The following is a 114,977-nucleotide window of genomic DNA, read 5'->3' as shown; positions in this document are numbered from 1 at the left end:
CGCTCCGCGGACGTTCGCGGACGGGGAGGTAGTCGGCGACGGCGTCGTTCGCCGCACCGATCCCCGCCTCGACGTCCACGCCCACGTCGCCCTCCGGTCGGTACGCCACGAGCACCACGCCGCCGGAGTGGGCGATCGAGATCCCCCCGGCGGCATCCGGAGTCGACGGCATGCCGGCGCGCGGGTCACCCGGCGGGCGTACGTCGATCGTCACGTCGGCGGGGCCCCTGCCGGTGGCCGCGGCGACGAGCGCCCGCGCGAGCACGCGGCCGGTGGTGAACTCGGCCGCGCGAGCCGGGCGCATCGCCCTCAGACGCTCGCGCTCACGGTCGCTCAGCCACGGGTGCCCCGGTGCGAGCACGCGGGCGGCGACGATCACGCGCCCACCGCCGTGCGGATGCGCGACAGCAGGAGATCGGGGTGGTCGAGGAGGGCGAAGTGTCCTCCGTCCAGCACGAGCGTCCCGTGATCGATCGCGCCGGCCTGCAGCAACGGCATCCATCCGGCGACCGCGACGGGACCGGCGACGGGGTCGTCGCGCCCGGCGACGGTGAGCAGTCCCCCGGCGCGCAACGGACCGCGCTCGGCGTCGGCGGCTGCGCCCGGGCGGTCGAACTCGGCCGCGGCGGTGAGGTCACCGCGAAGGGCCCGGATCGCGAGCGTCAGGAACGGCTCGTCGCCGAGCAGCACCTCGGGGGTACCGCCCAGACGACGCAGCCACGCGCGCCACGCCTCGCGGTCGTCGTCGGCGGGGAGGCGTCCGCCGCGTCGTCGTCCCGGTGCGGGGCGACCCGACAGCACGAGGAGATCGACCGGGATCAGGGCCGACAGCGCCGCCGCGAGCGACGCGCCGAAGCTGTGCCCGAGCAGCACCGTGGGGATGCCGTCGGACGTCAGCTGTCCGAGGACGCCTGCGAACGCCGCGACGAACTCCGGGTACGAGGTGAGCGGCTCCTCGGCGATGCGGGTCTCGTGACCGGGGTACTGCAGGGCGACGATGTGCGGCGGGTCGGCGAGACCGGCGCCGAGTCGTGCGTAGGCCCCCGCCGATCCGCCCGCGTGCGGCAGGCACACGAGCCGCCAGGCGGCGTCGGCCGGTCCGCTCACCCGCGCGATCGCACCGAGATCGAGCGTGCGGGTCACGGGGCGGTCCGCTCGGGCGTGCGCTGGCGCACCTTGCTCACCTTGCCCACCCCCGTGGTCGGAAACGCCGTGACGAACTCGATCGTGTCGGGCAGCTTGAACCGCGCGACGCCGCGATCCGCGAGGAATCTGCGCAGCTCGATCGCCCGCGGGGCGCGGTCGAGGTCGCGGCGCGGGATGACGTAGGCGGCGATGCGCTCGCCGAGGGTGTCGTCGGGCACGCCCACGACCGACACGTCGTGCACGACGGGGTGGCCGAGCAGGAGGTTCTCCAGCTCTTCGGGCGCGACCTTCTCGCCGCCGCGGTTGATCTGGTCCTTCGCGCGCCCCACGACGCGGACGTACCCCCGCTCGTCGACCGAGACGAGATCGCCCGTGCGATAGAAGCCGTCGGCCGTGAAAGAGGCGCGGTTGACCGCTTCGTCGGCGAGGTACGCGCGGATCGTGTACGGCCCGCGCGTCAGCAGATGCCCCGGTGTTCCCGTCGGCACCGGCTGATCGTGATCGTCGACGACGCGTACCTCGTCGTCGGGCGAGATCGGCCGCCCCTGGGTGGTGACGATCGTCTCCTCGTCGTCGTCGAGGCGGGTGTAGTTCACGAGCCCCTCGGCCATACCGAACACCTGCTGCAGCGTGCACCCCAGTTCGGGCCGCACCCGCCGGGCGACGGCCTCGCTGAGCTTGGCCCCGCCGACCTGGACGGACCGGAGCGTGCGCAGCCGCTCACCGCGCGCGGCGTCGAGCCAGGCGATCAGCAGCGGCGGCACGAGGGCGACGGTGGTCACGCCATGCCGCTCGATGAGGGGGAAGGCGATGTCGGGGCTCGGCGCGGGACACATGACCACCGATGCGCCGACGGCGATCGCGCCCAGGATGCCGGGTGAGCTCATCGTGAAGTTGTGGGACGCGGGTAGGGCGACCAACATCACGCTGTTCTCGTCGAGTCCGCAGATCACGGCGCTCTCGCGTACGGAGTAGAGGTAGTCGTCGTGCGTGCGCGGGATGAGCTTCGGCCCGCCCGTGGTCCCACCCGACAGCTGCAGGAAGGCGACGGCATCCGGTCGCGACGGGCTCTCGCGGCGCTCGGCGGGCGCGGGGGCGTCGAGATCAGCGGATGCCACGAGCAGCACGCGCACGCCCGCGGGTGCGCCGCGTCGGGCGATGTCGGCGTAGTCGGCGTCGGCCGGACGACCGAGGGTGAGGATCGCGCGCGCGGCCGAGCGGGTCGCGACGTCGGCGAGCTCGTGCTCGCGGTGGGCGGGGAGCGCGAAGACGGGCAGCGCCCCGACGAGGGCGAGCGCGAACACCGCGACGGGGTGCTCGGCGACGTTCGGCAGGAAGAGCACGACCCGATCCCCCGGGCGGATGCCGTCGGCGGCGAGCCGATCGGCGAGGGCCCGCGCGGCGCGGTCGAGTCCGCGGTAGTCGAGTACGCGATCGCCGTCGATCACGGCGGGGCGCGCGCCGTGGCGCGCGACGGTCTGCTCGAGCAGCCCGGTGAAGGTCTGACCGATCCAGTACCCGCGTGCGCGATACGCGACGGCGACGTCGTCGGGGTACGGGCGCACAGCGCGCAGGGCGTGCTCCACGCGCAGCGACGCCGGGCGGAGGTCGGTCCAGGCGTCGTCGACGACGCGCAGCGCGTCGGGGCGCGGCAGCGGCTCGGTCACGGGGGTCCACCCGTCTGGCAGGGGCGGCCCCACCGGCCAGAGCGAGTGCTGGCCCTCGTCGTTGACCAGCACGTGGAAACGGGCGTCGGGGTCGTCGAAGGGATTCGGCATCGGGGGGAACCTTTGTGTGGAAAGCGAGGAGGGAAGGGTCGTGGCGGGCGCGGGGCCCGCCACGACCGGTGCGTCAGGAGCCCGTGATCGCGCTGAGCGCGTACGAGGCGTTCAGCGGCGACGGGTTGCGCAGCGCCGCGATCTGCACCATCGACAGGTCGACGAGGTGGCCGTCCTTGACGGCCGTGAGCGTCGGGAAGACGGCGCTGCTCTGCCACGCGGTCTTGACATCGGGGCTCAGGAAGGCGACGTACATGCGGTCGGCATCTGCCTTGTCGACGGTCTCGAACGACAGGCCCGCGGCTCCCGAGCCGTCATCGAGCGCGGGAAGGGCGGCCGCGGTCGGGCTGAACGTCATGCCCAGGGCGTCGAAGGCGCGGACGCTGCCGTCTTCGGCGTCGTTGACGACCTTGAGGGCGTTGGGCGTGGCGAGCGAGAGCGTGTAGGTGAGCCCCTTCAGCTCCGGGTGGCTCTCCCCCGCCTCGGCGAACGTGGCCGTGTCGGCGTCGATGAGCGGCTGCACGGCATCGGTCTTGCCGAGCGCCTCGGCGATGAGCGGCGCCTCGACCTTCCAGTCGAGGTGGTGGATGTTCTTCGCGCTCGGACCCACGACCGGAGCGATGGCCGAGAGGCCGGCGTAGTTGGCTTCGAGGTCGACGTACGAGGTCGCGACGATCAGGTCGGGGTGCAGCGCCGCGATGGCCTCGAGGTCGAGGGGCGCCCGGTCGGCCCCGGCGGCGGCGGTCTGGATGAGCGCGGGGGTCGTGGTCAGCTTCGGGGCGAGCCACGGAGCGATGCCGGATTTGTCGAACGGGAACGCGGAGGTCGCGACGGGCTCGACGCCCAGCGCCGTGACGATGTCGGCCTCCATCCAGCCGAGGGTCACCACGCGCTCCGGGGCCGCGGGGATGGTCGCTTCACCGTAGGCGTGGTCGACCGTGACGGGGAACCCGCCCGAGGTGGCTGCGGGCGTGCTGCCGGCATCGGGCGTGCCCGTGGCGCAGCCCGACAGGAGCGCAGCGCCGACCGCGAGAGCGGCGGCCGCGGCGACCGCGCGGGCCGGACGGAGGAAGCGGGCGAGAGACATGGAACTCCTTACGGGTGGTGAGCTGTGGAGGGGGCGGGATGCCGCAGGTCGGCGAGCACGCCCCGATGTAGGTTAGCCTAACCTAACCATCTGTGACGCCCGGTTCTCGTGGCGTCGAGGAAACCGCCCGCCCACCGAGAGGATCCCCATGAGCCGCAGCCTGCGCCTGACCGAGAACCAGCGCGACGTGATCGCCCACCCGGCCCATGCGCACGGGCTCGCGGACGAGATCTCTCTCGTGCGGGATGCCGCGGAGATCTCGCCGATCGTCACGCGCGTGACGATCGATCTGGGCGGCACGCCCGACGCGGCGGAGTGGGCGAAGCCGAACACGGCGATCCGCATCGAGGTCCCCGCGCTCGACGACGACACCGCGCTCGTGTCGCGCGTGTACACCGTCCGCCGTTTCGAGGCGCCGCGCACGATCGAGGTCGACGTCGTGCGGCACGGTCACCGCACCCCGATGACGGCGTGGCTCGCCGGCATCCGCCCCGGTGACAGCGTGCGCGTGATCGGTCCGCGCACGCACCTGCTGCCCGCCCACGACGGGCGCCCGATCGAGCTCGTCGCCGACGACTCCGCGCTTGCGGCCGTGGCCTCGATCCTCGCGGCGTGGCCCGCGGGCAGCCGCGGGCGCGTCCGCACGACGAGCCGAGACGACGTGGTGCTGGCGCAGCTGCCGCCCGCGCCCGACGTGTCGGTCGAGCGCATCGCCGATGTCGACGCCGTCGAGGCCCCGGTCGGCGCCGTGCTGTGGGCCGCCGGGGAACGCGACGCCATGCGGGCGCTGCGCGCGCGGTGCCTGGCCGCCGGCATGGACAAGGCCGACCTGCGCGTCTTCGGCTACTGGAAGCAGGGCGTGAGCAACAGCATCATCGACGCCAAGCGCCTCGATCACTTCGCCGCGCTCCTGAAGGCGACCGGCTCGACCGACGGCGCCGACGACTTCGACATCGACATCTGAGACACCGGTGTCCGAGCCCCCGGCTCCGAAGATCCGGGCGCCGAAGCCCCCCGCACCGCAGACACCGACATCTGAGCCACCGGCTCCGCGGCCCCGAGCGCGCGCAGAAGGGTGCGGAACTTCGCCCCCGTCTCCTCGATCTCGCGCTCGGGCTCGGAGTCGGCCACGATCCCCGCGCCCGCGAAGAGCCGGATCGTGCGTCCGGCGATCTCGGCGCTGCGGATGCCGAGGGCCCACTCCCCGTCGCCCGCGGCGTCGGTCCAGCCGACGGGACCCGCGAACGGTCCGCGCGGGACCGGCTCGAGCGCCTCGATCGCCGCGACCGCGTCCGCCGTGGGCACCCCGCCGACGGCCGGGGTGGGATGAAGGGCGAGAGCCAGCTCGGCGGAGGTGACCGTCGGGTCGTCGAGCACACCCTCGATCGTCGTCCCGAGGTGCCACATCGTCGGCGTCGCGACGACGTCGGGGCGATCGGGCACGCGTAGGCTGCGGCAGAACGGGCCGAGGGCGGCCGCGATCGCGTCGACGACGAAGCGGTGCTCGCCGAGGTCTTTCGTCGAGGTGGCCAGAGCTGCGGCCCGCGCCCGATCGACCTCGGGATCGGCGCTGCGCGGCAGGGAGCCCGCGAGCGGGACGCTGCGCACCGCCGTTCCCACCCGGCGGATCAAGAGTTCGGGGCTCGCGCCGAAGAACACTCGCGGGTCGGCGGTGGTGCCGAGGTCGAAGGCGAAGCCGAACGCGGTCGGGTTCGCGTCGAACAGCGCCTGCACGAGAGCGGCGCGCGGCACGTCGGGTGGAAGATCGGCGACGAGGGTGCGCGCGAGCACGACCTTGTCGAGCCGCCCTGCCCGCAGGGCGTCGAGCGCCTCGTCGACGAGCGCGCCGAAGACGTGCGCCTCCGGCTCGGGCACGAAGCGCAGACCGACGTCGCGCGGCGCGGTGGCGGCCACGGCGGTGCGCGCCTGCACGCCCTCGCGCAGCGTGTCGGTCGTCGCGACGCGTGCCGGAACGATGAGGTGCGCGTCGCGTGAGGGGTCGAAGCCGAGCGAACCCAGCACGAGGGGCACCCCGTCGTCGTGAGCGGCCGCGATGCGCTGCAGCACCGGGCCCGTGGCATCCGCTCGCCGACGCCCGAAGGCGACGACCGTCCGCTTGCTGCCGCGGTAGATCGCCGAGGCGCCACCGGGGAGGGGGGCGAGGGCGCTCATGCTCCGAGCCCCGCTCCCCCGTCGACCGTGAGCGTCTGCATCGTCACGTGCCGGGCGTCGTCCGACACCAGGAATCCGACCACCCGGGCGATGTCCACCGGGTCGGCGATCCGCCCCAGCGGGATGCCGAGCCGGAACGCCTCGGCGTCTCCCGCCACCACACTGTCGCGACCGGCGCCGGTGATCGCGTGGAAGTCGCGCTGCATCGCGGTGTCGGTGGATCCGGGAGCGACGATGTTGCACCGGATGCCGAGAGCCGACGCCTCGAGTCCGAGGGTGCGCACGAGGGCGTTCGCGGCTGCCTTCGCGGCACCGTAGGCGGCCATGCCCGCGCGCGGGATCGCCGCGGCGTTGGAGGTGACGGCGACGAACGATCCACCGCCCGCCTCGACCAGGTGCGGCATCGCCGCGCGCGCGAGGGCGAGCACGCCCCCGGCGTTGACGCGGACGAGATCGAGCAGGTCGTCGATCGAGGTCTCCAGCGCGGATGCCACGTGGAACACGCCCGCCACGCTCACGGCTCCCACGAGCGGACCGAGCCGGTCGCGGGCCTCGGCGACGGCCTCCCCCAGGGCGGCCTCGTCGGTGACGTCGGCGACCAGCGGGATCGCGCCTTCGACGGTCTCGGGCCGTGCGCGATCGATCGCCGCGACCGAGAAACCCCTGGCAGCCAGATCGGCGACGACCGCGCGACCGATGCCGCCCGCCGCTCCCGTGACGACGACCGCGCTCACGAGACGCCGTTTCCGACGAGGGCGTCGGCGAGCGCATCCCGGTGACCGAGGGTCGCCGCGCGTCGTGCGTCGAGCGAGTCCGCGATCTCGCCGGCGCGCACCGCGACCGCCGACAGCAGCGACGACGTGAGACCGTGCGAGTGTTCGGTGCCGCCCTGCAGGTACACGGCGGGCGCGAACGCGTCGTCGGTGCGCAGGCGATAGTCGCGTTCGACGATCACCCGGCCCTGCTCGTCGCGCGCGAATCGCGAGGCGAGCGCGGGCAGAAGGTCGTCGACCGAGACGGGCTCGTAGCCGGTGGCGAACACGACGGCGTCGACCTCGATCTCGCGGGTCGTGCCGCGCGACTCGTCGCGGATGGTCAGGGCGACCCCGTCGGGGCCGTCGACGACGCGTTCGACGCAGCTGACGTTCTCGATGTGCAGCCGACGACTGCCCTGCACCAGCTCGGAATACTCCCGGCGGTACAGCTCCTCGATGAGGTCGAGATCGACGACGGAGTAGTTCGTGTTGGCGTGCACGCGGAGCAGTCGCTCGCGGATGTCGGCGGGGGCGCCGTGGAACTCATCGATCGTCGCCGGGTCGAAGATGCGGTTGGCGTAGGGGCTGTCGTCGGCGGGCGCGAACCCGAAGCGCCCGAAGATCGCGTGCACCGCGGCATCCGGATACCCGGCGTGCAGATACTCGACGATCTCGGCCGCGCTCTGGCCGGCTCCCACGACCGCGAACCGGCGATGGGCGGATGCCGGGAGCGCGGCGAGCGCGGACAGGAACGCGTCGGAGTGCCAGACGCGCGGAGAGGGCTCGACGCCGCGGGGCAGGCGCGGGCGCAGGCCCGCTCCGACGACCACGCTGTCGGCCTCGACGCTCTCGCGGACGCCGTCGCGCACGATGTCGACGGCGAGGAGGTCGACCCGGTCGCCTTCGCCCACGGGTCGCACCCCGATCACCTCGGTGCCGTAGTCGCATACGGGGGCGAGGCGCGCGGCGGCCCATTGCAGGTAGTCGTGGAATTCGAGGCGGGTGGGGAACGACGTCTTCAGGTTGATGTAGTCGATCAGGCGCCCCTGCTCGTGCAGGTAGTTGACGAAGCTGAAGGAGCTCCGCGGGTCGCGGAGGGTCACGAGGTCTTTGAGGTGGTTGACCTGCAGCGTCGCGCCGGGCAGCAGCATGTCGCGGTGCCATCCGAAGCACTCCTGGCGCTCGAAGAACCGCATCCGGCCAGTGTCGCCGCGTTCCTCGAGCGCGATGGCGAGGGCGAGGTTGGAGGGACCGAAGCCGATGCCGACGGCGTCGTAGCGCGCGGTCATCGGGGAACCGCCGCCACGGCGCCCGCGAGCGCCCGCGACGCCTGGTCGGCGGTGGTGACGACGCCGCAGCGGCGGGCGACGTACGACAGCGCCATCTCGTGGTCGTCCCGCGAGAAGTCGGCGACGGCGTCGGCGACGAGGAACGCCTGCCGGTCGCCCATGAACGCGCTCGCCGCGGTCATGAGGCACCCGATGTGCGCGTACACGCCGGTGATGATGATCTGGTCGCGGCCGAGGTCGGCGAGCAGGTCTTCGAGGCCCGAGCGGACGAACGCGTCGTACCGCCACTTGGTGAGGCGGTGGTCGTGCGCGCGCGGTTCGAGTTCGGCGACGATGCGCTCGCCGTCGCCGCTCGGCACGCCGGCGCCCCAGAGGTCGAGCTGCAGCCCGCGTTCGATCGGTGACTGCCCGCCGGGCTGGGCCGTATAGACGACGGGAACGCCCGCGGCGTCGGCGACCTCGCGCAGGCTCTGGATCGCCGCGACCGCGGGGGCGAAGGGCTCGGCGCCGCGCACGAACGCGCCGGCGAAGTGCTCCTGCATGTCGTGCACGAGCAGCACGCTGCGCTCCGGATCGATGCGCCAGTCCAGCGTCGACGCGGGGATCTCGGTCGGCGCGGTGTAGGGCCGGATGCGGGGAAGAGCCATGGGCACCCTCTCGTCTCGGGTCGGCTGCGGTCGGTGCAGCTGGGGGGGAACGGCCCTCCGATCGGGGGCCGGGGCGGCTCGTCGATGCGAGCCAGCGCCCGAGTAAGTAAAGTTAGGCTAACCAAACTTTGTCAAGCATGCCCCGGCCGAGAGGACCCCGCGACGTGACGCTCTTCCGCGTGCCCGAACGACGGGATGTCGGGATGCCGCGCCTGCAGCGCCGACGCCGGGCGGCGATCCCGCTGCTCGGCGCGATGCTGCTCGTCGCCGTGGCACTGAGCCTGGCTCTGGGGGGTCGGGAGATCTCCTTCCCGTCCCTGATGGACGCCGTCTTCTCGCCGAGCACCTCCGACCAATCCGCCGTGGTGTGGGGACTCCGTGCGCCGCGCACCGCGGTCGGAATCCTCGCCGGGGCCGGTTTCGCCGTCGCGGGAGCCCTCATCCAGGCCGTCTCGCGCAACCCGCTCGCCGAGCCCGGCATCGTCGGGGTGAGCGCCGGCGCGGGTTTCGCCGTCACGGTCGCCGCCGCGGCGTGGGGCGTCGCCTCGCCCTCCGCCGTGGCGGGCGTGGCCTTCGCGGGAGCACTGGTCACCACGGCCGTCGTCCTGGCGATCGGGCGCACCGGCCGCCCGGGAGGCTCGGCCCGCACGCTGCTGGCCGGGGTCGCGATCGCGGCGATCCTCGGCGGCCTGTCGACGGGCATCGCCCTACGCGACACCTCGGCCTTCACCGCCGTGCGCAACTGGGCGCTCGGCTCGATCGTGGCGACCGGCTACGACCAGGCGCAGGTCATGGGCCTCGTCATCGCGGCCGGGGTGGTGCTGGCGTTCGTGTGTGCCCCGGGGCTCAACGCTCTCGCCCTCGGCGACGAACTCGCCACCTCACTCGGCACCCGCGCGGCATGGGTCCGCGGCGCCGGCGTCGTCGCGATCGCCCTGACCGCCGGTGGGGCGACGGCTCTGACAGGCGGGATCGTCTTCCTGGGCCTCATGGTGCCGCACGCGATGCGCTGGATCGTCGGTCCCGACCAGCGATGGATCCTGGCGACATCGCTGCTGGCCGGACCCGCGCTCGTGCTCGTCGCCGACGTCATCGGACGTCTCGTCGCCGCACCCGGGGAGATCCCCGTGGGCGTGGTCGTCGCGGTCGTCGGGGCGCCGGTGCTCATCGCGATGGTCCGCCGCCGGGAGGTGAGCGGACTGTGAACGCGATCGCCACGCCGTCCCCCATCATGACGCTCCGCCGCCGGGAGGTGAGCGGACTGTGACGCTCGCTCCCCCGCCGTCCTCACGCGAGGGCGAGCCGACCGCCGCCCCCGCCGCACGGCATCCCGCCATCCGGCCCCGCGGCGCACGGCGCCGTGTCGTGGTGGTCACGACCGCGCTGTTCCTCGCCGCCGTTGTGCTCGCGGTCCTGTCCCTGACGCTCGGGAAGTACCCCATCGCTCCCGACCGCCTCCTCGCCGTGGTCCTGGGCACCGGCAGCGACTTCGAGCGACTTGTGCTCGTCGAATGGCGTCTTCCGACGGCGATCGCCGCGGTCGTGTTCGGCGCCGCCCTGGGACTCGCGGGCGCGATCGTCCAGCGCCTCACCCGCAACCCCCTCGGCTCCCCCGACCTCGTCGGCATCGACGTGGGCGCCTTCACGGGCGTGGCGATCGCGATGATCCTGCTCGGCGCCAAGGGCTTCTGGCAGGTCGCCGCCGCGGCGTCCCTCGGCGGTCTGCTCACGGCCGCGCTCGTGACGGTGCTCGCGTATCGGGGCGGGCTGTCGACGTTCCGCCTCATCGTCGTCGGCATCGCGGTGGCCGCGGCGCTCGGGTCCGTCAACGCCTACCTCCTTACCCGCGCCGACGTGGGCGACGCGATGTCGGTCGGTCTCTGGGGCGCAGGCTCGCTCGACCGGGTGTCGTGGCAAAGCCTCGGGCCGAGCATGGTGATCCTCGTGCTCGTCGGCGCCGCCGCGCTGCTCACCACCCGGTCGCTGCGCAGCCTCGATCTCGGCGACGACGTCGCCACCGCTCACGGCGTCGCGGTCGTGCGTTTGCGTCTGACGCTGATCGCTCTCGCCGTCGTCTTGACCGCGGTCGTGACCGCCAACACCGGTCCGCTCGCGTTCGTCGCACTCGCGGCTCCCCACGTCGCCCGGCGCCTCGCTCCCGGCACGGGCCTCATCCCGGCGATCGGCGCCGGAGCGTTCCTCCTCGCCTCCGCGCAGCTCGTCGCGCTCGTGCTGGGTCTCGCGGGTATCGCTGCTCCCGTAGGTCTGGTCACCCTCTCGCTCGGCGGCGCGTACCTGCTGACGCTGCTCGTCGGTGTGCGGCGGCGGTGACTGGCGGGACGACGGGTCGAGACGCCGCCCTGTGCGTGCGCGCGTGCACCGACGCTCTCGGCGCACGGCCGGAGCCGGTCGACGACCGCGGCCACGACCCGTGGACGGGCGCAGCCCGCGGCGTTTCGTCGGGCGGTCACGCCGTGGTTGACCGACCTCCCGCGGAGACGGCGGCTCGCGGAGTCGGCCGCCGCGTCTCTTTCAGCGCCGCCCGCGCCCCAGCTCCCACAGAGCCACCGCGCTCGCCGCGGCGACGTTGAGAGAGTCCACTCCCCCGGCCATCGGGGTCGTCACCACGGTGTCGGCCGCGTCCAGCGCGCGGCGTGACAGCCCGTCGCCCTCGGCCCCCATCAGCAGGGCGACGCGCTCGTGCCCCGCCGCCGAGAAGTCGTCGAGGGTGACCGCGTCGTCCGACAGCGCGAGGGCCGCGAGATGCAGCCCCGCATCGTGCAGCAGGGGGGCGGCCTCCGACCATTCGGGCAGTCGCGTCCACGGCACCTGGAACACCGTCCCCATGCTCACGCGCACACTCCGGCGGTACAGGGGGTCGGCGCAGCGGGGCGTGACGAGCACGGCATCCGCACCGAGGGCCGCCGCCGAACGGAAAGCCGCCCCGACGTTGTGCACCTTGTACGCGCCAAAAATACATGGAATCAGATGACGCCTATGCCATCATCGGGGCATAACCGATGGGGGGAACATGTCGGATTCGATCAGTCTTCCGAAAGTGCCGGCCAATGCCTGGCGCGTCCTTCGTGCGCGGGCGGCGAGTGCACCGTCGACCAAGTTCACTGCTAGCTCAGTGGCCGCGATGCTGTCTATGTCCAGCCCCAAGAGTGCTGGAGACAATGTCGTCTACCCGATGCGGCGTCTTGGCCTCCTCGACGAAGATGGGAACCTCACGCCCCGCGGGAACAAGTGGCGTGTCGACGGGACATATGAGGAAGCGTGCGATGAAATCCTCGCTGAGGTCTATCCCGATGAGCTAGCTGGCTTGACGGATAACAATGGTCAGCCGGATCGCAGCGCAGTCGTAACCTGGCTTCACCATAAGGGTCTCGGCGAGTCCAACGCCAAGCAGATGGCCAGCACGTACGTGCTCATCGCCTCGCGAGTGCCACCGGATCCCGCCGCCGCGAACGCGCCATCGAAGGGCAGTGGGAACTCCTCCCGGAAGAACAGCGGGTCCGCTCGTAGCAAGAAGCAAGACGACGTAACGAGCGATGTGGCCCGCCAGGAGCAAGCTGCCGCCAACGGCTCCGCAGATATCAAGCAATTGCCGCATGCACCTAGCAACAATGAGCAGGTCAAGCACGGCACCGGTCCGCAGATACACCTCGATATTCAGATTCACATCCCCGGCACCGCGGATGCCGAGCAAATCGACGCCATCTTCGCAAGCATGGCTAAGCATCTGTACCCGTGAATGAGAACGACGCAGAGGTCGTTGCGCTGGCTCGGGGGCTGAGCGCCGACCTAGCGGAGTACGCCACCGCCGCCAACGCGAGCGGTGAGCCGGGGCCGAGCCTGCCTCCCGAGGACGATCGTCTCGCTCAGTTCGATGATCGAGTCCTCGACGTAGACCTCCGAGCTGCAACTCGAACTCGGTTTGTGGCCGAGCACTATGCGGACGCAGTGGAGGCCGGGGTGAAAGCGCTGTGCGAGTGCATCCGGGGACGAACTGGCCGGTCCGAAGACGGGGACGCACTTATGACAGTCGTCTTCTCCCCTAACGCTCCGCTCCTGCGGATCAATAGGGGAAAGTCAAAGTCCGACGAGAGCGAGCAGCGCGGTCACATGTTTCTCTGCCAGGGCATCATCGGAGCATGGCGGAACCCAAGGGCTCACACTCTCATCGACGACTCTCCCGAGCGTGCTCTCATGATGCTGTCGACGATTGACGAGTTGATACGTGTGACAAAGGCCGCAACGCGCACGCGCAAGAAGAGACCGTAGGCCGTCATGGATTCACTGGCGCAGTGCCCAGAGAAGAACTGCGGACGCGGAAGCGACGTTGAGCGAATCTACCTCGTTTGACATGGGTATCTGGAGCACGCGATCTGCCTTTGCGATTGTCGTTCCCGCCAGCCCATGACCTTCGCTGCCTAGGACCAAGGCCAGCTTGTCGCCCGCCGGACGTTCGAAATCGTTCAGACTGACTGCGTCTGCGCGGAGCGCCGCGGCCAGAACCTCGAACCCATGTTCCCGAAGTAAATCAATCCCACGGGGCCAGGAGTCCAATCGAGTCCACGGCACTTGAAACACGGTCCCCATGCTCACTCGAACGCTGCGTCGGTAGAGGGGATCGGCGCATCCTGGAGTGATGAGAACCGCATCTACTCCCAGCGCTGCGCAGTTCCGTATGATCGCCCCGATATTCGTATGGTCGACGATGTCCTCGAGCACGACGACGAGCCGCGCGTCTCTCACGACCTCTTCGACGGATGCCAGCGCCGGACGATGCATGGACGCCAAGAGCCCCCGGTGCACCGTGTACCCCGTGATCCGCTCCGCCGTCTCGGACGAGACGACGTAGATCTCGGCATCCTCTCCGACGAGGGCGAGGGCATCGGCGAGGAACTTGTCCTGCACGAGCACGGAGCGCGGACGGTGCCCCGCGCGGAGGGCGCGGTCGAGCACCTTCGAGGACTCGGCGATGTAGAGCCCGCCCGCGGGCTCGGCCACCCGGCGCAGCGACACATCGGTGAGGTCGCGGTAGTCGGCGAGGCGCGGGTCGTCGGCGGAGTCGAGAGGGATGACGGGCATCGTCCCATCGTGCCAGCCGGGCCGCACTCCGGCCGCGCCCTCCCCCGCCGAGTGTCCACGACACACCGCGACCCCGCGGGCCGTGGCGGCGTGTCGTGGACACTCGACCGGCGAGCAGGGCTCGCCGCCGGATGGACGCGACCGCGCCCGCCTCACGCGACGTGCAGCACACTCCCGCCCGCGACCACGAGCATCCGCTCGGGCACGCGCACCAGAGCGTCGAGGGGGTTCTCGGCCTCGACGAGCACGATGTCGGCGCGCGCGCCCTCGACGAGGTCGTGCACCTCGCGCCCCACGGCCCAGGCGCCCGCGCTGGTCGCCAGCCGCATCACGCGCAGCAGGTCCTCATCGCGCGCGAGGCCCGCCGCGCGGGCGTACTGCCACGCGATACCCAGGGTGTCACCGGTGCCGTAGGGGCTCCACAGATCCCGGATGCCGTCGGTGCCGAACGCGAAGCGCACGCCGGCCGCGTCGAGCTCGGCGAGGGGCAGCTGCGGCACGCGGAGCGGGGCGACCGTAGTCATCGTGACCCCGACCTCGGCCATGGCCGCGAGCAGGTCGCGGCGACGCGCCGGGTCGAGCTGCGCGACGGCGAAGCCGTGGGCGACGTTCACGCGGCCCGCGAGCCCGAGGCGCGCGGCGCGGTCCACGAGCAGCTCGATCTGGAACGCGCCGAGCTCGGCGGGGTCGTGCAGGTGGATGTCGATGCCCGCGCCCGTGTCGGCGGCGAGCTCGGCGATCGCGTCGATCTGCCCCACCGGGTCGCGGTCGATGGTGGCGGGGTCCAGCCCGCCGATCCACTCGACGCTCGGGCGGGTCGCTGCCTCGCGCAGAAGGTCGAGGACACCGGGGCGACGGAGGATTCCGTCCTGCGGGAAGGCGACGATGCGCACGTCGAGCGCCCCCTGATAGGCGGCGGCGGCTTCGTCGACCGCGTCGATGCCGCGCAGGCCGAGCTCGGCGTCGACGTCGACGTGGGTGCGGATCGCGGTGGTGCCGTGGCGGACGAGCTCGCGCAGCACGTACGCGGAGCGCTCGAGAGAGGGGATGCCGAGGCGATCGCGCTCGGCGCGTTCGTGCCGGATGCGCCCCTCGGTGCTCCCCTCACCGCCGTAGGACTGCCAGGGCAGTCCCCACCACGACTTGTCGAGGTGGGCGTGGGCGTTCACGAGGCCCGGCAGCGCCAGCAGACCCCGTCCATCGAACTCGCGCACCCCGATCGGGGCGGTCCCGGCGGGGGTGATCGCGGTGATGATCCCGTCGGCCATCGCGATGTCGACGGGATCGCCACCCCAGGGCCGCACACGGCGGAGGCAGGTGATCTCGAGCATGGCGGGTGGGGGGAGAGCGCTCATCCCTCCAGTATCGACGCCACAGGCCCGCGGCCACCGGGGGTGTGCCCGCTGCACCGCGTCCGGTACGCGCGGACCGGACGCGGTGCCCCGCCGTAGACTCGACGACACGGAGGTGTGCATGACCGACACGACGGAGGAGACCGAGTTCTCGGCATCCATCGATCGCGCCGTCGACGTGCTCGCGGGCCGCAAGATCGCCGTGTTGACGGGCGCGGGCGTGTCGACCGACTCGGGGATCCCCGACTACCGGGGCAAGGGTGCACCCACGCGCACGCCCATGACGGCGCAGCAGTTCCTCTCGAGCGCCGACGCCCGTCGCCGCTACTGGGTGGGCAGCCACCTGGGCTGGAAGGTGTTCGCGGCCGCGCAGCCGAACGACGGCCATCGCGCCCTCGCCGATCTCGAGTCCGCGGGAGTCGCCAACGGCGTCGTCACCCAGAACGTCGACGGTCTGCACGTGCGCGCGGGCAGTGGCCGGGTGGTCGAGCTGCACGGCACGATGCGCCGGGTCGGCTGCCTCCAGTGCGGGCAGGTGTTCGACCGCCGCGATCTGGCCGAGCGCGTCGAAGCCGACAACCCCTGGATCACGCTGCCCGAGAACGTCGAGCTCGGCCCCGACGGCGACGTGACCCCGGCTTCGGCCGACGGGTTCGTCGTCCCGGTGTGCTCGGTGTGCGAGGGCACGCTCAAGCCCGACGTCGTGTTCTTCGGCGAGTACATCCCGGTCGAGAAGTTCCGCGAGGCCGAGCAGCTCGTCCACGCGAGCGAGGCTCTGGTCATCGCCGGTTCGTCGCTCGTGGTCAACTCCGGCATCCGACTGGTCGAGCGGGCGCGGCGCAGGCGCCTCCCGGTGGTCATCGTCAACCGCGGCGAGACCCGCGCCGACCAGCGCGCGGCGGTCAAGATCGACGGCGGCACGACGCACGTGCTGCGCGCTCTCGCCGACCGACTGCCGGCCCTGCTCTGAGACCCGGCTCCTCTCGCGCGGCGAACTGCCAGGCGAACGGCGACGCTGTGATCGCGCGACGACTCCGCGGCCGCATGCGCCCGCGGGGAGGGGCGGCCCGCGCCATCCGGTGCCGCGCCCACCGCCGTCACCGCTCCCGCGTGAAGCCCACCACTCCGCCGTCGAGGAACGCCCGGTGCGCCCCGCGCACGGTCATGCCGGTGAGACGCTCGATCGCGGAGGTCGCCCCGGGGCGCAGCTCGTCGTGGCGTCGCACGAAGACCTCGTGGGCGCGGGGGGCGTTCCACCCCGCGGGCAGCAGGTCGGCCGGCAAGTCGGGATCGGTGAAGGGGAAGCGGCGGTAGTCGTCGGTGAGGCGCACGCGGGCCACCAGGGCATCGTCGTCGGTCCCGCCGTCGGCCGGGCTGTCGTGCCGCGCCACGAACGTGCCGTACAGCGCGTCGAGCGCGTCGAGGTCCCACCCGCGCGCGGCGATCGATCGGTCGTGGTCGAGGTCGCCGCTGCGGCTGAGGAACACGTCGGAGCTCACGCCGTTGGTCTCCATCAGGTCGCGCGCTGCGGCCATGCGGTCGCCGGGTGCGACCCAGATCGCGGGCTGCAGCTGCCCGAAGCCCAGCCAGGTGAGCTGTTTGCGCACCTCGTCGCGGGCCGAGCGGTCGCCCGCGCGCGTCGCGATGAGCGTCCACTGGCCGCCCCACTCGCCCGACACGTGACGGAAGATGCGTTCGCGTCCCTCGTCGAGCAGCTGCCAGGCCTTGGGCGAGAGCACGTAGGTGGTCAAACGACCGTCACGGCGGGTCTCGAACCATCCCTCGGCCCGCAGGCGCGACATCACCACGCGGGTGGTGGCCGGTTCGACCTCGAAGAGCTGGAGCACGTCGCTGAGTCCGCGCAGCGGAGCCTCCCCGTCGCCGCAGTAGCGGAAGTAGTCTCCGAAGAGCGTGAAGACGAGAGAGCGGGGGCGCATGCGAGAACGTTACCCGACCATCATGTAACGAAGCTATGGCGCAGAACGCGTTTATGTTGCATACTCGTTGCGTCGTGACGGTTCGACATTCTCAGCGAGGAGGCTGACATGCGTATCGCAATCATCGGAGGCGGCCCGGGCGGGCTGCTCTTCGCCGCCCTGGCCGCGCGGAACATCCCCGGGGCTCACGTCGACCTGTTCGAGCGCAATCGCGCCGACGAGGCCTTCGGCTTCGGCGTCGTCTTCTCGAACGCGACGCAGAGCGGGGTGGATGCCGCCGACTCGGCGCTGCGCGAGACCCTCGACGCGTCGGGGGTGCGGTGGGACGCCATCCGCGTCACCGCGAAGGGCGAGACCATGACCTTCGCCGGCAACGGCATGGGCGCCGTGCTGCGCAAGGATCTGCTCGCCGCCCTCCAGCAGCGGGCCGTCGCCGCCGGGGCGCATCTGCACTTCTCCGCCCCGCGATGCATCGACGAACTCGGCGACTACGACGTGATCGTGGCCGCCGACGGAGCGAACTCGCAGACGCGCGCCGCGATCGGCGACGACACCCTGGGGGTGACGTACGAGACGGCCGCGGCGAAGTTCATCTGGTTCGCCACCGACGCCCCCTTCGAGGGCCTCACGTTCCTGCACACCCACGCCGAGGGTCTTCCCGACGACGTCGCCGGCGTCTTCGCGGCGCACGCCTATCCGATCGGCGGCGGCCTGTCGACCTTCATCGTCGAGACCGACGAAGACACCTGGCGCGCCGCCGGTCTCGACGCCTTCGCCCCCACCACTCCCCCGGGCCCGAGCGACGAGCACAGCCAGCACCGGCTCGAGCAGATCTTCGCCCCCCTCATCGGCGGCGCGCGCCTGATCGGCAACAACTCCCGGTGGGGCAACTTCCGCACCATCCGCGCGCGCAGCTGGCACCGCGGCAACGTCGCGCTGCTCGGTGACGCCGTGCACACCGCGCACTTCTCGGTGGGCAGCGGCACGAAGATGTCGCTCGAAGACGCCATCGCTCTCGCCGACGCTCTCGCGGCGCACCCCGACGACGTCGAGGCCGCGTTCCTCGCGTACGAGGGCGTGCGACAGCCGCAGGTCGCCCGCATTCAGGGCGCGGCGCGGCCGAGCCTGTCCTGGTGGGAGAACTTCGGGACGTACTTCCACGCGTTCGAGCCCTGGCAGTTCGGTTTCCACTTCTTCTCGCGCGCCCTTCCCGCGGCCAAGATCGCGCGCCGCGACCCGGATGCCGTGGACCGTGCCCTGCGACAGTGGCAGAACAGGCACGGCGCCCCGCCCCTCGAGTCGGCGGTGACGGGGCTCCTCGACAGACGTGTGCTCGACCGCGACCAGCTGCCCCCGGTCGTCACGGTCGCTGCGGGCGACGGGATCCGTCCCGACGACGCCGTGCGCGAGGCCCTCGCCGGTCACGCCGACGCGTCGGCGGTGCTCGTCACGGGCGGCAGCGCGCTCGATCGCCAGCTCACCGCCGAGGCCGCCCGCCTGCGACACGGCGTGGCGGCGATCATCGACGAGCCCGAATGCGACGAGGATCGCGCCATGACCCTTGTGCTCTCGGGCCGCGCGGATGCGGTGCTGCGATGAAGACGCGCGAGGGGACGACGCCCTGGCCCGCCGACGTCGCCGCGCGGTACCGCGCCGAGGGGCTGTGGCAGGGCCGCACGCTCGGTGACGCGTTCGCCGAAGCCGCGCACGTGCACGCCGACCGGGTCGCTCTCGTCGACGACGAGGTCTCCCTGACCTACACCGAGCTGCACGACAGGGTCGAGGCGTGCGCGGCGCGCCTGATCGATCTGGGCCTCGCCCCCGACGATCGCGTCGTCGTGCAGCTGCCGAACCACTGGACGTTCGTCGTTCTGACGGTCGCGTGCCTGCGGGCCGGGATCGTGCCGGTCATGGCGCTGCCCGCCCACCGTGAGCACGAGTTGCGGCACCTGGTCTCGGCATCCGAGGCCGTCGCGCTCGTCACTCCCGACGCCCTGCGCGACTTCGATCACCTGGCGCTCGCCCGCGCTCTACGGGCGTCGAGCCCGACCGTGCGGCACCTGATCGTGCTGAGCGACGATGACGACGCTCCCGACGCCGTCAGCCTCAGGGCCCTGTGCGCACCGTCCGACGACTCGATCCGTGGTCGGGCGCTTCCGAGGCCGGATGCCGCCGACGTCGCCGTGTTCCTGCTCTCGGGCGGCACGACGGGCCTTCCCAAGCTCATCGCCCGCACGCACGACGACTACCTCTGCAACATCGTCCTGACCTCGCCGCCCTCGGCGGTCGATCGCGACACGGTATACCTCGCGACGCTGCCCATGGGACACAACTTCCCGCTCGCGTGCCCCGGCATCCTGGGCACCCTGCTCGCCGGCGGCGCTGTCGTGCCGTTGGTTTCTCCGCGGCCCGAGCGCGCGTTCGCGGCCATCGAGCGGCACGGGGTCACCCACACCGCCGCGGTGCCCGCGGTGGTCGCCTCGTGGCTCGATCACGCCGGCGCCGTGGGGTTCGACGCGCTCGGGAGCCTCCGCGTGCTGCAGGTGGGCGGAGCGCGCCTCGCCGACGAACTGGCCGAGCGCGTCGTGAAGGGGCTGCCGGGCACGCTGCAGCAGGTGTTCGGCATGGCCGAGGGGCTCATCAACGTCACGCGGCTCGACGATCCGGTCGAGGTCGTCGTCGGTACGCAGGGGCGTCCCGTGTCGCCCCTCGACGAGCTCCGCGTGGTCGACGAGACGAGTGGGCTCGACGTCGCCCCGGGCGCACCCGGCGTGCTGCTCACCCGAGGCCCCTACACGCCGCGCGGGTACTTCGACGCTCCGGAGACGAACGCGCGCTCCTTCACCCCCGACGGCTTCTACATCACCGGCGACATCGTGCGCCGACGTCCCGACGGGAATCTCGTCGTCGAGGGACGCAGTAAAGACATGATCAACCGCGGCGGCGAGAACATCTCGGCCGAAGAGGTCGAGAATCTCGCCTACGCCCTGGCGGGGGTGCGCCTCGCCGCGGCGGTGGCCATGCCGCACGACACCCTGGGTGAGACGGTGTGCCTGTTCGCCGTGCTGTCCGACGGGCACGACCTCGATCTCGGCGCGGTGAGGGCGCACTTCGATGCCTGTGGCGTCGCGGCGTTCAAACGCCCCGACCACCTCGTGACGGTGAACGAACTGCCGTTGACGAAGGTCGGCAAGATCGACAAGAAGGCCCTGCGCGAACGTCTCGTCGCCGAGCGGTCCGCCGAGCTCACCGCATCCTGAACCGGAAGGAGCGTTCGATGTTCATCGACGCCGCGGGGCTCTCCCCCGCCGACACGTACCGTCTGCTCGTCGGATCGGTCGTGCCCCGCCCGATCGCGTGGGTGACGAGCGGGCGGGAGCCCGTGAACCTCGCCCCGTTCAGTTCGTTCACCTGGGTGAGCCAGCATCCCGCGATGCTGGGCTTCACCGTCAACAAGCGCGCGAACGGCCGCAAAGACACCGTGCGCAACATCGAGGAGCAGGGCGAGTTCGTGGTGAACATCGCCGACGAGGCGATGCTCGAAGCGCTGCACGCGAGTTCGGAATGGATGCCGCCGGAGGTCGGCGAGGCCGACCGCCTGGGTCTCGCCCTCGCGGAGTCGCGCGTCATCGGCATCCCGGGCCTGGCCGACGCCCCCGTGCGCATGGAGTGCCGATACCACTCCACGACCGCGTTCAGCCCGACGGGCGGCGAGTTCGTCGTCGGCACGGTGGTCGCCTGGTCGATCCGCGACGACGTCGTGCGGCTCGGCTCGACCGGTGCGGCCAGCATCGACACCGAACTGCTGCGGCCGATCGGCCGTCTCGCCGGCCCGCGCTACACCCCGCTCGGCGAGGTGGTCGAGCTGCCGCCGGTTCCGGGCGGGTGAATTGCTCCACGCGTGAGACCCCATGGGGTCTGCACGGGGGCCGTGCGAGACGTCGACTCACCCAGGTTTGGGAGCGGAGCGCATCGGCGTCGGACGACCTGAGGTGTCCGAGATCGAGAACGGCGATCTCGAGAACACGAAGGTCCGCACGATCCGGTGATACCCGAGGCCGACGGCGGCAGCGTCGTCATCGAGTGCGTCACGGGCGACGCCCGGGCGCATGGTTCGGCGTGGGCCCCGCGCGTGCCGTCCCGCAGTTCCGCTCGGGTGACATCCGCATGCCAGTCGCGTCGCCCGACGCGGAGCACCTCCGCGAGCGGTCGCGACGGAGCGCCCTCAGAACCAGCGTGCGATCGCCGGCAGCTCCCCACCGCCCACGACCCGCAGTCGCCGCGCACCACGGCCGGCGAGCCAGCGCGCGAGGTCGGCCGCGGCGCCCTCGACCACGGGGCCGCCCTCGCCGTACTCCCCCGGTGCGGCGTCTCGGTCGGTGGCCCGCAGCACCACCGCGCCGGGCTCGCTGCGGCGCGTCCAGGCGCGCAGGACGTCGGCGACGATCCCGTCGACCATCTCGGGCGGGAAGTCGAGGAACGAGCCGCCGTTGTCGAGGTCGACCGCGTGCACCCACACTTCCTTGGCCCGCATCCACGCCGTCTCGCGCGCGGGCACCGTGCGTCCCTGCGCGGTGACGACCTCGGCATCCCACTGCGCATCGGTGAGATCACGCCACTCGACGTCGAGGTGCACGGCGGCGTGGTCGACGAGGTGGCGCAGCGCCCGGGTCGGCAGGGTCGCGCCGAGCACGATCTCGTCCCACCGCTGCGTGTCGGAGGCGTACATGCGGTTCTCCACGCCCGTCCGCGCCCATTCGACGAGTCGGGCGACGGCGCGGGCGTTGTAGCCGACATGCGCCACGAGGTGACGACGCGTCCATCCGGGCAGCAGGCTCGGCGCGTCGAGGTCGGCGTCGTCGAGCTGCATGAGCCGCCGGGCGAAGTACGCGGTGCCCCGGCGCGCGAGATCGAGGTGCGCGTGCGGGGCGGCGTCGGCGTCGTAGCGCGCGCCCGCCCCCTGCCGCTCGCGCAGGGCGAGCTGCTCGGGGCTCAGCGGGGCGCCGCTCACGGCTCTTCCGGGACGAATCGGTTGGTCAACGTCCCGATCCCGTCGATCGCGACCTCGACCACGCTTCCGGATGCCAGATACTCGCGGGGTTCGCGGGCGTGCCCGACGCCGCCGGGGGTTCCGGTGAGGATGACGTCACCGGGGCGCAGGGTCGTGATGGTCGAGACGTACCGCACGAGGTCGACGGGGCCGTGGACCAGGTCGTGGATGTCGCCGACCTGCTTCTGCACGCCGTCGACGGTCGTGGTCATCCGGGCGTCAGAGGGGATCTCCTCGGGGGTGGCGAGCACCGGCCCGAGCGGCGTCGAGCGCTCCCATGTCTTGCCCTGCAGCCATTCGCGGGTGCGGAATTGCCAATCGCGCATCGAGACGTCGTTCGCGATGGTGTAGCCGGCGATCGCGTCTTCGGCCTCCTCGTCCGACGCACGGCGCACGGTGGCGCCGATGACGACCGCGAGCTCGCCCTCCCAGTCGACCTCGGGGCTCTCCGGCGGCAAGGCGATCTCTTCACCGGCCGCGGCGAGGGTGTCGGCGAACTTCGCGAACAGCACCGGATACTCGGGCAGCTCGCGCTTCATCTCCAGGATGTGGGCGCGGTAGTTCAGGCCGACGCACACGATCTTGCTCGGTGCCACGATCACGGGCGCATAGCGCACGGCATCCAGCGCGATCACCGCCCCCTCCAGCGACGCCACCGCCGAAGGAGTCCCGGCGCGCAGCACGGCTCCGACGTCGGCGAACCCCTCCAGCACGACAGCGCGATCGCCCTCGACACGGGCGGCGGCGGTGTCACCGTTCCACAGGATGGTGCAGAGCTTCATGGGCGGTTCCCCTCGACGACTCCGGCATACGGAGCGATCACACCGAGGGCCGGGAGAGTTGTGCGGAGCGTCATCGAAGCCTCCCCTCGTCGCGGGCCGTTCGCCCGGTGTGAATCGGAGGGATTTCTGCGGGGGGTCATCGGTCGGTCTCCTCTTCGAACTCGCGATACAGCCCCAGCCCCTCGAAGATCGGGGTGTCGCTGAAATGGAACAGGTCCAGGCGCGTTTCGGCCTGCACGCGGAAGCGGCACCAGCTGGGCACGACGAAGATGTCGCCGTGCTCGACGGTGTGCTCGGTGTCGCCGAGCAGGACCCGGCCGGCGCCGTCGAACACCTGGTAGACGTTTGAGCCGACCTCCTGTCGCACCGGCGTCGAGGCCCCCTCGCGCAGGCGGTGAAACTGCGCGCGGATGGTGGGCATGACGTCTCCCCCGGTGGTGGGGTTCGCGAAGCGCACGGCGGCGTGACCGGGACCGACGGTGGCCGGCATCCCCTCGCTCTCGAGCAGCAGCTGGTCGGTCAGGGCGGCGTCGGTGTGCTCCCAGCGGTAGGCGCCGATCGGGCTCGATACGGTGCGACGCAGGCCGGCCAGCGGCAAGAGGCCCGGATGCGCCCACAGGCGTTCCGAGCGGGAGTAGTTGGGGGTCGCCTCGTCGGTGACCCGCTCGGAACCGAACTCGAAGAACCCCGAGTCCATCTGGTAGGCGAAGGGGATGTCGAGGCCGTCGATCCACGTCATCGACTCGTCGGTCTCGTTGTGGTGCCCGTGGAAATGCCAGCCCGGGGTGAGCAGGAAGTCGCCGCGGCTCATCCGCACCGGATCGCCGTTGACGACGGTCCAGACGCCCTCGCCGGAGGTCACGAAGCGGAAGGCGTTCTGCGAATGCCGGTGCTCGGGTGCCGTTTCGCGGGGGCCGAGTTGCTGAATCGCCGCCCACAGCGTCGGCGAGATGTAGGCGCGTCCGCCCATTCCGGGGTTGGCCAGACCGATCGCACGGCGCTCTCCGCCGCGCCCGACGGGCACGAGATCGCCGGCGCGCTCGGCCAGGGGCTGCAGGGCACTCCACCGCCAGACCCATGGCAGGGCCTTGGGCTGCGGGGTCTGCGGCATGAGGTCGTCGAGCTGCGTCCACAGGGGAATGAGGTGTTGCTCGTCGAATCCTCGGTACAGGGCGCGCAGTTCGGGGGTGTCCTCGGGCTGCATCGCGTTCTCGACCGGGGTGATGGTCTCGCTCATCGGTCCTCCTCGACGTCGGCGTGGTTCCAGGTTGCATTACTTTGCTTCGTTGCGCAACGCACTTTTGTCACACGTTTCGACGAGGCGAGACATTTCCCTTGCGCAAGACACGAATCTGTTACACCATGTCGCCACGGGATGCCGCGGCACGGCGCCACGGCCCCGGTGAGAGCATCGACGCCGATCTGCAAGGAGGCAGAGCATGTCCGAACTCGAGCACCACGCGACCACTTCGTCCGATGGCACTCCCATCTCGTACTTCCGCCGCGGCCGGGGGCCCGCGCTCGTGGTGACGCACGGGAGCATCGCGACGAAGGAGCAGTGGATCCCCGTCAGCGAAGCGCTCGCCGAGCACGTCACGCTCTACGTGTACGACCGACGCGGCCGCGGCGGCACCGGGGATGCCGGTGACTACTCCCTCGCCCACGAGGTCGCCGACATCGCCGCGATGAGGGAGGTCGCCGGCCCCGGAGCACACCTCCTGGGCCACTCGTTCGGCGCCCTCGCCACCCTCGCCTACGCGCGCGAGCACGGCCTCGGCGGCGGCACTCTCCTCGCCTACGAGCCTCCGCTCGCCGTGCAGGGCCCCGTCGCGGGCGACCGCCTCGCCGGATACCGAGAACTCGTGGATGCCGGTGACCTCGACGCCGCCCTCGAGTACGCGCTGGTGAACTTCGTGCGCGTGCCCGCCGAGGCGATCCCGTTCATCCGCGAGACACCGCTGTGGGGCGCCAGCGTGCCCCTGACCCCCACGTGGGTGCGCGAGCTCGCCGAGATCGACGCCCTCGGCAGCGACCTCGCGCCCTACGCGGAGATCGACGACCCCACCCACCTCATCGCGGGCACGGCGACCACGTCATTTCTGTATCAGTCCGCTCACGATCTGGCGAACATCATCCCCGGCGCGGGCATCACCGACATCGAGGGCGCCGACCACTTCGCGCATCTCGCCGATCCGCGAGGCTTCACCCGCGTCGTGGTCGACGCGCTCGATACCGCCGCGGTCGTTCGGTAACCCCCGCCCCCAGGACCGGCCCCCGGCGCGTGCCCCGACCGCGCCGGGGGCCCCACGAGTCTGGACGGTTCCGCCGTCCGACGGAGCGCTCGGGCGCCCGGAGCCTCCGCACGCGGTGCGAGGGAGCGGGCGGCGGGGTACAGGCGGCGGGATGCGCACCCCACCCCCGGGTTAGGCTCGAACGGTGACCATCCTGACTCTGGTGCGACATGGCGAGACCGCGTGGAACTACGAGGGGCGGATCCAGGGCTCGACCGACATCCCCCTGAACGACACCGGTCGTCTGCAGGCGCGGGGCATCGCCGACACGCTCGCCGCCGAGTACGCGGGGCGCGACGTCATCGTCGTGTCGAGCGACCTGGGTCGTGCCGCCGAGACCGCCGACATCATCGCCGCGGCCCTGGGCACCACCGTGTCGCGCCGTTTGCCCGGATTGCAGGAGCGCTCGTACGGCGACGCCGAGGGGATGGACGCCCCGACCTTCTACCGGACCTACGGCCCGTGGCACGCGGCCGACGTCCCCGGCGCCGAGACCTGGCCGGTGGTGCGCGAGCGCGCCCTCACCGCGATCGCCGAGGCCGTGGCATCCGCTCCCGCGGGTGTCGACGTGATCGCCGTCGCCCACGGCGCACTCATCCGCGAGGTCATCATGTTCGCCACCGACGGGGAGTTTCCCCGCGAGGGCGAGCGCCTGCCGAACTGCTCGGCGACGACGTTCCGCCTCGAAGGCGACCGCTGGGAGATGCTGGCCTACGCCGGCGTCGCGAGCTGAGATCCCCGTCTCCGCACAGACCCGGCGTCACGTGAGAACCTGAGGGATCTCCTCACTCCCCCGCGCGCGCCACCACCGAACGCGCGTGCCGCAGGATCGGCTCGTCGATCATGCGTCCCTCGTAACGGAACACGCCCCGCTCCCCCTGTGCCGCGTCGAGGACGCCCCGTGCCCACGAGATGAGATCGGCGCTCGGGGCGTATGCCTCGCGGATCGTCGCGACCTGCCCCGGGTGGATGCACGCCGTGGCGGCGAACCCGGAGGCAGCGGCATCCCGAGCCTCCTCGGCGAGCCCCTCCAGGTCGGCGATGTCGACGTGCACGGCGTCGATGGCCCGCTTGCCGAACGCCCCCGCGGCCAGCAGCACGCGTGCCCGCGCGACGCGTGCGACGTCGCGGTAGCCCCCGTCGTCACGGCGGCTCGACGTACCGCCCAGGCTGGCGACGAGGTCTTCCGCACCCCACATCAGCGCCACGACCTGCGGGAGCGCCGCGAGCTGCTCGGTGTTGACGATCCCTCGCGCCGTCTCGCACAGAGCGATCACCTCGAACCCGCCTGTGGGATCGAGGGATGCCGGCGTCTCGGCCTTCGCGACCATCACGCGCCGCACGCGCGTGAGCGCCAGCGCATCGAGGTCGAGCGCGAAGTCCGGTGTCTCCGGTGCGTTCACCCGCACGATCACGCGCTCGGGGTCGGGATCGGCGGCGATCATCGCCTCGCGCGCCGATGCCTTCGCCTCTGCGGACACGGCATCCTCGAGGTCGAGGATCGCGGCATCCGCCCGCTCGAGGGCCTTCGGCAGCCGTTCGGGGCGATCGGCCGGAACGAACAATAACGCGGGTCCGAGGACGAACGCGCGTGTTGCCGAGCGGGCATCGGAGTGAATCCCGCTCATGCCCGCCCCTCGCTCGCCCAGACCAGCACCGTGCGGGTGGCGGTGGCCACGACCTCGTCGTTCTGCGAGCGCCCGGTGTGCGCCATGACGACCACGCCCTGCCCCTGGCGGGAGGCGGAGGGCCGCACCGACACGATCTCGGTCTCGGCGGCCAGGGTGTCGCCGACGAACAGCGGCGCGGGAAAGCTCACGTCGGTCAGCCCCAGCTGCGCCACGAGTGTTCCCTGCGTCAGCTGCGCGACGGAGAGGCCGACGAGGGTCGACAGCGTCCACATCGAGTTGACCAGGGGACGACCGAAAGGCTGGGTCGCCGCATAGGCGGAATCGAGGTGCAGGGCCTGCGCGTTCATCGTCAGGGTCGTGAACAGGACGTTGTCGGCATCGGTCACGGTGCGCCCGGGGCGGTGCGCGTACCTCTCGCCGACGATGAACTCCTCCAAATACAGGCCGCGCTGCTCGATCATGCGGCAACGGTACCCGCGAGCCCCAGCGCGCGCGAGATCACCATGAGCTGCACCTCGGTGGTGCCCTCTCCGATCTCGAGGATCTTCGAGTCGCGGTAGTGCCGCGCCACGGGGTACTCGTTGATGAATCCGTTGCCGCCGAACACCTGTGTCGCATCCCGCGCGTTCGCCATCGCGGCGTCGCTCGCGGTCATCTTCGCCACGGCTGCATCGACCGTGAAGGGCTTGCCGGCGTCGCACAGCCGCGCGGCGTGCACCCACGCCAGGCGCGCGGTGTGGACGCGGGCGTGCATGCGCGCGAGCAGGAACTGCATGCTCTGGCGCGTCGACAGCCGCTCGCCGAAGACGGTGCGGCTGCGGGCGTAGTCGACGGCGGCCTCGAGGCACCCCTCCGCGGCCCCCGTGGCGAGCGCCGCGATCGCGACGCGGCCTTCGTCGAGCGTGCGCAGGAAGTTCTTGAACCCGTGCCCGCGCTCGCCGAGCAGGTTGGCCTCGGGCACTCGCACGCCGTCGAAGGTCAGCGGGTGGGTGTCGGAGGCGTTCCAGCCGACCTTGTCGTACGCGGGGCCGACGGTGAAGCCGGGCGTGCCGTTGGGCACGATGATCGTCGAGATCTCGGAGCGCTCGCCCGTGCGGCCGGTGACGGCGGTGACGGTGACGAACCGGGTGATGTCGGTGCCGGAGTTGGTGATGAACTGCTTCGACCCGTCGATCACCCACTCGCCGCCCTCGAGCGTCGCGGTGGTGCGGGTGGCCCCGGCGTCGCTGCCCGCCTCGGCCTCGGTGAGTCCGAATCCGGCGAGGGCACGACCCGCGACGAGGTCGGGCAGGTACCGGGCCTTCTGATCCTCGGTGCCGTAGCGGTAGATGGGCATGGCGCCCAGCCCTACGCCCGCCTCGAGGGTGATGGCCATCGACTGATCGACGCGCGCGATGCCCTCGATCGCGACGCAGAGGCTCGCGTAGTCGCCGCCCTGTCCGCCGACCTCCTCGGGGAAGGGCAGCCCGAACAGCCCGAGCTCGCCCATCTGCTCGACCAGATCGAGGGGCAGCTCGTGCGCACGGTCGGCTTCGTACGAGCGCGGCGCGATGACCTCGTCGGCGAACTCGCGCACCATCGCGCTCAGTTCGCGCTCGTCGTCGGTGAAGGCCTGCTGGCTGTCGATGCTCACGGGAGGGTCTCCTTGTGGGAAGGGATGGTGGCGGATGCCGGGCTGGGGGCGGGTGCCGGGACGGGCGCGGATGCCGGGCTGGGGGCGGATCCCGGGGTGCCGGCGGATGCCGGGGTGCCGGCGTGATCGCGGGGCCCGGGGACGCCCGGGGGCACCGCGTCGGCGCGCACATCCTCCGCGATCCGCACATCCTCAGCCCCACCCGCCGCCCCCGCAACGGAGGTTGCGCGAATCGCTGAAGTCCTGCTCGCAACACCAGCGCGATCGTGGGGCCCAGGGACGCCCGGGCGCATCACGTCGGCGCGCATGTCCTCCGCGACGCCGACGCGATCGTGGGGCCCGGGGACACCCGGGGGCACCACGTCGGCGCCCACATCCTCCGCGACCCGCACATCCTCAGCCCCACCCGCCGGCCCCGCGACGGAGGTTGCGCGAATCGCTGAGGTTCTGCTCGCACTGCCGGCGGATGCCGAGGCTCCGGCGTGACCGTCGGGCTCGGAGACCGCGGGGGTCACCGTCGCGACGACCGCGTCGCGGGCGACCTGCGCGCCCGTCGCCGTGTGCAGCCGCACGATGCCGGCGTGTGGTGCGGTGACCGTGTGCTCCATCTTCATGGCCTCGATCGTGACGAGCCGGGCACCGGCCTCGACGGCGTCCGCGTCGGCGACGTGCACCGCGACCACGGTGCCCGGAAGGGGGGCGACGAGGTCGGGGGTCACGGCCCTGGGGCCGCGGCCCGCGGTGGTTCGGCGACGCTCGGCGGCGGCCCGGCGCGAGACGAGACGCAGGCGGTGCGCGACGCCGTCGGCGTGCACCCAGTACTCGACCGGACCGCCCGTCACACGGGCATCGGCCTCGGCCGGACTGACCAGGTGCACACGGCCGCCGTCGTCCTCGAGCGCCAGCGTCCGAGCGGGCGTCGCTCCCCCGGCACGCCAGGCTCCGACGCGACGCCACACCGAGCCGTCGCCCGGGGTCTCGGCATCCGCCCTCGCCCGCTCGGCCACCGCGGCCAGCGCGGTCGGCGACGGTTCTGGGGCCACGGGGGTCCCCCGCCGGTCCAGCAGCCCGGTGTCGAGATCCCCCGCGCGCACGGCGGCGTCGGCCAACAGCGCCCGCAGGTCGGCGATGTTCGTGTCGACGCCGAGCACGACCGTCTCGGCCAGCGCCGCGTCGAGGCGGGCGATCGCGCTCTCGCGATCGGGGCCGTGCGCGATGACCTTGGCGATCATCGGGTCGTACAGCGAGCTGACGACGCTTCCCGTCTCGACGGCGCTGTCGACGCGAGCGGATCCCGGATGCCACAGACTCACGGTCCCGGTCGAGGGCAGGTAGCCGCGCGAGGGCGTCTCGGCGTACACGCGCGCCTCGATCGCGTGTCCCTCGAGGCGGATCTCGGGCAGATCCAGCGCGAAGCCCGCCGCGACCCGCAGTTGCTGCTCGACGATGTCGATGCCGGTGACCATCTCGGTCACGGGGTGCTCGACCTGCAGGCGCGTGTTCATCTCGATGAAGAACGGCTCGTCGAGCCGGTCGCCCGCGACCAGGAACTCCACGGTGCCGGCACCGAGGTAGCCGACGCTCCGCGCCGCGGCCACAGCCGCCTCCCCCAGACGCGCGCGTGTCTCGGGGTCGACCACCGGCGACGGCGCTTCCTCGATCACCTTCTGGTGCCGCCGCTGCAGGGTGCACTCGCGCTCGCCGAGCGAGAGGGTGGTGCCGTGCGCGTCGGCGAGCACCTGCACCTCGATGTGGCGGGGGCGCTCGAGCAGGCGCTCGAGCAGCAGGGTGTCGTCGCCGAAGGCCGCGGCGGCGACCCGGCGGGCGGTCGCGAGGGCGTCGGCGAGGTCGGCGGGGCCCGTCGCGATCGTCATGCCCTTGCCGCCCCCGCCGGCGGAGGGCTTCACGAGCAGCGGGTATCCGACCCGGTCGGCCTCGGCGGCGATCTCGTCGTCGCTCAGCCCCATTGCGGAGAAGCCCGGCACGGTCGGCACGTCGTGCGCCGCGACGTGCTCCTTCGCGCGGATTTTGTCGCCCATCACCTCGAGCGCCTCGACTCCCGGGCCGACGAACACGATCCCGGCCGCGGCGCACGCGCGCGCGAAACCGGCGTTCTCGCTAAGAAAGCCGTAGCCCGGGTGCACGGCCTCCGCGCCCGAGGCCACCGCGGCGGCCACCACCGCGTCGACGTCGAGATACGACGGCACGCGCACGGCGCGGTCGGCCTCACGGGCGTGGGGGGCGTCGGCATCCGCATCGGTGAAGACCGCGACCGAGCGGATGCCGAGACGCCGCAGCGTCCGGAACACCCGGCGCGCGATCTCGCCGCGGTTGGCGACGAGAACGGACGCGAACATCCGGGGCGCGTCGGCACCGGAGCGCGGGGTCGACGTCACGACCGACGCCGGCGGGCTGGAGATCTCGGTCATCTCGCTCACATCCGGAAGAGCCCGAAGGCTCGGTCTGCCAGCGGCACCCGGCTGACGACATCGAGGGCGAGCCCGAGCATCGTGCGGGTGTCGGCGGGGTCGATCACGCCGTCGTCCCAGAGCCGGGCGGTGGCGTAGTAGGGGCTGCCCTGCTCTTCGTAGCGTTCGCGGATGGGCTGCTGGAACGCCTGGTCGTCGGCATCCGTCCACTCCTGACCGCGCGCGGCGCGCTGCTCGCGCGTGACGGTCGAGAGGACGGAGGCCGCCTGCGCCCCGCCCATGACCGAGATGCGGCTCGACGGCCAGGTCCAGAGGAATCTCGGGTCGTACGCGCGCCCGCACATCGCGTAGTTGCCGGCGCCGTACGAGCCGCCCACGAGCACCGTGAGCTTGGGGACGCGGGTGGAGGCGACGGCGGTGACCATCTTGGCGCCGTCTTTCGCGATGCCGCCGGCCTCAGCATCGCGCCCCACCATGAACCCGGTGATGTTCTGGAGGAAGAGCAGGGGGATGCCGCGCTGATCGGCGAGCTCGATGAAGTGCGCGGCCTTGAGGGCGGACTCGCTGAAGAGCACGCCGTCGTTGGCGATGACGGCGACGGGGTGTCCGTGCAGGCGAGCGAAGGTCGTGATGACGCTCTCGCCATAGAGCGCCTTGAACTCGTGCAGGGAATCGGCGTCGACGAGGGTGTCGATGATCGCGCGCAAGTCGACGGGCTGCGAGACGTCGGCGGGGACGATGTCGTAGAGCTCTTCGGGGGCGCGTGCCGGGGGCGCTTGTTCGACCACGTCCCATACCGGGGCGGCCGTCGGCGGCAGAGTGGCGACGATGTCCCGCACGATCTCGAGCGCGTGCTCGTCGTCGTCGGCGAGGTGGTCGACCACCCCCGAGCGGCGGGCGTGCAGATCACCGCCGCCGAGCTGTTCGGCGGTGACGTCTTCACCGATCGCGGCCTTGACCAGGGGCGGTCCGCCCAGGAACACCGTGCCCTGGCCGCGCACGATGACGCTCTCGTCGCTCATCGCGGGGACGTAGGCGCCGCCCGCGGTGCACGAGCCCATGACGGCGGCGATCTGCGGGATGCCGAGGGCCGACAGCTGCGCCTGATTGCGGAAGATGCGGCCGAAGTGATCGCGGTCGGGGAACACCTCGTCCTGCATCGGCAGGAAGGCCCCGCCCGAGTCGACGAGGTAGACGCAGGGCAGGCGGTTCTCGCGGGCGATGTCCTGCGCGCGCAGGTGCTTCTTCACCGTGAGCGGGAAGTAGGCTCCGCCTTTCACGGTCGCGTCGTTCGCGAGCACCATGACGTGGCGCCCGTGCACGAGCCCGATCCCCGCGACAACGCCGGCTCCGGGCGCCTCGCCGTCGTAGAGGCCGTGGGCCGCGAGCGGGGCGACCTCGAGAAAGGGGCTGCCCTCGTCGAGGAGCCGGTCGATGCGCTCGCGCGCGAGGAGTTTGCCGCGGCCCGTGTGCCGTTCGCGCGCGGTGTCCGAGCCGCCGCGGGCTGCGCGGGCCAGGATCGCGCGGAGCTCTTCGACGAGGCCGCGTTGGGTCGGCGCGGGTGCGGCGGTGTCGATGACCGGTGCTGTGCTCATGGCGGCTCCGTCTCGGTGCCGCATCGTCGACGGCACCGTCGTTCCCGTCGGGGTCGTTCCCGCGGGGTGGGGTTTCAGTTAATGTTGGCTAACTGAAATGCCAGGCTAACCCGAGCGGATGCCGATGACAAGAGCGAACGAGGGCCCCCCGGCGATCGCCGGTACGCCACGAGCCGACGCGGCGACTCCCCCCGCCCCCGCGGGCACGGCGCGCGACCGCGCCAAGGCCGATCGCCGCGCGGCCCTGCTCGCCGCCGCGGCCCGCCTCTTCGCCGAACGCGGCTTCGACGGCGTCACCCTCGGCGACATCGGCGAAGCGGCGGGGGTGAGCGGCCCCGCCGTGTACCGGCACGTCTCCAGCAAGCAGGCGCTGCTCGGCGCGATCCTGGTCGACGTCAGCGAGCGGTTGCTGCGGGGCGGACGTGGGGTCGGACACGATCCCCAGACACCCGACGACCGTCTCGCGCGATGCAGCCCCGACACACCCGCCCCGGCGTTCGAGAACCCCGGTCACGGGACCGCCCCCCGCCCGACGAAAGGCCCGGGCGGCGTCCTCGAAGCCCTGGTCGACTTCCACGTCACGTTCGCGCTCGCCGAGGCCGACGTGATCCGCGTGCAGGATCGCGACCTCGACCGCCTTTCCCCCGACGACCGTCGCGCCGTCCGCGACCTACAGAACGCGTACGTCGCCGTCTGGACGGCGGCTCTCGCCGCGCGGAATCCGGATGCCGAGTCCCCGGCCGAGCGCCGCGTGCGCGCCCTCGCGTGCTTCGGCCTGATCAACTCCACGCCGCACAGTGTGCGGGGCGTGCCCGCGTCACGCGTCCGCCCCACCCTGACCCGCATGGCTCTGGCGGCGCTGACGGCGTGAGCTGCGGCATCCGCCCGCCCCTTCATCGCCGCGAGTGTCCAAGAAACCCGGACGCCCCCGACATCGCGCCCGGATGTTCTGGACACTCAACGGGAACACGCACCCACACCCCCGGCACGGCGTCCGGGTGCCCTGAACACTCGATCAGGCGTCACCCCGGCTCCCACTGCCCGCGAGCACGAACCGGGGCCCGCGCCACCGGCTCAGCGCAGCAGCATCGCCCGCCCAGGCTCGCGAAGCACTCCGGCGACGTCGGTGAGGAAGCGCGCGGCCTCGGCCCCGTCGACCAGCCGGTGGTCGAACGAGAGGCTGAGGGTGAGCACATCGCGCAGCGCGATCTCGCCGTGGTGCTCCCAGGGGGTGCGCCGCAGGGCGCCGACGGCGAGGATTCCGGCCTCGCCCGGGTTGAGGATCGGGGTTCCGGCATCCACTCCGAACACACCCACGTTGGTGATCGAGAAGGTTCCGCCGGTCATCGCGGCGGGGGCGGTGCGCCCGGCGCGGGCGGTGGCAGCGAGTTCGGCGATCGTGTCGGCCAGGTCGACGAGGTCGAGACGGTCCGCGTCGGCGATCACCGGAACCACCAGTCCCCGGTCGGTCGCGGCGGCGATCCCCAGGTTCACGTAGTGGTGCTCGACGATCTCTCCGGCCGCCCCGTCCCACTTCGCATTCAGTGCGGGAGTCCGCCCGAGAGCGAGGCACACCGCCTTCGCCACGATCGCGAGCAGCCCGATTCTGTGCCCGTCCAGTGCACGGTCGGTTTTGAGGGATGCCAGCAGCTCGGTCGTCGCGGTCGCATCCAGCGTGAGGAAGGTCGTCGCGTGCGGGGCGGTGAACGCGCTCTGCACCATCGCCGCCGCCGTGTGCTTGCGCACCCCGCGGATCGGCGTGCGCGTGACCCGGTCTCCCGGCGAGGGGGGAACGCTGGCGTGAGGCACCGCGGCATCCGGCGGCGACACCGCGGCACGGGCGAGGTACTCCTCGATGTGCGCTCGTGTGACCATCTCGCCCGGATGCGCAGCCGCGACGAGCACCAGGTCGACCCCGTGGTCCTTCGCGAACTTGCGCACCGGAGGCGTGGACCGCGGACGCTCGACCGGGAGGTCGATCGGACCCGTCCGCACGATGTCGTGCGGGGCCGCCTCGCGTACGGCGTGGTCGGTGTCGAGCGTGACGGTTCCGGCCCCGCGGGCGCGGCGGCGCGGGCGGGTGCCCGAGCTCGGCGCGGCGCCGTAGCCGACGAGGTTGGGCGTCGCCCGTTCTCCCTCTCCCGCACTCGGAGCCGTCGTGCGGATGTCGGCGGCGACACGCCGTTCGGCAGGGTCCGAAAGCGGCGTGTCGCCGCCCGACTCCGCAGGACGGTCGGCCGATCCACCCGCGGACCGCGACGAACCCGTCGTCTGACCCTCGGTCCGTGCCGCGACACCCTGCCCCGCGGTAGCCTGCCCCGCGGTAGCCTGCCCCGCAGGCACCTGTCCCGCGACGGCCTGCCCCGCGGGCGCCTGCCCCGCGGGCATCTGCCCCGCGACAGCCTGGCCCGCGACCGCCTGCCCCGCGGGCGCCGAGGTGCCGGCATCCGCCCCCTCGACGGCGAACGACACGAGGGGCGAACCGACCTCGACCGTGTCTCCGGCCGCGGCGTGCAGACCCTGCACGGTGCCCGCGTAGGGCGAGGGGATCTCGACGATAGCCTTGGCCGTCTCGACCTCGGCGATGGTCTGGTTGAGGGCGACGGTGTCGCCCTCCGACACGTGCCACTGCACGATCTCGGCTTCGGGAAGACCCTCGCCGAGATCGGGGAGGCGGAACTCCGCGATCATCGAACTCCCCCTCCGCTCGTCTCGACGGCGCTCTCGTGCGACCCGCGCTCCCGCACCCGGTCGACCGCGTGCAGGATCCGATCCAGATCCGGCACGTGGTGCTTCTCGAGCTTCGAGGGCGGATACGGGATGTCGTGCCCGGTCACACGCTGTGGCGGCGCCTCGAGGTAGTGGAAGCACTGCTCGGTGATGCTCGCGACGAGCTCGGCCCCCACCCCCGCCTCGCGGGCCGCCTCATGGGTGACCACGACCCGACCGGTTTTGCGGACGGATGCCGCGACCGTGTTCATGTCGATCGGCGAGAGCGAGCGCAGGTCGATGACCTCGAGCGAGATCCCCTCGTCCTCCGCGGCGAGCGCGGCGTCGAGAGCCGTGCGCACCTGGGCGCCGTAGGTGACGATCGTCGCGTCGGTGCCCTCGCGGGCGACGCGGGCGAGGTGCATCGGCGGAGCGTCGGCGAGGTCGACATCCAGATCGACCTCGCCCTTGGAGTGATACAGACGCTTGGGCTCGAAGAAGATGACCGGGTCGTCGGAGGCGATCGCCTGCCGCAGCATGACGTACGCGTCCTGCGGGTTCGACGCCGCGACCACGCGCAGCCCGGCGGTGTGCACGAAGTACGCCTCGGGCGACTCGGAGTGATGCTCGGCTGCTCCCACTCCCCCGGCCCACGGGATGCGGATCACCAGCGGCATCCGGATCCGCCCGTTGCTGCGGTAGTGGAGCTTGGCGACCTGGCAGACGATCTGATCGAACGCCGGGTAGACGAAGCCGTCGAACTGGATCTCGACGACGGGGCGGTAGCCGCGCAGGGCGAGGCCGACCGCGGTCCCGACGATCCCGGCTTCGGCGAGCGGGGTGTCGACCACGCGGTGCGCGCCGAAACGCTGCTGCAGGCCGTCGGTCACGCGGAAGACGCCGCCGAGCTTGCCGATGTCCTCGCCCATGAGCAGGACTTTCTCATCGCCGTCCAGAGCGCGGGACAGGCCCGCGTTTATCGCGGAACCGAGGGTGAGGGAAGTCATCGCGACGCCTCCCTGCTTCCTGTCGCCGTACCGGTCGTGGTGGACATCGTCATCGCGAACCCTCCCCTTCGAAGCCGGCCATGTACTCGACGTACTCCGCCCTCTGCCGCGCGAGCCCGGCGTGGGGTTCCGCATACACGTGGTCGAACATCGTCTCGGGTGCGCGCGTCGTCGCCCCGATGCACGCCGCGCGCACCTCGGCGGCGAGCGCGTCGGCGGCACGGGCGACCTCGGCCATGCCGGAATCGTCCAGCATCCCCTCGGCGCGCAGGTACGCCTCGAGCCGCGCGATGGGGTCGCGCTGCGCCCACTCCTCGACCTCGGCGGCATCGCGGTAGCGGGTGGGGTCGTCGCTCGTGGTGTGGGGTCCCATGCGGTAGGTCACGGCCTCGATGAACGAGGGACCCTCACCGCGTCGAGCGCGATCGAGGGCCCACCGCATCGCGGCGACGCAGGCGAGGGCGTCGTTGCCGTCGATCCGGAGGCTCGGGATGCCGAACCCCGGCGCTCGACCCGCGATGGGGTACTTCGCCTGGACGGTGACGGGTTCGCTGATCGCCCACTGATTGTTCGAGCAGACGAAGACGACGGGGGCGCGGAACGACGAGGCGAAGACCATCGCTTCGTTGACGTCGCCCTGGCTGGTCGCCCCATCGCCGTAGTACGCGACCGCGACGTCGGAGGAGCCGTCGCGCTGGGCGCCCATCGCCCAGCCGGTGGCGTGCAGCGACTGCGCGCCGATGATGATCTGGGGAGGAGCGGCGTTGATCGACGTGTGGTCGTAGGCCGAGTGCTCCTCGCCGCGCCACGCGAGCACGTAGTCGGCGGGCTTGGCGCCACGCCCGAGCAGCACGCCGTGCTCGCGATAGCTGGGGAAGACGAAGTCGCCGGGGGCGAGGGCGTGGGCCGTGCCCACCTGGGTGGCCTCCTGTCCGCGGCACGGAGCCCACAGCGCCAGCTGGCCCTGACGTTGGAGGGCGACGCCCTCGGCATCCAGTCTGCGGGTGAGGACCATGTCGCGGTGCAGGGCGCGCAGCTCGTGCGGCGAGAGGTCGGCGACCCAGGGGTCGAGGGTGTCGTCGGCGATCCGGGAGCCGTCGGGCTCGAGAAGGCGGAGCACGTCCTCGGGGGCGTCGTGATCGTCGGCGCTTCCCGCAGAAGAGCCTCGCGTCTGGGTGTACGTCATCGTCATCCCTCCGTGCTGCCCGGGCTCCTCGTGAGAGCGGGGGCGTATGGATGCCGGCAGCACCGCCGACGAGGCCGACCGTACGCGCGGAACGCACCCCGCTCAAGACCTCGCCGTCACATTGAGCATCGTGCCCACCGCGAACGACCTTCGCGCTGCTAATGTTTCGCACCATGAGCAAGCTCGACGCGGTCGACCTCGACCTCCTCCGCGCCCTGTCCGCCGATCCGCGCGCCACCGTCGTCGCCCTCGCCGAGAAACTCGGGCTCTCCCGCAACACCGTCCAGGCGCGCATGAGCCGCCTGGAACGCGGGGGTGTCTTCCTGTCGTACGAACGCACGCTGTCGGCGGAAGCCCTCGGCTTCCCGATCGAGGCGTTCCTGCAGGTGACCGTCCGTCAGGCCGAGCTGCCGGTGATCCGCGCCGAGCTCGCCAAGGTTCCCGAGGTCCTGCAGGCGCACGGGCTGAGCGGGCAGGTCGATCTGCTCGTGCGGGTCGCGTGCCGCGACACCCAGCACCTGTTCGACACCGACGCCCGCATCCTCGCGATCGAGGGCGTCGAGCGCACCGAGACGTCTCTCGTCATGGGCGAGGTCATCGGCTACCGCGTGGGCCCGTTGATGCAGCTGGCGCGCGACGAGATCTAGCGTCGGCGCCGGGGGTCGCCGATCTCACGGCGCCGAAACCCTCCGTCTACGGCGCCGGGATCACCGGAATGCTCGCCGTCTCGGTCTTCTGCTCGGTCGGGCTCCCGGCATCCATCCGCACGAGAACCACGCCCACGAGGATCAGCGCTCCGCCCGCGAACTGGACCGGCGCCGGTGTCTCACCGAGCAGCAGCCACGCGAACCCCAGCGCGAACAGTACCTCGCTGAGCCCCACGAAAGAGGCCAGCCGCGCGCCGATGAGCGGCACCGCGATGACCCCGAGCGCGTAACCGACGGTGGTCGCGACACCGCCCACCCACAGCAGAGGCAGGATGCCGGGAAGCTCGAGCCCCGCGAGCGACACGGTGATCGAGGGTGCCGCGAAGGGCAGCACTCCGGTGAGCACCAGCACCCCCATAAGCAGTGCCCCGGTGAGCAGGCCGCCGGCGGCGAGAGCCAGGGGCGGGAGGTCGTCGCCCGCGCGCCCGGCGATGACGAAGTACGCCGCCGCGCACACCGCGGCGCACAGCGCGAAGAGCGTGCCAAGCAGGTCGAACCGTGCACCGCTGATGTCGACGACGAGCACGAGACCGGCCATCGCCACGACGGACCCGATCAGCACGGCCCTCGACGGCGAGCGGCGGGTGCGCACCCACACGGCGATGACGATGAGCACCGGCGCGATGTACTGGATGAGCAGGGCGACGGCCACCGGCATCCGCTGCATCGCGGCGAAGTAGAACAGCTGGCATCCGGCGACGGCGGTCAGACCGAACGACACGATCAGCAGCCCGTGGCGGCGCAGGAACCCGCGCTGCCGGAGTACCGCGCGCACGAGCGCGGGCGAGAGCAGCAGCGCCGCGAGCCCCATGCGCACCAGGAGCACCGCTCCCAGCGACCAGCCGCCGTCGAGCAGGGGTTTGACGAACGGCCCGCTGGAGGAGAACGCCAAGGCCGAGGCCACGGCGATCGCGAGGCCGGTGACGGCGGTGGAGCCGCGGTGGGTGGGACGCGGGAGGGTCACGGAGGACGTGGTCATGCGGGCCTGCTGTCACGAGTGAAGGGGGTTTACACTCGTGACAGTACGGCCTCTACCTGTCAGGAGTCAACGTGGTCTTCATCCGTGACACCGAACTCGTGCTGCGCGCCGCCGTCGAGCTCGTCAACACCCTGCCCCACACGGAGGTCAGCGGCGTCGACACCCTCGTCGACGCCTCCGACCTCGAGGCCTTCACCGGCCGCCACGGCTACACCGGCTCGCGCACGCGCGACGCCCGCGAGCTCGCCGACGTCCGCGGCATCCGGCCCCGCATCCTGGAGCTGTGGAGCGCGGATCGCGACGCGGCAGCCCCCCTCGTCAACGCGATGCTCGCCGACGGGCGGGCGCTCCCCCAGCTCGTGCGTCACGACGGCCTCGACTGGCACATCCACGCGAGCGACCCGGCGGATCCGCTGGCCACGCGCATCCTCGTCGAGACGGCGCTCGCCTTCGTCGACGTCATCCGCGCCGACGAGTACGACCGCGTGCGCGTGTGCGACGCCGACGACTGCAACGGCGTGTACGTCGACTTCTCCAAGAACGGATCGAAGCGGTACTGCGACGCGGGCAACTGCGGCAACCGCATGAACGTCAACGCCTATCGCAAGCGCAAGGCGCACACGCCCTCCTGACCGGACGCGGTCTCGCGCTCGGCCCGATTCCGGGGCCGAGCGCTCCGCGCGACTACTCCACGAACTCCCGGATCGCGGATGCCGCCGCCTCCGGCGTCTCGTAGTGGATCAGGTGCCCGACCTCGGGGATCTCCACGAGCCGCGCATCGGGGAACAACGTCGCCAGGTGACGCTCGGCCTCGATCGGGGTGATGTCGTCCTTCTCGGCCGCGATGAGAAGCGTCGGCTGCACGATGCGCGGGGCGAACTCGCGCACGTCGTGCGAGACGCTCGTGACGAAGGCCTCGTGCAGCACGTCGCGGTCGGCGAAGCGTGAGAAGTACTCGTCGTGCTGCTCGTGCACGAAACGGCGCAGGTCGGGGTCGCGGGTCTTGGCCATGGCGTTGCTCATCACGCGCACGATGAGGCCGTTGCGCAGCAGCGCGTCGCCGAGCACGCGCGGGAGCCTCGCCCCGACCAGGTAGTAGAACACGGCGAGACGAGTCAGAATGCCTCGCGGGCCCTCGAGGGCTGGGGCCCCGATGGGGTTCACGAGAATGAGCTTCGGTGTCGACAACCCGCCCGCCACCGCCGCGGACGCCACGATCGAGCCGAACGAGTGGCCGAGCACGACGGCATCCGGAGCGACCTGCTCGACGAACGCCCGCAGCCACGCGGCGTAGGTGTCGAGATCGTGGGGGCGGCCGACGAACGGAGCGGTCTCGCCGAACCCGGGAAGGTCGGGAGAGATGACCCGGATGCCGGGAAGATGCGCCACGACCGGATCGAGCCCGTGGTGCTCACCGCGGAAGCCGTGCACCGCCACGATCGTCGTTCCGGCGTCGTCGTCGCCGTAGACCCAGTACGCCGTGGTCCCCCCGAGAACCCGCGCCTCGCGCCGCGCGACGGGGATCTGGGCGAGGCGTTCGGCGTAGGGGTTCGGCATGCGTCGAGTCTACGAGGGGGGACACACGACTCTGATCGAGCGCTCTTCATCATCCACCCCGCTCTGCGCGCCTCGACGGTGATGTCGGAGCTCCCCTCTACCGTGAGCGCATGACCACGTGGCAGGCCGAGCCGCTCCCCCTCTTCCAGACGCCCGAGTGGGCGCGCCTCGTCGGCGTGTTCGACCTCGAGACCACGGGGATCGACGTCGAGAACGATCGCATCGTCACCGCGCACGTGGGTGTACTCGACGCCGAAGGCAACGTCGTCGACGCGCGCGACTGGCTCGCCGACCCCGGCGTCGAGATCCCGGCGGGAGCCGCGGCCATCCACGGCATCTCCACCGATCGCGCCCGCGCCGACGGCGCTCCGGCGCCGCGCGTGGTGGCCGAGGTCGTCGAGGCTCTCGGGTCGCTGTTCGCCGCCGGCATCCCGGTCGTCGCCTACAACGCGCCCTTCGACTTCTCCATGCTGAAGAACGAAGCCGTGCGTCACGGCGTCACCCCGATCGCCGCCCCCTCCCCCGTCATCGACCCCCTCGTGGTCGACAAGACCTTCGACCGGTACCGCCGCGGCAAGCGCACCCTCTCGGTCGTCGCCGAGCACTACCGTGTGCCGCTCGAATCCGCCCACGAGGCTTGCGCCGACGCGGTCGCTGCGGGGCGACTCGCCCTGGCGCTCGCCGAGAAGTTCGGCCCGTGGCTCCCCTCGACCCTCGACGAGCTCCATACCCGCCAGATCGCCTGGGCCCGCGCTCAAGCCGAGAGCCTCACGGAGTACTTCGTGAAGATCGGCCGGCTGGATGCCACCGCTCCCGCGATCGACGGGGCTTGGCCGATCCGCTGACGTCCGGACGACCGGTCTCGGGCTCCCGGCATCGGACAGCATCGAATCTCCCCGGGCGCCCGGGCGCTTTCCCGGCACGGCGATCGAGTGTGCGACCTGATCGCCTTACCCACTGAACACCCCATCCGCACGAGCCTGACACCATCGAGCTGCGCCTGAGCCGACCTCTTCTCCTGGTCGAAAGCACGCTCATACGAGCCGGCGCGACGATCCGAGCCCGAACCCCTCTCCGATTCCGGCGCGAAACACGACTCGCACGAGCGGACCACACGACCGAAACCCGAACCCCGCTTCCTCACCGGTCGAAGCTCCGCCCCCACTACCGGCCACCACGACACACACCCGACCTCCGATCCCGCCCCGGTCGAAACACCACCCACACGCCCCCGACACCGCGACCCGAATCTGCTCTCGCCCCGTCCCGGTGCACGACACCGCCCCCCCACACCACGACACGAGCCTGAACACAGGTCCCACCCCGGTCAGGAGCAAGACCCGACGCCCCGATCCGAGCCTGCTCTCACCCCCCGTCCCGGTGCACAACACCGCCCCCACGATCCGAACCTGCTCTCACCCCTTGCCGCGCGCCCACCGCCCCGACACCACGACACCAACCTGACCCCAGGTGCCGCCCCGGTCAGGAGCAAGGCCCGACGCCCGGTCCAGGCCTGCTCCTCCCCTCTCCTAGGCGAAGAGGTCACGAGCGCGGCCGCTGAGGAGCAGCGTTGAGGGAGTTCCGCAACCGCCCCTGCTCTACCCCTGCGCTCGCCGGCCTTCACCGGACTCGCGTGCGAGGTCGCCCTTCAGACTCGGATTCACCAAGTGAATGCGACCCCGACCCAATGTCGGAGGTCGGCGATACCGTTCTCCCATGACCCGCATCGCACGCTCCGAAGACCGGCCGACGCCGGTGTTCCGAGAGTGCGACGGCGCGCCCTGGCCCAGCGACGACGAGCTCGAGCTCGAAGCCGCATGGGCTGCTTTTCGCGAGAGCGGCGATGTGCAATGGTCGACGGGCGACGAGGCCCCGTCGGCGAACCCCGTGTCTCCCTCGCCCGGGCGCAGCGCGCCGCTGCGGGTGCCGCACACTCCTCAGGCCCCCGACGGTGCCGCGACCTGGGAGTGGGAGTGGGACGACGTCATCGACCCGCCCGGCAGCGAAGCCGCAGGGGTCTCCGACATCGACGCGCGATTGGGGCACCTCGAGTGCGTCGTCAGGGATCGGCAGCGTGCGACCGCCGACGAGTACCGTCTGATCCTGGCGATCCTCGATGATGCCGCCTTCGACCCCACACCGTGGGTCGGACCCGACCCCACGGTGGATCGCGCCTGGAGTGATTCCCGAGGCCGCACGCCCGGCGCCGTGCGGCGCGACCGCGTCGACCTCGCGGAACGCGCCGCTGTCGCCGAGATCGCGGTGCGCCTGTATCTGTCCGAACAGACGGTCCGGACGAGGGCCGCTCACGCGCGGACGCTGGCCGTCGGTTGCCCAATGCTGTGGACCGCCTTCGGTGAGGGGCGCTTTTCCGAGAAGCACGCCGTCGACGCGGCCCGGATGGCTTCGACCCTCCCCGCCGGCGACGCCGACGCCTTTCGGCGCTTCGACGACGAAGCGTGCGCGCAGGCGCTGGCCCTGCCCCCGGCGAAGTTCGCCGTGGCGGCCCGCGCCATTCGCGAGCGCGTCCACGCCGAGTCCATCGAGACCCGTCACCGTCGGGCTGCAGAGGAGCGCGGCGTGTGGATGAGAGCCGACCTCGACGGCATGGCTTCGCTGCACGCGCTTCTCCCCGCTGACCGCGCTCGCGCCGTGATGTCACGCCTCGACCAGGCAGCTCGGCACCTGCGCGCTGCGCCCGACGAAGAGCGCACACTCGCGCAACTGCGAGCAGACGCCCTCGCGGACCTGGTGACGATGACGGACGACCCGGTGCCCGCATCGATGGACCCGACCCCGGCTGACGGCACCGTCGGCCCCTCCCCTCAAGCGGTCGATGGTGCAGGCCCGAGGCCTCATTCACCGGGCGAAGCGCTACGCGCGCCCTACCCACCCGACATACGGCACGCCGAGCCCCGCGGATCATCCAGCGCTCACGAAACCGGAGCCCCGCGACCCGCACCCGCACCCTCACCCGACGCACCCCATGATTCACCTACCGCCCCGCGCACCTTCCGAGCCGCGCCTTCAGCGACCGTCGTCGTCACGATCCCCGCGCTCACCCTCCTGGGTCACAGCAGCGAGCCCGCAACGCTCGAGGGGTACGGGCCGATCGATCTCGACACGGCGCGGCGCTTGGCCAGCACCGCGACCTCATGGATCCGACTCCTCACCCATCCGGTGACCGGCGCCCCGCTCATACTCGACCGCAAGACGTACCGGGTTCCCGTCGCCCTCCGCCGGTGGCTCGGTGTCACCTCGCCCACCTGCGTCTTCCCCGGGTGCGGTCGCGCTGCACGCGAGTGCGACATCGATCACCGCACCGCGTGGGCCGACGGCGGAACCACCGACGATGACAACCTCGACCCCAAATGCCGCCATCACCATCGCCTGCGCCACGAGAGCCGCTGGGATATCGACCACGGGGCCGGCGGCGACAGCGCCTGGACCTCTCCCCTCGGTGGGAGATACGGGACAGATCCACCGCCGTTCTAGGAACGACGTGGCGAGACCGCCGCGATGAGACCGGACCGCGAGCTCGGTTCGCCCTGCACCGACGCACGCGCTGTTCCAAACCGGCAGTCGCGTTGCCTTGGACCCGGCCCTCCCGTGGCCCTCTCCTCCCGCACCGCTTCCCCCTGACTGAACCCCGATCCTGCCCTTCCTGCGCCCGCACTGCGCGGCCGCTGCCGCAAACCCGGCCCGGACCCGGACCCCGCCCGATCTTTGGGCCGGGCCGCGCACCTGCTGGCATCGCCTGCCCTGGTCCAGGCTCCGACTCGACCCCGGGTCTCGCTGCGCCCGCGCCGTTGCCCCGATTCCGAGTCCGGCCCCGACCCCAACCCGGGCTCACCGCCGGGCCGCTGCCCGATCTCGAATCCGCCCCCAACCCCTGCACACTTCCGCACCGCGCCGCGCACCCGCCGCCGTCGCCTGCCCCTGCTCGAGGCCCCGACCCAGCCCTGGGCCTCCCCCTTGACCGCACCGCGCTACCGCTGCCCCGATCCCAGACCCGACACCAACACCGATCCACTTCCGCGCCCTGCCCGCCCCGCCACCGCCGACCGCAACGACCCGCCCCTGACCTGTCAAACTGCTCTCGTGACCGCCCGCATTGCCACCGTCCAGGCCGAGGCCGTCCCTGGCGCCGTCGAGGTCAACGTCACGCGAGCGGCGCAGTTCGTCATCGAAAGCGACGCGTCCGGAGCAGACGTCGTCCTCTTTCCCGAGGCGTTCCTCACCGGCTACGACGAGACCGTTTTCGCCGCTGGTGTGCTGCCGAGCATCGCGGACCGCGCGTGGCTCGCCCCGCTGCAGGAGGCTGTCGACGAGACGGGCGTCGCCGCCGTAGTGAATACCGCGCTCCAGGCGGGCGATCGACGAACGCTGACCGACCTCCTGTTCACCCCCGGCCAACCGCCCTACCCCGCGTACTCCAAGCAACACCTCCACTCGCCCGAGCGCGCCTTCTTCACCTCCGGCGCGCGTGGATACTCGTTCCGAATCCGCGACGTCGAGTTCGCCTTATCGGTCTGTTATGACGCGAACTTTCCCGAGCATGCCGCCGCGGCTGCGGCTGCCGGCGCCACCGTCTATCTCAACAGCGGCGCATATTTTCCGGGCGGTGGCCGCCGCCGCGATCTTCACCTGGCCGCACGTGCGCTCGACAACGGCATCTACGTCGTCTACAGCGGTCTCGTCGGCGTTCCGAGCGACTTCATCGGCGGCTCGGCCATCTTCGACCCGCTGGGACGCCGCATCGCGGCCGTCGGCGAACGCGAAGGGCTGGCCATCGCCGACATCGACCCCGCTGTCGTGGAAGACGTCCGTCGCGACCAGCGCATGTGGGCGGACCGCCGAGACGACCTGGGCGCCTTCGAGCGATCCGGCGAACTCCGGTCACAAGCCGGTCGCGCAGCACCGGCCTGAAACGGCTGAGCGAATCTCCCCCCACCACCCGGCCGTCCCGCCAGACCCTCTACCCGCGCGGCGACCCCGCGCCACGAGGCGCGCGCAACGCCGGCCCGAACCAGTCCGGCGAACCTCCCCCACCACCCGGCCGTCCCGCCCGTCCCTCAACCCGCGCGGCGAACCCACGCCACGAGCCGCTCCCGCAACACCGGCCCGAACCAGCCCGGCGAACGTCCGCCACCACCCGCCCGTCCCTCACCCCGCACGGCGACCCCGCGCCACGAGCCGACAGCACCGCACAACCGAAGACATTCCGCCGAGCCCTCTCACCACCCCGCAGCGGTACGCGACTCAGAGGTCATCGCCGCCCCACGAAGTTCACCGGGTTTCTCAGGGTCCACAGCTCGGCGGCGGTTGCAGCGCCCGTCCGCGTGAGGCGAATACCGCAGAACAATCCGCTCACGCGCAGGAAAACGAACGTGCTTCAACGCGCTCCCCGTGTAACGCGAAAGCCCCCCATCCCGAAGGACGAGGGGCTTTCGCTGCGAGAACCGCTGCGGATCAACGACCGCCGAAGTTCTTGAAGCGCTGGTTGAACTTCTCGACGCGACCGGCCGAGTCCATGATGCGCTGCTTGCCCGTGTAGAACGGGTGCGAAGCCGACGAGATCTCCACGTCGATGACGGGGTACTCCACGCCGTCGAGCTCGATCGTCTTGTCGCTGGACACGGTCGAACGGGTGAGGAACGTGTCGCCCGAACCGAGGTCGCGGAACACGACGGCCTTGTACGTGGGGTGGATGTCAGTCTTCATGGGAGGTCCTTTGAGAAGTGGTGTCCTGGATTCTGCCAGGACGTCAAAGTCTGCGGCGCCGATGGCACCAACGGGAGAGTCTACCAGGCCCAGCTCCGGGCCGCGGCCCCGTGACTCGAGCGACGATCGGATCAGGAGGCGCGAGCCGCCCAGCGCCCGGCTTCGTGCGTGAGCGTGATGTCGAGCCCGAACGCCTTGGAGAGGTTCTCCGCCGTCAGCGCCTCGTCGAGGGGCCCGGATGCCACGACCTCACCGTCACGCAGAAGAAGAACGTGCGTGAACCCGACGGGGATCTCCTCGACGTGGTGCGTCACCATGACCATCGCGGGCGTGGTGGGAGCCTGTGCATAACCGGACAGCAGAGCCAGCAGTTCTTCGCGCGCTCCGAGGTCGAGGCTGGCCGTCGGCTCGTCGAGCAGCAACAGCTCGGGGTCGGTCATGACCGCGCGGGCGATCTGCACGCGCTTCTGCTCGCCGTCGCTCAGGGTGCCGAAGGTGCGGTCGGCGAGGTGGTCGAGTTTCCACTCGGCCAGCACGCGCAGTGCGCGACGCTCGTCGATGTCGTCGTAGTCCTCGCGCCAGCGACCGACGACCGAGAAGGCCGCCGTGAGCACGACGTCGAGGACGGTCTCTTCCGGCGGCACGCGACGCGCCATCGCCGACGACGCGAACCCGATGCGCGGGCGGAGCTCGAACACGTCGGTGCGACCCAGACGCTCGCCGAGGATCGTCACCGAACCCGACGTGGGGTGCAGCAGCGTGTCGGCGAGCTGGAGAACCGTCGTCTTCCCCGCGCCGTTCGGGCCGAGGACGACCCAGCGCTGGTCATCCGACACCGTCCAGTCGAGGTGGGACACGATGTCCCGCGCGTTCCGGCGGACGACGACGTCGGAGAACTCGAGAACCTGGGGCATGCCTCCAGCCTACTGTCCGAGCCGGAGAGAATCGGATGCCACGCGGCCCCTGTGGACAGCGGGCCACGGCCAGCGCAGGACCCGGGCGCACATCGCCACCACGCCCCCGACGACCGCCCCGAACTACCTCCCCGCAACCGCTGCGCACAACGCCACCGCGCCCCCGACGACCACCGCGAGCTACCTCCCCGCAACCGCCGCGCACAGCACCACCACGCCCCCGACGACCACCGCGAGTTACTTCCCCGCAACCTCCGCGTACAGCGCCGCAGTGGTCTCCGCGATCGCCGCCCAGCTGAAGTCATCGACCGCGCGCTGGCGTCCGGCGCGTCCGTAGGCCCGGGCCTTCTCGGCATCCATCGACACCTCCGTCAGCACACGGGCGAGGTCGTCGACGAAACGCTCGGGATCCACGGGCGTTCCCGTGCCGTCCTGCACCTGGTCGATCGGCACGAGGCGGCCGGTCACGCCGTCCACGACGACCTCCGGAATACCGCCCGTCGCCGTTCCCACCACCGCGGCACCGCACGCCATGGCCTCGAGGTTCACGATGCCCAGGGGCTCGTACACCGAGGGGCACACGAACGTGGTCGCGGCCGTGAGAATGGCGCACAGCTCGTGGCGCGGCAGCAGTCGCTCGATCCAGACGACCCCGTCGCGGGTGGCCTGCAGTCCCCGCACGAGCTCCTGGACCTCGGCCATGATCTGCGGGGTGTCGGGAGCTCCCGCGCACAGGATCACCTGCACCTCGGGCGGAAGCTGCTCCGCCGCACGCAGCAGATACGGCAGGCCCTTCTGACGGGTGATGCGACCGACGAACACGACCGACGGACGTGCGGGGTCGATTCCCTGCGACCGCAGGAAGTCGTCGTCCGACACCGGATGCCATGACTCGGTGTCGATGCCGTTGTAGATGACCCGCACCTTGTCGGGGTCGAGCGAGGGGTAGCTGCGCAAAATGTCGTCGCGCATGCCCGAGCTGACCGCGACGACCGCCGCAGCGCCCTCGTACGCGGTCTTCTCGATGTAGCTCGACACCGCGTAGCCGCCACCGAGTTGTTCGGCCTTCCACGGGCGGAGCGGTTCGAGGCTGTGAGCGGTGACGACATGCGGGATGCCGTGGAGAAGCGACGCCAGGTGACCCGCGAAGTTCGCGTACCAGGTGTGGGAGTGCACGACGTCGGCGCCCGCGATGTCGGACACGATCGCCAGATCGGTGCCGAGGGTCTGGATGGCCCCGTTAGCCGAGGCCAGCTCGGCGGGCACGCCGTACGAGGTCGTGTCCGCCTCCTCGCGCGACGCGCCGAACGCGCGCACCTGCACCTCGGTGCCCTCGGCGCGCAGCGCCTTCACGAGTTCGGTGGCGTGGACCCCGGCTCCGCCGTAGATCTCCGGCGGGTACTCCTTGGTCACGATGTCGACGCGCATGAGACGAACCGTAGTACAGGCAGAGACGCGCCGTGAACGTGTTCCCGCTCGCTTCCCTGAGCCCTAGGGTGGTGCCATGCCTGCAGCGCCGAAGGTCTTCGGAATCATCCTCGCCGGCGGCGAGGGAAAGCGACTCATGCCCCTGACGGCGGACCGCGCCAAACCCGCCGTCCCCTTCGGCGGCCAGTACCGCCTGATCGACTTCGCGATATCGAACCTGATCAATTCGGGACTGCGTCAGCTCGTCGTGCTGACGCAGTACAAGTCGCACAGCCTCGACCGCCACATCTCGCAGACGTGGCGCATGTCGCCGATGCTCGGCGCGTACGTCGCCTCTGTCCCGGCCCAGCAGCGACTCGGCAAGCGATGGTTCTCGGGCTCAGCCGACGCGATCCTGCAGTCGATGAACCTGATCCGCGACGAAAAGCCCGACATCGTCGTCGTCATCGGCGCCGACCACGTGTACCGCATGGACTTCAAGCAGATGCTCGACGCCCACATCGCCTCCGACGCGCGGGCGACGGTCGCCGGCATCCGTCAACCGATCTCGCTCGCGAACCAGTTCGGCGTGATCGACACCGACCCCACCGACCCGACGAAGATCCGCGCCTTCCTCGAGAAGCCGCAGAACCCCGAGGGACTGGCCGATGCCCCCCACGAGGTGCTCGCCTCGATGGGCAACTACATCTTCGACACCGACGCCCTGGTCGAAGCCGTCGCCCACGACGGGGAGCTGCCGACCTCGGCGCACGACATGGGCGGCGATATCGTGCCCTACTTCGTCAACCGCGGTGAGGCCGCCGTCTACGACTTCAACCGCAACGACGTGCCCGGCTCCACCCCGCGCGATCAGTCGTACTGGCGTGACGTCGGCACGATCGAGTCGTTCTACGACGCGCACATGGACCTGATCTCGACCCTGCCCGTGTTCAACCTCTACAACAACGACTGGCCGATCTACTCGCAGACCTTCAACGCCCCGCCGGCGAAGTTCGTGCGCGACTCCGTCGGACGCATCGGCAACGCGATCGACTCGATCGTGTCTCTCGGTTCCGTGCTCTCGGGCACGCACCTCGAGCGCAGCGTCGTCGGCCCGTGGGCCCTCGCCGGGGGCGGCTCGACGATCACCGATTCGGTGCTCTTCGACAGCGTGCAGGTCGGCGCGGGCGCGCGGATCCACCGTGCGATCCTCGACAAGAACGTCGTCCTCGAGCCCGGCGCGACCATCGGCGTCGACCGCGAGCGCGACCTCGCCCGCGGGTTCACCGTGACCGAGACGGGCATCACCGTCGTCGGCAAGGACGTGCACGTCCACGCCTAGCGATCGGGACGGCTCCGGATGCCGCACGGCTCCGGGCGCAGAAGAGGGGCGATGACCGAGCTGGTCACCGCCCCTCTCTCGTCGGGAGAGCGATCTTCTCACCATCGCGCCCGAGGCCGTCGCACGGGATGGGCGCCTGCGACGCGGGCCGGGTGAGACGCGCTCGTACGCAGAGGCCCTCTCTCAGACCCCCACGCGCTCGAACGCGTCGCGCGAGATGCCCTTGGCGAGAACGGCTTTCGACCACTCCTTCGCCGTGTGCAGGCTGTGGTCGCGGTAATTGCCGCAGCTGAAAGCGTCGGTGCCGGGGACGTCGTCCCACTCCACGTCCTCGGCGATCGCGCGCAGCGAGTCGGAGATCGCGTCGACGAGGGCCGCGACCTCGGGCTCGCCCCACATGATCACGTGGAAGCCGGTGCGGCAGCCGAACGGCGAGATGTCGATCAGACCGTCGATGCGATCGCGCACGAGGCTGGCGAGAAGGTGCTCGATGGTGTGGAGCCCCGCGGTGGGGATCTCCTGCTCGTTCGGCTGCACGAGTCGCAGGTCGAAGTTCGAGATGACGTCGCCACGAGGCCCCGACTCGGTGCCGATGAGGCGTACGTACGGCGCCAGCACGGCGGTGTGATCCAGGGTGAAGCTTTCGACGTCGGCCATGAGGAGGTCCCTTCGGAGGAAGCGGGGGTACCGCACGAGCCTACGGCGGGCGCGCCGCCGGCAGACCCCGCGTGACGCCGTGCGACGCCGACGGCCGCGTCTTCCGGCGCGCGGACGCGACCCGGCGGGGCGTCCCTTCTCGAACCGCTAGCGTGGAGCGCGTGCCTGCGACCGCCCGTTTCCTCGTCGTCCTCGATGCCGATTCCACGCTGATCCGCAACGAGGTCATCGAGCTCCTCGCCGACGAGGCCGGCCGGGGTGCCGAGGTGGCCGCCGCCACCGAAGCCGCGATGCGCGGCGAGGTCGACTTCGCCACGAGCCTGCGCTCGCGGGTGCACGCACTGGCGGGCGTACCCACCGAGGCGTTCGAGCGGGCGATCGCGCGCATCGACCCCACCCCGGGCGTGCGCGAGCTGATCGCCGCCGTGCACGAGCGCGGCGGGGTCGTCGGCGTCGTGTCGGGCGGGTTCCACGAGGTTCTCGACACCGTGGCTCCCGGCCTGGGCGTCGACCTCTGGCGCGCGAACCGGCTCGTGGCCGTCGACGGAGCTCTCACGGGAGAGGTCGACGGAGACATCGTGGATGCCAGGGCCAAGGCCGACACGCTCCGCCGCTGGGCCGCCGAGCTCGGTGTCCCCCTCCCTCTCACCTTCGCGATCGGAGATGGCGCGAACGACCTCGAGATGATGGCGACCGCGGGACTCGGTCTCGCGTTCAACGCCAAGCCCGCCGTGCGCGAGCGCGCGGATCTCGTGGTCGGCCCCGTCGACCTCGCGCAGGTCGTCGCCCTCCTCCCCCGCTGACGGGGCGCCCCGGGCTGACGACCGCCTCGGACTCTCCCCCCGGCGGCGGCCTGCCGCCCCACCGAGCCGACGCGACGGTCCCCTTCCCGATGTCGGAGCCCCGTTCTACCCTCGCCGCATGGACGTCATCTTGGTTCCCGGTCTCTGGCTCGACGCGTCGTCGTGGGACGACATCACCCCCGCCCTCGAGGCGGCCGACCATCGTCCGCATCCGTTGACTCTGCCTGGACCAGCCGTGGGCGATCTGGTCGTCGACGACTGGGTCGATGCGGTCGTCGCAGAGATCGACCGCATCGGTGGCCGGGTGATCCTCGTCGGGCACTCCGGTGGCGGCAACGTCGTCTGGGGTGCGGCCGACCGCCGGCCCGACCAGGTCGCGCGCGTCATCCTCGTCGACACGATCGTGCCGCATCCGGGCGCGATGATCTCCGAATTCCCCATCGAGGACGGTGTCGTGCACTTCCCCGGGTGGGACTTCTTCGACGAAGACGACGTCGCCGACCTCGACCCACAGACGCGAGAGCGCACCGCGCAGCAGGTCGTCGATGTGCCCGGCCGCGTGCCGAGCTCGCGGATCACCCTGAGCGACGAGCGGCGATTCACCGTGCCCGTGACGATCCTGTCGGGGCAGCTCGATGCAGAAGCCCTCCCGCGGGTGCTCGCCGAGTGGGGTGCGTACGCCGAAGAGGTGGACCGCCTCGACAGTCTCGAGGTCGTGCGGCTCGGCTCCGGCCACTGGCCGCAGTTCTCGCAGCCCCAGCGGTTCGCCGAGAAGCTGGTCGCCGCGGTGCGGTGAGAAACCGGGCCCGATCGATAGGGCGATGGTGTCGCGCCGGGCCTTCGGGTTCTGGGGTGAGCCGGACTCTCGGCGTCAGTGCCCCATACCGAGACCACCGTCGACCGGGATGACGGCGCCCGAGATGTACGCGGCGTTATCGCCGGCGAGCCACGTCACGACTCCGGCGACCTCGTCGGGGGAGGCGAAACGTCCGGCGGGGATGTTCTTCTTGTACTCGGACTGGGTGTCGGCGGGAAGCTCGGCCGTCATGTCGGTCTCGATGAAGCCCGGTGCCACGACGTTCGCCGTGATCCCGCGACCGCCGAGTTCCCGCGTGAGCGAGCGGGCGAAGCCGACGAGCGCGCTCTTGGAGGCGGCGTAGTTGATCTGACCGGCCGAACCGTACAGACCGACGACGCTCGAGATGAGGATGACACGACCCCAGCGCGCCTTGAGCATGCCCTTGGAAGCGCGCTTGACCACGCGGAAGGCGCCACCGAGGTTGGTGTTGACGACGCTGTCGAAGTCGTCCTCGCTCATGCGGAGCAACAGGGTGTCCTTCGTCACACCGGCGTTCGCTACGACCACTGCGATCGGGCCGAGCTCGGCTTCCACCTGGGTGAAGGCGGCGTCCACGGCGGCGGCGTCGGTCACGTCGGCGCGCACGGTCAGGGTTCCCTCGGGGCCCTCACCGGAGCGGGCGGTCACGGCGACCTTCCATCCCTCGGCGACGAAACGCTCGGCGATGGCTCGACCGATGCCCCGGTTTCCTCCGGTGACGACGACGACGCGGTCCTGGGACATGGTGAGACTCCTGCGCTTGCGGTGACGGAACCGCCCTAGCCTACCGAGGCGACTCCCCCGCCTCGCCCGCCGAGGTTTGACACGGGGTCTGCGCCGCTGGAACGCTGGAGGAACGCGCGACGAAAGGGGCTCCCGTGAGCGACGACCGCACCACCGACCCGCAGCATCCCGAGCACATCGGGTCCGACAACGCGAACGGCGGCGACCAGCCGTCGTCGCCGTACGCTCCGCAGAGCGACACGCCCCCGGCTCCCCCGTACGAGGCAGCAGGCACGCCAGCGTCCGCGGCACCTTCCGGCGCTCCGGCGGACACCGCTACGCCCTACGGAACCCCGACGCCGGAAGCCCCGGCATCCCACACACCCGCGCCCGAGGCCCCCGCCTACGGCGCACCCGCGCCCGAGGCCGGTGCAGCCTACGGCGCGCCCGCCTACGGCGCACCGGCGTACGGGCAGCCCACGACCTCGACCTACGGACAGCCCGCGTACGGCGCCCCGAACGCGGCGTACGGGTACGGGGGCGCCTACGCCGCCCCCGCGCGCACCAACGTTCTCGCGATCGTGTCGCTGGTGGCATCCCTCGTCGGCTTCGTGCTCATCCTCCCGGTGGTGGGATCGATCGCCGGTGTCATCATGGGGCACATCTCGCTCAAGCAGATCAAGGAGCGGGGCGAGCGCGGCCGCGGAATGGCGCTTGCGGGTGTCATCATCGGCTACGTGACGCTCCTGTTCGTTATCCTCTTCATCATCGGGATCTCGATCCTCATCGCCGGCAGCGCCGGTTCCAGCGGCTCGCGCTACGGCGCCTGACGGTCGCGATCAAGCCGCCGGGCGCTCAGGCGCCCGGCGGCTTGTCACGATGTCGAAGAGTCGGCGCGAGAGCGCACCCTGTGTCATCCCCACGGGCGTACCCTGATAACACTGTGAAGACATCGCACACCGCTCAGTCCGCGACGTCGCTCCCCAAGGCACCGAGGGAGGACGCCGATTCCCGTTTCACCAAGTACATGGTGATGATGGGGATCCGCATCGCGTGCTTCATCGCGATGGCCGTCATCACTCCCTACGGCTGGTACACCTTCGTGTTCGCGGCCGGAGCGATCTTCCTGCCTTATCTCGCCGTGATCGTCGCCAACGTCGGCGCCGACCAAGGCTCCACCGAGGCGATCAACCCCGAGCGCGCCATCGAAGCTCCCTCGGCCGCCCCCGCTCCCGCAGCCGCTGCCGAGGGCCCGCTGGTCATCCGTATCGCCGAGACCCCGCGCCTCGACCCTCCGCGCGACGACCGCTCGTGAGCGACGAGCCCGCCGAATGCTCGCGGGCCGGATGCCGAGAAGCCGCCGTCTGGGCGATCCACTGGCGCAACCCGCGCATCCACGCGGCCGACCGCCGCAAGACCTGGGTCGCCTGCGACGAGCACGTCGCCTATCTGCGCGAGTTCCTCGGCGCCCGCGACTTCCCCGTCGAGGTCGCCGCCCTCTCGAGCGATCGCGCGTGAACGCCCTGCCGTCGGACGTACCCTGGAAGACGTGGTCTGTTCGGTCGAGATGAACGTGCGCATCGAGAGGTGCCCGCGATGAGCGCGCGTGAGATGCCCGCGGCCGGGCGCTGGGCGATCTACGTCGGTATCGCGATCCTCTTCGCGATCGCCTGCGGGTTCCTCTCGAACTGGCAGTTCTCGCGCAACGCCGAGCGCAGCGAGCAACTGCAACTCGTCGCCGACAACTACGACGCGACCCCGGTCCCCCTCGCGGAGTTGCTCGCCCCCGGCGCCGAGATGAACCCGGGAGACGAGTGGCGTCCCGTGCGCATGCAGGGGCAGTACCTCGCCGACGAGCAGCTGCTCGTCAGAAACCGCGCGCACGGGGGCTCGGCGGCCTTCGAACAGCTCGTGCCGTTCCGACTCGACGACGGCCGCACGTTCCTCGTGGACCGCGGTTGGCTCCCCCCGGGCAACCAGCAGTCGGAACCCGACGACATCCCCGCGCCGCCCTCCGGCGACGTGACCGTCGAGGTCCGTCTGCGCCCCGAAGAGGCCGCCCCGACCTCGGGTCGCACCGCCGAGGCGGGTCAGGTACCCACCATCAATCTCGGACTCGTGGAGGAGCAGACCGGCCCCATCGAGCAGGGCGCGTACGGCCTGCTCATGTCGGAATCCCCCGCTCCCGCGACCGCCCCCGCCCCGGTCGATCCACCGAGCAACGACCCCGGACCTTACCTCTCGTACGCGGTGCAGTGGATCCTCTTCGCCGTGATGGGCTTCGGTTTCATCACCTACGTGATCATCAACGAGCGCAAGCTCCGCCGCGAAGAGGACGAAGACGAGGACGACGAGGACGCGCTGGTCGAACCCCTCCCCTCGCCCGAGAAGCCCTCCGGTGAGCGCCGTCGCGTCGACCCGGTCGCCCTGCACCGCTCGCGCAAACGCCCGAAGGACCGCGACGCCGACGACGAGGACGCCCTGCTCGACGCACGCTGAGCGCGGGACGGACGGATTTCCAGGCACCCCACAGACGCGTTTCGTCCACCAGCGTCTCGCCGACATCGAAGACGATCGCTCTGACGTCTTCAGGAATCTCTTGACGGGTCACTCGGCGATGGTGCCACGCACCGCGGCCCTTCGCGACCCGCTACGCCAGTGTGATCAGATCCGCGTAGTCGCGACCCCAGATGTCCTCGACCCCGTCGGGCAGGATCAGCACGCGCTCGGGGTTCAGCGCCTCGACGGCGCCCTCGTCGTGCGAGACGAGCACGACGGCGCCCTCGTAGTGCGACAGCGCGCCGAGGATCTCCTCGCGCGAGGCGGGGTCGAGGTTGTTCGTGGGCTCGTCGAGCAACAGCATGTTGGCCGACGAGACGACGAGCGTGGCGAGCGACAGGCGCGTCTTCTCGCCACCCGAGAGGACCCCGGCGGGCTTCAACACGTCGTCGCCGACGAAAAGGAACGATCCCAGCACCTTGCGGGCCTCGGTCGCGGTGATGTGCGGGGCCGACGACATCATGTTCTCGAGCACCGAGCGGTTCACGTCGAGATTCTCGTGCTCCTGGGCGTAGTAGCCGATCTTCAGGCCGTGCCCGGGCTCGAGCTGACCGGTGTCGGGCTGGTCGACTCCGGCGAGAATACGCAGCAGCGTGGTCTTTCCCGCACCGTTCAGCCCCAGGACGACCACGCGCGAGCCGCGATCGATAGCGAGGTCGACGTCGGTGAAGATCTCGAGCGAACCGTACGACTTCGACAGGCCCGAGGCCATGAGCGGCGTCTTGCCGCAGGGCGCGGGCTTGGGGAACCGCAGCTTCGCGACGCGCTCTTCGGCACGCACCTCGTCGAGGCCCGAGAGCATCTTCTCGGCGCGCGCGACCATCTGGTGCGCGGCTGCGGCCTTCGAGGCCTTGGCGCCGAAGCGTGCGGCCTGCAGCTGCAGTGCCGTGGCCTTCTTCTCGACGTTGACGCGCTCCTTCTTGCGACGCTCCTCGTCGGCCACCCGCTGGCGCAGGTAGTTCTTCCAGTTCATGTTGTAGACGTCGATGACCTGGCGATTGGCATCCAGGTAGAAGACGCGGTTGACGGTCTCGCCGACGAGCTCGACGTCGTGCGAGATCACGATGAGCCCGCCCTTGTAGCCCTTGAGGAATTCGCGCAGCCACACGACGCTGTCGGCGTCGAGGTGGTTGGTCGGCTCGTCGAGGATCATCGTCTGCGCGTCGGAGAAGAGGATGCGCGCGAGCTCGATGCGGCGACGCTGACCACCCGAGAGGGTCTTCAGCGGCTGATCGAGGATGCGGTCGGGAAGCGAGAGATTGTGGGCGATGGATGCCGCCTCGGCCTCGGCCGCGTATCCGCCGGCCGCCTCGAAGCGCTCGGTGAAGTTCGCGTACTTCTTCATGGCCTTCGCGGCGACGGCGGGGTCGTCGTCACCCATCGCCATCGACGCCTCGTGCATGCCGAGGGCGAGCGAGCCCAGGCCGCGGGCGTCGAGGATGCGGGTGCGCGCCAGCATCTCGGGGTCGCCCGAGCGCGGGTCCTGCGGCAGGTAACCGAGTTCACCCGAGCGGTCGAGGCCGCCGTTGGCGGGCAGCAGGTCTCCGGCGAGCACCTTGGTCAGCGTCGTCTTGCCGGCGCCATTACGCCCGACGAGGCCGATCTTGTCGCCGTCGGAGACGCGGAACGCCACGTCGGACATGAGCACGCGGGCACCCACGCGGATCTCGAGGTCGTGCACGGCGAGCACAGCGAACGTCCGTTCTTCGGGGATGGGGAGTGGCCGACATGGCCAGCCACCCAGTATAAGACGCACCCCTGCATGCCCGCCGACAGCCCGCTATCTCGTCGTGGACGGGTTACCGACGTGGCGCAGCGGACACGTCGGAACGGCGGCCGAGGTTACCTCGATACCGAGACGAATCCCCCGGTCCATCACCCTCTGAGTTTGCGTTCTCACCCGATCCCTGAACTAACCTAAGCCTATCCTTACTTAATACGCAGGAGGCTCTTCGTGTCCCGATTCCGCGCTCTGGCGGCCCTCGCCGTCGGTACCGCCCTCGTCCTCACCGGCTGCGCCGGTACCTCAGCCGCGCCGGGCGCACAGGAAGGTACGTCGACGTCGGCATCGGGTTCCTTCCCCGTCACGATCGACCACGCCTTCGGCGAGACCACGATCGAGGCGGAGCCGCAGCGCGTCGTCACCGTCAGCTGGGGCAACCAGGAGGCGGCGCTCGCCCTCGGCGTCGTCCCGGTCGCCATGCCCAAGGTCACCTGGGGCGACGAAGACGGCGACGGCCTGCTGCCCTGGGTCAAGGACAAGCTCGACGAGCTCGGCGCGCAGACACCCACGCTCATGGATGAGACCGACGGTTTCGACTACGAGGCGATCGCCGACGCCAAGCCCGACGTGATCCTCGGCGCCTACTCCGGCATGACGCAGGAGCAGTACGACACGCTGAGCAAGATCGCCCCCGTCGTGGCGTTCCCCGAGATCGCGTGGGGCACCTCCTGGCAGCAGATGACGCTGGCGGATGCCAAAGCCCTCGGCCGCGAAGAGCAGGCGGAGCAGCTGATCGGCGACCTCGAGAAGCACGTGACCGACGAGTCGGCGAAGTACCCCGCCCTCGCCGGCAAGAAGACGCTGTTCACCTCGCTCGACCCGACCGACCTGAGCACCGTCGGCTTCTACTCGCTCAAGGACCCCCGCGCGCTGTACCTCTCCGAGCTCGGTATGACCCCCTCGTCGGCCGTCGAGACCGCGAGCAAGGACAGCGAGACGTTCTGGTTCACGCAGAGCACCGAGAACATCGAGTCCTTCGCCGACGTCGACGTCATCGTCGGTTACGGAACCCCGGCGCTCCTGACCCAGTTGCAGGCCGACCCGCTGTGGTCGCGCATCCCCGCCATCAAGAGCGGTGCCGTCGCGCTGCTCACCGACAACACCTCGATCGCCGCGGCGGGCAACCCCAGCCCGCTGTCGATCGGCACCTCGTACGGCGACGACTTCATCGGCCTCGTGGGCGCGGCGGCCGACAAGGCCGGCAAGTGATCGCGTTCTCCCCCGCACCGGCGCGATGACTCGTCTCGCCCCGGCATCGACCGCCCCCGTCGACGCAGATCCGCGTCGACGGGGGCGGCGACGCGTGCTCTGGGTCGTCCTGTTCGCCGCGGCCCTGGCCGTCGTCGCCGTGCTCTCCGTGACGTTCGGAGCCCGTGACGTCGCACCCGCCGACATCTGGGCCGGCCTCACCGGCTCGACCGACACCGCGTCGGCCGCCGCGGTCGGCAAGCGCGTCCCGCGCACCATCCTCGCCATGCTCGTCGGTGCCGCCCTCGCCGTGGCCGGGGCCGTACTCCAGGGCGCCACGCGCAACCCTCTCGCCGACCCGCAGATCCTCGGGATCAACGGCGGTGCCTCGCTCGCGATCGTCTCGGGCATCGCGTTCTTCGGCCTCAGCTCGGCATCCGGCTACATCTGGACCGGCATGATCGGCGCGGCCGCGGCCGCCGTCTTCGTCTACGCGATCGGGTCGCTCGGTCGCGGCGGACCCACGCCCCTGCGCCTGGCTCTCGCCGGAGCCGTCACCGCTGTCGCGTTCAGCTCGCTGATCAGCGCTATTCTGCTCCCCCGCATCAACGTCATGAACGTCTTCCGCTTCTGGCAGATCGGCGGCGTGGGAGGCGCCACCCCCGACACGATCCTGCAGGTACTGCCCTTCCTTCTGGTGGGCCTCCTCGTCTGCCTTGCGAGCGCGTCGGCCCTGAACACCCTCGCTCTCGGCGACGAGCTCGCCGCGGGTCTCGGCGCTCGCGTCCGTACGGCGCGCCTCGTCGCCTCGGCAGGGGCGGTCATCCTGTGCGGCGCCGCGACGGCCGTGGCCGGTCCGATCGGCTTCGTCGGTCTCGTCGTCCCGCACATCTGCCGCCTGCTCGTGGGGGTCGACCACCGCTGGCTTCTCCCCGTCTCGGCCGCCGGCGGGGGCATCCTGCTCACCGTGTCCGACATCGTGGGTCGCGTCATCGCCCGCCCCGAAGAGATCGAGGTCGGCATCGTGACCGCACTGATCGGCGCCCCCTTCTTCATCGCCCTCGTTCGTCGCCAGAAGATGAGGGCCCTGTGAGCACGCACACCTCCCCACGGGTGGCCACCGCGAGCGTCGTGCCCGATGCCCTGGCATCCGTCGTCGCCGGCCGCCGCCGTCGCCGTCACCGCTGGACGCTCGTCACGGTCGCCCTCGCGATCGCGGTCGTCGTCGCCTTCGCCCTGTCGCTCATGATCGGCCAGACCTTCTACACCCCCGCCGAGGTATGGGGCGTGCTGAGCGGACAACGGGTGGCCGGCGCCTCGTTCACGGTCGGCGAACTGCGCCTTCCCCGCGCGCTGACCGGCCTTCTCACGGGACTCTGCTTCGGCATGGGCGGTGTCGTCTTCCAGTCGATGCTGCGTAACGCCCTCGCCAGCCCCGACGTGATCGGCATCAACACCGGTGCGAGCGCCGCGGCTGTCTTCGGAATCGTCGTGCTGGGGTGGGGCGAGACCGCCGTCTCGGTCGTCGCGATGGCCGCGGCCCTCGCCGTCGCCCTGTCGATCTACCTCCTCGCCTACCGCAAGGGCGGGTCCGGTGCGCGGCTGATCCTCATCGGCATCGGCGTCGCCGCGATGTGCCAGGCGGTCGTGTCCTACGTGATCTCTCGCGCCGCCGAGTGGGACCTTCCCGCCGCGATGCGCTGGATCACCGGAAACCTCAACGACGCCACGTGGGACCGCGCCCTCCCGGTCGCCGGAGCCGTCGTCATCCTCGGACCGATCCTGCTCGCCCTGTCCGGCCGCCTCGAGATCCTGCGGATGGGCGACGACACCGCCGCCGCCGTCGGGCTCCCCGTCGAGCGCACGCGCCTGCTGCTCATCGTGGCGGCCGTGGGCCTGCTGGCCTTCGGCACCGCCGCGGCCGGTCCCATCGCCTTCGTGTCCTTCTTGGCGGGCCCCATCGCCGTACGCCTGCTCGGCCCCGTCGGCTCTCCCGTGCTCCCCGCCGGTCTCCTCGGCGCCCTGCTGGTGCTCGTGGCCGATTTCTGCGCCCAGTACGCGTTCGGAACGCGTCTGCCCGTGGGCGTCATCACCGGCGTGCTGGGCGCGCCGTATCTCATCTACCTGCTCGTTCGCAGCAGCCGAACCGGAGGAACCACGCTATGACCGTCGAGCGCTCCCTGGTAGCCGAGGGCGTCACCCTCGGCTACGGAGACCGGACCATCGTCCACTCTCTCGACCTGGAGATCCCGCCGGGCAAGGTCACGACCATCGTCGGCGCGAACGCGTGCGGCAAGTCGACGCTGCTCAAGGCCATGGCGCGCCTGCTCGCGCCCTCCGCGGGGCAGGTGCTGCTCGACGGCAAGTCCATCCACCGCCAGCCCACCAAGCAGGTCGCGCGAGTGCTGGGGCTCCTCCCCCAGTCGCCGATCGCCCCCGACGGCATCGCCGTGTCCGACCTCGTCAGCCGCGGCCGCCACCCCCACCAGGGCGCGCTGTCGCGCTGGACGAGCGCCGACGACGCCGCGGTGGCACGCGCCCTCGACGCCACCGACGTCGCGCACCTCGCCGACCGCCCCGTCGACGAACTCAGCGGCGGCCAGCGCCAGCGCGTGTGGATCGCGATGGCCCTCGCTCAGGAGACCGACGTCCTGCTCCTCGACGAGCCGACGACGTTCCTCGACATCAGCCACCAGATCGACGTCCTCGACCTGCTCGCCGACCTCAACCGCGACCGCGGAACCACGGTGGCCATGGTGCTCCACGACCTCAACCTCGCCGCCCGTTACGCCGACCACCTCGTGGCCATGGCGCAGGGCGAGGTCATCGCCGCCGGAGACCCCGCCGAGGTCCTCACCGAAGAGACCGTGCGCCGCGTCTTCGGCCTCGACAGCCGCGTCGTACCCGACCCGCTGACCGGGCGGCCCATGGTCATCCCGATCGGTCGGCACCACACGGTGGCCGAGCCGGAGCAGGCGCAGACGGCCTGACGCTCCGAAAACGAGACAAGCCCCGGCCTCGGCCGGGGCTTGTCTCGTGGGGCGTGGAACGTGCCGCTTACGCCGTGCGCTCGACCTGACCCGCGCGCCAGTACCCCATGAACGCCACACGCCCGCGGTCGACGCCGCAGCCGGAGACGAGCATGCGGCGCAGCAGCTTCACCGTCGACGATTCGCCCGCGATCCAGGCGTAGAACTCCCCCTCGGCGTCGGCCGGGCTGTCCCACAGCAGCTCGACGTCGAGGTCGATGTCTTCGAGCACCTGCGGGCGGGGCGCGGCCGCCCGCGCCAGAACGTCACCGGATGCCGCGGTCCAGGCCTCCATGGCCTCGATCAACGCCTCGCCGTGGGGCCGTTCGCCACGTGGAAGCCAGGTGACGCGCGCATCGCCGCTTCGCACCGGAAGGGCGTCGTCGACATCGGGCACCTCGATGAACGCGTCGACCTCGAGACCCGGCTCGAGACCCTCGAGCACAGCGCAGATCGCCGGAGCGGCGGTCTCGTCGCCGGCCAGCACGATGCGACGAGCCGTACCGGGATGGAAGTCGATCCCCTGCGCCGACTCGGGGCTGCGCGCGTCGGGCCCGACGACCACGAGCTGGTCGCCGACGGTCGCGGCCTCGGCCCACGAACCCGCGGGGCCGGCGTCGTGGTGCACGACGAAGTCGATGTCGAGCTCGAGCGCCTCGGGATCGATCCGGCGCACGGTGTAGGTACGGAACGGCATCCGCTGCTCGTCGGGAAGGTCGCGCCAGCGGATGTACCACTCGCCGTTGGCGATGGCGTCCGGGTCCTCCTGTCCGATGTCGCAGACGGTGCCGTCCCGACCGGGCAGGACCAGCTTGACGCGCTGGTCGCGACGGTCGGTGCCGAAGACGTCGAAGTCGGGCGATGTGAACGTCACGCGCACGAAGTGCGGCGAGAGTCGCCGCGCTTCCTTCACCACGGCGACGTACGGGCGGTAGGCGGGACGCGTGGCAGTGATCACGAGATAAGGATACCCTTACCTTGTCTCGAATGCCACGCCGCTGCCTCGACGACGAGGTACCCCGCCGGGCTACCCGCGATCGACGAGTCCCCCGATGCGCTCGATCGCCTCGCGCAGCACCTCGGGCGCGCAGCCGACGTTGATGCGCACGTGCCCCACGCCCTCGACACCGAAGAGCGGCCCGTGATGCAGGGCCACCTGGGCCTCGCGACGGATGAACGGAGCGGGGTTGTCGCCCCAGCCGTACGCCGAGACGTCGACCCACGCGAGGAACCCCGCCTCGGGAACGCGATAGCGCGCGAGCGGCAGATGCTCGGCGAGCAGGTCGGCGAGCAGCCGGCGATTGGAATCCAGGGCCACGAGCAGCGACGCGAGCCACTCGTCGCTGTCGACGGAGAACGCCGCACGATTCGCGATGACGCCGAACAGCCCCGCTCGCCACTCCACCTCCCACGGGAGCCCGCGGACGACGGCGGCGGTGTCCTCCGCCCCCGTCACGATGACCGCGCACTTGAGGCCGGCGAGGTTGTACGTCTTGCTCGCGCTCGTCACGGTGTAGCCGACCGCGGCGGCATCGTCGCCGGCATCCAGGAAGGGGGTGAACACCGCCGGGGCGTGAGTGAGCGGCGCGTGGATCTCGTCGCTGACCACGCTGGCGCCGTAACGCCGGGCCAGACGCGCGAGGGCCGCGAGCGACTCACGTGAGTGCACGGTTCCGGTCGGGTTGTGCGGGTTGCACAGCAGCACGGCACGCGCGCCCCCGGCCAGCGCCCGCTCGATGCCATCGAGATCCAGACTCCACCGTTCGCCGTCGTCCACCAGCGGGACGCGCTCGACCACGGCCCCCGCCTCCTCGACGGTGTCGTAGAACGGCGGATACACCGGCGGCGTCACGACCACCCGGTCGCCGGGCGAGGTCACCGCGCGCAGCACCTCGACGACGCCCATCATCACGTCGCCCGTCCAGCGGATGCGCGCCGCATCCGGCCGCCACCCCCACTGCCGCTCGGCGAAGTCGGCGAAGTCGATATCGATGCCCGGTCGCGGCGGGGTGTACCCCGTGTCACCGATCTCGACGGCCCGGTGCAGAGCGTTCGTGATGGCCGGCGCGAGCGGAAAATCGGTCTCGGCCACGAACATCGGGATCACGTCATCGTCGTAGGAACGCCATTTCGTGCTGCTGCGCTGGCGCAGAAGTTCGAGCGGCAGGGCCTGCAACGGGAGAACGCTCATGCGAAAAGCCTAACGAGAGCCCCGGATGCCGAGCATCCGGCGCGTCAGAGGAGGACACACGGCGCGCAAGGAACCACGAACGCCCACCCCCGGAGGGATGGGCGTCCATGAGAGGGTCTCAGATCGCGAAACCGAGGGCGCGCATCATGTCGCGGCCGTCGTCGGTGATCCGTTCGGGGCCCCACGGCGGCATCCACACCCAGTTGATGCGGAAGCGTTCCACGACGTTGTCGAGGGCCTGGGCCGTCTGCTCTTCGAGCACGTCGGTCAGCGGGCAGCCGGCCGAGGTGAGGGTCATGTGGATGACGAGCGCGTCGTTCTCGTCATCCCACGCGAGATCGTAGATGAGGCCGAGGTCGACGACGTTGATCCCCAGTTCGGGGTCCATGACGTCTTTGAGAGCCTCGGTGACCTCGTCGTACTTCTCGGGAGCGAGGGTTGCGGTCATGTAACGATCCTACGCGTCGATCGGCGTACCGGCCTCGAGGAAGCGGTCGTAACCCTCTTCTTCGAGTCGGTCGGCGAGCTCGGGCCCGCCCTCTTCGACGATGCGGCCCTTGACGACCACGTGCACGAAGTCGGGGCGGATGTAGCGCAGGATTCGCGTGTAGTGGGTGATGAGCAGCACACCGAGATCGGTCTGCTCCTTCGCGCGGTTCACACCCTCGGACACGATCTTCAGCGCGTCGACGTCGAGACCCGAGTCGGTCTCGTCGAGCACGGCGATCTTCGGCTTGAGAAGCTCGAGCTGGAGGATCTCGTGACGCTTCTTCTCGCCGCCCGAGAAGCCCTCGTTCACATTGCGGGAGGCAAACTTCGGGTCCATGCGGAGGTTCTCCATGGCGCCCTTGACGTCCTTGGTCCACGAGCGGATCGCCGGGGCCTCGCCGTCGATGGCCGTCTTGGCGGTGCGCAGGAAGTTCGTGACGGTGACGCCGGGGATCTCGACCGGGTACTGCATCGCCAGGAAGAGACCCGCGCGAGCGCGCTCGTCGACGCTCATCTCGAGGACGTCCTCGCCGTCGAGCGTGATGGAGCCGCTCGTGACGGTGTACTTGGGGTGACCGGCGATCGTGTACGCCAGGGTCGACTTGCCCGAGCCGTTGGGGCCCATGATCGCGTGGGTCTCACCGGTGCGCATGGTCAGCGTCACGCCGTTGAGGATCGGGGTCGTACCGTTCTCCGTCTCGACCGTCACGTGGAGGTCGCGGATCTCGAGGACAGACATGGTGTTCCTTACTCGTAAATTCTGGGGGTCGTGGGCGCGGCTCAGGCCGTCGCCTTGGTGACGGACGGATCGATGAGCACGTCGTCTCCGTCGATCACGACCTCGTACACGGGAACCGGCTCGTAGGCCGGGAGGTTCAGCGGGCGACCGGTCTTCAGCGAGAACGCCGAGCCGTGGGCCCAGCACTCCAGGGTCTCTCCCTCGACGAAGCCGTCGGAGAGCGAGATGTCGCCGTGCGTGCACACGTCGCCGATCGCGTGGACATCGCCGTTGCCGTCGAGGACGACGGCGATCGCGACACCGTCGATCTCGACGCGGTGCGCCTCGTCTTGCGTGAGGTCGCTGAGGGCGCACGCGCGGGAGGCGCTCACGCCGGGGCTCCCGCGGCCAGCTCGTGCTCGATGGCCTCGATGAGCTCGATCTCGAGCTCGGGGATGCCGATGCGCTGCACGATCTCGCTGAGGAAGCCGAGCACGACGAGGCGGCGAGCCTCGTCTTCTGCGATGCCGCGCGCCTGCAGGTAGAACAGCTGCTCGTCGTCGAAACGCCCCGTGGCGCTGGCGTGGCCGGCACCCTGGATGTCGCCCGTCTCGATCTCGAGGTTCGGGATCGAGTCGGCGCGAGCACCGTCGGTGAGAACGAGGTTGCGGTTGGCCTCGTAGGAGTCGGTGCCCGTGGCATCCGGTCCGATGAGGACATCGCCGATCCACACGCTGCGCGCGCTCTCGCCCTGCAGGGCGCCCTTGTACAGCACGTCGCCGACCGTGTGCGGTCCCTTGTGATGCAGGTAGACCTGCGACTCGAGGTGCTGACCGGCGTCGGCGAACGACAGGCCATACAGGCGTCCCTCGGCGCCGGGTCCCGACAGCTCCACCGAGGGGTTCACGCGCACGACGCCGCCGCCGAAGCTCACCACGACGTGCGTGAGCTTGGCGTCGCGGTCGACGCGGGCCTGGTGGGATGCCGCGTGCACGGCGTCGTCGTTCCAGCGCTGCACCGAGACGACGGTGAGATCGGCGCCGTCGCGCACGATGATCTCGACGTTCTGCGCGTGGTTCGCGGTGCCCTCGTGACGCAGCACCACGGTGCCGCGCGAGTTCGGCTGCGCCTCGATCACGACGTGGGCGTGCGCGAGGCCGCCCGTGCCGGTCAGGCGGACGACGACGGGCTCGTCGAGCTCGACGTTCGCGGGGATACGCAGCAGCGGCGCCTCGGCCTCGTGCTGCCAGGCGAGGGCGGCGGTGAGGTCTTCCGGACGGAAGTGCTCGCCGCGCGGAGCCTCACCGGCGGCCAGCCGCAGCTGCTCGACGGCGGCGGGGGCGCTCACCTCGACCGAGACGACGCCCGAGGGGCCCGCCTCGTCGACGAACAGCGGCGCAAGCCGGGCGATGGGCGTCAGCTTCCAGTTGACCTCGCGGCCCGTGGGCACGCCGAAGTCAGCCGGATCGAACGAGGTCGGTCGCTCGGAGCGCGTCTGCACCGGAACGACGGATGCCACGAGTGCGGCGGGGTCGATATGCCCCTCCGCGGCGGCTGCGGGGGTCTGAGTCGCAGTCGTCATTTAGCCTACGGATCCTTCCATGCCCATCTCGATGAGCTTGTTGAGCTCGAGCGCGTATTCCATCGGCAGCTCGCGAGCGATCGGCTCGATGAAGCCGCGCACGATCATGGCCATGGCCTCGTCTTCGGGCATACCGCGCGACTGCAGGTAGAACAGCTGCTCTTCACTGACCTTGGAGACCGTGGCCTCGTGGCCCAGCTGCACGTCGTCGACGCGGATGTCGATCGCGGGATAGGTGTCGCTGCGCGAGATCGTGTCGACCAGAAGGGCGTCGCAACGCACCGTGTTCGCGGAGTGGTGCGCATTGGCATCCACTCGGACCTCACCGCGGTAGCCCGCCCGACCGCCACCGCGGGCGATCGACTTTGAGACGATCGACGACTGCGTGTAGGGCGCCATGTGGATCATCTTCGCGCCGGCGTCCTGGTGCTGACCGGGACCGGCGAAGGCGACCGAGAGGGTCTCGCCCTTGGCGTGCTCACCCATGAGGTAGATGGAGGGGTACTTCATCGTGACCTTGGAGCCGATGTTGCCGTCGACCCACTCCATTGTCGCGCCCTCGTGCGCGATGGCGCGCTTGGTGACGAGGTTGTAGACGTTGTTCGACCAGTTCTGGATCGTCGTGTAGCGAACGCGGGCGTTCTTCTTCACGATGATCTCGACCACGGCGGAGTGCAGCGAGTCGCTCTTGTAGATGGGAGCGGTGCAGCCCTCGATGTAGTGGACGTAGCTGTCCTCGTCGGCGATGATCAGCGTCCGCTCGAACTGACCCATGTTCTCGGTGTTGATGCGGAAGTACGCCTGAAGGGGGATCTCGACGTGCACGCCCTTGGGGACGTAGACGAAGGAGCCGCCCGACCAGACCGCCGTGTTCAGAGCGGCGAACTTGTTGTCTCCGGCGGGGATGACGGTGCCGAAGTACTCTTCGAAGAATTCGGGGTGCTCGCGCAGAGCGGTGTCGGTGTCCATGAAGATGACACCCTGCTGCTCGAGGTCCTCGCGGATCTGGTGGTAGACCACCTCGGACTCGTACTGCGCGGCGACGCCGGCGACGAGGCGCTGACGCTCGGCCTCGGGGATACCGAGCTTCTCGTAGGTGTTGCGGATCTCTTCCGGAAGGTCTTCCCAGGTCTGCGCCTGCTTCTCGGTCGAGCGCACGAAGTACTTGATGTTGTCGAAGTCGATCTCCGACAGGTCTGCACCCCAGGTGGGCATGGGCTTGCGGCCGAAGAGCTGGTAGCCCTTCAGGCGCGTCTTCAGCATCCACTCGGGCTCGGACTTGAGGGCGGAGATCCCGCGCACCACGTCCTCGTTGATCCCGCGCTGCGCGATCGCGCCGGCGGCATCGGTGTCGTGCCAGCCGAACTCGTATTGCCCCAGGCTTTCGAGCTCGGGTCGGTCGATGAGTACATCGGACATGGTGATCACTCTCCTTCTCGGGCCACAACGGTGTCATCCGCCCCGGCATTCCGGACTCCGGTCGAAGTCTCAGGAAGGTCGCTGGTGGGCCCGCTCGAAGGCGCTGGCTGCGCGCCTAGACTGTCGTGGGTGCGGAACGCGTGAGCGCTGCACCCGGACCCTTTGATTCTACAGGCAACACCCGCTCTCGGCATGGCAGGCCCACTCTCCCGACGGCCAGGAGCACTTCGACGCCAGGAAGCCGTACGCATGCCCTCCGCCTCGTCCCCCACCGCCTCCACCCGCGACTCCGGCGCTCTGCGCCGCCTGATCGGATGGCTCCCCACCGACGTCGACCGTCGCGTGCGCGTTTTCGCCTGGTTGTCGTTCGTCGCCGAGGTGCTCATCATCGGCACCGGGGGCGCCGTGCGCCTCACCGGCTCGGGCCTCGGCTGCCCGACCTGGCCCAAGTGCACGCCCGACTCGCTCGTGAACACGCAGGAGATGGGCATCCACGGTGTCATCGAGTTCGGCAACCGGACGCTGACCGGGCTGGTCGGAATCCTCGCCATCGCCGTGGTGGTGCTCGTCTGGCGCATGCGGCACGAGCGCCGCGTGCTGTTCGTGCTCGCGCTCGTCGTGCTCGTGGGGATCGTCGCCCAGGCCGTCGTCGGCGGCATCACGGTGCTCACCGGCCTCAACCCCTTCATCGTCGGCTTCCACTACGTCGCCTCGGTGTCCCTGGTGGCGGTGTGCGCCGCCTTCCTCGTGCGGATGAACCAGCCCGCCGGCCCTCGCCTGCTCGCGGCCCCCCGCTGGTTCGCCGGCCTGGTCCACGCGACGACGGGCGTCCTCGCGCTCACGATCGTCTTCGGCGTGCTCACCACCGGCGCGGGCCCCCACTCGGGTGACGCCTCCGCCGGGCGCAACGGATTCGACGCCGAGGTGCTCGAGCACGTGCACTCGTGGCCCGGGTACGCGCTGTTCGCGCTGACGCTCGTCGTGGTCGTCGCGGCGTGGCGTCTGCGCCTGCCGGTGCGCCGCTGGGCGATCGCCCTGCTCGCCGTCGAACTCGTTCAGATCGCCGTCGGTCTCTACCAGGCACGCAACGGTCTGCCCGAGTTCGCGGTCGGTACCCATATGGTGCTCGCGGCCCTGACCGCCGCCACCATGACCGTCGTAGTGCTGCGCCTGAAGCAGCCCGCGACCGCGGGCCGCCAGGATGCCGTACGCGAGACGGCAGCCGCCCGCGGCTGACGCGGGGCCGGGGTCCGCGCCGAGACGCGCTCCCGCCGACGGTCCGCTTCGCCGCCGGCCGGCATCCGCTCGGCGCCGCGATGTCCACCTCCGCATGACCTCAGGGCGCGGATCGGACCCCCTTATACGCTCATAGGCGTTTCATCGGCGACCCCTACACAGCACACCGGCGCATGGGTCATGGTCGAACATGGCACTTTCGTGTCCACCGTCCCGTCGTCCCCCGCTTCGGGACCCGCCGCCCGACACCCCCCTGTCGGAACGACAAGGAGTACTCCCCATGAAGACCCGTCCCCGCCTGGTGACCAGCATCCCGTTCTGGGTGCTCGTCGTCGCATCCCTGGCCGCCATCGCCGGCGGACTCGCGATCGTCCTGAACGGGATCGACGCGATGGAGCAGGTGCTCAACGATCCGAACGCCACCGTCGTGCAGGTCTACGTCGGCCAGTCGTGGGTCGTCGTCGGCGCCGCCGTCCTCGGCGCGGGTGCGATCGGCATCGTCGCGGTCCTCGCCCTCGCCGCCGCCACCGCGCTCACCCACCGTCCCGACGTCGCTATCGAGACCATCGACTGGAGCAGCGACGACGAGACCGTCGCCGAGGACTCCGCTCCCGTCTCCCCGTTCGCGCCCGCCACGACCGCCACGCCCCTCGCGGTGGAGGATGCCGACGTCGAGACGCCGTCGACCGCGACCGCTCCCCCGCAGGCCGCAGCTGCTGCTCGCCACGACGAGCCCCGGCTCGACGCCGGAGACGACGCCACGCGTCGCTGATCCCGCGCCTCGAAGCGCCCGCTCCCGATGGGGGCGGGCGCTTTTCGCGTCTCCGGAGGACGGGTCGAATGCGTACCGTGGAGGGATGTTCACACTGCGCACGACCCGGGAGGTCGACTGGCCAGAGGTGCGGTCGTTCCGCATCGAGAACGCCACGGACAACCCCGTGTCGTGGACCGCGACCGTCGAAGAGACGCTGCTCATCCCCGACGACGGTTGGAAGATGCGCGCACGCCGAGGCGAACAACCAGACACGACGAGCCTGGCCGCCATAGCCGACGAGACGGGTCGGTGGCTCGGGATGATGTGCGCGCAGCTCGGCGATGCGCACGGTCCGGAACCCGTCCTCACGGGCGTGTATGTGACCCCGGACGCGCGCGGGCGTGAGAACGGCGTCACCGACGCCCTGCTCGCCGCGGTCCTGGGCTGGGCCGCCACACGCGGAACGACCCTCCGGCTCTGGGTGGCCGAGCGCGCCGCCCCGGCCCGGAAGTACTACACCCGAAACGGGTTCGTCACGACCGGGCGCACCCAGGAGCTCCGGGTCCTCGGCCGCCGTTCGCTCCCCGAGGACGGCGGCCTCGTGGAGATGAGCCGCTCCCTCATCGCCGACGCACCCCGCGCGGACGCCGACCGCTGATCGCCACCGCGCCGGCTCGCTCGGACACGCCGGGAACCGGCATCCGGAACGAGAAAGCGCCCGCCCCGAGAACGGGACGGGCGCTTTCTGGAATCGGTCAGAACGGAAGCAGCGGGTCGACCGCGATCGCGACGAACAACAGGGTGAGGTAGGTGATGGAGGCGTGGAACACGCGCATCGGCCGGGGCTCTCCGCCGCGCACGGCACGGGAGTACAGCCGGTGGGACTCGTAGATGAACCACCCGCCGAACACGAGCGCCGAGACCGTGTAGACCAGGCCCATCGGCGCGACGGGGATGAGCAGCAGCGAGCACGCGACGGTGGCCCACGCGTAGAGGATGACCTGCAGGCCGACCTGCGAACCACTGCGCGTCGCGCCGAGCATGGGTACGTCGACCTCGTCGTACTGGGCGGCGTACTTCATCGACAGCGGCCAGTAGTGCGGGGGCGTCCACAGGAACACCAGGGCGAAGAGGATGAAGGGCGTCCACGAGAGCGAGCCCGTCACCGCCGACCAGCCGATGAGCACCGGGAAGCACCCCGCAATGCCGCCCCACACGATGTTCTGCTCGGTGCGGCGCTTGAGGATCATCGTGTAGATCACGACGTAGAAGAAGATCGCTGCGGCCGACAGACCCGCCGCGAGGACGTTGGTGAAGGCCCACAGCCAGATCGTCGAGACCGCCGCGAGCGTCCACGCGAAGACCAGCGCACCGCGCGGCGAGACCTCTCCCGTCACGAGCGGGCGGTTGACCGTGCGCTGCATGTGGGCGTCGATGTCGCGATCGAGGTACATGTTGAACGCCGCCGCCGACCCCGCGCTGAGCGAACCGCCGATGACGGTGGCGAGGATCAGCCACAGGTTGGGAAGGCCACCCTGCGCCAGGATCATCACCGGCACGGTGGTCACCAACAGAAGCTCGAGGACGCGGGGCTTGGTCAGAGCGACGTAGGCCCGGAGGGTGCGTCCGACGGAGCGGCGATCGGTCGTCGCAATGACGTGCGACGTCGTCGAGATGTCCATCGTCCCCCGGGGTAGCGCGAATAGAACCCTCACGATTCTATGCCATCCCCACCACACGACCGGCCGCCTGTCGACCCCCGTCACGCACCGCGACCTGCACCGGCGTTCTCGCTATGCTGACGGAGAACGCGCGCCCCGCGCCGACACCCCACCCCTCTCCCACTCCTACGGTGGTGAGTGCGGCGTCGGAAGTGAACCCGGGCGCTCAGTATCGAGAAAGGCGACCCAGTTGTCGGACTTCGAATGGGATGACATCGATCGGCGCGCGGTGGACACCGCTCGCGTTCTCGCGGCGGATGCCGTGGAGAAGGTGGGCAACGGCCACCCCGGAACCGCGATGTCGCTCGCTCCCGCGGCCTACCTGCTCTACCAGCGCGTCATGCGCCACGATCCCGCCGACACCCACTGGCCGGGTCGCGATCGCTTCATCCTGTCGGTCGGACACTCCTCGCTGACGCAGTACGTGCAGCTGTACCTCGGCGGCTTCGGTCTCGAGAAGAAGGACCTCGAGGCGCTGCGCACCTGGGGCTCGCTGACCCCCGGCCACCCCGAGTACGGTCACACCGACGGCGTCGAGATCACCACGGGTCCCCTCGGCCAGGGACTCGCGTCCTCGGTCGGCTTCGCCTACGCGGCGCGCTACGAGCGCGGTCTGTTCGACCCCGAGTCACCCGCCGGCGAGAGCCCCTTCGACCACTACGTCTACGTCATCGCCGGTGATGGCGACCTCCAGGAGGGCGTGACCAGCGAGGCCTCCTCGCTCGCCGGCCATCAGGAGCTCGGCAACCTCATCGCCATCTACGACTCGAACCAGATCTCGATCGAGGACGACACCAACGTCGCCTTCACCGAGGACGTCCAGAAGCGCTACGAGGCGTACGGCTGGCACGTGCAGACGGTCGACTGGAAGAAGACCGGCGAGTACGTCGAGGACGTCGCCGAACTCCACGCGGCGATCGAGCGCGCCCAGGGCGAGACGAGCAAGCCCTCGCTCATCATCCTCAAGACGATCATCGGTTGGCCCTCGCCCGGCAAGCAGAACTCCGGCAAGATCCACGGCTCCGCCCTCGGCGCCGATGAGCTCAAGGCGACGAAGGAGGTGCTCGGTTTCGATCCCGAGCAGCACTTCGCCGTCGACGACGACGTCATCGCCCACACGCGCAAGCTGGTCGAGCGGGGCGAGGCCGAGAAGGCCGCCTGGCAGCAGAAGTTCGACGCCTGGGCCGAGGCCCACCCCGAGCGCAAGCAGCTGTGGGACCGCCTGCAGGCGCGCGAGCTCCCCGAGGGCATCGCCGACGCCCTCCCCGCCTTCGAAGCGGGCAAGGACGTCTCGACCCGCGCCGCCAGCGGCACGGTCATCAACGCCCTGGCCGCCGAGCTCCCCGAGCTCTGGGGCGGTTCGGCCGATCTCGCCGAGTCCAACCTGACGACGATCAAGGATGCCAAGTCCTTCATCCCCTCGTCGTGGTCGACGCACGAGTGGTCGGGCGACCCCTACGGCCGCGTGCTGCACTTCGGCATCCGCGAGCACGCGATGGGCGCAATCCTCAACGGCATCGTGCTCCACGGCCCCACGCGTCCCTTCGGCGGCACGTTCCTCATCTTCAGCGACTACATGCGCCCGCCGGTGCGTCTGGCCGCCCTGATGAACATCCCGACGATCTTCGTCTGGACGCACGACTCCGTCGCCCTCGGCGAGGACGGCCCCACCCACCAGCCGATCGAGCAGATCGCCACGCTCCGCGCCATCCCGAACTTCGCCCTCGTGCGTCCGGCGGATGCCAACGAGACGAGCGTGGTCTGGCTCGAGATGCTGCGCCGCACCGCCGGCCCCGCCGGTATCGCCCTGACCCGCCAGAACATCCCCGTCTTCGCCCGCGGCGAGGGCGCGGCATCCGGTGACGAGTTCGCCTCCGCCGAAGGCGCGGTCAAGGGTGCGTACGTCCTGGCCGAGGCCAAGAACGGCGAGCCCGACGTGATCCTCATCGCGACCGGCTCCGAGGTGCAGCTGGCCGTCGAGGCGCGAGAGACGCTCGCGGCCGAGGGCGTGCACGCCCGCGTCGTGTCGGCCCCCTCGCTCGAGTGGTTCGCCGAGCAGGACGAGGCGTACCGCGAGTCGGTGCTGCCCTCGTCGGTCAAGGCACGCGTGTCGGTCGAGGCAGGCTCCGCCCTCAGCTGGGCGGGCATCGTCGGCGATGCCGGTCGCTCGGTCGCGATCGACCACTTCGGTGCGTCGGCCGACTACAAGACCCTTTTCCAGAAGTTCGGCATCACGACGGAGCACGTCGTCGAGGCCGCCCGCGAGTCGCTTGCTGCCGCGGGAGCGGCAGCCGGACAGACGTCCGCAACGCAGAAGTAATCAGAGGAGAACCAGAACAATGAGCACTCCCACCGCAGATCTCTCCGCCGCAGGCGTCAGCATCTGGCTCGACGACCTGTCGCGTCAGCGCATCCAGTCCGGCAACCTCGCCGAGCTCATCGAGAAGCGCGACGTCTCGGGCGTCACCACCAACCCGACGATCTTCGCCGGCGCGCTGTCGAAGGGCGAGGCGTACGAGGGCCAGGTCAAAGAGCTCGCCGCCCAGGGCGCCAGCGTCGACGAGGCGATCTTCTCGATCACCACCGACGACGTGCGCGACGCGTGCGACATCTTCCTCCCGGTCTTCGAGGCCACCAACGGCGTCGATGGTCGCGTCTCGATCGAGGTCTCCCCCGACCTCGCGCACGACACCGAGGGCACCGTCGCTCAGGCGAAGGACCTCTCGGCCCGCGTCGACCGCAAGAACGTCCTCATCAAGATCCCCGCGACCAAGGCCGGCCTGCCCGCCATCACCGAGGTCATCGGCGCCGGCATCTCGGTCAACGTCACGCTCATCTTCAGCCTCGAGCGCTACGAAGAGGTCATCGACGCGTACCTCGCGGGCGTCGAGAAGGCGCGCGACGCCGGTCACGACATCGCGAACCTGCAGTCCGTCGCGTCGTTCTTCGTCTCGCGGGTCGACACCGAGATCGACAAGCGTCTCGCCGCGATCGGCACCGACGAGGCCGCCGACCTCAAGGGCAAGGCCGGCATCGCCAACGCGCGCCTGGCCTACGAGCTCTTCGAGAAGAAGTTCGCCGAGCCCCGCGCCAAGGAGCTCCTGGATGCCGGTGCCACGGTGCAGCGTCCGCTGTGGGCCTCGACCGGGGTCAAGGACCCGGCTCTGCCCGACACGCTCTACGTGACCGAGCTCGTCGCCCCCGGCACCGTGAACACGATGCCCGAGAAGACGCTCGAGGCCACGTTCGACCACGGCGTCATCACCGGCGACACCGTCACCGGCGCGTACTCCGACGCGCACGAGGTCTTCGACCGCCTCGCCGCGGCAGGCGTCGACGTCACCGACGCCACCCAGGTGCTCGAGGACGAGGGCGTCGAGAAGTTCATCGCCTCCTGGCACGAGCTGCAGGACACCGTGAAGACCGCACTGCAGGCCGGAAGCGCCCAGGCCGCGCAGTGACTCTCGCCGTCAAGGTCACCGGCCACGTCAAGTCGGTCGTCGACGCGGAGTTGCCGGGCCTGACGGGCTCGCTCATCGCGTCGGGCATCACCGCGGGCGACGCCTCCCTGTGGGGCGCCGCCGCGGAGGACGAGGCCTCGCGTCGGCTCGGGTGGGTGCGGGCGGTCTCCGTCTCGCGCCCGCTCGTGCCCGAGATCACGGCCCTGCGCGACGAGCTCGTCGCGCAGGGCGTGACCCGTGTCGTCCTGGCGGGGATGGGCGGATCCTCGCTCGCCCCCGAGGTCATCGCGCAGTCAGCGGGCGTACCTCTCGTCATCCTCGACTCGACCGCTCCGGGCCAGGTGCTGGCTGCGATCGACGGCGATGCCGAGTCCGGTGGCCTCGAGAAGACCGTGCTGGTGGTCTCGAGCAAGTCGGGCTCCACGATCGAGACCGATTCCGCCAAGCGCGCCTTCGAGGCCGCCTTCCGCGATCTCGGCATCGACCCCACCGGTCGCATCGTGGTGGTCACCGACCCCGGCTCCCCGCTCGAGCAGTCGGCTCGCGCCGACGGCTACCGCGTCTTCACCGCCGACCCCACCGTGGGTGGGCGCTACTCGGCACTGACGGCGTTTGGACTCGTCCCCACGGGCCTCGCGGGCGTCGACATCGAGGATCTCCTCGACGAGGCGGATGCCACGTTGCTCGAGGTCGCGATCGACTCGCCCGAGAACCCGGCACTCGTGCTGGCGGCAGCCATCGCCGGAGGCGGCGACCTGCGCCGCGACAAGCTCGGACTGGTCACCGACGGCAGCCACATCATCGGCCTCCCCGATTGGATCGAGCAGCTGGTGGCCGAGTCGACGGGTAAGAACGGCACCGGCATCCTGCCCGTCGTCCTGCTCCCCGTGTCGCCCGAGCTCGAGACGAAACCCGACGACCTCCAGGTCGTGCGATTCGTCGACGACGCCGAGGCGTTCCACCTGTTCGAGCGGCACACCGGCGAAGTGCTCATGAGCGGTTCGCTCGGCGCGCAGTTCGTCGTGTGGGAGTACGCCACCGCGATCGCCGGTCGGCTGCTCGGGATCGACCCCTTCGATCAGCCCGACGTCGAGTCGGCCAAGACCGCGACGCGCGGTCTGCTCGACGCGCAACCCGCCCCCACCGCCCCGGCCTTCGTCGATGGCGGAGTAGAGGTGCGCGTCTCCGACCCGGCCCTGGCGGCCAGCGGAACGGTCGCCGGTGTGCTCGCGGCGCTGTGGCAGACGGTACCCGCGGACGGCTACGTGAGCGTTCAGGCGTACGTGAACCGACTCGACCTCGCCCAGCTTGCGGGACTGCGCGAACTCGTGGCCGCCGATTCCGGTCGCCCCACGACGTTCGGGTGGGGACCGCGGTTCCTGCACTCCACCGGGCAGTACCACAAGGGAGGACCCGCGACCGGCGTCTTCCTGCAGATCCTCGAACGCACCGATGTCGACCTCGAAATCCCCGGTCGACCGTTCACGTTCGGACAACTCATCCAGGCACAGGCCGCGGGAGACGCGAGTGTGTTGGCGGAGGGCCACGGCCGTCCCGTCGTCACGCTGACGCTGACCGACCCGCAGGTCGAGGTCCTCTCACTCTTCGAGGCGGCACAGTAAGCATGGTCGTAGAGATCACTCCGGGTCACAATCCGTTGCGCGATCCCGAGGATCGTCGCTTGAGCCGAATTGCGGGGCCCAGCGCCCTCGTGATCTTCGGCGTCACCGGCGACCTCTCGCGCAAGAAACTCATGCCGGCGGTCTACGACCTCGCCAACCGCGGGCTGTTGCCCCCGGGCTTCGCGCTCGTGGGGTTCGCACGCCGCGACTGGGAGGACCAGGACTTCGCGAAGGTCGTCTACGAGTCGGTCAAGAAGTACGCCCGCACGGAGTTCCGCGAGGAGACGTGGAAAGAACTCCTCGAGGGCATCCGCTTCGTCCAGGGCGAGTTCGACGACCCCGAAGCCTTCCAGCGCCTGCGTGCGACGGTCGACAAGCTCGACACCGAGCGCGGCACGATGGGCAACCACGCCTACTACCTCTCGATCCCGCCGAAGGCCTTCCCGCTGGTGACCACCCAGCTCAAGGCATCGGGGCTCGTCGGAGACGAGTCCGACGGCGTCAACGGGTGGCGTCGCGTGGTCATCGAGAAGCCGTTCGGCCACGATCTCGCTTCCGCTCGCGAGCTGAACGAGGTCGTCGAGAGCGCCTTCCCCGCCGACTCGATCTTCCGCATCGACCACTACCTCGGCAAAGAGACGGTGCAGAACATCCTCGCGCTGCGTTTCGCCAACGAGCTGTACGAGCCGATCTGGAATCGCAACTACGTCGATCACGTGCAGATCACCATGGCGGAGGACATCGGTGTCGGCGGCCGAGCCGGCTACTACGACGGCATCGGTGCAGCCCGTGACGTCATCCAAAACCACCTGCTCCAGCTCCTGGCCCTCACCGCGATGGAAGAGCCCATCAGCTTCAACGCCGCGGATCTGCGTGCCGAGAAGGAGAAGGTGCTCGCCGCGGTCCGCGTGCCCGAGAACCTCGCCGAGGCCACCGCTCGCGGTCAGTACGCCGGCGGGTGGCAGGGCGGGGAGCAGGTGCTCGGCTTCCTCGAGGAAGACGGCATGAATCCCGAGTCGGTCACCGAGACGTACGCGGCGATCAAGCTCGAGATCAACACGCGCCGCTGGTCGGGCGTGCCCTTCTACGTCCGCAGCGGCAAACGCCTGGGCCGCCGCGTGACCGAGGTTGCCGTCGTGTTCAAGCGCGCGCCGCAGCAGCTGTTCTCGCAGAGCCAGACGCAGGAGCTGGGGCAGAACGCCCTCGTCATCCGTGTTCAGCCCGACGAGGGTGTGACGATCCGTTTCGGCTCGAAGGTCCCCGGCGACGGCACCCAGGTGCGCGACGTCACGATGGACTTCGGCTACGGGCACGCTTTCACCGAGGCGAGCCCCGAGGCCTACGAGCGCCTCATCCTCGACGTGCTGCTCGGAGACCCGCCGCTGTTCCCCCGTCACGAAGAGGTGGAGCTCAGCTGGAAGATCCTCGACCCGATCGAGGAGTTCTGGGCCGCCCAGGGCGGTCCGCTCGAACAGTATTCGCCCGGTTCGTGGGGTCCGGCTTCCGCCGACGAACTCCTCGCCCGCGACGGCCGCACCTGGAGACGCCCGTGATCATCGATCTTCCCGACACCACTGTCAGCGCCATCTCGAAGAAGCTCGTGAGCGTGCGCGAAGAGGGCGGCGCCGTGGCCCTCGGCCGCGTGCTGACGCTCATCATCGTCACGCACCACGGTGCCGAAGAAGAGGTCATCGAGGCCGCGAACGACGCGTCGCGCGAGCACCCGATGCGCGTCATCGCCGTCCTGTTCGGCGACGGCGATGTCGAGCCGCGTCTCGACGCGCAGATCCGCGTGGGCGGCGACGCCGGGGCGAGCGAGGTCGTGGTGCTCCGTGCCCACGGCGCCGCGGGCTCCAACGCCGAGAGTCTCGTGACCGGTCTGCTGCTCCCCGACGCGCCGGTCGTCGCGTGGTGGCCAGCCGACGCTCCCGACGATCCATCGCATTCCGCGATCGGTCGCATCGCCCAGCGTCGCATCACCGACGCGTCCTCTCAGGCGGATCCCGCCGCGTGGGTCGCGCACCTCGGCGAGCACTACGCCCCCGGCGACACCGACTTCGCATGGACCCGCGTGACGCGCTGGCGCGAGCAGTTGGCCGCGGTCCTCGACCAGCCGCCCTACGAGCCGGTCACCGCGATCGAGGTCCGCGGCGCCGCCGACTCCCCCTCCACCGCCCTGCTGGCGGCGTGGCTGGGAATGAAGCTCGAAGCCCCCGTCGACTACGCGTACCTGCCCGCGGACGAGTGGTCGAGCGGCATCAAGTCGGTCCGTCTGACGCGGGCAAGCGGCGACACCCTTCTCGAGCGCCCGGAGTCCGGTGTCGCGGTGCTGACCCAGCCGGGTCAGCCCACGCACGACCTGGCATTCCCCCGGCGCACGCTCCGCGAGTGCCTCGCCGAGGAGCTCCGCCGCCTCGACCCCGACCTGCTCTACGGTCGCGTCATCACCGAGGGGCACGACCTTCTGCTCGCAGCGAGCGAGCGGAACGCGTCATGACCGACAACGGCTCGGCCAAACAGGTCATCATCAAGCCGGATGCCGAGACCCTGGCATCCTACGTCGCCACCCGTTTCGTGAACCGCATCGTCAAGCGCGTCGCCGAGGGCAAGCGCATGCACGTGTGCCTGACCGGCGGGACGATGGGCGGAGCGGTGCTGCGCACGGCCGCGCGCGACGAGCGCATCGGGCAGATCGACTGGTCGCTGGTGCACTTCTGGTTCGGCGACGAGCGGTTCGTTCCGCGCGACTCCGACGATCGCAACGAGAAGCAGGCGCGCGAGGCGTTCCTGGACCACCTCGACATCCCGGCCGAGAACATCCACACCGTGGCCTCGAGCGAAGACGGACTCGACCTCGATGCGGCGGCCATCGCCTACGCCGACGAGCTGGCGCAATTCGCGCCGTCCGATCGCAGCGAAACCGGTCCGTGGCCCGCGTTCGACATCTGCTTCCTCGGTGTCGGTCCCGACGCGCACATCGCCTCGCTGTTTCCGGATCGCCCCGAGATCTCGGTGGTCGATCGAGCCACCGTGCCGGTGCGCAACTCCCCCAAGCCGCCGAGCGAGCGTGTGTCGCTGACGCGACCGGTGATCAATTCGTCCAAGCGCGTGTGGATGGTCGTGGCGGGTGCCGACAAGGCCGCTGCTCTGGGCCTCGCCCTCGCCGGCGCCAGCTATCAGAGCGTGCCGGCGGCCGGAGCCAAGGGACGCCGCCGCACGGCGTTCTTCGTCGACGAGGTCGCGGCCGACCAGGTTCCGCCGCAGCTCATCGACCGCGAGTACTGAGACTCGCGAGAACGAGCGCTGCCGCCTGCGTCGCGCCTATCGAGACCGGATGCCACACGGCATCCGGTCTCGGTCGTTACGCACTCGTAAGCCTGCCGGGGTCCCCGCCCATTGTCTTCGACCCATCGCGGTCTTACTCTTCTCGTGGGGGGCATCCTTGACCACTCGACGGGGCTCGATCCGCAAGGGTCGATCAGCGACGAGCGGCCGACGCAGCAGGGAGCGTTCGGATGCCATTTTTCGGTCGAGACCGAGAAAAGCAGGTCACAGACAAAGACGTCGCGGCGCACAACGGCTCGGCGAGATTGTTGTTCGGAGAGCCCGGAATCGGCAAGACGCGCCTCGCGTGGGCTATCGCCGAGCGGCACGAGACGGTCGTCGTGTCGGCGAGCCCGAGTGAGCGCATGTGGCCGTACTCGGGGCTGTCGGCCGCTGCCGCGGCTCTCGGCGGCGCACGGGGAGCCGCCATCGACGGTCTGCTGGCTCGAGGTCGCGACTGGCCGGAGCACCTGTTCGCCGAGGAGCTGAACCGGACTCTGCATCTGGTCCACGACGAACCCGCCGTCCTCGTCATCGACGACCTCGATGAGATGGACAATGCGAGCATCGTCGTGCTGTCCTTCGTGTTCGCCCGCCTGCACGGGACGGGACTCACCGTCCTCGCCACCGCCCGCGAGTCCGGCGGCCGCCACGACTTCACGGGTATGGCGCATACGCGGATCCGGCGGCTGTCGTTCGACGAGTCCGTCGACCTCGCCCGGTCGGTCCTCGGATCGAGCACCGCCGCGGCCGTCCTCTACACGATCGCGGAGTTCACGGCGGGCCACCCGGGCACGATCGTCCGTGTGCGGCTGACGCCTCGAGAGGCCGCCGGCGACCAGCCCCTTCCCCTCCCCCTGCGCCTGGCAGACGACCGCGCACGTCGTCGCAGGGAAGGGCGTACCGCCGATGACCCGCGAGTGACCTCGCTGCTCGATCTGCTGGCGGTCGGCCCCGTCTTCAGCTATGACAGGTTGGAACTCGTCGCCGAGGAGCGCGGCGTCGACCTCGAGGCGCTCATCGACGACGGTCTCGTCTCGGTGCACGACGAGCTGGCCCGCATCGGCGACCCTGCCCGCCGGCTGAGCCACCACGCGGCGCTGTCGACGGAAGAACGTCGTCGACTCCATGTCCGAGCGGCGCAGGAGCACGAGAGCGCACACCCGGCCACCTACCTGTGGCACACCAGCTTCATCCAGCCCGAGGCGGACCGCGAGGGACTGCTCGTCGCGGCCGTCGAGCTCGCCCGCGGCGGCGATCACCCCGAGGCGATCGAGTTCGCGGAGAGAGCGCTGGCCGGCGCGATCTCTCCCGAGGTGCGCTGCCGCCACCTCATCGACCTCGGCGAGGCCTTGGTGCTGCACGGTCAAGACGTGCAGGGGCGGCACTACCTGAACCGAGCCGGGCACGCGGCCCAGCCGGATCTTCGCGCTCGGGCGGCTCTCGCTCGGCTTCGCGCCACGGCGGCGATCGAGCACATGATCGACGAGGCCGCTATCGCCGTCGCGGTCGATGCCGACGACGGCCGCACCGCCGAGCACGTCCTGTGCGAAAGCGCCCTCCTGCATCTCTGGCACGGCGAACTCGAGCGAGCCCGGGAGCTGATCGCCACGGCGATCGAGCGCGGTGTCGCCACGACCGAGACCGCTCTGGTGGCGAGATTGCTGGAAGAGCTGGGGACCGACACCCTCTCGGACCTGACGATCGACACCGGCGTCGCCACGGCGTCGGCGGACGCCGAGCTGCCGATCGAGCTGGAGTTGCTTCAGTTGAGAGCCGGAGTCATGCGCGAGGAGTACGCCGCGGTGCGCCGCCGGATCCGAGGGCTGCTTGAGCGTACCCCCCGCTTGGCGCCGATCTGGCGCGACCACCTCTTGTGCCTGCTCGTCACGAACGAGGTTCGCGGAGGCGACCCCCTCGGAGCACACGAGGCCGTCGCCGCGTGGCGGCGGGAATGGGTCGACGGTCGCACCGTCGACGTCGCGACGATTCTCGTGCTGGCCTCGGCCGCGGCTCTCGACCCGCTCGACCCGCAGGCCGGCGCTCTGGTGCGGCAGGGACGCGAACTGTGCCGGAGAGCAGGGACCCCGACTCTTCTTCCGTGGTTCGCCGTGATCGAGGGGCAGACGGCCCTGGCAGAGGGCCGCTATGACGACGCCGTCGTATCGCTGCAAGCCGGGCGGGACGCGGTCGAAGCCGACGACCCGGCTCTGCTGCGCGCCGACGCCGACCTGATCGAGGCGCTCTGGCTCAGCGGACGGCCGGCGCAGGCCCAGCAGGAGCTGCACGGGCTCGAACGCGCGGCCCAACGTTCCCCGCGCCGCTGGACGACGCTGGCCCTCGCGCGGTCGCGAGCGATCTGCGCCTCGGATCGCGACGCCGTCGGTGCGTTCCGCGAGGCCGAGGCGATCTACCGCACCGACGATGCGCCGCTCGAGCGCCGCCGTCTCGCGCGCGCTCGCGAGCGCTGCGTCACCGTCCACGAACGCGTCCTCCTACGCCCCGTGCCCCGCGCCGAGACGCGCAATCGGTCCCTCACCGCCCAAGAGCGCGATGTCGTCGCTCTGGTCGAGAAGGGCCTGCGCAACCGCGAGATCGCGGCATCCCTCTTCCTCTCCCTCCGCACCGTCGAGCTGCGGCTCACCGGGATCTACCGCAAGCTCGGGGTCAGTTCGCGGGCCCACCTCATCGCCACGCTGCACAACGCCGCGAGCTGACGAGAGGGCAGCCGAACACTCACGGCCCCGCGCGAGGCGAGGAAACGCGGCTCGCGCGACGGGGTACGCGGCCCCTTCGACGACAGGGGAAGACGAGGGGGAACCCCGCGCCGCTCACGCCACAGATTGCCGGGCGGGCCGTATCGCGCGCCGATCGGGGCTGCGCCACCGGCCGTCCGAGGGACGCCCCAGGGCCGCCCCGAGTGCGCGCAAGCACTGCATCGCGTCCCAGACGCGCATGAGGGGGAACAGCAGCATCCACGCGCGGGGACGCACACGTGAGATCGCGCACGCGAACGCCGTCATCACGGCATCCACGACGAAAAATCCCAGCGCGATGGGCCCCACCGGGAACGCGGCCGACACCCATGCCGACACCTGCCCCGTCTCGCCCGAGAGCAGGGGGGCTGTCACCAGCGCCGCCGTTGTCACGAGCAGGACGGGCAGGATGGCTGTCAGCACGACGCTGGACACCACGGTCTCGAGCGCGAAGACGCCGACCGTCGCCGAGAAGAGCCCCGGCCGCACACCGTGGCGACGTACCGTCTGCCAGAACCCCAGGCTCCACCGCCGCACCTGAGCTGTGTAGTCGCGGAAGACGGCCGGATCCTGCGTCTCGGCGATCGCGCACTCGGGATGGAAGGCGATGCGTCCGAGCCGCTTCGCGTGCACCTCGAACGTCATGTTGAAGTCCTCGATCGACAGGCCCGGAGCGTCGATGTCGATACGGTCGAGCACGTCGGTGCGGTACAGACTCGCAAACCCCGGCACGATCGCCACGACGTCCGCGGCGCGGGCGGCTTGACCGAACTTGTGCAGGTACTGCGTGCAGACGTAGGTGCGCTCACGATAGGCCGTGAGGAAGCGTCCCATGCGGGTGGTCGGTGCGTCGGCTGCGGTCGTGGCGCACCCGGCCACGGCGACCACACCGTCATCGGTGAACAGGGGCAGAGCCGTCTGAAGGTAGTCCGGCCGGGGCCGGGAGTCGGCGTCGAGCAGCAGAAGGAGGGGGAAGCGCGACGGGATGCCGAATCGCTCGAGCCCCGCGCGGATGGCACCGGCCTTCCCACGGTTGGGCGTGAGGTCCCACGCGGTCGCCCCCTCGGTACGCGCGCGCTCCACCGTCGCATCGCTCGAACCGTCGGACACCACGAACACGTTGCGCGCGGGCACCAGGCGGCACGCGGCCGCGACGGCGTCGGCGATGACGAGCTCCTCGTTGTGCGCCGCGATCAACACGGCCACCTCGTCTCGGCGGTAGTACATCGACGGCGAGAGCAGGGCGTGCTCCTGCCGACCCTCGGCCAGCAGGCGGCAGATCGCGGCGAGCCCCCACACCAGGGTCGACACGCCGATCGTGCACACGGCGACGATGGCGACGGCGGCGGGGGTCATGGCACTCCTCTTCGGGTGAGGCGTTCGTGCCGACGGTACGCCGTGCCGAGACCGAGGACGACCGCAACCGCCCGCACAGCGACGTGCGGTTTCCCGCACTCCGCGGTGCGGTCGGCGGCAACCCGCATGATGCGGCCGGCGATCTTGACCGTCGCCGGAGCCGCGCCCCAGTGTGATTCCCGGAGCAGCGTCGATACCCGACGGACGCCGTCCCATCACCCGAATTCCTCCGAGGGGGCGCCTCATCTCCCCCGAGCCGTCCCCTCGGACCCTGCCTTGGAGGATGAACATGTCCACTCTCGACATCCGGGCCGACGTGGTCACCACGCCGCCGCCCTCTGCTCCCATCCCGACGCGGACGTTCGACTTCGACGTCGCCATCGTGGGGCTGGGATACGTGGGGCTCCCGACGGCGCTCGCCTACCACGCCAGCGGCTCCCGAGTGATCGCCCTCGATGTCTCCACCCAGCGCCTGCGCACCATCGCCGCTCGAGGCGCCGACCTGATCGGACCCGATCGGGAACGTCTCGAGACGGCCCTGCGCGCACCCGCCGGATTCCGGCTCACCAGCGACCCCTCGGAGCTCAGTCGCGCCGCCGCGATCGTCGTGTGCGTGCCGACGCCCGTGGATCATCAGCAGGTACCGGATCTCACCGCGCTCCGGGCGGCGTGCGCCACCGTCGTCGCCGCCGTCCGGCCCGGGCAGCTCGTCATGCTCACCTCGACCACCTACGTCGGGTGCACACACGATCTGGTCGAGATGCCGCTTCGGGAGCGTGGGATGCAGGTCGGCCGCGACGTGTTCGTGACCTTCAGCGCCGAGCGCATCGACCCCGGCAACATCGGGTTCGCCCAAGAGATCGTCCCCCGCGTCGTCGGTGGAGCCACCCCGCAATGCGAAGAGGAGGGCGCTCGGCTCCTCGCCCGTTACGCCGCGCGGGTGCACCGGGTGTCGAGCCTGGCCACCGCCGAGATGACGAAGCTGCTCGAGAACACCTTTCGCGCCGTCAACATCGCCCTGGCCAACGAATTCGCCGACATCTGCGGTGCTCTCGACGTGCGTATCACCGAGGTCATCGAGGCCGCGAGCACCAAGCCCTACGGATTCATGGCGTTCTACCCGGGCCCGGGGGTCGGGGGCCACTGCATCCCGTGCGACCCGCACTACCTGCTGTGGCAGCTCAAGGCCCTCCACGTCGACGCCGGCGTGATCACCGAGGCGATGACCCGCATCGCCGCCCGCCCCCTCCGGGTCGTCGACCGCATCCGCGACGTCCTGGGTCGCGCGGGCAAGGGAACCCTCGGCGCCCGCATCCTCATCGTCGGCGTCACCTACAAGCCCGACGTCGCCGATCTCCGCGAGTCTCCCGCCCTGGAGATCATCGACCACCTCATCGACGCCGGCGCAGAAGTGCAGTACGTCGACACGCACGCACCGCACATCCACCTCGACTCGGGGCGGGAACGCGACTCGCTCGCCGACCCCGCGGACTTCCATCCCGACGTCGTGCTCGTGCACACGCGCCACCATGACAGCGACCTCGGCTGGCTCGACGGCGAAGCCGTGGTCGTCGACGGCACCTACCGCAGCGCCGACATCGCGGGGCGGGTGCTCCTGTGAGCGGCGTGCCGGTCTATCCGGGCTCCGCGCACTCGCACACGCGCACGCTGGTCACCGGCGGCGCCGGCTTCATCGGGAGCCACCTCGTCGAGCATCTGCTCGCTCTCGGCGACGAGGTCGTCGTCCTCGACGATCTCTCCACCGGCTCAGCCCGCAACCTCGCGGGCGTCGCCGACAACCCGCGCCTCGAGATGATCCACGGCTCGGTCCTCAACACCAAGACGGTGGGCTCGGCGATGCGGGGCTGCGACCGCGTGTTCCACCTGGCCGCGGCGGTGGGGGTCAAGCTCATCGTCGAGCAGCCGCTGAGGGGACTGCGCATCAACATCCACGGCACCGAGAACGTGCTGACCGCCGCCATCGAGCAGCAGGCCTCGGTGCTGATGGTGTCGACGAGCGAGGTGTACGGCAAGAACACCGCCGACCGCCTACGCGAGGACTCCGATCGCGTGCTCGGCGACCCGCTGCTCTCACGCTGGACGTACGCCGGGGCGAAGGGGATCGACGAGGCGTTCGCGAAAGCGTACTGCGACCAGGAGGGCCTGGACGTCTCGATCGTGCGCCTGTTCAACACCGTCGGCCCCCGCCAGACCGGACGCTACGGCATGGTGCTGCCGAATCTCGTGGGCCAAGCCCTGCGCGGCCAGCCGCTCACCGTCTTCGGCGACGGGCAGCAGACGCGATGCTTCTCGGCGGTCGAAGACGTGGTTCCCGCGATGGTCGCCATCGAGAGAGATCCGCGCGCCCGCGGCCAGGCCTACAACCTCGGCGGCGCTCGCGAGATCTCGATCTCGGCGCTGGCGGAGGAGATCATCCGCACCCTGGACAGTCGCAGCACGATCCAGCTGGTTCCCTACGAGCAGGCGTATGCGCCGGGGTTCGAGGACATGCGCCGCCGTGTGCCCGACAACACCAAAGCGCACGACCTCGTGGGCTACGAGCCGCAGACCTCGCTGACCTCGACCATCATGCGCGTCGCCGCCGATCTGCTCTCGCGCGAACGACTCGGTTCGGATGCCATGCCGTTGGCCGGTGCCGGCTCCTTTCGGGGGGTTCTCTGATGTGCGGGATCACCGCCTACCGCGGACCATCCTCAGCCGCATCGTGCGCGCGAAGCGCCCTCGAACGCCTGGAGTATCGGGGCTACGATTCCGCGGGCATCGCCGCCCGGCACTTCGATGGCACGACGCTGCACGTGCGCACGCTCGACGGCGTGGCCTCCCTGACCGACGCGGTGCATTCGGATGAGTCGGGGACGGATGCCACGACCGCGGCGATCGGCCATACGCGCTGGGCCACGCACGGGGAGGTGAGCCGACGCAATGCCCATCCGATCGAGGACTGCAGCGGCCGGCTCTTCGTGGTGCACAACGGGATCATCGACAACGCCGATCTGCTGCGCGCGCATCTCGTCGCCGGCGGACACCGCTTCGCCACCGACGTGGACACCGAGGTGATCGTGCACCTCGTCGAGCAGGCCCTGCGCCCGGGGGTAGGTCTCGGTGACGCCCTCGCCGACGCGGCCCGGCACCTCGCGGGGTCCTGGGCTGTCGTCGCCCTCGACGCGCGCACGGGAGCCCTCGCGGGCACCGCGCACGGCTCTCCCCTCATCTTCGCAGAGGGTGAGGAGGGAGTGTACTTCGCGAGCGACGTCGGCGCGATCACACCCGTGGTGGAGGCGTTCCGCGTGCTGGAGGACGACGACGTCGTCGAGGTCGATGCCGAGGGGATGCGCTGGCACCGTTCCGGCGGCAGCTGCCGTCCGCGGGGGCTGTGGCCGGTGCCCCAGACGGCCTATCTCGCCAGCAAGGGGCGCCACCGCGACCACATGGGCAACGAGATAGACGAGCAGCCCGCTGTGGCTCGCCGGGTGCTGGAGGTGCTCACCCCGGGTATCGCCGACGGGCTGCTCTGGCGCGGGATGGGCCTGGCCCCGCTCGACGAGATCGACCGCGTCACCGTCCTCGGTTGCGGGACCTCGCTGCACGCGGGGCGGGCCGTCGCGCAGGTCTTCTCGCGTCTGGGCGGTCTTCCCACCCGGACCCTCGTCGCGAGCGAGGCGGCGCACGAGGTCTGGGAGCCGCGGACCCTCGTAATCGCGCTCAGTCAGTCCGGGGAGACGGCCGACGTGTTGAGGGCCCTCGACGGGCTGCCCGAGGGTGTCGCCACGGTGCTGGCACTGACGAACAATCCCTCCTCGACGCTCGCGCGACGCGCCGACGCCACACTGGACTGCCTCGCCGGCCCCGAGATCGGCGTTGCGGCGACGAAGACCTTCATCGCGCAGGTGCTCACGGGGGCCTGCCTCGCCCTATCGGGGCTCTCCGTGTCGGCGCGAACCGACGCGATCGCGTTCGAGAGCGACCTGCGGGCGATGGCCGCGACCCCCGACGCGCTCTCGGCGGCGCTGGACACCTGGCGGGAGCCGGCCGCGAAGATGGCCGGCGAGTTGGTCGACGCGCCCGGCTTCCTCTTCCTGGGGAGGGGCTCCGGCCTCGTCTATGCGGCCGAGGGCGCCCTCAAGCTCAAGGAGCTGTCGTATCGCTGGGCCGAGCACCAACCGGCGGGAGAGCTCAAACATGGCCCTCTCGCCCTGGTGGACACCGGCACCCCCGTGTTCGTCGTCGACAACGGCGATCCTCGACTCGACGTCGACATCGCCGAGATCCTCGCCCGCGGGGGGCGCGTGCTGCGCGTCGGTGAGAGGGTGCTGAACGTCGGCGGTCTGCCCATGCACCTGCCGCGGACCGGTCCCTCGTGGGGGCCGCTCGAAACGGTGGTACCCCTGCAGATGTTCGCGCGAGAGCTCGCGCTGCGGCTGCGTCGCGACGTCGACAAGCCGCGCAATCTCGCCAAGTCGGTGACGGTCTCATGACCGATCGCGCCCCCGACGAACGCGCGTCCGACGACGCCCCGGTGCGTCGACGGACGGCCCCTCTCACCCGAAAGGACTCCCCCATGATCCAACGACACGCCGCCCCCGAGCGGCGACGGATTCGGGCCCTGGCGGTGCTCGCCGCCGTCGCCGTGGGAACGGGCGGGCTCATCGCCACCTCGCCCCCGGCATCGGCGCCGGCGCAGGCCGCGACCCGGACGATCGTCAGCCTCACTTTCGACGACGCCAACTCCGACCAGCTCAATGCTCTCCCCTCCCTGCAGGCCAACGGCATGAAGGGGACGTTCTACGTCAACTCCGGCTTCATCGGCGCCGCGGGGCACATGACCCGAACCGATCTGACGAACCTGAAGAATGCGGGCCATGAGCTCGGCGGCCACACCGTCAACCACCCCGACCTCGCGCAGGTGAGCATCGACGAGGCCACCCGGCAGATCTGCACCGACCGCAAGAACCTCACGTCGTGGGGGTTCGCGGTCCGCAGCTTCGCGTACCCGTTCGCATCCGCTGACGCCGCGGTCGAGAAGGCGGTGGCCAACTGCGGATACAACAGCGCACGACTTCTCGGCGACATCCGCAGCCGCTTCGGGTGCCCCGAATGCGCCTACGCGGAGTCCACCCGACCCGCCGACAAGTACGCACTGAAAGCCCTCGATCAAGTCGACGCCACCTGGACGCTCGACGATCTCAAGGCCGGGGTCACCAACGCCGAGAAGAACGGCGGTGGTTGGGTGCCGTACACCTTCCACGACATCTGCGACGACGCCTGCAGCGACCTCGCGGTGACCACGTCGCTCTTCGGACAGTTCACCGCGTGGCTGAAGACCCGCCAGTCGGCCGGCACGGTGGTCAAGACCGTCGGCGAGGTCATCGGCGGCGCCACCAAGCCGGTGGTCGACGGCCCGTCGGTGCCCGCGGTGACAGGGTCCGCCAACGGCATCGTCAACCCGAGCATGGAGACCGGTGCCCCCGACTGCTGGATGAGGGGCGGATACGGCGACAACTCACCCGCCTTCAGCACGGGGTCTCCCGCCCATACGGGCAACATCTCGAGCGCTATCGCGATGTCGAACTACGTCGACGGAGACGCCAAGTTGCTGCCGCAGTTCGACCTCGGGCAGTGCTCCCCCACCGTGACGCCCGGCACGTCGTACACGCTTCGCGAGTGGTATCAGTCGAGCGGAGTGACGCAGTTCGCCGTCTATCTCCGTTCCACGAGCGGCTCGTGGTCGTACTGGACCTCCAGCCCCTGGTTCGGCTCGGCGTCGGACTGGACGCAGGCCGACTGGACGACCGCGGCCATCCCGGCCGGGTACAACGGCATCAGCTTCGCGCTGACGATCTTCGGCAACGGCACCCTCCGAGCCGACGACCTGCAGCTCTACGACAGCGCCGGTGCCCCGCCCCTGACTCCCGCCACCGTGACCGCTCCCTCGTTCGCCCCGATGACCGCGACACCCCCTCAGGGACCGGTGGAGAAGGTCCACCCCACCGAAAGCGACATCAGCGAGTGACGCGAGCGTTGCGGCCGACGGCGGCGATCACCCTCGTGGTGGTTGCCGCCGTCGGCCTGTCGGCGTGCGCCCCGCACGCGGCTCCTCGCCCCGACACGGGGTATCCGTGGCACACCGACGTCGTCGCCACCACGTTCTGGGTCGGCGAGGTGTTCGATCCGAACACCTCCGACGGCACTCAGCGCATCTCGACCTACGACTCCGACTGGCTGGGCTCGTACGGCGGCTGCGACGGGATCGTCGTCGGCGACGACTGCCGGACCGAGCCCCGCACCCCCGGATCGGGCTACTTCCCCACCGCGATGACACCCCGCGAGAACCCGTTCTACCTCGATCTTCCCTTCGATGACGTCAATGACGACACGGCCTTCGCCACGCGGGGAGAGGTCATCCCCTGGGCGAGCGAGCCCGCCTACGCGGCCGTCGTCGACGAGCGCTCCGCGAGCCTCATGAAGAACCGCTGGGTCGTCCTCCGCAAAGACGGACGCATCTGCTACGGCCAGATCGAAGACGCCGGCCCCGGCGAGTACCACGACGCCGCGTACGTCTTCGGCTCCGACGACCAGCGCCCCGCCAACGCGCGCTACAACGGCGCCGGGCTCGACGTATCCCCGGCTCTCAACGGCTGCCTGGGCTTCAGCGACCTGAACGGCCAAGACGACCGCGTCGACTGGTCCTTCGTCGACGAGGAGAACGTCCCCTCCGGCCCCTGGACGACGATCGTGACGGACTCCCCCGTCCGCTGAGCGGACCGCGCACATGCAGAAGGGCCGGATGCCATGGCATCCGGCCCTCGTGCCGTGCGCGCTCGGGGACTTACTGTCCGCGACGCTCGCGCAGCTGCTGCAGCGCGTCGTCGAGCAGCGAGGCGGCTTCTTCGTCGCTGCGGCGCTCCTTCACGTACGCGAGGTGCGTCTTGTAGGGCTCCGCCTTGGCCAGGGCCGGCGGGTTGGCCTTGTCGCGACCGGCGGGAAGACCGGAGTGCGGGGAGTCGATGGTCTCGGGGATCTCGTCGTCGGGAATACCCGCGGCGAAGTAGCGCACCGTCTCGTTGCCGAGCGCATCCCAATACGACACGGCGACGCGGTCGGCGTGGAAGCCGTGATCCTGTTCGCCCATGGGGCCCGCGCCGACACGCGAGCCGCGGATGGCATTGCCTCCAGTGGCCATGATCAGATCTCCGCGAACTTGGTCAGCAGACCGAGACCGACGATGGTGACGAACCACACCAGCGCGAGCACGATCGTGAAACGGTTGAGGTTGCGCTCGGCCAGGCCCGACGAACCGAGGGCGGAACTCATCCCGCCGCCGAACATGTCGGACAGACCGCCGCCGCGACCCTTGTGGAGCAGGATGAGCAGGGTCAACAGGAGGCTGGTGATACCCAGGAGCACCTGCAGGACGAACTCGAGAATCTGCACAGTCGAAAGCCTTTCGTAGCGATCGGTTCGACCGCACAAGCGTCAAGTATACGGGGACGCGTCCCAGACGCACGGATGCCCGCGGCGTAACGCCGCGGGCATCCGGTCAGCGTCAGACGCCGACGTGCTTCTGGAACCGGACGATGGCGGCGAACTCATCGACGACGAGGCTCGCACCGCCCACCAGGGCGCCGTCCACGTCGGGCTCGCGCATGAAGCCGGCGATGTTGCCGGACTTCACCGAGCCGCCGTACAGCACACGGGTGCGAGCGGCCGCATCGGCGCCGAGCTTGTCGGCCACGACCGCGCGGAGCTTGGCGCAGACCTCCTGGGCCTGGTCGGGCGTCGCCGCCTGACCGGAGCCGATGGCCCACACCGGCTCGTACGCCACGACGATGTCGGCATCCGCCGCGACACCTTCGAGGGCGACCTCGAGCTGACCGACGGGAACGGCGCTCGCGCCGAACTTCTCGAGGTCCTCCGAGGTCTCACCGACGCAGATCACCGGAGCGAGGCCGTGGCGGAGGGCCGCCTGGGTCTTCGCTGCGACGACCTCGTCGGTCTCGTTGTGGAACTGACGACGCTCGGAGTGCCCGATGATCACGTACTTCGCGTCGAGCTTGGCCAGGAACTGGCCCGAGATCTCGCCCGTGTACGCACCGGAGTCATGCGCGGACAGGTCCTGACCGCCGAGGGCGAAGTCGATCTTGTCGGCGTCGAGCAACGTCTGCACGGTGCGCAGGTCAGTGAACGGCGGGAAGACCGCGACCTCGACGCTTCCGGTCTCGTGCTTGGCCTCCTTCAGCGTCCAATGCAGCTTCTGGACGAACGCGACCGCCTGCAGGTGGTCGAGGTTCATCTTCCAGTTGCCGGCGATGAGAGGGGTTCTGGTCACTGCCATCCGAGGACCTCCAGTCCGGGGAGCTTCTTGCCTTCGAGGAATTCCAGGCTCGCGCCGCCACCGGTGGAGATGTGGCCGAAGGCGTCGTCCGTGAAACCGAGCTGACGCACGGCCGCGGCGGAGTCGCCGCCGCCGACGACGCTGAGGCCGTCGACCTCGGTGAGCGCCTGGGCGACGGTCTTCGTTCCGGCTTCGAACGCCTTCATCTCGAACACGCCCATCGGGCCGTTCCAGAAGACGGTGCGCGAGCCGCGGATGGCGTCGGCAAAGATCTCCGCCGTGCGGGGCCCGATGTCGAGACCGAGCCCCGAGGCACCGAAAGCGGTGTTCTCGAGGGAGTCGGCGTCGGCGACCACGTGTTCGGCATCCGCCGAGAAGGACGCGGCGACGACCGCGTCGACGGGGAGCACGATCTCGACGCCGCGCTCCTTCGCCGTGGCGAGGTAGCCCTTGACGGTGTCGATCTGGTCCTTCTCGAGCAGGCTCGAGCCGACCTTGTGGCCCTCGGCGACGAGGAAAGTGAACATCATGCCGCCGCCGACGAGGAGCTTGTCCACGCGAGGGAGCAGGTGCTCGATCACGCCGAGCTTGTCGCTGACCTTCGAGCCGCCGAGCACGACCGTGTAGGGACGCTCCGGGTTCTCGGTGAGACGGTCGAGGACCTCGAGCTCCTTCTGGATCAGAAGGCCCGCGGCGGAGGGCACCAGCTGGGCGAGGTCGTAGACGCTCGCCTGCTTGCGATGCACGACACCGAAACCGTCCGACACGAGAGCGTCGCCGAGACGGGCGAGCTCCCGCGCGAAGGCCTGGCGCTCGGCCTCGTCCTTGGAGGTCTCGCCGGCGTTGAAGCGGAGGTTCTCGATGACGGCGACCTCGCCGTTCTCCAGCGAGGAGACGGCATCCTGAGCGGATTCACCCACCGTGTCGCGCGCGAACGCGACCGGCTGACCGAGCAGCTCGGACAGACGCTGCGCGACGGGCTCCAGAGAGAACTTCGGATCGGGTGCCCCGTCGGGGCGGCCGAGGTGCGAGCACACGACCACACGCGCGCCGGCGTTGATCAGTGCGTTGAGGGTCGGCAGCGACGCGCGCACGCGGCCATCGTCCGTGATGATCCCGTCCTTGAGAGGAGCGTTGAGATCACAACGGACGATGACGCGCGTGCCGGCCAGCGACCCCAGCGAATCGAGGGTGCGCAGAGCCATGAAGGGTTACAGGCGCTCGGCGACGTACTCGGTCAGGTCGACGAGACGGTTGGAGTAGCCCCACTCGTTGTCGTACCACGACGAGACCTTGACGAGGTTGCCGCTGACGTTGGTCAGCTCCGCGTCGAAGATCGAGGAGTGCGGGTTGCCCTGGATGTCGCTCGAGACGATCGGGTCTTCGGTGTACTGGAGGATGCCGTTCAGGCGACCCTCGGCAGCAGCCTTCTTGTAGACCTCGTTGACCTGGTCGACCGTCAGACCCTCGGTGGGCGTGACGATCGTGAGGTCGACGATCGAACCGGTGGGAACCGGAACGCGGTACGACGAGCCGCTGAGCTTGCCGTTCAGCTCGGGCAGGACCAGGCCGATGGCCTTGGCGGCACCGGTCGAGGCGGGGACGATGTTGATGGCCGCGCCGCGTGCACGACGAAGGTCGCTGTGCGGGCCGTCCTGCAGGTTCTGGTCGGCCGTGTAGGCGTGAGCGGTCATCATGAAACCGCGCTCGATACCGAAGGCCTCGTTGAACACCTGGGCGAGGGGCGCCAGGCAGTTCGTGGTGCACGACGCGTTCGAGATGATGACGTCGGTCTCGGGGTTGTAGGTCTCTTCGTTGACGCCCATGACGATGGTCGCGTCGTCGCCCGTTGCGGGAGCCGAGATGAGAACCTTCTTGGCACCGCCGGTGATGTGCTTCTTGGCGTCTTCGGCCTTGGTGAAGCGACCGGTGGACTCGATGACGATGTCGACGCCGAGCTCGCCCCAGGGGAGGTTGGCGGGGTCGCGCTCTTCGAAGACCTTGATGGTCTTGTCTCCGACGGTGATGGAGTCTGCGGTGTACGAGACGTCCTCGGTCAGCACGCCGCCGACGGAGTCGTACTTGAGGAGGTGCGCCAGCGACTTGTTGTCGGTGAGGTCGTTCACCGCCACGATTTCGAGGTCGGCACCCTGCGCGAGAGCCGCGCGGAGGTAGTTGCGTCCGATACGGCCGAAGCCGTTGATTCCGATCTTGACGGTCACGGAATATCTCCTGAATCAGTTGTGCGCGATAGGCGCGTGATTGCGGTGTTCGCTGGCGGACAACGGCGTCCCGGTGGGGTGTCCCACCGGGACGCCACACCGTTTACGACAGTACCAGCAGACCCGCGGTCTTCTCTCGGGCAGCAGCGAAGCGCTTCTGAGCGTCGTCCCAATTGGCGATGTTCCAGAAGGCCTTCACGTAGTCCGCGCGGACGTTCTTGTAGTCGAGGTAGTAGGCGTGCTCCCAGACGTCGAGCAGGAGGATCGGAACGGTCCCCGCCACGATCTGGCCCTGCTGGTCGAAGAACTGCTGGATGACGAGGTTCTCACCGATCGAGTCCCAGAACAGACCCGCCCAGCCCGAGCCCTGCACACCGAGGGCCGCAGCGGTGAACTGCGCGCGGAACGCGTCGAACGAACCGAACTGGTCGTCGATCGCGGATTCGAGGTCGCCGGTGGGCTTGTCGCCCCCGTTGGGCGAGAGGTTGGTCCAGAAGATCGAGTGGTTCGTGTGACCGCCGAGGTTGAAGGCGAGGTCCTTCTGCAGGCGGTTGATGTTGGCGAAATCGCCCTTCTCGCGCGCTTCGGCGAGGAGGTCGAGAGTGGTGTTGGCGCCGTTGACGTAGGTCTGGTGGTGCTTGCTGTGGTGCAGCTCCATGATGGTCGCACTGATGTGCGGCTCCAGCGCCGAGTAGTCGTAGGGCAGTTCGGGCAGCGTGTACTTCGCCATGATCTCAACTTCCGAATCGGGCGCCGCCGAGACCTCTGCGCCGAAACGACGTGCCGAGGAACCGAGCAGCGAGGGTGACGATTTCATCCTACTGAGGGGTAACCACGGCGCACCGGGGTTGCTTCCCCGAATGACGGAAGATAGGCGCCCGGGCGCGTCGGACGACGCTGTTCGGGATGCCGGTGACCCGCGCATCGCGGCCGACGCGAAGGAACCGGTCGCCTGCGACAGCGCTCTGCGGGCTCAGCCCTCGGCGCCGACCGGCACAGCGGCTTCGGTGCCGGGAATGCCCTCGACCTCGGCCTTCTTGTCAGCCATCGCGAGAAGGCGGCGGATGCGGCCGGCGACGGCGTCCTTGGTGAGGGGCGGATCGGCGTGGTGGCCGAGCTCGTCGAGGCTCGCGTCCCGGTGGGCGAGACGCAGCTCACCCGCCTGCTGCAGATGAGCCGGCACCTCGTCGCCGAGGATCTCGAGCGCGCGCTCCACACGGGCGCACGCGGCGACGGCAGCCTGCGCCGAGCGGCGGAGATTAGCGTCGTCGAAGTTCACGAGGCGGTTGACGCCCGCGCGCACCTCGCGGCGCTGACGCATCTGATCCCACTCCCCTGCGGTGCGACGAGCGCCCATCTCGTAGAGGGCTCCGCGGATCGCTTCGCCGTCGCGCACGACGACGCGCGGGACACCTCGAACCTCGCGGGCCTTGGCGGGGATGCCGATGCGGTGGCCCGCGCCCACGAGGGCCATGGCCGCCTCGGACGAGGGGCACGAGATCTCGAGGGCCGCTGATCGGCCCGGGTCGCTGAGGGAACCAGCCGCGAGGAAGGCCCCGCGCCAGATGGCGCTGAGATCGGGTCGCGAGCCGGTGGTGAGCTTGTTCGGCAGCCCGCGCACCGGGCGACGACGCTGGTCGAGGAGACCGGTCTGACGGGCCAGGGTCTCACCGGCCTCGATCACACGCACGGCGTAGAGGCCGCCCGCGCGTCCTCCCGAGCCCTGCACGTGGTGCAGCTCGGGGCGCACGCCGTAGAGCTCCATGAGGTCCCGGGCCACGCGACGCGCGAGGATGTCGGAGTCGAGCTCGGCCTCCACCGCGACGCGGTTGGCGATGGAGTGCAAGCCACCGGAGAAGCGCAGGAGGGCCGTCAGCTCGGCGACGCGCGCGGTCGGGCGCGGGTCGCGAACGGTGATGAGTTCGGCCTTCACGTCGGCGGTCAGCGGCACGGTTCTCCTCGGGTGGGGCGGCGGGGACGACGGTACAGCCTACTCGCGACCGAGGTCGCGGTGAGCCACGCGGACGGCCACCCCGGGCACATCGGACAGACGTGCAGCCAACTCACGGGCCATCACCACCGAACGGTGTTTACCGCCCGTGCAGCCCACCGCCACGACGGAATGCCGCTTGTTCTCGCGCTGATACCCCTCCATCACGGGGCGCAGCGCCGCCGCGTAGGCGTCGAGGAACTCCGATGCGCCCTCTTGAGCCAGCACGTATTCCCGCACGCGGGGGTCTTCGCCGGTGAGGGCTCTCAGGTCGTCGTTCCAGAACGGATTCGGCAGGAACCGCATGTCGGCCACGAGATCGACGTCGGGCGGCAGACCGTACTTGAAGCCGAAGCTCATGAGCGTGACGGTGTGCCGCGCTGCTCCCTCGTCGCCGAAGAGCGACACCGTCCGCAGGGACAGTTGGTGCACGTTCAACGCCGAGGTGTCGATCACGACGTCGGCCGCCTCGCGCACGGGGGCCAGTCGCTCGCGCTCGCGATGGATCCCATCGAGGATCGTGCCGTCATGCTGCAGAGGGTGCGGTCGGCGCACGGCTTCGAACCGCCTCACGAGCGCCGCGTCACTGGCATCCAGGAACACCACCCGCACCTGACGGTTCGCCTGCAGGGTCCGCATCGCCTCGGGCAGGTCGCTGAAGAGCGACCGGCCGCGCACATCCACCACCACTGCCACCCGCGGAACGGCTCCGCCGGCGAGCTCGGTGAGCTCGAGCAGAGGGCGCAGCATGCGCGGCGGGAGGTTGTCGACCACGTACCAGTCGAGGTCTTCGAGGGCGTTGGCGACCGTGGATCGCCCGGCACCCGACATGCCGGTGACGATCAGCACCTCTCCTGGCTCGTCGTTGCGTGCCGGTTCCATGGGCGATCGCCTCCCGTCGTGTGGTCCCAGCCTACCCAGCAAGATGCGCGTGGATGGCCGCGGCCAGGGTCGGGCCGATGCCCGGCAGCGCCGTGATCTCCTCCGCGGTGGCGTTCTTGAGCGCCGAGACCGAACCGAAGTGCCGCAGAAGCGCCTTGATGCGGGTGTCGCCGAGACCCGGCACCTCCGCGAGCACGCTCGTGATGTCTCGTTTCCGGCGCTTGCGCTGATGCACGATCGCGAACCGGTGGGCCTCGTCGCGCAGGCGCTGCAGCAGGTACAACGCCTCCGAGGTGCGAGGCAGGATGACCGGGTACTCCTCCCCCGGCAGCCAGACCTCCTCCAGACGCTTGGCGATGCCGCACAACGCGATCTCCTCGTGCCCCGCATCGGCGAGGGCACGCGCTGCGGCGGCGACCTGCGGCTGACCGCCGTCGACCACGAGCAGCTGGGGCCGGTAGGCGAAACGCGGACGCTTTCGCGCGGTCACGACCTCGCCGTCGGCCGTGGCCTCTTCGGAGTCAGGGGCGGCCACGATCGCGCCGTCGATCGTTTCGGGTTCGATCTCGTCGGGGCGGTCGAGGTACGCGAGGCGCCGGCTGAGCACCTGGTACATCGAGTCGGTGTCGTCCGTCGTCTCGGCGACGCCGAAGGAGCGGTACTGGTCCTTGCGTGGGAGACCGTCTTCGAAGACGACCATGGATGCCACGACGTTGGTGCCCGAGAGGTGGGAGATGTCGAAGCATTCGATGCGCAGCGGAGCCTCGGTCAGGCCGAGCGCTTCCTGGATATCGGTGAGAGCCTGCGACCGGGCGACGTAATCGCTGGTGCGGCGGGTCTTGTGGAGCATCAGCGCCTGTTGCGCGTTCAGGGTCGCCGTCTTGAGCAGATCGGCCTTGCGACCGCGTTGGGCGATCTGCAGGGTCACCGGTCGGCCGCGTCGCTCGCGCAGCCAGTCCTCGAGCTGCTCGGCGTCGTCGGGGAGCTCGGGGACGAGCACCTGGCGCGGGATGTCGCCGGCGTCGGCGTCTCCGTACGTTCGCTGGAGCACCTGGTCGACGAGATCGGCTCCGGAGATGTCGATCTCCTTCTCGATGGTCGTCGCGCGCACGCCGCGCACGCGTCCGCCGCGGACGACGAAGTGCTGCACGGTCGCGGCGAGTTCGTCTTCCGCGATGCCGAAGAGATCGGCATCCGTATCCGATGCGAGGACGAGCGCGCTCTTTCCGAGCACCGCGTCGATGGCCTGGAGGCGATCGCGGTAGTGCGCGGCGGATTCGTAGTCCATCGCGGCCGAGGCCTCTTTCATGCGGGCGGTGAGCTCGCGCGTGAAACGCTGATCGCCGCCGGACATGAACGCGATGAAGTCGTCGACGACGGCGCGGTGCTCTTCGATCGTCACCTTCATCGAGCACGGGCCGCCGCAACGACCGATCTGCCCCGGGAAACAGGGGCGACCGGATGCCATGGCTTTCTTGTACGAGGAGTCGCTGCACGTGCGGATCGGGAAGACCTTGATCATCAGGTCGATCGTGTCGTGCACGGCCCACACCTTCGGATACGGACCGAAGTACTTCGCCCCGCGGATCTTGTGGTTGCGCGTGACGATGACGCGCGGGGCCTCGTCGGCGAGGGTGATCGCCATGAACGGGTAGGACTTGTCGTCGCGATAGCGGACGTTGAAGGGCGGATCGAACTCCTTGATCCACATGAACTCCAGCTGCAAGGAGTCGATATCGCTCGGGACCACCGTCCACTCGACGCTCGCCGCCGTGGTCACCATGCGACGCGTGCGCTCGTGGAGCGAATGCAAGGGAGCGAAGTAGTTCGATAGTCGCGCGCGCAGGTTTTTCGCCTTGCCGACGTACAGCACGCGCCCCTCGGCATCCCGGAACCGGTAGACCCCCGGGTTGGTGGGGATCTCACCGGCTTTCGGGCGGTACGACAGGTGCGAGACCCGTTCTCTCGGGGCCACGCTCAGCCCGCCGCGCTCACGAGCTCTCGCTCGGTGTCGCCGCTGTCGACCGCGGCGGTGTTGCGCTGCGTGCCGGTACGGCCGGTCTCGAGGAGCTCTGCCAGGAACGAGCCGGTGTGGCTACCCTCGACCTTCGCGACCTGCTCGGGAGTTCCCGTGGCAACGATCGTGCCGCCGCCGGCGCCTCCCTCGGGGCCGAGGTCGATGACCCAGTCCGAGCTCTTGATGACGTCGAGGTTGTGTTCGATCACGATGACGGTGTTGCCCTTGTCGACGAGGCCGTTCAAGACCTTGAGCAGCAGCGAGACGTCCTCGAAGTGCAGACCCGTGGTGGGCTCGTCGAGCACGTAGATCGACCGGCCGTTGCTCCGACGCTGCAGCTCGGTCGCGAGCTTGACGCGCTGCGCCTCACCGCCCGACAGCGTGGTCGCCGACTGCCCCAGGCGGACGTATCCGAGACCCACGTCGACGAGGGTCTTGAGATAGCGGTGGATCGCCTGGATGGGCTCGAAGAACTCCGCCGCCTCGGAGATCGGCATCTCGAGGACCTCGGCGATGTTCTTCCCCTTGTAGTGCACCGAGAGGGTGTCGCGGTTGTACCGCTTGCCGTGGCATACCTCGCAGTCGACGTAGACGTCGGGGAGGAAGTTCATCTCGATCTTGAGCGTGCCGTCGCCCGAGCACGCCTCGCAGCGCCCGCCCTTGACGTTGAAGCTGAAGCGCCCGGCCTGGTAGCCGCGCACCTTCGCCTCGGGCGTCTCGGCGAACAGGCTGCGGATGCGGTCGAAGACCCCGGTGTAGGTCGCCGGGTTCGAGCGCGGGGTGCGCCCGATCGGCGCCTGATCGACGTGCACGACCTTGTCGAGGTTGTCGAGACCGGTCACGCGCGTGTGCTTGCCCGGAACGCGACGCGCACCGTTCAGTTTCGAGGCGAGGACTTCGTACAGGATGCCGTTCACCAGCGTCGACTTGCCCGAACCGCTCACGCCGGTCACCGCCGTCAGCACCCCCAGGGGGAAGTCGGCCGTGACGTTCTGCAGGTTGTTCTCGCGCGCGCCGACCACCGTGACCTGACGCTTCTTGTCGATCTTGCGGCGCTTCTTCGGCGCCTCGATCGATCGGCGGCCGGAGAGGTAGGCACCCGTCAGGGAGTTCTCGTCGGTCAGCAGGCCGGAGAGCGGACCGGAGTGCACGACATTACCGCCGTCGACGCCGGCGCGGGGCCCGATGTCGACGACCCAGTCGGCCGCGTGGATGGTCTCTTCGTCGTGCTCGACCACGATGAGCGTGTTGCCGAGGTCGCGCAGAGTCTCGAGCGTCTGGATGAGGCGGCGGTTGTCGCGCTGATGCAGACCGATCGAGGGCTCATCGAGCACGTAGAGCACGCCGGTCAGCCCCGACCCGATCTGTGTGGCGAGGCGAATGCGCTGCGCTTCTCCGCCCGAGAGCGTGCCGGCCGCGCGGCCGAGGCTCAGGTAGTTCAGGCCCACCTGCAGCAGGAAGTCGAGTCGCGCGCGGATCTCACGCAACACCGCCGCGGCGATCGTGGCCTCGCGGTCGGTCAGCGTCAGCTGCGAGAAGAACTCCCGCGCATCGGCGAGGCTCATGCGCGAGGCCGCCGCGATCGAGGTGCCGTCGACGAGCACCGCGAGAACCTCGGGCTTGAGCCGATCGCCGTCGCACACCGCGCAAGGCACCTCGCGGAGGTACTCCGACCAGCGCTGGCGCTGGGTGTCGGACTCGGCCTGCAGGTACTGACGCTCGATGTAGGGCACGACGCCCTCGAAGCCCGACGAGTACCGCATCTCGCGGCCGTAGCGGTTCTTCCACTTGACCGTGACCTTGTAGTTCTCACCGCGGAGCACCGCCTGCTGCACGTCGTGCGAGAGGTCCTTCCACGGCGTGTCGAGCGAGAACTCCAGATCGCGCGCGAGCCCCTCGAGAAGCCGCTCGTAGTACTGGAAGAGCCCCTTGCCCTGGGTCGTCCACGGCAGGATCGCGCCGTCGCGGATGGAGAGCTCCTCGTCGCCCAGCATGAGGTCGACGTCGACCGACATGCGCGTTCCGAGGCCGGAGCAGACGGGGCACGCACCGAAGGGCGCGTTGAACGAGAACGTGCGCGGTTCGATCTCGGTGAGCTGCAGCGGGTGCCCGTTGGGGCACGCCAGCTTCTCGGAAAACGACTGCCAGGCGTCGTCGCCCTCCTCGTCGACGTAATTGACCTGCATGATGCCGCCGGCGAGCCCCATCGCCGTCTCGACGGAGTCGGTCACGCGGCTGAGGTTGTCTCCGGATGCCACGAGTCGGTCGACGACGACCGCGATGTCGTGCTTGTAGCTCTTCTTCAGCGTCGGGGGCTCGGCCAGCTGCACCAGCTCGCCATCGACCACCGCACGGGCGTAGCCCTTCGCGCTGAGCTCCTTGAAGAGGTCGACGAACTCCCCCTTCTTCTGAGTGACCACGGGGGCGACGATCTGGTAGCGCGTGCGCTCGGGAAGCTCCATGAGCTGGTCGGCGATCTGCTGGACCGTCTGCCGCTGGATGCGCGCTCCGCAGTCGGGGCAGTGGGGCACGCCGACGCGCGCCCAGAGAAGACGCATGTAGTCGTGGATCTCGGTGATCGTGCCGACCGTCGAGCGGGGGTTGCGGTTGGTCGACTTCTGGTCGATGGAGACCGCGGGACTCAGCCCCTCGATGAAGTCGACGTCGGGACGGTCGACCTGCCCGAGGAACTGTCGCGCGTACGCGCTGAGCGACTCCACATAGCGGCGCTGACCCTCCGCGAAGATGGTGTCGAAGGCGAGGCTCGACTTTCCCGAGCCCGACAGACCGGTGAAGACGACGAGTGAATCACGCGGGATGTCGAGGTCGACGTTCTTCAGGTTGTGGACGCGTGCACCCCGGACACTCAGCTTTCCACTGGTACCGGAATTCGCGGACGGCGAGGGAGAGGCGACAGGAACGATGGGCACCTGTTAAGTCTAGGTCGGACCTCCGACATCGGCCCCGGGTTCGCCCCGGGCGCACGGATGTGCGAGAGTGCGGCACGCGTCGCGCCGCAGGCCCGCCGTGCGGCTCAGCCCTTCGACGGCCCGGCGAAAGGAGCGAGCCCGTCGCGAAGCGCTGCGAGAGCGTCCGCGTCGACGCCGACCCGCGCCATGATCTTGCCCGGTACCTCGAGGGCTGCAGCCCGCAGCGCTCGACCTTCGTCGGTGAGGTCGATGTCGAGCACGCGCTCGTCGTCGCTGCGGCGCGCGCGAGCGACCCTCCCCTGCGCCTCGAGGCGCTTGACCAGCGGCGACAGGGTGGCAGGCTCCATCGCGAGTTCCGCGGCCAGGGCGCCGAGCGAGCGAGGCGCCTGATCCCACAGCGCCAGCATCACCAGGTACTGCGGGTGCGTCAGACCGAGCGGCTCCAGCACGGGTCGGTAGATCGACACGACGTTGCGCGCCGCCGTCACCAGGGCGAAACAGACCTGGTTCTCGAGCTTGAGCGGGTCGTTCACGCGCCCTCCTCCCAATTAGTTAGTACACTAACGATCATGACACAAAAGGATGCCGACCGACCGCCCCTGCGCGAGCGTGTCCGCGAGGCCGGCGGTTGGTACCAGTACCTCAACACGCGTCTCATCCGCGTCGCCGGTCCCGCGTCCGTCGGCCCCTACGAAACCACTCCGGAGCCCGTCCGGACGGGACGCCCCTGCCCGCTGTGCGGGCACGCGATGACGGAGCATTCCGTCGACCGCTCGGGGCCGAAGCCGTTGCTGCACTGCCCGTGACGCACTGACGGCGCACCCACCATTCCGCCGCCGACGAGGACGCCACCTCCCCGGCGACCGAAGCCGCATGAGCATTCCATCCGAACGCGCACGGAGGGCGATCGCGCGCTCGACGCCGCCGACGCCCAGAGTGACGAGCGTGACGCGCCGGCGCACGACGAGTTCCGCGTGTCAAAACCCGCGGGCTCAGGCGTGACCGGCGCGCTCCATGGCGCGCAGCTCTTTCTTCATGTCCTGAACCTCGTCACGTAGGCGTCCGGCGAGCTCGAACTTCAGCTCGGCTGCGGCCGCGAGCATCTGCTGGGTGAGATCGGCGATCGTGGACTCGAGCTGATCCGCGCCCTCCGCCGCGATGCCGGTGCGCCGTAGGGACGGGGTGGGCGATTTCCCCTTCCCGGACTTGTCGTTGCGCGACAGCAGGTTCTTGGTGTCGGACGCCTCTCGGTTGAGCACCTCGGTGATGTCTGCGATCTTCTTGCGCAGCGGCTGCGGGTCGATCCCGTGCTCGGTGTTGTAGGCGATCTGCTTCTCGCGACGGCGCTCGGTCTCTTCGATCGCCTTGCTCATCGAGTCGGTCATCTTGTCGGCGTACATGTGCACCTGACCCGAGACGTTTCGGGCCGCGCGACCGATCGTCTGGATGAGCGACGTGCCGCTGCGGAGGAAGCCCTCTTTGTCGGCGTCGAGGATCGCTACCAGTGACACCTCGGGAAGGTCGAGACCCTCGCGAAGGAGATTGATTCCCACGAGGACGTCGTAGACACCGGCGCGCAACTCGGTCAACAGCTCGACGCGGCGGAGCGTATCGACGTCGGAGTGCAGGTAGCGCACGCGCACCCCGTGCTCTCCGAGGAAGTCGGTGAGCTCCTCGGCCATCTTTTTCGTGAGCGTCGTCACCAGCACGCGCTCATCGCGCTCCACACGCAGACGGATCTCTTCGAGCAAGTCGTCGATCTGCCCCTTCGAGGGCTTCACGATGATCTCGGGATCGACGAGACCGGTCGGGCGGATGATCTGCTCCACCACCCCGTCGGCTATGCCCATCTCGTAGCGGCCGGGCGTCGCCGACAGGTACACCGTCTGACCGACGCGCTCCTTGAACTCGTCCCAGCGGAGTGGGCGGTTGTCCATCGCGCTCGGCAGGCGGAATCCATGCTCCACCAGGGTGCGCTTACGGGATGCGTCGCCCTCGTACATCGCACCGATCTGCGGCACGGTCACGTGCGACTCGTCGATGACGAGCAGGAAATCATCGGGGAAGAAGTCGAGGAGCGTGTGCGGCGGATCCCCCGGCATGCGACCGTCCATGTGCCGCGAGTAGTTCTCGATACCCGAGCAGAACCCGAGCTGCTGGAGCATCTCGAGGTCGAAGGTCGTGCGCATCCTCAGACGCTGCGCCTCGAGGAGCTTGCCCTGCGACTCGAACTCTTTGAGGCGCTCCTCGAGTTCGTGCTCGATCGTGCCGATCGCGCGTTGCACCGTCTCGGTTCCCGCGACGTAGTGAGACGCTGGGAAGATCGGCACGGAGTCCATCTTCTCGATCACATCTCCGGTCAGCGGGTGCAGGAGGTACAACGCCTCGATCTCGTCGCCGAACATCTCGATGCGGATCGCGTACTCCTCGTACACCGGGATGATCTCGATCGTGTCACCGCGCACGCGGAAGTTGCCGCGCGAGAAATCGACGTCGTTGCGGTTGTACTGCATCGAGATGAACTTGCGGATGAGGGCGTCACGGTCGTAGCGCTCGCCCACTTGCAGGGCGACCATGGCGCGCAGGTACTCCTCGGGCGCACCGAGGCCGTAGATGCACGAGACCGTCGAGACCACCACGACATCTCGGCGCGAGAGCAACGAGTTCGTCGTCGAATGGCGCAGGCGCTCGACCTCCGCGTTGATCGAGCTGTCCTTCTCGATGAAGGTGTCCGTCTGCGGGACGTACGCCTCGGGCTGGTAGTAGTCGTAGTACGAGACGAAGTACTCGACGGCATTGTTCGGCATGAGTTCGCGGAACTCGTTCGCCAGTTGCGCCGCGAGCGTCTTGTTGTGCGCCAGCACCAGCGTCGGCCGCTGCACCTGTTCGACGAGCCAAGCTGTCGTCGCCGATTTTCCGGTACCGGTCGCACCCAGCAGCACGACGTCGGTCTCACCCGCGTTGATGCGCCCCGCGAGCTCGGCGATCGCCTGTGGCTGATCACCGGAGGGGGTGTACTCGCTGATGACCTCGAAGGGGCGGACGGAGCGCGTGGCCTGCATGCTTCCAGCGTAGGCGGGGCCTCCGACATCGGGGGCGGGTTGCGTTCGCCGTGCGCGAGCGCTCGGCCTCTGTACGCCGGGTCAGGCCCCTCGGTTCCACCGTTCCCAGAGCTCGTCGACCTGCCGACGGGTGGCATCCAGGTCTATCGACGTGTCGATGACGACGTCGGCCAGCGCGAGCCGATCCTCCTCGCTCGCCTGCGAGCCGATGCGGGCACGCGCCTCGGCCTCGGTGAGGCCGCGACTCTCGACGAGACGTCGCACGCGAAGCTCCGCGGGGCAGTGCGCCACCACGACGAGGTCCCAGGAGTCGGCGCCGCGGGCCTCGGCGAGCAGCGGCACGTCGTACACGATCACTGCGGCCGGGTCGGCGGCGCGGGCTTCGGCGAACCGGCGCTCCGACTCGATCCGCACCGCCGGGTGCACCAGAGCGTTCAAACGCGCGAGCCGATCGGGGTGCCCGAACACGAGAGACCCGAGCGCGGGCCGATCGAGCGAGCCGTCCGGGCGCAGCACCCCCGCACCGAACTCCCCCGCGATCTCCTCGAGCACGGCGGATCCGGGAGCCTGCACTTCCCGCACGATGGCGTCCGCGTCGACGACGACGGCTCCACGGTCGGCGAGAAGGGCGGCGATGGTGGACTTGCCGGAGGCGATCCCACCCGTCAACGCGAGAAGAGGCACTCGACGAGGATGCCACATCCGCACGTCCTTCCACCGGGGAGGCGTGCCGCCGCCCCGTCGTCTAAAATCCCCCCAGGCCGCTCGCCCGAATCGGCCCGACGAAAGCTCCGCCATGACCGCATTGCACACCACGGTGGTGATAGAGGACGACCTCGACATCCGCCTCCTCGTGACGGCGGTGCTCGAGAGCGCCGGATACGTCGTCCACGCGGCAGCCACGGGCCTCGACGGTATCGAACTCGTCCGCCGACACGACCCGATCGTGACGACGCTCGACGTGAGCATGCCGGGCATAGACGGCTTCGAGACCGCTCGCCGCATCCGTACCTTTAGCGACACCCGCATCCTCATGGTGAGCGCGAGAGCGGACGAGGACGAACAGCGGGCGGGGCGCGAGGCCGGTGCCGACGATTACCTCACCAAGCCGTTCCGTCCCCGCGAACTCCGTCAGCGAGTCGCCGAGCTCGCCCAGTCGGCACGGGGCTGAGTCCCGCTCTCACGCGAGACCGAACGCCTGCTCCCCCGTCGCCGCGGCACGGGCGGCGGCCTCGTCGGCGCGGCTCGTGAGGGCTTGCGCACGGTAGCCGTGATCTGCGGCCAATGCCACTCCGACGCCCACCGCCGGTACGACGGCCGCGCCCAGTCGCGCGAGATCCGCGACCACCCGTTCGTGCAAGACGCGAGCGGCGCGACGGACATCTGTCGTCGGCGTCGTCGTGAACGCGACCGCGAGGCCGGCGGCATCCGTCTCCCCCACCAACGCCATCGTCGGCGCATGCCGCCGCACTGCGGCGCGCACCTCGAGAGCCAGGCGTTCGGCGTCGTCGGGGCCGAAGGCCACCGCGACGCGCTTGAGATCGTCGATGCGGATGCCGATCACGCACACTCCCTCGCCGGCGGCCTGTGCGCGAGTGCAGATGATGGCGAGAGTGGCCTCGAAGGATTCGCGGAACAGCACGCCGTTGGTATCGACCGCGAGTCGTCGTGTCTCCGCCGTTCCGCGGAGGGCCGACTCATTCGCCCGGAGCACCGAAGTCACCACGACCGCCGCGATCAGAAGCGAGATCGTGAGGAACGCCGAGACGCGCGTATCGAAGACGTTGCGGAACAGATCGCTGTCGGGTCCGAGCCACAGGAACACCACGACACGCGCGAGGAACCACACCGTTTCGATCGCGAGCACCGCGGTCAGGCCCGAGGAACTCCATCGCCGGCCGATGGCCGCGCGTCGCGTCTCGATCGCTCCGGTGGCCGCGAACACGGCATTGCCCAGGAAGAAGGGCACTGCCCCCGCCCACGAGCCGCCTTCGGGACCCGCGACGAGAGCCGAGACGACCACGACGATCACCGTCGCGCTGAGAAAGAGCGCCGGGCGGCGCACAGGTCGCCCGTTGAAGGCGACGCAGCCCAGCCAGATGAAACCCGTCGCCGCGACGAACGCGCCGTTGCCCACCGCGACCGCGAAGTACACGTCGGGCAGGAGCAGCCACGCCAGGTAGCACGTCGCCGAGAACGTGCCGGACAGGTAGGCGCTCGCCCACAGACGCCCGGGCAGCCCGTCCTTGAGCATGAGCGTGTCGAGCAGGTACATCACCGTCGAGGCGACGATGACCAGCGTCGCCGCCGCCTGCAGGGTGAGGACGTCGAAGTTCACGGGGTCTCCCTCGGTTGGCGGGGTAGCCGGACGATGAAGGTCGCACCTTCACCCGCCGCCGTATTCACGGTGATCTCGCCCCCATGGGCGCGGACGAGGTCACGGCTGATGGCCAGCCCCAGGCCGCTGCCATGGGTCGAGGATTTGCGTACGGCATCGCCCCGGAAGAAGCGCTCGAACAAGCGCCCCTGCTCGCTCGCGCTGATCCCCGGCCCGTCGTCGGAGATCGTCACCGTCACCGAGTGCGGATCGTCGTCGACCGACACGAGGACCGAACCCCCGCGCGGGTTGTACTTGACGGCATTCGACATCAGATTGTCGATGACCTGGCGAACGCGACGTCCGTCCACCAGAGCCTGCGCGGGCGGGAGCGTGCCCGTCTCGATCCGGATGCCTCGGTCATGTGCCCGCGGAGCGATCGACTCGATCGCCGAGCGGACGATGGCGGAGACGTCGGTGGGGCGGAGGTCGAGTTCGACGCCGAAGCCCTCGCGTGAGGTGGACGACACCGCGAGGATGTCTGCGACGAGCTCGAGCAATCGCGAGGCGTTGCGCTCAGCGACCTCCAATCGGTCACGCGTGCCGAGGTCGAGGGTCTCGTCGTCGAGAGCGAGCTCGAGGTAACCGATGATCGAGGTCAGCGGCGTGCGCAACTCGTGCGAGACACTCGCCACGAGGTCCTCGCGGGCGCGGCGCGCCTGCTCCTCCACGGTGACGTCACGAGACACCACCACCCCACCGACCTCCCCGCTATCGCTCTCGGGCAGACGTCGCGAGGTGACGCTGAGGGCACGGCGGTCCTCACCGGGTGAGCCGTACCAGACCACCTCCGCCTCGAAGGCCTCGCCCGATCGCGCGCGCGCCAGCGGCGCGGCATCGGGGGCGATCGCCGTGGAGCCGTCGGCGGCGAACACGGCGATCTCGCGTCCGAAGGCGTCGGTGCTGTTCAGCAGGAGCCCGTGGGCGGTGTTGGTGACCGAGAACTCCCCCGAGGGAGTGATGCGCGTCACGCCGAAGTCGACGGCATCCAGGACTTCGGTCACCAGGTCTTCCTGGCGCCGGGCGCGATCGAGAGCGCGACGTAGCTCAGCCGATTGCTTCTCGAGCAGGACGCGTTGAGCGCGACCGCGGCGCGCGGTGAGGGCGGCCATCGATGCGAGCGCCGTGACCGTGAACGGCAGGACCAACGTCGACGACGAGAACCGCTGCAGGTCATCCGTCACGAGCTGATGGACCATGACGACCGAAACCGTCAGCGAGACGGCGATGATCCCGCGAAGGCCGAACACCGTCCCGATCCAGATCGCGGGGAAGGTCCACAGCAGGCCGAGACCCGACATCGGAGCGCTCTCGCGCATCGCAGCGATCGCCACGACGTCGACGATGGGGAGCAGCCCGACCACCCACCTCGGCATCCCCTGCCACGGAACCAGGACGGCCGCGATCGCCCCCGCGAAGACGAGGGCGGTGCCCGCGAAGAACAGCGACGCGTGGACGACCTGCCCGACCGCGATCGACACGACCACACCCAGGAGGGTCGCCGCAGCGAGCAACGTCTGACTCGCCATGATGCTGCGGCGCAGACCGTAGCGCTCGCTCGAGGTCGGGGGCGCCATGGCCTCGACGATAGCGTTTCGCTCACGTCGGGCACCGTCAGAGCACCGCGGCACGCCGTTCAGCGAGTGTTCACGCCCCGACCCACGGGGTCAGAAGCCGAAATCGCCCCCGAAATCGCCCCCGAAATCCCCACCGAGATCGCCTCCGCCGGCGTCGATCGCCCCCGGGTCGGCGCCTCCGGGATCGGACATCGCGGGGTCGGGCTGCGCATCCGCCGCCGCACCGTCGGCGTAGCCCGCGTCGTACCCCGGATCGAACATCGCCCCGACGAGAGCCGAGCCGACGACGTATCCGCCGATGGTTCCGAGCATCGACGCCCCGAGCATGGAGCCGAATCCCGGGCCGTTCGAGAACCCCCGTCCCCCGAAAGTGCGCTCCATGAAGCCGGGCTGCGAGTACTCCGCTCGCGTGGCCGCACGGGCCAGGGTGGCGGGGTCGTCACTCGCGGGACGCTCCGCGGGAGCCAGCCCCGACGACAACTCGGCGAGAACCTGCTGACGCTGCCCCTGGGTCAAGCGGCCGAAAGCCTCGGCGTGCACCTGCTCGACGGTCTCGGGCGGAGCCGTGCGCAAGAGGTACCGGTAGCGCTCGATGGCCTGACGGTCGTCTTCGGATCCGGATGCCGCGGGCCCCGGCGCCGCAGCCTGCGCCGGCGGAGGTGCGTACCGGCCGCCCGCCTCGCGGGATCCGCTCACCGGAACGTGCGGCGCCGGAACCTCGGGGGTGCGCCGCGACGTCTCGTCGCCGGAGCCGAACAGTCGGTCGAACAGTCCCATGGTGTCGCCTCTCGAGTCGTGTCCCCGAACCCTAAAGCCCGGCGCTCAGAAGCTCCTGGGTCTTGCGCGCTGCATGCACGGCGTTCCGGTGAGCTGTCCGGAGCGGCAGCCGAGGCGGCACCATCGAGAGAGTCCGAACCCCCGGACCCCTCATCCGCTCCGTGCGATCGCCGCGCTCGTCCAGCGGGCGTAGAGGGCCCACGGGTCGTCGACGCCCGCGGCCAGCCCGGTCACGTGCGCATCGAGTGCCGGGCTCCGGCGAAACCACTCGGTCCTGCCGAAGCGCTCCTCGGCGAAGAGGGCATGGCGGCGACGCTCCAGCGAACGGTCCCCCGGCTCGAAAGCGAGAAGCTCGTCGTGCCAGATCGCCGAAAGCCGTTGACGGGGGCTCGCGGTGGTGCCGATCTTGATGCGGTCCTCGAACCTAAGGTAGTAGACCACGTCCACTCGTGGGGGTGGGAGTTCGTCGTCGACGGTTTCCCCGTGCCGCCACTCGCACACCGCGCACAGCCATCCGCTCGGCCATCGCACGCCCAGGCGCGAGCCACAGAGCCGACAGGGCGACGGCAGAACATCGGTCACCCCCTCGGTCGAAGCCGCCCAGTCTGCGCTGACGGCCAGGTGCCATACGCACAGGGTCACCGGCGCAAGAGGATCGGACGGCTCGTGACACTCCGGCACGAGGCAGTCGGGGGTGGACATGCGCTCACGCTATGCCCGACCCCCGACATCGCTTCAGTCCTCGATGACCGGAGGCTCCAGCACGAGGAACAGGCCGGCGTAGGGACCGAGCTCGAGCGAGAAGCTCTGCAGCTCGTCCACGCGGCCGACGGCTTCACCCGTCGCCGCGTCGATCGCCGTGCTCTGGGGAACGAGCCACTCGGAGCGTACGGTGCCCTCGATCGTCTCGCCCGAGAAGTTCAGCACCGTGATCTGCAGGGGGGCCGCCTGGTCTCGCCGATCGCCCCCGTCGAGACGGTGCACCATCACGAGCATGCTGGGGTGACCGACCTGTGGAATGTCGACCTGCGAGGCGATGGCGATGCCGTGGTCGCCGCGGATCCGCAGGATCTCCTTCAGCCCTGACAGGAAGGACTCCGGGTCCTCCTGCTGCCGTCCGAGCGAGCCGTACAGCGAACGCGCGCGCGGCACGCCCGACATCGACGACGACGCCTCGGGCGCCACATCGAGCAGGTCGTGCGCTCCGCGCTCGATCCAGCGGGTGTCGCCCGTCGAGATGAGGTGCCGCACATCGTCGGCGGGAAGCGTGAGCGAACCGGTGAGATCCCACCCGGACAACGCGAAGACGCCCGGCTGCCACGAGTTGTACTTCGCCAGCAGCAGGTGCGCGTCGCGGATCGCCGGGATGTCCTCGTCGGAGATGTCGTCGAGGGTCGCCTTTCCCTGCGTGGCGGCGATGAGGGATGCCGAGGTGCACGCGATCCCGTTCTGCGTGAAGACGAGATTGTAGTCGGCCTCGACCGTGAGCTTCTCGGTCAGCTCGGCGCGCACCATCTCGGCGATCTCGCCGCCGGTGTGCTCCTCGTGGCGGAAGGGGTAGACGGTGTCGCGGTGCGTCGTCGCCCAGTGCACGAGCTCGTAGGTCAACTCATCGTGATTCTGCATGCCGTGCACGAGCTGCACGGGCTCGACGCCGGTCTCGAGGGCCGTGGTCAGCGCAAGACGCAGGAATTCGGTGTTCGCCGTGGCGAGAGCGTGGTGATAGCCGGGCCGCGTCACGAAGTCGTACGACAGGTCGGCGCCGACCGCACTGGTGTCGCGGATGTCCTCCATCGTCAGGTTCAGCTCCTGGAAGGTGAAACCGCCCACCTTGCGCACCATACCGGCGATGATGTGGTTCGCCGCATGGGAGAGCGGATGGCCCTCCGACCACGCCGGCAGACCCTCCGCGCTCTTCTCGACCCCGAGGAAACCGTTGGCATCGAGGCGAAGCGCGCTCGTGCCGAGGTCGCCGAGCGAGTGCAGCGCGTCTCCGATCACGAGCCGCATCCCCGCGAACGTCGGGTCCAGCCAGTTGATGGACGGCTGCCCCTCTTTGAAGTAGTGCAGGTACACCCAGCGCCGTTCGAGACCATCGGTACCGACGACCGGTGCCGTGGTGCTCCAGTTCGTCTCCTTGACGCCGGGGGTGTAGAAGATGACGCGCTGCAGCTCACCGATGATGTAGCCGCGTGCGCTCAGCTCTCGTTCGGTTTCGGCGTCGAGGTTCACGGAGTCGCGACCCGCGGGTACCTCGGGCAGGAGATCCCAATCCTCGCGCGGGATCTCGACCATGTGGTAGATCCCGGGATAGTCCTTGTAGGCCATCTCGGCGAGGCGGAAGTCCGCCCCCTTGCCGGTGTGACCGGGGACGATGTCATCGATCACGCTGCCGCCGTGGGACTCCGCGACATCCGCGACGCGACGGAAGGCGTTCTCGTCGCCGAACTCGGGGTCGATCTGCGTGCTGATCCGGTCGAAGTGACCGTCGACGCTCGGGGTCTCCTGCCATCCCGTGATGCCGCCGGCGCGCTTCACGGGCCCGGTGTGGATGCCGTTGATCCCCACCCACTCGAAGGCCTCCCACAGTGCCTCGTCTCCGAGTGCCTCCAGGAAGGACTCCCCCGGCCGTGTGATCAGCGAGATCGGATAGGCCGTGAACCAGACGTCGGTGGACTCGATCGCGCGACGGGCGTCGGGGCGCGCATAGGGGTTCCGCCACATGGACGGCTGGCCCGAGAGTTGCCGGCTCAGGACGTCGGCGTCTTTCAGCATCGACTGACGCACGAGCCACTCGACGTATGACGGGTTACCGCCGTTCGCATTGCGAGGATCGGTCAGGAAACGGCGTAGCGTCCCGCCGCGGAACTGATCACGCGGGCGGAGTCGACGCGGTCGCGCCGGATAGCGCTGCTCGTCGTAGCTGATCTCCGTCGCGTTCTCGGTCGCGTCTTCCGCGTCGCCCGGATCCCCCTCGCCCTGACCGGCGTCGATCATCTCGTCATCCATCGCAGCGCGCTCATCGGCGTCTTCCACTCCGACCTCCCTCACGTCATCTACGACGCTAGTCTCTCCCGCCGACATCGACCCGGGCCATTGACCTCGACCCGCCGAACATCGATGGATACGCCGACAGGTCTCATCGAGGGCGAGCAGGAGCCGAGCGCAGAGCCAACATGGCGACCCCGAACGCGAGGACGCACATCCCGAGCACCAGTGATGAGAAAACCACCCACCCCGCCGACGCGAACACCAGCCCGAGCAGCCATCCGAACAGGCTCGAGCCCCCGTAGTAGCCCAGGTAGTACAGCGAGGACGCTTGGGCGCGCGCTTGCGGATCTGCCGCCACCGGCGTCCATCCCGACGCCACCGCGTGCGCCGCGAAAAAGCCCGCGGTGAACGCGAGAAGCCCCGCGATCACGGCTGCGACCGACGGGATAGACATCGCGACGACGCCGACCGCCATCACCCCGATGCTCCCCAGAAGCACCGGCAGACGCCCATACCGCACGGCGAGGGCCCCTGCACGAGGAGACGACACCGTGCCTGCCAGGTACGCGAGGAACAACAGGGTCACCACGGCCGGCGCCAGAGAGAAAGGCGGCTCGGCGAGGTGAAATCCCAGGTAGTTGTAGACCGCGACGAAAGCGCCCATCAACAAGAACGCCTGGGCGTACAGCGCCAGCTGCACGGGTGAGCGCAGGTTGAGCGCGAGGCGGCGCCGCACCGTGGGACCCCTCACGGTTCGCGCGCGCCCGGGCACGAAACCCCGCGCCGTGGGCACCAACGCCAGGAACACGGCCGCGGCCACCGCGCAGAGGAACACCACGGATGCCACCCCCCACCGCCACCCGGCGAACTCGGCGACGAACCCCGAAGCGACGCGGCCCGACAGGCCTCCCACGGTGGTGCCGGCGATGTAGGAACCGGCGGCAGCCGCCACGAAACGCGGCGAGACCTCTTCGCTCAGATATGCCAGAGCGACAGCGGGCACCGCACCGAGTGCCACGCCTTCCAGCAGCCGCAGCGCCAGCAGCAAGCTGAGATCGTGAGCGAACGGTGTGACGGCGCCGAGCAGCGTGGCGGCGATGACACCGATCGCCATCGCCGGAACCCGACCGATCCGGTCGGCCACCAGCGACCACGGGATGACCGCCGCAGCCAACCCGAGAGTGGAAGCGGACACGGTCGAGGCGGCGCCCGCCGGCCCCGGCGCCACATCGACGGCGATCGCGGGAAGCACGGCCTGCGTTGCGTAGAGCTGCGCGAACGTCGCGACACCACCGAAGAAGAGACCGATCAGGAGACGCCGGTACTCGCGGCTCCCGGGCAGGTGTCCCGAAAAGCCGCTCACGTCATCGACCCTATCGATCCCGCA

General features: G+C 70.1%; 103 protein-coding genes and 1 pseudogene (1 of these 104 running past the window's edge). 45 read left to right on the top strand and 59 right to left on the bottom strand.

The window, feature by feature from the left end; translation table 11 throughout:
• The 4 genes from AB6V29_RS00520 to AB6V29_RS00505 form a co-directional block, all read right to left on the bottom strand.
• Nucleotides 1–379: the beginning of a 4'-phosphopantetheinyl transferase superfamily protein gene (locus AB6V29_RS00520; RefSeq protein ID WP_369356438.1), read on the bottom strand. 440 nt of this gene lie to the left of the window's left edge; only the first 379 of its 819 coding nucleotides appear in the window; it begins with the start codon at nt 377–379; its stop codon lies off the left edge, out of view.
• A complete protein-coding gene (locus AB6V29_RS00515; protein WP_369356436.1) occupies nt 376–1,143 on the bottom strand; it encodes a thioesterase II family protein in 768 nt (255 codons plus the stop codon). Before AB6V29_RS00515 ends, AB6V29_RS00520 begins: the two co-directional genes overlap by 4 nt.
• Nucleotides 1,140–2,924 carry an AMP-binding protein gene (locus AB6V29_RS00510; RefSeq protein ID WP_369356434.1) on the bottom strand — a complete coding sequence of 595 codons (1,785 nt, stop codon included), beginning with the start codon at nt 2,922–2,924 and terminating at the stop codon, nt 1,140–1,142. The genes AB6V29_RS00515 and AB6V29_RS00510 overlap by 4 nt, the downstream gene beginning before the upstream one ends.
• 73 nt (nt 2,925–2,997) lie before the next feature.
• Nucleotides 2,998–4,011 (bottom strand): ABC transporter substrate-binding protein, encoded by a 1,014-nt coding sequence (locus AB6V29_RS00505; protein WP_369356432.1) that lies wholly within the window; start codon nt 4,009–4,011, stop codon nt 2,998–3,000.
• Nucleotides 4,012–4,159: 148 nt separating this feature from the next.
• Between AB6V29_RS00505 and AB6V29_RS00500 the strand changes: the two genes are divergently transcribed.
• Nucleotides 4,160–4,975, top strand: coding sequence for a siderophore-interacting protein (locus tag AB6V29_RS00500; protein ID WP_210076529.1), 816 nt, complete (start codon nt 4,160–4,162; stop codon nt 4,973–4,975).
• On the opposite strand, the gene AB6V29_RS00495 is transcribed toward AB6V29_RS00500, so the two are convergent.
• Genes AB6V29_RS00495 through AB6V29_RS00480 form a run of 4 tightly spaced genes read right to left on the bottom strand, consistent with a single transcriptional unit; the run spans nt 4,906 to nt 8,874 of the window.
• Nucleotides 4,906–6,183, bottom strand: a complete 1,278-nt coding sequence (locus AB6V29_RS00495) for an isochorismate synthase MenF (RefSeq protein ID WP_369356430.1) — start codon at nt 6,181–6,183, stop codon at nt 4,906–4,908. The genes AB6V29_RS00500 and AB6V29_RS00495 overlap by 70 nt on opposite strands.
• A complete protein-coding gene (locus AB6V29_RS00490; RefSeq protein ID WP_369356429.1) occupies nt 6,180–6,917 on the bottom strand; it encodes an SDR family oxidoreductase in 738 nt (245 codons plus the stop codon). Before AB6V29_RS00490 ends, AB6V29_RS00495 begins: the two co-directional genes overlap by 4 nt.
• The gene (locus AB6V29_RS00485; protein WP_369356427.1) at nt 6,914–8,227 is read right to left on the bottom strand and encodes a lysine N(6)-hydroxylase/L-ornithine N(5)-oxygenase family protein; all 1,314 of its coding nucleotides are present in this window, start codon (nt 8,225–8,227) and stop codon (nt 6,914–6,916) included. The genes AB6V29_RS00490 and AB6V29_RS00485 overlap by 4 nt, the downstream gene beginning before the upstream one ends.
• A complete protein-coding gene (locus tag AB6V29_RS00480; protein WP_307316584.1) occupies nt 8,224–8,874 on the bottom strand; it encodes an isochorismatase family protein in 651 nt (216 codons plus the stop codon). The genes AB6V29_RS00485 and AB6V29_RS00480 overlap by 4 nt, the downstream gene beginning before the upstream one ends.
• A 164-nt stretch (nt 8,875–9,038) precedes the next feature.
• Between AB6V29_RS00480 and AB6V29_RS00475 the strand changes: the two genes are divergently transcribed.
• Both AB6V29_RS00475 and AB6V29_RS00470 read left to right on the top strand, forming a co-directional pair.
• Nucleotides 9,039–10,079 (top strand): FecCD family ABC transporter permease, encoded by a 1,041-nt coding sequence (locus AB6V29_RS00475; RefSeq protein ID WP_369356426.1) that lies wholly within the window; start codon nt 9,039–9,041, stop codon nt 10,077–10,079.
• A gap of 58 nt (nt 10,080–10,137) precedes the next feature.
• Nucleotides 10,138–11,205 carry a FecCD family ABC transporter permease gene (locus AB6V29_RS00470; protein ID WP_369356424.1) on the top strand — a complete coding sequence of 356 codons (1,068 nt, stop codon included), beginning with the start codon at nt 10,138–10,140 and terminating at the stop codon, nt 11,203–11,205.
• A gap of 201 nt (nt 11,206–11,406) precedes the next feature.
• Here AB6V29_RS00470 and AB6V29_RS00465 read toward each other — a convergent pair.
• Nucleotides 11,407–11,826: pseudogene (locus AB6V29_RS00465) on the bottom strand (TrmH family RNA methyltransferase); the annotation flags it as partial.
• Nucleotides 11,827–11,905: 79 nt separating this feature from the next.
• Here AB6V29_RS00465 and AB6V29_RS00460 point away from each other — a divergent pair.
• Nucleotides 11,906–12,631: a hypothetical protein gene (locus AB6V29_RS00460; protein ID WP_369356423.1), complete on the top strand. Its 726-nt coding sequence runs from the start codon at nt 11,906–11,908 to the stop codon at nt 12,629–12,631.
• Nucleotides 12,628–13,161: a TIGR02391 family protein gene (locus AB6V29_RS00455; RefSeq protein ID WP_369356421.1), complete on the top strand. Its 534-nt coding sequence runs from the start codon at nt 12,628–12,630 to the stop codon at nt 13,159–13,161. Before AB6V29_RS00460 ends, AB6V29_RS00455 begins: the two co-directional genes overlap by 4 nt.
• A 12-nt stretch (nt 13,162–13,173) precedes the next feature.
• Here the strand turns inward: AB6V29_RS00455 and AB6V29_RS00450 are convergent, their stop codons facing one another.
• Nucleotides 13,174–13,971 (bottom strand): TrmH family RNA methyltransferase, encoded by a 798-nt coding sequence (locus AB6V29_RS00450; RefSeq protein WP_369356419.1) that lies wholly within the window; start codon nt 13,969–13,971, stop codon nt 13,174–13,176.
• A gap of 152 nt (nt 13,972–14,123) precedes the next feature.
• Nucleotides 14,124–15,326: an amidohydrolase family protein gene (locus AB6V29_RS00445; RefSeq protein WP_369356418.1), complete on the bottom strand. Its 1,203-nt coding sequence runs from the start codon at nt 15,324–15,326 to the stop codon at nt 14,124–14,126.
• A gap of 118 nt (nt 15,327–15,444) precedes the next feature.
• Between AB6V29_RS00445 and AB6V29_RS00440 the strand changes: the two genes are divergently transcribed.
• Nucleotides 15,445–16,293, top strand: coding sequence for a Sir2 family NAD-dependent protein deacetylase (locus AB6V29_RS00440; protein WP_307316571.1), 849 nt, complete (start codon nt 15,445–15,447; stop codon nt 16,291–16,293).
• Nucleotides 16,294–16,420: 127 nt separating this feature from the next.
• Here AB6V29_RS00440 and AB6V29_RS00435 read toward each other — a convergent pair whose 3' ends face one another.
• Nucleotides 16,421–17,260, bottom strand: coding sequence for a PaaX family transcriptional regulator C-terminal domain-containing protein (locus AB6V29_RS00435; protein WP_267787421.1), 840 nt, complete (start codon nt 17,258–17,260; stop codon nt 16,421–16,423).
• Nucleotides 17,261–17,368: 108 nt separating this feature from the next.
• Between AB6V29_RS00435 and AB6V29_RS00430 the strand changes: the two genes are divergently transcribed.
• The 3 genes from AB6V29_RS00430 to AB6V29_RS00420 are packed head-to-tail and all read left to right on the top strand — an operon-like array spanning nt 17,369 to nt 21,149.
• Nucleotides 17,369–18,859: an FAD-dependent monooxygenase gene (locus AB6V29_RS00430; protein ID WP_267787422.1), complete on the top strand. Its 1,491-nt coding sequence runs from the start codon at nt 17,369–17,371 to the stop codon at nt 18,857–18,859.
• Entirely contained in the window at nt 18,856–20,520 is a 1,665-nt protein-coding gene (locus tag AB6V29_RS00425; RefSeq protein WP_369356415.1) for a (2,3-dihydroxybenzoyl)adenylate synthase, read from the top strand. The genes AB6V29_RS00430 and AB6V29_RS00425 overlap by 4 nt, the downstream gene beginning before the upstream one ends.
• A 17-nt stretch (nt 20,521–20,537) precedes the next feature.
• Nucleotides 20,538–21,149 carry a flavin reductase family protein gene (locus AB6V29_RS00420; RefSeq protein WP_210076552.1) on the top strand — a complete coding sequence of 204 codons (612 nt, stop codon included), beginning with the start codon at nt 20,538–20,540 and terminating at the stop codon, nt 21,147–21,149.
• Between the two features lie 336 nt (nt 21,150–21,485).
• On the opposite strand, the gene AB6V29_RS00415 is transcribed toward AB6V29_RS00420, so the two are convergent.
• The 3 genes from AB6V29_RS00415 to AB6V29_RS00405 all read right to left on the bottom strand — a co-directional run bounded on the left by AB6V29_RS00415 (nt 21,486) and on the right by AB6V29_RS00405 (nt 24,329).
• Nucleotides 21,486–22,271, bottom strand: a complete 786-nt coding sequence (locus AB6V29_RS00415) for a maleylpyruvate isomerase family mycothiol-dependent enzyme (protein WP_369356412.1) — start codon at nt 22,269–22,271, stop codon at nt 21,486–21,488.
• A complete protein-coding gene (locus tag AB6V29_RS00410; RefSeq protein WP_369356411.1) occupies nt 22,268–23,092 on the bottom strand; it encodes a fumarylacetoacetate hydrolase family protein in 825 nt (274 codons plus the stop codon). The genes AB6V29_RS00415 and AB6V29_RS00410 overlap by 4 nt, the downstream gene beginning before the upstream one ends.
• Nucleotides 23,093–23,228: 136 nt before the next feature.
• Complete coding sequence (locus AB6V29_RS00405; protein WP_267787426.1) at nt 23,229–24,329, bottom strand: cupin domain-containing protein; 1,101 nt, start codon at nt 24,327–24,329, stop codon at nt 23,229–23,231.
• 202 nt (nt 24,330–24,531) lie between these two features.
• Between AB6V29_RS00405 and AB6V29_RS00400 the strand changes: the two genes are divergently transcribed.
• Nucleotides 24,532–25,344, top strand: a complete 813-nt coding sequence (locus AB6V29_RS00400) for an alpha/beta fold hydrolase (protein ID WP_289942464.1) — start codon at nt 24,532–24,534, stop codon at nt 25,342–25,344.
• A 184-nt stretch (nt 25,345–25,528) separates the two neighbouring features.
• Complete coding sequence (locus tag AB6V29_RS00395) at nt 25,529–26,116, top strand: histidine phosphatase family protein (protein WP_369356409.1); 588 nt, start codon at nt 25,529–25,531, stop codon at nt 26,114–26,116.
• Nucleotides 26,117–26,168: 52 nt separating this feature from the next.
• Here AB6V29_RS00395 and AB6V29_RS00390 read toward each other — a convergent pair whose 3' ends face one another.
• From AB6V29_RS00390 to AB6V29_RS00370, 5 genes are read right to left on the bottom strand one after another with little or no spacing between them, the layout of a single operon-like run.
• Entirely contained in the window at nt 26,169–27,011 is an 843-nt protein-coding gene (locus AB6V29_RS00390) for a CoA ester lyase (RefSeq protein WP_369356407.1), read from the bottom strand.
• A complete protein-coding gene (locus tag AB6V29_RS00385) occupies nt 27,008–27,475 on the bottom strand; it encodes a MaoC family dehydratase (RefSeq protein ID WP_307316551.1) in 468 nt (155 codons plus the stop codon). The genes AB6V29_RS00390 and AB6V29_RS00385 overlap by 4 nt, the downstream gene beginning before the upstream one ends.
• Nucleotides 27,472–28,647 (bottom strand): acyl-CoA dehydrogenase family protein, encoded by a 1,176-nt coding sequence (locus AB6V29_RS00380; protein WP_307316550.1) that lies wholly within the window; start codon nt 28,645–28,647, stop codon nt 27,472–27,474. Before AB6V29_RS00380 ends, AB6V29_RS00385 begins: the two co-directional genes overlap by 4 nt.
• Nucleotides 28,644–31,076, bottom strand: a complete 2,433-nt coding sequence (locus AB6V29_RS00375; RefSeq protein WP_369356405.1) for a biotin carboxylase N-terminal domain-containing protein — start codon at nt 31,074–31,076, stop codon at nt 28,644–28,646. Before AB6V29_RS00375 ends, AB6V29_RS00380 begins: the two co-directional genes overlap by 4 nt.
• Nucleotides 31,077–31,081: 5 nt before the next feature.
• The gene (locus AB6V29_RS00370) at nt 31,082–32,671 is read right to left on the bottom strand and encodes a carboxyl transferase domain-containing protein (protein WP_369356403.1); all 1,590 of its coding nucleotides are present in this window, start codon (nt 32,669–32,671) and stop codon (nt 31,082–31,084) included.
• Nucleotides 32,672–32,795: 124 nt separating this feature from the next.
• On the opposite strand from AB6V29_RS00370, the gene AB6V29_RS00365 reads away from it, so the two are divergent.
• Nucleotides 32,796–33,542 (top strand): TetR/AcrR family transcriptional regulator, encoded by a 747-nt coding sequence (locus AB6V29_RS00365; protein WP_369356402.1) that lies wholly within the window; start codon nt 32,796–32,798, stop codon nt 33,540–33,542.
• Between the two features lie 203 nt (nt 33,543–33,745).
• Here AB6V29_RS00365 and AB6V29_RS00360 read toward each other — a convergent pair whose 3' ends face one another.
• The 3 genes from AB6V29_RS00360 to pdhA are packed head-to-tail and all read right to left on the bottom strand — an operon-like array spanning nt 33,746 to nt 37,573.
• Nucleotides 33,746–35,362, bottom strand: a complete 1,617-nt coding sequence (locus tag AB6V29_RS00360; RefSeq protein ID WP_369356401.1) for a 2-oxo acid dehydrogenase subunit E2 — start codon at nt 35,360–35,362, stop codon at nt 33,746–33,748.
• Nucleotides 35,359–36,387: an alpha-ketoacid dehydrogenase subunit beta gene (locus AB6V29_RS00355; protein WP_267787435.1), complete on the bottom strand. Its 1,029-nt coding sequence runs from the start codon at nt 36,385–36,387 to the stop codon at nt 35,359–35,361. Before AB6V29_RS00355 ends, AB6V29_RS00360 begins: the two co-directional genes overlap by 4 nt.
• Before the next feature lie 49 nt (nt 36,388–36,436).
• Nucleotides 36,437–37,573 (bottom strand): pyruvate dehydrogenase (acetyl-transferring) E1 component subunit alpha, encoded by a 1,137-nt coding sequence (gene pdhA, locus AB6V29_RS00350; protein WP_267787436.1) that lies wholly within the window; start codon nt 37,571–37,573, stop codon nt 36,437–36,439.
• Between the two features lie 173 nt (nt 37,574–37,746).
• Between pdhA and AB6V29_RS00345 the strand changes: the two genes are divergently transcribed.
• Nucleotides 37,747–38,220: an Lrp/AsnC family transcriptional regulator gene (locus AB6V29_RS00345; RefSeq protein WP_210076576.1), complete on the top strand. Its 474-nt coding sequence runs from the start codon at nt 37,747–37,749 to the stop codon at nt 38,218–38,220.
• A gap of 46 nt (nt 38,221–38,266) precedes the next feature.
• Here AB6V29_RS00345 and AB6V29_RS00340 read toward each other — a convergent pair whose 3' ends face one another.
• Nucleotides 38,267–39,259, bottom strand: coding sequence for a DMT family transporter (locus AB6V29_RS00340; RefSeq protein ID WP_369356398.1), 993 nt, complete (start codon nt 39,257–39,259; stop codon nt 38,267–38,269).
• Nucleotides 39,260–39,330: 71 nt separating this feature from the next.
• Here AB6V29_RS00340 and AB6V29_RS00335 point away from each other — a divergent pair, with 71 nt between their 5' ends.
• Nucleotides 39,331–39,891, top strand: a complete 561-nt coding sequence (locus AB6V29_RS00335; RefSeq protein ID WP_369356396.1) for a CGNR zinc finger domain-containing protein — start codon at nt 39,331–39,333, stop codon at nt 39,889–39,891.
• A 52-nt stretch (nt 39,892–39,943) separates the two neighbouring features.
• Here the strand turns inward: AB6V29_RS00335 and AB6V29_RS00330 are convergent, their stop codons facing one another.
• A complete protein-coding gene (locus AB6V29_RS00330; RefSeq protein ID WP_369356394.1) occupies nt 39,944–40,816 on the bottom strand; it encodes an alpha/beta fold hydrolase in 873 nt (290 codons plus the stop codon).
• Nucleotides 40,817–40,926: 110 nt separating this feature from the next.
• On the opposite strand from AB6V29_RS00330, the gene AB6V29_RS00325 reads away from it, so the two are divergent.
• From AB6V29_RS00325 to AB6V29_RS00315, 3 genes are all read left to right on the top strand, one after another.
• Complete coding sequence (locus AB6V29_RS00325; protein ID WP_210076583.1) at nt 40,927–41,661, top strand: exonuclease domain-containing protein; 735 nt, start codon at nt 40,927–40,929, stop codon at nt 41,659–41,661.
• Between the two features lie 871 nt (nt 41,662–42,532).
• Nucleotides 42,533–44,311 (top strand): DUF222 domain-containing protein, encoded by a 1,779-nt coding sequence (locus AB6V29_RS00320; protein ID WP_369356391.1) that lies wholly within the window; start codon nt 42,533–42,535, stop codon nt 44,309–44,311.
• Nucleotides 44,312–44,917: 606 nt separating this feature from the next.
• A complete protein-coding gene (locus tag AB6V29_RS00315; protein ID WP_369356389.1) occupies nt 44,918–45,745 on the top strand; it encodes a carbon-nitrogen hydrolase family protein in 828 nt (275 codons plus the stop codon).
• Between the two features lie 543 nt (nt 45,746–46,288).
• Here the strand turns inward: AB6V29_RS00315 and AB6V29_RS00310 are convergent.
• The 3 genes from AB6V29_RS00310 to glgA form a co-directional block, all read right to left on the bottom strand.
• A complete protein-coding gene (locus AB6V29_RS00310) occupies nt 46,289–46,540 on the bottom strand; it encodes a type B 50S ribosomal protein L31 (RefSeq protein ID WP_013586710.1) in 252 nt (83 codons plus the stop codon).
• A gap of 131 nt (nt 46,541–46,671) precedes the next feature.
• On the bottom strand, nt 46,672–47,454 hold the full coding sequence (locus tag AB6V29_RS00305) for an ABC transporter ATP-binding protein (RefSeq protein WP_369356387.1): 783 nt from the start codon (nt 47,452–47,454) through the stop codon (nt 46,672–46,674).
• Between the two features lie 237 nt (nt 47,455–47,691).
• Nucleotides 47,692–48,882 carry a glycogen synthase gene (glgA, locus tag AB6V29_RS00300; RefSeq protein WP_267787441.1) on the bottom strand — a complete coding sequence of 397 codons (1,191 nt, stop codon included), beginning with the start codon at nt 48,880–48,882 and terminating at the stop codon, nt 47,692–47,694.
• A gap of 76 nt (nt 48,883–48,958) precedes the next feature.
• On the opposite strand from glgA, the gene glgC reads away from it, so the two are divergent.
• A complete protein-coding gene (glgC, locus tag AB6V29_RS00295) occupies nt 48,959–50,203 on the top strand; it encodes a glucose-1-phosphate adenylyltransferase (protein WP_210076594.1) in 1,245 nt (414 codons plus the stop codon).
• Nucleotides 50,204–50,386: 183 nt separating this feature from the next.
• On the opposite strand, the gene AB6V29_RS00290 is transcribed toward glgC, so the two are convergent.
• Nucleotides 50,387–50,860: an S-ribosylhomocysteine lyase gene (locus tag AB6V29_RS00290; RefSeq protein WP_210076596.1), complete on the bottom strand. Its 474-nt coding sequence runs from the start codon at nt 50,858–50,860 to the stop codon at nt 50,387–50,389.
• Nucleotides 50,861–51,021: 161 nt separating this feature from the next.
• Between AB6V29_RS00290 and serB the strand changes: the two genes are divergently transcribed.
• Complete coding sequence (serB, locus tag AB6V29_RS00285) at nt 51,022–51,663, top strand: phosphoserine phosphatase SerB (protein WP_369356383.1); 642 nt, start codon at nt 51,022–51,024, stop codon at nt 51,661–51,663.
• A gap of 118 nt (nt 51,664–51,781) precedes the next feature.
• Nucleotides 51,782–52,459 carry an alpha/beta fold hydrolase gene (locus tag AB6V29_RS00280; RefSeq protein WP_369356382.1) on the top strand — a complete coding sequence of 226 codons (678 nt, stop codon included), beginning with the start codon at nt 51,782–51,784 and terminating at the stop codon, nt 52,457–52,459.
• Between the two features lie 75 nt (nt 52,460–52,534).
• On the opposite strand, the gene fabG is transcribed toward AB6V29_RS00280, so the two are convergent.
• Nucleotides 52,535–53,245: a 3-oxoacyl-ACP reductase FabG gene (gene fabG, locus AB6V29_RS00275; RefSeq protein ID WP_369356380.1), complete on the bottom strand. Its 711-nt coding sequence runs from the start codon at nt 53,243–53,245 to the stop codon at nt 52,535–52,537.
• Between the two features lie 134 nt (nt 53,246–53,379).
• Between fabG and AB6V29_RS00270 the strand changes: the two genes are divergently transcribed.
• The 4 genes from AB6V29_RS00270 (at nt 53,380) to AB6V29_RS00255 (ending at nt 55,723) form a co-directional block, all read left to right on the top strand.
• Complete coding sequence (locus AB6V29_RS00270) at nt 53,380–54,054, top strand: DUF4190 domain-containing protein (RefSeq protein WP_369356379.1); 675 nt, start codon at nt 53,380–53,382, stop codon at nt 54,052–54,054.
• 113 nt (nt 54,055–54,167) lie between these two features.
• Nucleotides 54,168–54,539: a DUF3099 domain-containing protein gene (locus tag AB6V29_RS00265; protein ID WP_210076608.1), complete on the top strand. Its 372-nt coding sequence runs from the start codon at nt 54,168–54,170 to the stop codon at nt 54,537–54,539.
• Entirely contained in the window at nt 54,536–54,742 is a 207-nt protein-coding gene (locus AB6V29_RS00260; RefSeq protein WP_369356377.1) for a hypothetical protein, read from the top strand. Before AB6V29_RS00265 ends, AB6V29_RS00260 begins: the two co-directional genes overlap by 4 nt.
• 78 nt (nt 54,743–54,820) lie before the next feature.
• On the top strand, nt 54,821–55,723 hold the full coding sequence (locus tag AB6V29_RS00255; RefSeq protein WP_307460106.1) for an SURF1 family protein: 903 nt from the start codon (nt 54,821–54,823) through the stop codon (nt 55,721–55,723).
• A 151-nt stretch (nt 55,724–55,874) separates the two neighbouring features.
• Here the strand turns inward: AB6V29_RS00255 and AB6V29_RS00250 are convergent, their stop codons facing one another.
• Nucleotides 55,875–57,473, bottom strand: coding sequence for an ABC-F family ATP-binding cassette domain-containing protein (locus AB6V29_RS00250; RefSeq protein WP_369356375.1), 1,599 nt, complete (start codon nt 57,471–57,473; stop codon nt 55,875–55,877).
• 264 nt (nt 57,474–57,737) lie between these two features.
• Between AB6V29_RS00250 and AB6V29_RS00245 the strand changes: the two genes are divergently transcribed.
• The 4 genes from AB6V29_RS00245 to AB6V29_RS00230 are packed head-to-tail and all read left to right on the top strand — an operon-like array spanning nt 57,738 to nt 61,744.
• Nucleotides 57,738–58,775 carry an ABC transporter substrate-binding protein gene (locus tag AB6V29_RS00245; protein ID WP_369356373.1) on the top strand — a complete coding sequence of 346 codons (1,038 nt, stop codon included), beginning with the start codon at nt 57,738–57,740 and terminating at the stop codon, nt 58,773–58,775.
• Nucleotides 58,776–58,800: 25 nt separating this feature from the next.
• The gene (locus AB6V29_RS00240) at nt 58,801–59,847 is read left to right on the top strand and encodes an iron ABC transporter permease (RefSeq protein ID WP_267787450.1); all 1,047 of its coding nucleotides are present in this window, start codon (nt 58,801–58,803) and stop codon (nt 59,845–59,847) included.
• A 20-nt stretch (nt 59,848–59,867) separates the two neighbouring features.
• On the top strand, nt 59,868–60,920 hold the full coding sequence (locus tag AB6V29_RS00235; protein WP_369357146.1) for a FecCD family ABC transporter permease: 1,053 nt from the start codon (nt 59,868–59,870) through the stop codon (nt 60,918–60,920).
• Nucleotides 60,917–61,744, top strand: coding sequence for an ABC transporter ATP-binding protein (locus AB6V29_RS00230; protein WP_267787451.1), 828 nt, complete (start codon nt 60,917–60,919; stop codon nt 61,742–61,744). Before AB6V29_RS00235 ends, AB6V29_RS00230 begins: the two co-directional genes overlap by 4 nt.
• Before the next feature lie 67 nt (nt 61,745–61,811).
• Here AB6V29_RS00230 and AB6V29_RS00225 read toward each other — a convergent pair whose 3' ends face one another.
• The 7 genes from AB6V29_RS00225 to sufB all read right to left on the bottom strand — a co-directional run bounded on the left by AB6V29_RS00225 (nt 61,812) and on the right by sufB (nt 68,182).
• A complete protein-coding gene (locus AB6V29_RS00225) occupies nt 61,812–62,741 on the bottom strand; it encodes a siderophore-interacting protein (protein ID WP_267787452.1) in 930 nt (309 codons plus the stop codon).
• A 69-nt stretch (nt 62,742–62,810) separates the two neighbouring features.
• A complete protein-coding gene (locus tag AB6V29_RS00220) occupies nt 62,811–63,974 on the bottom strand; it encodes a MalY/PatB family protein (protein ID WP_369356370.1) in 1,164 nt (387 codons plus the stop codon).
• Between the two features lie 118 nt (nt 63,975–64,092).
• A complete protein-coding gene (locus AB6V29_RS00215; protein WP_056232125.1) occupies nt 64,093–64,422 on the bottom strand; it encodes a metal-sulfur cluster assembly factor in 330 nt (109 codons plus the stop codon).
• A gap of 9 nt (nt 64,423–64,431) precedes the next feature.
• Entirely contained in the window at nt 64,432–65,202 is a 771-nt protein-coding gene (gene sufC, locus AB6V29_RS00210; protein ID WP_056232130.1) for a Fe-S cluster assembly ATPase SufC, read from the bottom strand.
• Between the two features lie 41 nt (nt 65,203–65,243).
• Nucleotides 65,244–65,573, bottom strand: coding sequence for a non-heme iron oxygenase ferredoxin subunit (locus AB6V29_RS00205; protein WP_115918788.1), 330 nt, complete (start codon nt 65,571–65,573; stop codon nt 65,244–65,246).
• A complete protein-coding gene (gene sufD / locus AB6V29_RS00200) occupies nt 65,570–66,763 on the bottom strand; it encodes a Fe-S cluster assembly protein SufD (RefSeq protein WP_210076624.1) in 1,194 nt (397 codons plus the stop codon). The genes AB6V29_RS00205 and sufD overlap by 4 nt, the downstream gene beginning before the upstream one ends.
• Complete coding sequence (gene sufB, locus AB6V29_RS00195; protein WP_094734162.1) at nt 66,764–68,182, bottom strand: Fe-S cluster assembly protein SufB; 1,419 nt, start codon at nt 68,180–68,182, stop codon at nt 66,764–66,766. It lies immediately after the preceding gene.
• 249 nt (nt 68,183–68,431) lie between these two features.
• Between sufB and AB6V29_RS00190 the strand changes: the two genes are divergently transcribed.
• From AB6V29_RS00190 to AB6V29_RS00180, 3 genes are all read left to right on the top strand, one after another.
• Nucleotides 68,432–69,418 (top strand): heme A synthase, encoded by a 987-nt coding sequence (locus AB6V29_RS00190; protein WP_307316482.1) that lies wholly within the window; start codon nt 68,432–68,434, stop codon nt 69,416–69,418.
• A gap of 280 nt (nt 69,419–69,698) precedes the next feature.
• On the top strand, nt 69,699–70,190 hold the full coding sequence (locus tag AB6V29_RS00185; protein ID WP_267787455.1) for a dinucleotide-utilizing enzyme: 492 nt from the start codon (nt 69,699–69,701) through the stop codon (nt 70,188–70,190).
• Between the two features lie 85 nt (nt 70,191–70,275).
• Nucleotides 70,276–70,830 (top strand): N-acetyltransferase family protein, encoded by a 555-nt coding sequence (locus tag AB6V29_RS00180; RefSeq protein ID WP_369356367.1) that lies wholly within the window; start codon nt 70,276–70,278, stop codon nt 70,828–70,830.
• 97 nt (nt 70,831–70,927) lie between these two features.
• Here the strand turns inward: AB6V29_RS00180 and AB6V29_RS00175 are convergent, their stop codons facing one another.
• On the bottom strand, nt 70,928–71,854 hold the full coding sequence (locus AB6V29_RS00175) for a heme o synthase (protein ID WP_267787457.1): 927 nt from the start codon (nt 71,852–71,854) through the stop codon (nt 70,928–70,930).
• Between the two features lie 229 nt (nt 71,855–72,083).
• On the opposite strand from AB6V29_RS00175, the gene tkt reads away from it, so the two are divergent.
• The 7 genes from tkt to AB6V29_RS00140 all read left to right on the top strand — a co-directional run bounded on the left by tkt (nt 72,084) and on the right by AB6V29_RS00140 (nt 83,017).
• Nucleotides 72,084–74,213, top strand: coding sequence for a transketolase (gene tkt / locus AB6V29_RS00170; protein WP_307316478.1), 2,130 nt, complete (start codon nt 72,084–72,086; stop codon nt 74,211–74,213).
• Nucleotides 74,214–74,232: 19 nt separating this feature from the next.
• On the top strand, nt 74,233–75,354 hold the full coding sequence (gene tal, locus AB6V29_RS00165; protein WP_267787459.1) for a transaldolase: 1,122 nt from the start codon (nt 74,233–74,235) through the stop codon (nt 75,352–75,354).
• On the top strand, nt 75,351–76,976 hold the full coding sequence (locus AB6V29_RS00160) for a glucose-6-phosphate isomerase (RefSeq protein ID WP_307316475.1): 1,626 nt from the start codon (nt 75,351–75,353) through the stop codon (nt 76,974–76,976). Before tal ends, AB6V29_RS00160 begins: the two co-directional genes overlap by 4 nt.
• A gap of 2 nt (nt 76,977–76,978) precedes the next feature.
• On the top strand, nt 76,979–78,529 hold the full coding sequence (zwf, locus tag AB6V29_RS00155) for a glucose-6-phosphate dehydrogenase (protein ID WP_210076639.1): 1,551 nt from the start codon (nt 76,979–76,981) through the stop codon (nt 78,527–78,529).
• Nucleotides 78,526–79,473, top strand: a complete 948-nt coding sequence (locus tag AB6V29_RS00150) for a glucose-6-phosphate dehydrogenase assembly protein OpcA (RefSeq protein WP_267787461.1) — start codon at nt 78,526–78,528, stop codon at nt 79,471–79,473. Before zwf ends, AB6V29_RS00150 begins: the two co-directional genes overlap by 4 nt.
• On the top strand, nt 79,470–80,261 hold the full coding sequence (gene pgl / locus AB6V29_RS00145; protein ID WP_267787462.1) for a 6-phosphogluconolactonase: 792 nt from the start codon (nt 79,470–79,472) through the stop codon (nt 80,259–80,261). Before AB6V29_RS00150 ends, pgl begins: the two co-directional genes overlap by 4 nt.
• A 230-nt stretch (nt 80,262–80,491) precedes the next feature.
• Entirely contained in the window at nt 80,492–83,017 is a 2,526-nt protein-coding gene (locus AB6V29_RS00140; RefSeq protein ID WP_369356364.1) for a LuxR C-terminal-related transcriptional regulator, read from the top strand.
• A 114-nt stretch (nt 83,018–83,131) separates the two neighbouring features.
• Here AB6V29_RS00140 and AB6V29_RS00135 read toward each other — a convergent pair whose 3' ends face one another.
• Nucleotides 83,132–84,412, bottom strand: a complete 1,281-nt coding sequence (locus AB6V29_RS00135; protein ID WP_369356363.1) for a glycosyltransferase family 2 protein — start codon at nt 84,410–84,412, stop codon at nt 83,132–83,134.
• A gap of 289 nt (nt 84,413–84,701) precedes the next feature.
• On the opposite strand from AB6V29_RS00135, the gene AB6V29_RS00130 reads away from it, so the two are divergent.
• From AB6V29_RS00130 to AB6V29_RS00110, 5 genes are all read left to right on the top strand, one after another.
• The gene (locus AB6V29_RS00130; RefSeq protein WP_369356361.1) at nt 84,702–86,033 is read left to right on the top strand and encodes a nucleotide sugar dehydrogenase; all 1,332 of its coding nucleotides are present in this window, start codon (nt 84,702–84,704) and stop codon (nt 86,031–86,033) included.
• Entirely contained in the window at nt 86,030–87,094 is a 1,065-nt protein-coding gene (locus tag AB6V29_RS00125; protein ID WP_369356359.1) for an NAD-dependent epimerase/dehydratase family protein, read from the top strand. The genes AB6V29_RS00130 and AB6V29_RS00125 overlap by 4 nt, the downstream gene beginning before the upstream one ends.
• The gene (gene glmS, locus AB6V29_RS00120; RefSeq protein ID WP_369356357.1) at nt 87,094–88,908 is read left to right on the top strand and encodes a glutamine--fructose-6-phosphate transaminase (isomerizing); all 1,815 of its coding nucleotides are present in this window, start codon (nt 87,094–87,096) and stop codon (nt 88,906–88,908) included. The genes AB6V29_RS00125 and glmS overlap by 1 nt, the downstream gene beginning before the upstream one ends.
• Nucleotides 88,909–88,991: 83 nt before the next feature.
• Nucleotides 88,992–90,443 carry a polysaccharide deacetylase family protein gene (locus AB6V29_RS00115; protein WP_369356356.1) on the top strand — a complete coding sequence of 484 codons (1,452 nt, stop codon included), beginning with the start codon at nt 88,992–88,994 and terminating at the stop codon, nt 90,441–90,443.
• A 35-nt stretch (nt 90,444–90,478) separates the two neighbouring features.
• On the top strand, nt 90,479–91,189 hold the full coding sequence (locus AB6V29_RS00110) for a hypothetical protein (protein WP_369356355.1): 711 nt from the start codon (nt 90,479–90,481) through the stop codon (nt 91,187–91,189).
• 70 nt (nt 91,190–91,259) lie between these two features.
• On the opposite strand, the gene AB6V29_RS00105 is transcribed toward AB6V29_RS00110, so the two are convergent.
• The 11 genes from AB6V29_RS00105 to AB6V29_RS00055 all read right to left on the bottom strand — a co-directional run bounded on the left by AB6V29_RS00105 (nt 91,260) and on the right by AB6V29_RS00055 (nt 103,339).
• The gene (locus AB6V29_RS00105) at nt 91,260–91,613 is read right to left on the bottom strand and encodes an RNA polymerase-binding protein RbpA (RefSeq protein ID WP_055955187.1); all 354 of its coding nucleotides are present in this window, start codon (nt 91,611–91,613) and stop codon (nt 91,260–91,262) included.
• Nucleotides 91,614–91,615: 2 nt separating this feature from the next.
• Nucleotides 91,616–91,864, bottom strand: coding sequence for a preprotein translocase subunit SecG (gene secG / locus AB6V29_RS00100; RefSeq protein WP_056232190.1), 249 nt, complete (start codon nt 91,862–91,864; stop codon nt 91,616–91,618).
• Nucleotides 91,865–91,976: 112 nt separating this feature from the next.
• Complete coding sequence (tpiA, locus tag AB6V29_RS00095) at nt 91,977–92,765, bottom strand: triose-phosphate isomerase (RefSeq protein ID WP_210076656.1); 789 nt, start codon at nt 92,763–92,765, stop codon at nt 91,977–91,979.
• Nucleotides 92,756–93,970, bottom strand: coding sequence for a phosphoglycerate kinase (gene pgk, locus AB6V29_RS00090; protein ID WP_369356352.1), 1,215 nt, complete (start codon nt 93,968–93,970; stop codon nt 92,756–92,758). The genes tpiA and pgk overlap by 10 nt, the downstream gene beginning before the upstream one ends.
• 6 nt (nt 93,971–93,976) lie before the next feature.
• Nucleotides 93,977–94,987, bottom strand: a complete 1,011-nt coding sequence (gap, locus tag AB6V29_RS00085) for a type I glyceraldehyde-3-phosphate dehydrogenase (protein WP_094734144.1) — start codon at nt 94,985–94,987, stop codon at nt 93,977–93,979.
• A gap of 103 nt (nt 94,988–95,090) precedes the next feature.
• A complete protein-coding gene (locus AB6V29_RS00080; protein WP_058233117.1) occupies nt 95,091–95,717 on the bottom strand; it encodes a superoxide dismutase in 627 nt (208 codons plus the stop codon).
• Nucleotides 95,718–95,960: 243 nt separating this feature from the next.
• Nucleotides 95,961–96,938 (bottom strand): DNA-binding protein WhiA, encoded by a 978-nt coding sequence (gene whiA / locus AB6V29_RS00075; protein ID WP_267787470.1) that lies wholly within the window; start codon nt 96,936–96,938, stop codon nt 95,961–95,963.
• A gap of 39 nt (nt 96,939–96,977) precedes the next feature.
• Nucleotides 96,978–97,859: an RNase adapter RapZ gene (gene rapZ / locus AB6V29_RS00070; protein ID WP_369356350.1), complete on the bottom strand. Its 882-nt coding sequence runs from the start codon at nt 97,857–97,859 to the stop codon at nt 96,978–96,980.
• Nucleotides 97,860–97,890: 31 nt separating this feature from the next.
• Entirely contained in the window at nt 97,891–99,834 is a 1,944-nt protein-coding gene (gene uvrC, locus AB6V29_RS00065; protein WP_267787472.1) for an excinuclease ABC subunit UvrC, read from the bottom strand.
• A gap of 2 nt (nt 99,835–99,836) precedes the next feature.
• Entirely contained in the window at nt 99,837–102,806 is a 2,970-nt protein-coding gene (uvrA, locus tag AB6V29_RS00060; protein ID WP_369356348.1) for an excinuclease ABC subunit UvrA, read from the bottom strand.
• Nucleotides 102,807–102,910: 104 nt separating this feature from the next.
• On the bottom strand, nt 102,911–103,339 hold the full coding sequence (locus tag AB6V29_RS00055) for a MarR family winged helix-turn-helix transcriptional regulator (protein WP_210076668.1): 429 nt from the start codon (nt 103,337–103,339) through the stop codon (nt 102,911–102,913).
• Nucleotides 103,340–103,375: 36 nt separating this feature from the next.
• On the opposite strand from AB6V29_RS00055, the gene AB6V29_RS00050 reads away from it, so the two are divergent.
• Nucleotides 103,376–103,612, top strand: coding sequence for a hypothetical protein (locus tag AB6V29_RS00050; protein ID WP_369356346.1), 237 nt, complete (start codon nt 103,376–103,378; stop codon nt 103,610–103,612).
• 186 nt (nt 103,613–103,798) lie between these two features.
• Here AB6V29_RS00050 and uvrB read toward each other — a convergent pair whose 3' ends face one another.
• A complete protein-coding gene (gene uvrB / locus AB6V29_RS00045) occupies nt 103,799–105,868 on the bottom strand; it encodes an excinuclease ABC subunit UvrB (RefSeq protein WP_210076672.1) in 2,070 nt (689 codons plus the stop codon).
• An 81-nt stretch (nt 105,869–105,949) separates the two neighbouring features.
• A complete protein-coding gene (coaE, locus tag AB6V29_RS00040) occupies nt 105,950–106,552 on the bottom strand; it encodes a dephospho-CoA kinase (RefSeq protein ID WP_267787474.1) in 603 nt (200 codons plus the stop codon).
• Between the two features lie 112 nt (nt 106,553–106,664).
• Between coaE and AB6V29_RS00035 the strand changes: the two genes are divergently transcribed.
• Complete coding sequence (locus AB6V29_RS00035) at nt 106,665–107,039, top strand: response regulator transcription factor (protein ID WP_210076674.1); 375 nt, start codon at nt 106,665–106,667, stop codon at nt 107,037–107,039.
• 9 nt (nt 107,040–107,048) lie between these two features.
• Here the strand turns inward: AB6V29_RS00035 and AB6V29_RS00030 are convergent, their stop codons facing one another.
• The 6 genes from AB6V29_RS00030 to AB6V29_RS00005 form a co-directional block, all read right to left on the bottom strand.
• Nucleotides 107,049–108,206, bottom strand: coding sequence for a diguanylate cyclase (locus tag AB6V29_RS00030; RefSeq protein WP_267787475.1), 1,158 nt, complete (start codon nt 108,204–108,206; stop codon nt 107,049–107,051).
• The gene (locus tag AB6V29_RS00025; protein WP_267787476.1) at nt 108,203–109,822 is read right to left on the bottom strand and encodes a cell wall metabolism sensor histidine kinase WalK; all 1,620 of its coding nucleotides are present in this window, start codon (nt 109,820–109,822) and stop codon (nt 108,203–108,205) included. Before AB6V29_RS00025 ends, AB6V29_RS00030 begins: the two co-directional genes overlap by 4 nt.
• 90 nt (nt 109,823–109,912) lie before the next feature.
• On the bottom strand, nt 109,913–110,599 hold the full coding sequence (locus tag AB6V29_RS00020; protein WP_369356341.1) for a hypothetical protein: 687 nt from the start codon (nt 110,597–110,599) through the stop codon (nt 109,913–109,915).
• A gap of 150 nt (nt 110,600–110,749) precedes the next feature.
• The gene (locus AB6V29_RS00015) at nt 110,750–111,301 is read right to left on the bottom strand and encodes a GIY-YIG nuclease family protein (protein WP_369356340.1); all 552 of its coding nucleotides are present in this window, start codon (nt 111,299–111,301) and stop codon (nt 110,750–110,752) included.
• 33 nt (nt 111,302–111,334) lie between these two features.
• Complete coding sequence (gene treS / locus AB6V29_RS00010) at nt 111,335–113,596, bottom strand: maltose alpha-D-glucosyltransferase (protein WP_369357144.1); 2,262 nt, start codon at nt 113,594–113,596, stop codon at nt 111,335–111,337.
• Nucleotides 113,597–113,738: 142 nt separating this feature from the next.
• On the bottom strand, nt 113,739–114,953 hold the full coding sequence (locus AB6V29_RS00005) for an MFS transporter (protein ID WP_369356338.1): 1,215 nt from the start codon (nt 114,951–114,953) through the stop codon (nt 113,739–113,741).
• Between the last annotated feature and the right edge of the window lie 24 nt (nt 114,954–114,977).

Source organism: Microbacterium sp. 20-116, from assembly GCF_041079415.1.
Taxonomy (GTDB): Bacteria; Actinomycetota; Actinomycetes; order Actinomycetales; family Microbacteriaceae; genus Microbacterium.
Note: the sequence above shows the minus strand (reverse complement) of the source record. Positions and strands in the feature narration are given on the sequence as shown.

Bases quoted from the DNA above. Each gene is read 5' to 3' on its own strand.
- glgA (WP_267787441.1), bottom strand. From the start codon at position 48,882: ATGCGCGTCGACATCGTGACCAAGGAGTACCCGCCGGAGATCTACGGC.
- AB6V29_RS00425 (WP_369356415.1), top strand. From the start codon at position 18,856: ATGAAGACGCGCGAGGGGACGACGCCCTGGCCCGCCGACGTCGCCGCG.
- AB6V29_RS00320 (WP_369356391.1), top strand. From the start codon at position 42,533: ATGACCCGCATCGCACGCTCCGAAGACCGGCCGACGCCGGTGTTCCGA.
- AB6V29_RS00115 (WP_369356356.1), top strand. From the start codon at position 88,992: ATGATCCAACGACACGCCGCCCCCGAGCGGCGACGGATTCGGGCCCTG.
- AB6V29_RS00505 (WP_369356432.1), bottom strand. From the start codon at position 4,011: ATGTCTCTCGCCCGCTTCCTCCGTCCGGCCCGCGCGGTCGCCGCGGCC.
- AB6V29_RS00420 (WP_210076552.1), top strand. From the start codon at position 20,538: ATGTTCATCGACGCCGCGGGGCTCTCCCCCGCCGACACGTACCGTCTG.
- AB6V29_RS00340 (WP_369356398.1), bottom strand. From the start codon at position 39,259: ATGACCACGTCCTCCGTGACCCTCCCGCGTCCCACCCACCGCGGCTCC.
- pdhA (WP_267787436.1), bottom strand. From the start codon at position 37,573: ATGACGTACACCCAGACGCGAGGCTCTTCTGCGGGAAGCGCCGACGAT.
- AB6V29_RS00365 (WP_369356402.1), top strand. From the start codon at position 32,796: ATGACAAGAGCGAACGAGGGCCCCCCGGCGATCGCCGGTACGCCACGA.
- AB6V29_RS00140 (WP_369356364.1), top strand. From the start codon at position 80,492: ATGCCATTTTTCGGTCGAGACCGAGAAAAGCAGGTCACAGACAAAGAC.
- AB6V29_RS00230 (WP_267787451.1), top strand. From the start codon at position 60,917: ATGACCGTCGAGCGCTCCCTGGTAGCCGAGGGCGTCACCCTCGGCTAC.
- AB6V29_RS00480 (WP_307316584.1), bottom strand. From the start codon at position 8,874: ATGGCTCTTCCCCGCATCCGGCCCTACACCGCGCCGACCGAGATCCCC.
- AB6V29_RS00105 (WP_055955187.1), bottom strand. From the start codon at position 91,613: ATGGCCACTGGAGGCAATGCCATCCGCGGCTCGCGTGTCGGCGCGGGC.
- tal (WP_267787459.1), top strand. From the start codon at position 74,233: ATGAGCACTCCCACCGCAGATCTCTCCGCCGCAGGCGTCAGCATCTGG.
- AB6V29_RS00135 (WP_369356363.1), bottom strand. From the start codon at position 84,412: ATGACCCCCGCCGCCGTCGCCATCGTCGCCGTGTGCACGATCGGCGTG.
- AB6V29_RS00190 (WP_307316482.1), top strand. From the start codon at position 68,432: ATGCCCTCCGCCTCGTCCCCCACCGCCTCCACCCGCGACTCCGGCGCT.
- AB6V29_RS00500 (WP_210076529.1), top strand. From the start codon at position 4,160: ATGAGCCGCAGCCTGCGCCTGACCGAGAACCAGCGCGACGTGATCGCC.
- AB6V29_RS00450 (WP_369356419.1), bottom strand. From the start codon at position 13,971: ATGCCCGTCATCCCTCTCGACTCCGCCGACGACCCGCGCCTCGCCGAC.
- AB6V29_RS00405 (WP_267787426.1), bottom strand. From the start codon at position 24,329: ATGAGCGAGACCATCACCCCGGTCGAGAACGCGATGCAGCCCGAGGAC.
- AB6V29_RS00280 (WP_369356382.1), top strand. From the start codon at position 51,782: ATGGACGTCATCTTGGTTCCCGGTCTCTGGCTCGACGCGTCGTCGTGG.
- AB6V29_RS00180 (WP_369356367.1), top strand. From the start codon at position 70,276: ATGTTCACACTGCGCACGACCCGGGAGGTCGACTGGCCAGAGGTGCGG.
- AB6V29_RS00325 (WP_210076583.1), top strand. From the start codon at position 40,927: ATGACCACGTGGCAGGCCGAGCCGCTCCCCCTCTTCCAGACGCCCGAG.
- AB6V29_RS00130 (WP_369356361.1), top strand. From the start codon at position 84,702: ATGTCCACTCTCGACATCCGGGCCGACGTGGTCACCACGCCGCCGCCC.
- fabG (WP_369356380.1), bottom strand. From the start codon at position 53,245: ATGTCCCAGGACCGCGTCGTCGTCGTCACCGGAGGAAACCGGGGCATC.
- AB6V29_RS00175 (WP_267787457.1), bottom strand. From the start codon at position 71,854: ATGGACATCTCGACGACGTCGCACGTCATTGCGACGACCGATCGCCGC.
- glmS (WP_369356357.1), top strand. From the start codon at position 87,094: ATGTGCGGGATCACCGCCTACCGCGGACCATCCTCAGCCGCATCGTGC.
- AB6V29_RS00460 (WP_369356423.1), top strand. From the start codon at position 11,906: ATGTCGGATTCGATCAGTCTTCCGAAAGTGCCGGCCAATGCCTGGCGC.
- AB6V29_RS00330 (WP_369356394.1), bottom strand. From the start codon at position 40,816: ATGCCGAACCCCTACGCCGAACGCCTCGCCCAGATCCCCGTCGCGCGG.
- sufC (WP_056232130.1), bottom strand. From the start codon at position 65,202: ATGTCTGTCCTCGAGATCCGCGACCTCCACGTGACGGTCGAGACGGAG.
- AB6V29_RS00220 (WP_369356370.1), bottom strand. From the start codon at position 63,974: ATGAGCGTTCTCCCGTTGCAGGCCCTGCCGCTCGAACTTCTGCGCCAG.
- sufB (WP_094734162.1), bottom strand. From the start codon at position 68,182: ATGTCCGATGTACTCATCGACCGACCCGAGCTCGAAAGCCTGGGGCAA.
- AB6V29_RS00050 (WP_369356346.1), top strand. From the start codon at position 103,376: ATGACACAAAAGGATGCCGACCGACCGCCCCTGCGCGAGCGTGTCCGC.
- AB6V29_RS00390 (WP_369356407.1), bottom strand. From the start codon at position 27,011: ATGAGCGGGATTCACTCCGATGCCCGCTCGGCAACACGCGCGTTCGTC.
- AB6V29_RS00435 (WP_267787421.1), bottom strand. From the start codon at position 17,260: ATGCGCCCCCGCTCTCTCGTCTTCACGCTCTTCGGAGACTACTTCCGC.
- tpiA (WP_210076656.1), bottom strand. From the start codon at position 92,765: ATGGCAGTGACCAGAACCCCTCTCATCGCCGGCAACTGGAAGATGAAC.
- AB6V29_RS00290 (WP_210076596.1), bottom strand. From the start codon at position 50,860: ATGGCCGACGTCGAAAGCTTCACCCTGGATCACACCGCCGTGCTGGCG.
- AB6V29_RS00345 (WP_210076576.1), top strand. From the start codon at position 37,747: ATGAGCAAGCTCGACGCGGTCGACCTCGACCTCCTCCGCGCCCTGTCC.
- AB6V29_RS00510 (WP_369356434.1), bottom strand. From the start codon at position 2,924: ATGCCGAATCCCTTCGACGACCCCGACGCCCGTTTCCACGTGCTGGTC.
- AB6V29_RS00375 (WP_369356405.1), bottom strand. From the start codon at position 31,076: ATGACCGAGATCTCCAGCCCGCCGGCGTCGGTCGTGACGTCGACCCCG.
- AB6V29_RS00015 (WP_369356340.1), bottom strand. From the start codon at position 111,301: ATGTCCACCCCCGACTGCCTCGTGCCGGAGTGTCACGAGCCGTCCGAT.
- AB6V29_RS00185 (WP_267787455.1), top strand. From the start codon at position 69,699: ATGAAGACCCGTCCCCGCCTGGTGACCAGCATCCCGTTCTGGGTGCTC.
- pgl (WP_267787462.1), top strand. From the start codon at position 79,470: ATGACCGACAACGGCTCGGCCAAACAGGTCATCATCAAGCCGGATGCC.
- AB6V29_RS00430 (WP_267787422.1), top strand. From the start codon at position 17,369: ATGCGTATCGCAATCATCGGAGGCGGCCCGGGCGGGCTGCTCTTCGCC.
- AB6V29_RS00240 (WP_267787450.1), top strand. From the start codon at position 58,801: ATGACTCGTCTCGCCCCGGCATCGACCGCCCCCGTCGACGCAGATCCG.
- AB6V29_RS00255 (WP_307460106.1), top strand. From the start codon at position 54,821: ATGAGCGCGCGTGAGATGCCCGCGGCCGGGCGCTGGGCGATCTACGTC.
- pgk (WP_369356352.1), bottom strand. From the start codon at position 93,970: ATGGCTCTGCGCACCCTCGATTCGCTGGGGTCGCTGGCCGGCACGCGC.
- AB6V29_RS00385 (WP_307316551.1), bottom strand. From the start codon at position 27,475: ATGATCGAGCAGCGCGGCCTGTATTTGGAGGAGTTCATCGTCGGCGAG.
- uvrB (WP_210076672.1), bottom strand. From the start codon at position 105,868: ATGCAGGCCACGCGCTCCGTCCGCCCCTTCGAGGTCATCAGCGAGTAC.
- rapZ (WP_369356350.1), bottom strand. From the start codon at position 97,859: ATGGAACCGGCACGCAACGACGAGCCAGGAGAGGTGCTGATCGTCACC.
- AB6V29_RS00215 (WP_056232125.1), bottom strand. From the start codon at position 64,422: ATGACCGCAACCCTCGCTCCCGAGAAGTACGACGAGGTCACCGAGGCT.
- glgC (WP_210076594.1), top strand. From the start codon at position 48,959: ATGCCTGCAGCGCCGAAGGTCTTCGGAATCATCCTCGCCGGCGGCGAG.
- AB6V29_RS00495 (WP_369356430.1), bottom strand. From the start codon at position 6,183: ATGAGCGCCCTCGCCCCCCTCCCCGGTGGCGCCTCGGCGATCTACCGC.
- AB6V29_RS00370 (WP_369356403.1), bottom strand. From the start codon at position 32,671: ATGAGCACAGCACCGGTCATCGACACCGCCGCACCCGCGCCGACCCAA.
- AB6V29_RS00400 (WP_289942464.1), top strand. From the start codon at position 24,532: ATGTCCGAACTCGAGCACCACGCGACCACTTCGTCCGATGGCACTCCC.
- AB6V29_RS00360 (WP_369356401.1), bottom strand. From the start codon at position 35,362: ATGATCGCGGAGTTCCGCCTCCCCGATCTCGGCGAGGGTCTTCCCGAA.
- AB6V29_RS00310 (WP_013586710.1), bottom strand. From the start codon at position 46,540: ATGAAGACTGACATCCACCCCACGTACAAGGCCGTCGTGTTCCGCGAC.
- AB6V29_RS00305 (WP_369356387.1), bottom strand. From the start codon at position 47,454: ATGCCCCAGGTTCTCGAGTTCTCCGACGTCGTCGTCCGCCGGAACGCG.
- AB6V29_RS00410 (WP_369356411.1), bottom strand. From the start codon at position 23,092: ATGAAGCTCTGCACCATCCTGTGGAACGGTGACACCGCCGCCGCCCGT.
- zwf (WP_210076639.1), top strand. From the start codon at position 76,979: ATGGTCGTAGAGATCACTCCGGGTCACAATCCGTTGCGCGATCCCGAG.
- AB6V29_RS00440 (WP_307316571.1), top strand. From the start codon at position 15,445: ATGACCGACACGACGGAGGAGACCGAGTTCTCGGCATCCATCGATCGC.
- AB6V29_RS00025 (WP_267787476.1), bottom strand. From the start codon at position 109,822: ATGGCGCCCCCGACCTCGAGCGAGCGCTACGGTCTGCGCCGCAGCATC.
- sufD (WP_210076624.1), bottom strand. From the start codon at position 66,763: ATGACGACTGCGACTCAGACCCCCGCAGCCGCCGCGGAGGGGCATATC.
- AB6V29_RS00080 (WP_058233117.1), bottom strand. From the start codon at position 95,717: ATGGCGAAGTACACGCTGCCCGAACTGCCCTACGACTACTCGGCGCTG.
- AB6V29_RS00355 (WP_267787435.1), bottom strand. From the start codon at position 36,387: ATGACTTCCCTCACCCTCGGTTCCGCGATAAACGCGGGCCTGTCCCGC.
- AB6V29_RS00035 (WP_210076674.1), top strand. From the start codon at position 106,665: ATGACCGCATTGCACACCACGGTGGTGATAGAGGACGACCTCGACATC.
- AB6V29_RS00445 (WP_369356418.1), bottom strand. From the start codon at position 15,326: ATGAGCGCTCTCCCCCCACCCGCCATGCTCGAGATCACCTGCCTCCGC.
- treS (WP_369357144.1), bottom strand. From the start codon at position 113,596: ATGATCGACGCCGGTCAGGGCGAGGGGGATCCGGGCGACGCGGAAGAC.
- AB6V29_RS00485 (WP_369356427.1), bottom strand. From the start codon at position 8,227: ATGACCGCGCGCTACGACGCCGTCGGCATCGGCTTCGGTCCCTCCAAC.
- AB6V29_RS00020 (WP_369356341.1), bottom strand. From the start codon at position 110,599: ATGGGACTGTTCGACCGACTGTTCGGCTCCGGCGACGAGACGTCGCGG.